We start from the raw sequence: 115,343 nt of genomic DNA on the forward strand, positions 1-115,343 counted from the left end.
GTATTTAGCCTTGCGAGATGGTCCTCGCTGCTTCAATCGGGATTCCTCGTGTCCCGACCTACTCAGGATCCTGCTCAGCGCGCTCCGGATTTCGCTTACGGGGCTCTCACCCTCTCTGGCTTACCTTCCCAGATAATTCTGCTATCCTTTGCGCTGCCTTGTCGCAGTCCTACAACCCCAGATGATAAATCATCTGGTTTGGGCTCTTTCCGCTTCGCTCGCCGCTACTAAGGAAATCGATCTTTCTTTCTCTTCCTGCAGCTACTTAGATGTTTCAGTTCACTGCGTCTTGCCCCAACCGGCTATCTATTCACCGCTTGGTAATGCATCTGCATGCATTGGGTTCCCCCATTCGGATATCTCCGGATCACTGCGTACTTACCGCTCCCCGAAGCCTTTCGTGGTTCGTCACGTCCTTCTTCGCCTCATTGTGCCCAGGCATTCACCGTGCGCCCTTCTTTACTTGACCTTACTCAAGATACTCTCTCGGTCGCTCTTTAGCAATCTGTTCTCTTTTGATTGTTTCTCGGTTTTTCTTGGATTATATTCAGTTTTCAATGTACTAACTCGTTTGAGGTATTACCCTCAAAACTAAACAATGTCTTCGCTACTCATGTGCTTTCCTTGCTCTTGCCTTGGCTTCTCTTAGTATTCCTACTCTCCGCCTCGGCCTTTGCTTTTCCTTAGAAAGGAGGTGATCCAGCCGCAGGTTCTCCTACGGCTACCTTGTTACGACTTCACCCTAATCATCTGTCCTGCCTTAGACGGCTGACTCCTTTGCAGGTTATCCTACCGGCTTTGGGCATTACAGACTCTCATGGTGTGACGGGCGGTGTGTACAAGGCCCGGGAACGTATTCACCGCGGCGTGCTGATCCGCGATTACTAGCGATTCCAGCTTCATGCACTCGAGTTGCAGAGTGCAATCCGAACTGAGATTAGCTTTCAGAGATTCGCTTGCCTTTGCAGGTTCGCTGCTCGTTGTACTAACCATTGTAGCACGTGTGTAGCCCAGGTCATAAGGGGCATGATGACTTGACGTCGTCCCCACCTTCCTCCGGTTTGTCACCGGCAGTCTCATTAGAGTGCCCAACTTAATGCTGGCAACTAATAATAAGGGTTGCGCTCGTTGCGGGACTTAACCCAACATCTCACGACACGAGCTGACGACAGCCATGCACCACCTGTCTTAGTGTTCCCGAAGGAAACATCCTATCTCTAGGACTGGCACTAGATGTCAAGACCTGGTAAGGTTCTTCGCGTTGCTTCGAATTAAACCACATGCTCCACCGCTTGTGCGGGCCCCCGTCAATTCCTTTGAGTTTTAACCTTGCGGTCGTACTCCCCAGGCGGAGTGCTTAATGCGTTAGCTGCAGCACTGAGAGGCGGAAACCTCCCAACACTTAGCACTCATCGTTTACGGCATGGACTACCAGGGTATCTAATCCTGTTCGCTACCCATGCTTTCGAACCTCAGCGTCAGTTACAGACCAGAGAGCCGCCTTCGCCACTGGTGTTCTTCCATATATCTACGCATTCCACCGCTACACATGGAGTTCCACTCTCCTCTTCTGCACTCAAGAAAAATAGTTTCAGTTGCACTTCCCCAGTTAAGCTGGGGGCTTTCACAGCTGACTTATTCTCCCGCCTGCGTTCGCTTTACGCCCAATAAATCCGGACAACGCTTGCCACCTACGTATTACCGCGGCTGCTGGCACGTAGTTAGCCGTGACTTTCTGGTTGATTACCGTCAAACAAGAATCAGTTACTACCCTTGTCCTTCTTCACCAACAACAGAGCTTTACGATCCGAAAACCTTCTTCACTCACGCGGCGTTGCTCCATCAGACTTGCGTCCATTGTGGAAGATTCCCTACTGCTGCCTCCCGTAGGAGTTTGGGCCGTGTCTCAGTCCCAATGTGGCCGGTCAGTCTCTCAACTCGGCTATGCATCATCGCCTTGGTAAGCCGTTACCTTACCAACTAGCTAATGCACCGCGGGCCCATCCTTTAGTGACAGCTCGAAAGCCGCCTTTCTCAGCTCGAGCATGCGCTCGTGCTGCTTATTTGGTATTAGCACCTGTTTCCAAGTGGTATCCCAAGCTAAAGGGCAGGTTGCCCACGTGTTACTCACCCATCCGCCGCTCGCGCTTCTGACTTCCTACCGAAGTATTCCGTCAAAATTGCTCGCTCGACTTGCATGTATTAGGCACGCCGCCAGCGTTCGTCCTGAGCCAGGATCAAACTCTCATTTTTTAAATGTTTGTTTGAATGTTTGCTCATTCGTTCCAAGATTCGCATCTCGGATTTATTTGCTTGCGAAATTGACTTCGCTCTTTTGTTTTGGGTTCTTTAAACCCGCACATTTTTGCGAAAACATTGTTCAGTTTTCAAGGTACTACCTGCTGTCTTCTTTAAAACAGCTTTTTCATTTTGCCAGATTCATTTGCTTTTGTCAAGCACTTTTTTCTGACTTGTTTTTGCCGTCTTACCTGACAGCGTTTATTATCTTACTAAACCTGCCGCTTTTTGTCAACTGGTTTTGCTCGATTTATGTTGAACTTGTTATTTGTTGTAACTCGCTCAAGCACAAGTAATACCTTACTCTCTTTGTGTTAGTTCGTCAAATTAAAATTTTTGTTCGTTATTTAAGTTATTTTGCTCTCAAATTAGTTTTTACTAATACCTGATACACGCTATTTTTACTTTTTCTGACTAGACCAATTTGTTAAATATTCGTAATTTAGGCTCTTTGGAGCTAAATTCAGATTGATTTTTTATCAAAAAAATTTCGTAAGCTGATCAGCTTACGAAATTAACAAGTCTATTAACTAGATTAAACTTTCTTCTTTAGTAATCTTTTTCATTCCATTCATATAAGGAACTAAAACTTCGGGTACTGTTACAGTGCCATCTTCATTTTGGTAATTTTCTAAAATTGCAGCAACTGTTCTGCCGACAGCTAAGCCCGAGCCATTAAGCGTATGTGCCAAATGGAGTTTACCATCTTCATCGCGGTAACGAATTTGCGCACGCCGAGCTTGAAAGTCAGTACAGTTAGAACAGCTGGAGATTTCACGATACTTATCTTGTGCCGGCATCCACACTTCCAAATCATAGGTTTTGGCACTAGTAAAACTAGCATCCCCAGTTGATAATGCTACAACATGATATGGTAAATCTAGTTTTTGTAACAAGTGTTCAGCATTGTTTGTGAGTTTGTCCAATTCATTCCAAGACTCTTCCGGCTTACAAATCTTAACCATTTCCACTTTTCTAAACTCGTGCATTCTAATTAAGCCCCGGGTATCACGTCCAGCAGAACCAGCTTCACTTCTGAAGGCTGGAGAAAGCGCAGTAACGTTAATTGGTAATTTGTCTGCGTGAATAATTTCATCACGGAAATAGTTAACCAGCGGCACTTCAGCAGTTGGTATCAAAGTCAGATCGAGTGGCTTATCAGGATCATCATTATCCACAATTGTATAAACATCTTCGCGGAATTTAGGAAATTGACCTGTACCCTGCATTGACTCGTCGTTGACTAAATATGGTGGAATAACTTCGGTATAACCTTCCTTGGTATTTTCATCTAAGAAAAAGTTAAACACTGCCCGTTCAAGCAAGGCACCAGCACCTTTATAATAGACAAAACGCGCACCTGAAACCTTAGCGCCTCTGTCCCAGTCTAAAATATCTAAATCAGTACCAAGTTCCCAGTGAGCTTTGGGCTTAAAGTCGAGTTTTGTTGGTTCGTGCCACTTACGAACTTCTTCATTATAACTTTCATCAGGTCCGATTGGATCAGAATCATCAGGGAAATTAGGCAGTCTTAATAAGATATAGTTTTGCTTTTCAGTTAATTCAGCAACCTTTTCATCTAGTTCCTTAATTTCCTGTCCAACTTCACGCATTTTTTGTACAGCGGTGGAAGCATCTTGCTTATTTCTCTTAATTTCAGCAATTTCTTTAGAAACTTTGTTTCTCTCAGCCTTCAGTTGCTCACTGCGATTTAATTCTTCACGTCTATCAGCGTCAATTTTGACTAATTCATCCAGTTCTTCTGGCTTAACGCCGCGTCTACCCAGCTTATCTTTAGCCCAATCAAGATTCTCACGAATCAATTTAATATCCAGCATTTTTAACCTCCACACAAAAAAGCCAATTCATCCTTAAAATTGGGACGAATTGGCTTTCACATGGCTTCGCGGTACCACCCATTTTCAGCTAATAAGTTAGCTGCGCTTCATTAAGTCGGCGATAACGATGCCGCTTGCCGTGTAACTATTAATTACCCACATTAATGGAATCTGGAAACGACTTCTATTCGCTTGCACCAGAGCGCGAACTCTCTAAAACAGTCTTAGGATTCCGTGTTTGGATATTATTTTAAGCTATTAAGCTTTTTTTGGCAAATAGTATTTATTAGTATTTGCAATTATTTATGCGCAAATTAAGTATTTAAAAAAATACGGACATACTTTAAATGATGAGATAAAGATTTCGGTATTTCCTAATTACTTTTTCCCTTCTAACCACTGTGCCTTTTGCAGTAAGAAATAGTCTTCTTGATACTGAGAAAATTCACTGACTTTACTCATATCAACAGCATAGATAAATTTAAAACCCAGGCGTATTAGTAATTTTTTTGAGCGTAGATTATTTTCAAAAACCCCAGCCCAAATTTCAGTTTGATTGAGTTTTTGGAATGCATAATCCAGCACTATTTTTAGTGCTTCAGTCATATAACCGTGTCCCGAGAAGTCCTTGTCTAACAAAAAGCCAATTTCTTTAGTTGCCTGCAATTCTTTGGTACTGACGCCGCGCTCATATAGCTCAACTAAACCAATCATTTTTTGAGATTGGCACAAGCAGAGAGCATAGCTATATTTTCTTGCCACATATTGCCCAGCCGCTTTTTCGGCATCACCTAGATTTTGATAATGACCAAAGCCTGCTAAGCGCTGATAATATTCATCCTGCCCCCATTTAAGTAAAGTTGATGCATCCGACAAGTTAAAAGGGCGCAAATAAATGCGATTAGCCATTAATGGCCCACCAATTTGAGCAACCAATCCATGCCAAACTGGAGTGCAAAACTATAGGCTGCAATAGTCCAAGGCTTACCTAAGATGATAATCCAAAAATAAGTCCAGAACTTCATATCTGTTAAGCCTGCTAGTAGACACAAAACGTCATCTGGTGCCATTGGCGCTACAATACAGATCGCAAAAAACCAGTTAAATTTGCTTTGATTTTTGGTCCACTTCATATATTTATCAAGCGTTTTTTCGGAAACAATATGAAGGATAAAGGGTCTGCCATAAAAGCGTGCCAAAAAAAAGTTGATGATTGAGCCAACACAGATTCCAACATAGTTATAAATAAAACCAGCTACTGGTCCAAAGAAGATCACTCCGCCTAAAAGTGAGACTCCACCTGGAATAATAGGGATAACCACCTGTATAATCTGAATCACAACAAAAATTATTGGCCCAATTATTCTCTTATCAGCCAAATATGCTTTCATTTTAGCTTGACTAGTAAATATTCCTAATTTGTACCAATAAATACACAATAGAATAATGATAATCCCGCTGACAACGGTCAAGATGTTAATTAATCTTCGACTAGCTTTAGCAGACAGATGCATAACTTACCTCCAATGTTAAGCCTCATTTTACCAAAAAATAAGCAAAGTGATTACTTTTTAATTCATTAAATACTAATAATTAAAATAACTTAAATATTTACATTTATGAAATAAAAGGAAGCTTGTTTTAAAACGGTCAGCTGTCCTAATTACAGTATAATAGTTAATAATACTTAATTAATTTTTGGAGGAAATTCGGATGACCAAATTTATTACTGACGTCACTTATGATAAACAAAAAGATTTACAAGTAGATATTTATGAGCCAGATAATGATAGTTCCAATAATAAAATACTATTATTTTGGCATGGCGGTGGTTGGTTTCGCGGTGACAAAAGCAGCTTTAAAGAACTATGTAGTAAAATAGCCGCTCATGGTTTTACCGTCTTTGCTCCCAACTACTCCCTTGCACCGCAACACCCGTTTCCAGCCGCACACGAAGACAGCATTAATTTTGTAAAGTGGTTGCTAAAAAGTAAATACGTTGCTAATAAAAAGGTAGACATCACTCAAATAGGAGCTAGCAGTGGTGGAACAATGGCTCTTAATATTGCTGGCAAATATGGTTTCCCCACTGTTACTTGGTCAGCACCAGTTAACTACTCAAAGTGGATGAAAGACCACCAGAAAGTGACAGCTTCAGTTGATGGTCGCAAGGAACTGGGCTTAACTAATTTACATGATATTAATGATGCCTTTTATAAATATTTTACTTTAGCATATGCCAGTTCAGAAGACGCACTAGTCTTAAAGAAAATAGATGCTACTTCTTATGACTATAGTAATTTACAGCAGCTATTGATGATTAATTCTGCAGATGAATTATCGCCTATTAAGTATTTGCTTGACTTTATTGCTGTTCTAGCTCAACAAAATCATGCGGTTGACTTGAAAATAATAGCTGGTAATAAGCACGCAATGTCTTATTCCACTCAATATCTGGAGCAATCACTAAACTATCTTTTAAATGCAATAAAATAATTTTTATTTTTACTTACTATTGATTAGTAAAATATTCTGTATGTGCTATAATAATTAATGAAAACGTTTTATATTCTTGATAAGCTTATCCTACAAATTTTTAAGGAGATAATATTATGGCTAAATATCAATCAATTAATCCATATACTAACGAAAACTTTGCCAATTATGACAATCCTACTTCTGATCAAATAGAGGATGCTCTTAATTTAACCGATGCATTGTATCACAAGTGGCGTCATGAAAAGCCTGAAACACGGTCTAAGACCCTGCATCAAGTAGCAGATGGTTTGCGCGAGCATAAAAAAGAAATGGCTGAAATCATGACCCGTGAAATGGGTAAAATGATTGGTGAAGCAGAAGGTGAAGTTGATCTTTGCGCTTCTATTTGTGACTATTTTGCCGATAAAGGTCCTGAATTGTTAAAACCAGAGCCAATTGACTCCAAACTGGGCGATGCATATTACCTAAAGCAAGCAACTGGTGTAGTAATGGCTTGTGAACCATGGAATTTCCCACTTTATCAAGTAATCAGAGTATTTGCACCAAACTTTATTGTGGGTAATCCTATTATTCTCAAACATGCGCATAATGTTCCTGGTTCAGCAGCATTAATTGCTAAAATTATTAAACAAGCAGGAGCTCCGGAAGGAAGTTTAATCAACCTTTACCCAAGTTATGACCAACTTGATCAAATTATTGCTGATCCTAGAATTCAAGGAGTAGCTTTAACTGGTTCAGAGCGTGGTGGTTCTTCTGTTGCTGAAAATGCCGGTAAAAACCTGAAAAAGTCGACAATGGAACTTGGCGGCAATGATGCTTTCATTATTCTTGATGATGCTGATCCGCAAGTCTTAAAACAAGCACTTAGTTCTGCTAGAACCTATAATGACGGACAAGTATGTACATCTTCTAAGCGTATTATTGTTGTTAAATCACGTTATGAAGAAACTCTCCAAGAATTAAAGAGCGTCTTTTCTAGCTTAAAAGCTGGCGATCCGCTTGATCCAAACACAACTTTGCCACCAATGAATTCACAAGGTGCCAAGGATAAATTAACCAAGCAAGTTGACCAAGCTATTGGTGCCGGCGCCAAAGTATTCTATCAATATCCTGAAATTGATTCTGATGGTGCCTTCTTCCGTCCAACTATCCTGACTGATATTGATCGTGATAATCCTGCATTTGACCAAGAATTCTTCGGCCCAGTAGCTATTGTCTACGAAGTAGAAGATGAAGATGCTGCTATTGCTTTAGCTAATGATTCCAGCTACGGCTTAGGTTCTTCAGTTATCAGCTCCAATCTTGAACGTGCACAAAACGTTGCCGCTCAAATTGAAACTGGTATGACAGTAATTAACGGTACTTGGATTAGTTCAGGTGAATTACCATTCGGTGGCATTAAGAAATCCGGCTATGGTCGTGAACTCAGCGATCTTGGCTTGATGGCTTTTGTTAACGAGCACTTAGTAATTTCTATGCCGACCAAGTAATATTTATAAGAAGACAAATTAAAAAGGCTGATAGACGCTAGTTTATCAGCTTTTTATTTGATTAAATTTATTTTAACGGTGGCGCATGAGGTTATAACCGGTTAGTCCAGTCGTCATCACGCTGGCTAAAATCAAGAAATACGTTGAAGCTCCTATTGAAACAGCATACAAAAGCAATTGGCTAGTAATGCTATGCAAAATGCCCCGATTAGACAATGAACTGTTTGACATTCTAAAAATAAGGTAAATTAGGAAAATACTTTCAATTAAAGACAGTGAAAAAGCAATTATCCTGCTCTTTTTAGTATCTTTCATTGTATGGTAAATAATAAACAGCGGAATCAAAACGATGACTAGCCAGATTACACAAAGCACTACTCCAGACAGTAAAGTGGCATTTGAAGAAAAGAGTCTGCCGGCTAATCTGAAAGTTACCCGCGTAATTGACATTTTTTGACTGTAAGTCACGTCTAAAACAGACGCACCTGATCCAGTAAATAAAACAATTAAGTTTATTATTGCCAGCAAAACTACTAACAGCTGTACATAAGAAAAGTGCTTTTTCATCGGGGCATTTTCCTTATTTTTAATACTTTTCTGGGCTAGCCTGCTCTTTGATCTCACCTTTTCCTTCGATTCAGCTACGTCATTAAACATATTGGATCCGAGCTGATTTATTTTTTGTGTTAAGCGTTCATCTACGGTGTAGCGATCAATCTTTTCTTGCCGGCTGCACACAAAATAGAGCCAAACTAATAAAGCAAAAAAGCAAATCCAACCAAAACTGCGAGAAAAACTCATCAGGATTAACAATGCAATTCCCAGCAGAAATACGATCATACTGTTCACATGAATCCACTTTAGCATTCGTGCAATAACAGAGTTTTGCTTTGCTGGATAAAATTCTTGCCGGTATAATTTGCGACTAGCAATTTTTTTGCCGGTCGTTTCATCTTCAAAAACAGCCTTTTGGTGTTGATCTGTGAAAAAAGTCTCACGATATTTTTGTAAGTCAAAATGACAATTTGGACATTTAACATCCTCATCAGTGATGGGACGACCACAGTTTGGACAAGTAGTCATAAGAAGCTTCCTTTAATCAATAATTGTTAATAGGTTAATCATAAAACAAAAATAGCGATAAGGAAAATTCTTTATCACTATTTTAATACAGTCTTTTACTGTAATTCTTGAATTTTTGCTTTAACTTGCTTTATTTCAGAAATTGAAGCTTTCGAATCAAGCATTAATTGATCGAGCTTAAACTTGAGTAGTTCTAACTCATTATTATTCCTTTTCTGCTGCTTCACTTTTTGCGCCTGCGAAGTGAGCAGCAGACCATTCTTAATTTGCCATCTTTCAACTTTAAGCTGTTTGATAAATGCTTGATCGTGTGACACAAGTATCATAGCAAACGGATAAACTTTCACAAATTCCGCCAGTGCATTAATAGAGGCAATATCTAAAAAGTTTGTGGGTTCATCAAGCAGCAATAGATTATATTGGCCGGTAATTATTTTTGCTAAATTGAAACACACAAGCTGGCCACCACTAAGATCACTTATTTTATGGTCTCCATATTGGCGCAAATGCAAATCGCCCAAGACCTGCATAGTCGAACTATTATCGAATATGCTGGTGGCAAAAAGAGAATCAAATAACGTTTTATCCGTTTGGCTTGTAACTATGTTTTGGTTAAAATAACCTATTTTTAATTGCGGATTATAAAAACCATGCAGTTTCCTATCCTTAACTTGTTCCAGAAAAACAGTTTTGCCAACACCGTTTTGCCCAGTTAAAACTATTTTTGAGCCATAAGCAAGATTTACTTCTTGCGTAATGTTAAACAACTTCTGCCCATAAGCATTAAGCGGTTGCTTCTCCAGCCGTAATGCCTTGCTTTTCGAAGAAATAGACAGGTCAGTTATCCCATTGTTGCCATTTTTCAAGGTAATCGCATGATGAACTGGCGGCTTTTCTAGCTCTCCTTTTTCCTTATTGATGCGGTTAGCAAGACTTTTACTGGCTCTGATGACATTATTGGCTGTTTTTTGTTTTCCTAGCGACTTTGACCGCCAGTCAGATGAAGAAAGTCCCTTTTTGTTACGAGAAAAAGTTCTGGCCTTATTAAAATGCTGATTATAACTTCTCTTTAACTGCTCAAGGTGCTTTTCCTTTTGCTCATAAATCGTTTCTGCTCGTTTTTGTTCATCTTGTCTAAAGCTGCGAAATTCTTCATAAGTCCCAGAGAAATTGTGCACTTCTTGATCTTGAATATACCAGATTGAATTACAGACGTTATCCAAAAAGTTCTGGTCATGACTGACAATTAAACAGGCAATTTTGCTTTTATTTATTAACTTTATTAACCATTGTTGCTGCGTAATATCCAAATTAGATGTGGGTTCGTCTAAAAGCAGCAAGCCGTTAGGCATATTTTTTAATTTGGCAATGGCCCTATTGAGAGCTAATTTCTCTCTTTGCCCGCCACTCTTATCACCAGCATCAAGCAATTGCGGAACATAAGCAAAATTACAATTGTTAATAACTGCACCTTTAATGGTAAACAAATCCGTAAATTTTTCTTGAGCAAGAATCTTCATTAAAGTGGTTTTACCGGCACCATTATTACCAATCAAACCAATTTTTTGTCTAGAATTGATGCTCAAATTTGAGACAGTCAGCAGTTTAGAAGCTGCCACGTCAACTTGTAAATAATCTATTTTAATTAATTCCACTATAATACCTCAATGTATATGCGTAATTAGTAAAGTAAGCCGCAATTATAAGCTGCTAAAATTACTCTACTTGATAAATAAGATCGCTCTACGTTGAGTTAAAAATTAAAAAGTGGTGATTGATTTAAAACTACAACTAGAGCTTATTGATTATTTACTTGTCTTGACATGCCAGTATTCCTTACCTTCTACTTAAAATTTAATTAAAAACAGTATACTATAACTAATTAACATTTGTAAATGGATTAAAAAATTGTTTTGAATAAAAAAGGCTGAAATCCTCTAACTGAGAATTTCAACCTTTTAATTAATTTCGCTTAATTTTTAACACGTTTATTCTTGCGCCAATGAACACCTTCATAAGTTAACTTGACTGCAGCTGACAAGGTAATCGGCATAATAAATACTAATATTATCAAACCAATAATCACTGCCAAAGCAACTTCAATCAAAGTCGGAATTCCTGATGGAATTAATGCGGCAAATGTACCACCTAAGATAATGGCTGCTGAAACCACCACAGTTCCAATAATACCGCATGCTTTAAGCATTCTTTGACTTGGCTTGCCGTTTTCAAGTTCACGGTAGCGTGTCATCAAGAAGATACTGTAATCAACACCTAAAGCAATTAACATGATAAAGCCAAAGAACGGCGTGTTCCAAGTTAGCATGCTTTTACCTAAGGTAGCCTTAACTACCCACTCTGTAATTGATAATGAGCAGAAGTAGGCAATCAGGAGTGTACCTAAAATGTAGACAGGTTGTAAAAGTGAACGAGTTACAAAAATTAAGGCAATGCCAATTCCAATTAGCATTATGGCTGCAGTTCTAATAAAGTCCCTGTTGGCAATATCCTTAATGTCAGCAATGTTAGAACTTTCGCCGCCCATTGCTACTGTCGCATTCTTAAGACGAGTGCCTGCAAAAGATTTTTTAGCTATTAAGCTCATGTCCTGCGCCTTTTTGGTTGCTTTAAGACTACTTGGATTTGACTTAAAGACAATCATGAGCATGGCTGACTTTTTGTCAGGGCTCAAATAGTTCTTAATCGAAGTTTGGAAAGTATCGTTTTTGATAAATTCTTGTGGAATATAGAAAGTATCTGCGGCAGAAGAACCTGCTAAGCCATTAAGGTAAGCAGCACCTTGTCCTAAGCCACTATTAACTTCATCCACACCATTAGTCAGTTTTGGCGTATTAGCTGCTAATTGACCAGCACCTGTATTAAGTTGACCAACACTGGAATTTAATTGACCGATACCTGAACTTAATTGACCAGTGCTGGAGTTAACTTGACCAATACCCGAGCTTAATTGACCAGCACTAGAATTAAGTTGACCAATGCCACTGTTCAGAGTCGAGGCGCCATTATTCAATTGGCCCGAAGCAGTGGCTAATCTGCCGACACCAGATTGAAGCTGACCCATTTGTCCAGATACGTTAGGCATTGATGCGGAAGCTTCTGCCCAGGATTTTTCTAAAGCGGCACCTGCAGCTTGCATTGCAGCCATCTTTTGCTGCTGAGTTAAGCCCGGAATACTATTAATGCTCTTAGATAAGTTAGCTTTATAGCTCTTTTCTAAAGCAGCTTTGGTATTCTTCTGCGCATTTGCGATACCAGCACTACCACTTGCAAGTTGAGAATTTAATTGATTTAAGCCACTAGTCATTTGCTCAGTTCCACTTTGCAGACGACTGGCGCCGCCTTGCAGTTGACCTGTGCCGTTTTGCAAACGGCCTGCACCATTTTGCAATTTGCTCGTGCCGCTTTGCAACTTACTTGCGCCATCTTGGAGTTGGCTTGTACCATTTTGCAGTTGGCTTGTACCATCTGCCAACTTATTTGCGCCAGCAGATAATTGTTTACTTGCTTTGCTTAATTTACCTAAACCGGCACGTGCTTGATCAACACCTTGGTTAACCGTATTAAGCTGGTTCTTAACGTAAAGCTGATCAATGCTCTCACCATAAGGTTGAGTAACAGAAGTGACGAAAGCCACATCTTTAGAAGCTTGCAATTGTCTAGTCAATTGATCAATAAGACGTAAATCTGCTTCATTATCAAGTTTATGATTACTCTTAATGTAGAGTGTTGACGGTTCGGCCATTCCCTTTGAAAAATGGTCTTCAACAATCAGCATCCCAGCCTTAGCAGTTTCATTATTATCTATTTCGTCAGTATCATCATAGTTCAAGTGACCAGTGTACATTAGGCCAAAAGGAATAACGACCACAGCCAGTACAATTAAATAGATAATTGGGTGAGCAAGAGTACCTTTTGAAATACCATGCCACAATTTATCTTCGTGTTCACCAGTAAATTTCTTTACCGGCCAGAACATTTTTTCACCTAAAACAGCCATGAAGAATGGGTTAAGCGTCAGTAATACAATTAGTAAAACAGCGACACCAACTGCAACACCAACGGCTGATTGGTAAATAGAGAAGTTGGCTAAACTGAGAGCTGAAAAACCAATTAAGATGGAGGAACCAGAATAAAGGATAGTTTTTCCAGCAACCTTTAAGGCACTGTTCATCGCTTCGTAGCGATTCATCCCTTTACCCAGATCCTCTTTAAATTTGTCATATAACAGGATGTTATAGTCTGTACCAATTCCGAACAACACAATAATCATAAAGACTTGTGTAAAGTTGGAAAACGGGAAGTTCTGGTATTTAACTAAGTTAGTAACAATCGCAAATGATGTAATAAAGGAAACACCAACAGTTAGTAATGAAATTAACGGCACGATCGGCGACTTGAAGACGATTACTAACACAATGAAAATAAAGACTACTGTAATTACTTCAGTTTTCTTAATTCCTTCTTGAATTGCATTTGAAAAGGCATTTTGCAAAACATCCGCACCAGTAACATACGTTCTGATACCAGCTGTTTTAACTGCTTTAGTTAGCTGCGCTTCAACATCATTAATAGGTCCGTGCTTTTTAGCAACATTTAACTGCATTATCCATGTGGTATTATCCTTTGATTGCAGTTTTTTCTTAGTCGCAATATTATCATCAGGACCTAAGACCATTTTAATACCGTAATGATCTTGATTATCTTTCAGCTTAGCAATAGTTTCATTAATGGCATCCTTATCATCAGATGTCAGCTTGCCTTTTTCTTTATTAAAAACTACCGCAACCTGATAAGTATTTTTTTGTTTGGGACCCCAATCATTTTGAATTGACTTTGCAACTTCACTTTGAACGTCAGACGGTAAGGAAATATTTGAGTGCTCACGGGTTAACCCTGTAACGTCTGGCAAAGCCACAACAGAAATGATTAAAATTAAAATCCATGCAATTAACGAGAAAATATGATTTTTTACTAGTTTATGCACTCCGATTTTCCTTTCTATTTTTTTGCAATAATTTATTAGGCTGAACTAGTTGAATAATTAATTCATGATAACCCTGATCAGCCTCATCACTAGTTTCTTCTGTAAAAGATTCAGATACATCTAAAAAAACGTATCCCAATACTGCCCCAATTAAGGAATGGAGCGAAACCGTGCTGTCACTTCTTAAATTTAGTTTGTCAGCCAAAGCTATTATCTTTAAAATTTCTTGAGTAATAGCATCGTCTTTCTTGTATTCGTTCAAATGATAAAGAATACTAATTAATGCGGGATCATCCAGAATAAAGTCACGGACAATATCTGCAAACTTGAGTAAAGCTTCCTCACCTGAAATTCCGATCAGATTATCAACTAATTTTTTACCTAAAATTTTAATTCTGCTTGCACCTACAAGCGACAACAGTTGCTTTCGGCCTGAAACATAATGATAAAGCGACTGTGAACGAACGCCTAACTCTTTAGCTAGGTTCGGCAGAGTGGTCGCGGAAAGTCCCTTTCGTCCAATCAGCTCCGTCGCCTTCGCAATCACCTTATCCAAATCAAGGTTTCTTTTTCTAACCAATTTCACCCCTCCTTTTGACAGCATACTGAATAATATAGCACTACAGTTTGAAGAATACAATCTACAAGCTGTAAATTATTTTATATTATCAAAAAAGCCCTAAAACTCAATTCTGATTAGGGCCAATTTTTTAAGATTTGGTAAAGCACTATTTAAAAACGTTATTTAAAGAAGCTGTTAACTGCTTTTCCCAGTTTAACAAAGTCTTGGTCATTATTACTCCAAACGCTGACACAGTAGGCATTACCATTAGATTGTACCAGAGCTACATTGGCCTTACTATCGCCAATAGCATAGATTAAGCCTTTAGTATTACGAATAATCTTAGGCTTGGTTCTGCTGGAATTCAGAGTGCCCAATACCTGATTAGAATACTGTCTGCTTAAAATCTGATCATGATAAAGACTGACCATAATCTTGTTTAAATCGTTAGCAGTAGTCAAAGCTGCTGCTTTAGCGGCAAACTTATTTTTAATGACAGTATCTTTAACACCGATTTTCTTAATAATAGCATTAACTTTAGCTGGTTTAAGCGTCCGCAAGAGTGCATTAGCAGCTGTTTGATTGCCTTGCAGCATTAGTTGCTTTAGGTAGGACGCATTGTATGCTATCCCCTTTTGCAGCAATTTTTCCTTTTTAGCGCGATCACTCTTTTTAATTTTTATCGTCTTGTTGTTAATTGATTTGCCATGCTGCTCTTGGTATGTGAGTGCAATCAATAAAAATAAACGACTGATAGAATTTACACTATGACGTTGACTGGTATTAGCAACGCGGGCAAATTTATTATTATTCAGATCCTGAACACATACCTGATAGCTATGATCTTTTCCCATCACCTGCTCAATTTTCTGTGCCCATTTTTTCTCACTGCCTGCTGCTACTTTAATGTGATTAGGGTATTCAACAGTGGCAACTTTTGGCTCACTGGGACCTTTTTTACCTTTTTTATTCTTTACTACTTGTTCCTGCTTTGGTCCTGCAATCTTTAATTTGGTATTTTTAACCCGCTTAAGATTAACGGAATAGAGCATAAAAGCAAGAAGCGCTGTAATTAATGAACCTAGCAAAACTTTATTTTTCATGTATTCGCCTCAGCTTAAAAGAAATGATGTCGTTTCATTAAAACAATCAACCAACCCATTAGAAAGACTGTCACCACTATGATCGCAATCCAGTCAGAAGAACTATGACCAACCGGCAAGCTCACATTCATACCATAAAAGCCGGTTAAGATCGTTGGTATTGTTAAAACCAAAGACCAAACGGTTAGGAACTTCATAGTATCATTCAAATTATTGTTCATCATGTTGTTAGAAGTTGCAGACAAGGTTTGCGTAACCTGTTGCGAAATTTTCACCATTTCTGCCGCCTGATTTGATTCAATCAATACATCATCTAGTCGTTCACGCCCAGGCTTAGTAAAATCCAATTCAGACATTTTTAAGCTGTGCAGCATCATTAAATTAGTTTGAATTGAGCTGGAAAGATACACCAAGCTTTTTTCAATATTTGACAATTCAACCAAATCTTTATTATTAATATCGCCAGATAATTTTTGATCTAAACTGTTGCGCTCAGCGTCAAGTTGCGTAACCGCACGTTGAAAATACTGTGATAAGTACAACAAAAATTTCATTAGCAATTCAGTCACGTCCTGAGCCAAGGATAAATCCCGTCTTGAAGTATTATCATTGAACTCATCAAATACATAACTGGTTGATTCTGTGTGAAACGTAAAAATATTTTGACCAGATACTAAAAAAGTAACTGGATGTGCCGTAAAGTGCTTAATTGTCTTAGTGGGCCAAATCGGCACGTCATAAACTAGTAAGTGAATATGAGTATGCGTATCGTAATCATAGTGCGGCCTTTCATGTCTATCAGAAATATAAGAAATCATATCTGGAGTGAAATGGAAATCTATTTGCAGTCGGTTGCTGTCTTCTTCACTCAAATTACTGATGTCATACCATTTATAATTGGTTTCCACCGGAAACTTTTGCTCTCTAATCACTTTTTCACCCCTGGCCGTTATATTTAGCCGGTTTTGTACCAGCTTTTTTATGCCAATATTATCTTACCATTCAAGTGAAAAACGACAAATAAAAAAAACAGGCATCAACCTGTTTTTTTAATCTTATAGCGCTTTGTTATTGTTGCCATGCCGCATTAAATTTATTTTTACCAGTTGTGATTGCTTTTTCAACATTCCGGTTCTTTTGTGCAGCCGATAAAATAGATTGCATTATCGGTGTCAATTGACTAAATGTAGCACTAGAATCCTTAATCACAGGAACACTGTAAAGTGAATTGGCATTAAGAATATCTTCCAACTTAGCAGGCAGCTTAAAGTCTTTGTTTGACTTATAAGTATCTGACTTAGTTGCTTCTTCATTAACTGGAATATATCCCGTTTCTTTAGCCCACTTAATTTGGCTTTCTTTACTAGAAAGGTATTTCATAAATTTGAAGGCAGCTGCCTTTTGCATCGCACTCGCATGACTAAACATGTAAATATCGGTACCTTGTGACATAGTGTATTTACTTGGGCGGGCAGCAACTTCATAATTGAAACCCTTTTTAGCTGCTTGCTTAATCCATGTTTCTGTTGATGAAGAAGTCACAAACATAGCCAGCTTCTCATTTGTAAATGGAATATACAAGTATTTATCAGAGCCTGGCATTCTAAAGTAGCCCGCTTTTTCGCCAGCTATAAAGTAATTGAGTAACTTTCTTGACTTGGTTCCCGTAAAATTGATTTTGCTGGAGAAGTCTTCACCTTGGTTCTTCATACCCAAAACATAGTAGTTGTCCAAGTCATCGAAGCCGGCACCGACTACCTTGTGATTACTCTTTTCGTAAATAGTTTGAGCTGCAGCCTTGACCCCACTCATAGTTGTAGGTACTTTTGTAACGCCATAGCGCTTAAGCATCTTCGGGTTATAAATCAAAACCTCAATTGACTTATTGAAAGGAATACCGTATTGCGTGCCTTTAATTTGGGCTCCGTTCAACATATCAGTTTTAATGCCTGATGCTTCTACACTGCCCCAACCAACATCTTTGTTATTGATGTATGGCTTAAGGTCGACCAGCATCTTATTTTTAGCTGCACTTTCAAGCCAGCCAGGATATGCTTGGGTGATTGTCGGTAAATTTTTAGGTGATTGCAAAGTTGATGTAATTTTAGATTGCAGGTTATCATAATCACCTTGTTGCTCAAGTTTAATCTTAATCTTAGGATTTTTATTTTCAAAATCTTGAGCCAAACTTTTTAGCGTTTTTTCCTGAGAGCCCTGCATTCCATGCCAAAAGACAACAGTGGTTTTTTGAGTAACTTTTGGTATTTTAGAGCTTGAGGATGATGAACTATTGTTATTGTTAGAACAAGCAGCAGTTCCAATTAACGCCAAGCTCGCGACTGCAAATGCCGCCAGCTTTTTACTAAAATTCATGATATATTTTTCCTCCAGAATATTTTCAATTGCCCAGTAGTGATTACTTGAGCATTTAACTCTCACTTATTGTATAGCAAACAATACCAGAATACAATAAATCCAATTGAAAAAATTCGCTTTTTTTTGGCTATTTAAACTTATTTTGATTTAAAGTTCGATACGTTGCGAACAATTAATCGCTCGCCGCTATTTTGTTCTTTTTTAACCAATAAGCCAAAAAAAGAACCTGTCATTTAATGACAGGTTCGGTAATAAAAATTGCTATTTAGTTTTTATTGTTTCCAAGCGGCATCGAATTTTGCTTTACCACTTTTAATAGCGTTATCAACATTTTGCCCTTTTTGTGCTGCAGCAAAAATATTTTGCATAACTGGGTTTAAGTTACCATAAGCAGCACCAGCATTTTTAATAATTGGTACGCTATAAAGATTTGCCATTGCGTCTTCAAGTTTAGCTGGCAATTTCAGCTTCTTGCTGTCCTTGTATTCAGCTGAATCAGCAGCAGCTTGACTAACTGGAATATAACCAGTAGCATTAGCCCATTCAAGTTGACTCGCCTTTGAAGTTAGGAACTTGATGTAAGTAAATGCAGCTGACTTTTGATCTGCTGAGGCATGTTTAAACATATAAATGTCTGTACCTTGAGACATAGTGTATTTGCCCGGGCGAGGTGCAACATCATAAGTAAACTTGTTGCCGACACCTTGCTTAACAAAGCCTTCACCGGCAGAAGTACCGATATACATTGCAACCTTTTGGTTAGCAAATGGACCAGAGAGGTAATGCTCTGAACCAGCTACTCTGAAGTAACCAGCCTTGATACCATCTGCGTAGAAATTAATAACTTTCTTAGAAGTGTCGCCAGTAAAATCAATTTTACTTGAGAAGTCGACGCCTTCATTCTTCATACCTAAAGTATAGTAATTTGACAAAGAGTCAAAACCGGCACCGACTACCTTATGGTTACTCTTTTTATAGATGATTTGTGAATCTTTTTTCAGCTCATCCATAGTTGCCGGAGCCTTCTTAATGCCGTATTTCTTAAGCAAATCTGCATTGTAAGTCAAAACTTCAATTGATTTATTAAAAGGAATACCGTATTGTTTGCCCTCAATCTTCGCACCATCCAGAAGGGCAGACTTGATATCAGACGCCTTGCTGCTGCCCCAACCAACTTCTTTATTATTAATATAAGGTGTTAGGTCAACGAGCATATTTTTCTTAGCTGCATTAAAGAGCCAGTCAGGATATGCTTGGGTAATAGTAGGCAGGTTATTAGGTGACTGCAGGGTCGAATTAATTTTGGCTTGCAAGTCATTATATGCACCCTGATTTTCCAACTTAACTTTAATTTTAGGATTTTTACTTTCAAATTCCTGTGTCAATTTCTTTAAAGTTGATTGTTGAACACCAGTCATACCATGCCAAAAGACAATATTAGTTGTCTTTTTAACTTTAGCAATCTTATCTGAACTTGAAGATGATGAAGAATTGTTTCCACCATTAGAACAAGCTGCAGTACCAACCAGAGCTAAGCCAATTGCAAACGCAGCGGCTAACTTTTTACGAAACTTCATTTGGTTAAACCTCCCAAATATAAACTAAACAACATTTTTTTGATTAATCAAAGCGTAATTGTTTGGTTGCGCTTTGGTAAAATCCTTTTACCATAAGGGTTCTCCACCAACTCCGGATGCAATGTGTGCACTGGAATTAGTGTTGGTGGTTGAACCATATCAATAATTTGTGCCAGTTCCTTTTCGTCGGCGTGACCAGAACAACGCAACGTCTGAACCTCAATCTCCTGATCAGCCAATTTTTGCATAAAAGGTTGATAGGCTGGATCAAAATCACCTAAGGGCTCCGCATTAGAATGAATATAAAGCCCTCCTTTTTGCAACTGATCAAAATCTGCAACTGCTTGCCAGAGGAATTCGTGATCATCATTTAGCAGTTTTTCATAATGAACGGCTAATTCTGGTTTCAGATCAGCGAATTTTTGCTCCCCTGGCAAGTAATAATACGAAAAGTCCTTATTTAAACTCTCCTTGAGCAAATGGGCCCTGGCAGCATGTAAAACAACGCGGCGTGGCGAGTCAGAAATGATGCGCAGCAACCGTTCAACATTGGTAGGGTATGTATTGAAGGTGATTTGCCGCTTGGGATTGTCATTTTGCAATTGGATAAATTGAGCAGTCAGCTCGGCCTCATTTTTAGGACCGGTAAATTCTTCGCTGCTTTCTTCATGCTTTTCTTCGGGCCAAGAAAACCCAGTTGCCTCAGTAATCAAAACATCACATTCTTTTGCAACTGTTAAAAATTTTTTGACCCAATCAGGGTGATAACCATGCAAGCGAATGTCACCAGTATATGCAATTGCTAAATCAGGTGTCTTGACAATAAGTCCAGTCGCACCATAGGCATCGTGGTCACTAGGCCAAACCGTCATTGTAATATCGCCCACTTCAATCGGCTTTTGGTACTGCGCTGCAATAATGGGACGGGTATAGTCAAGCCCATGATTAGCTGCCGGTAACAGAAAATCTCCCTTTTCATTTAAAGCCGGCAGCATCTTAGCGGTAAGCGGCCCAGCATACAAAGGTATTTCAGGTGCCAAAAAATTCATAGCCTTACTGTGATCAAGGTGAAGATGCGACATGTAAGCTGCCGCATGTGTCCACCGCTCGTGATCAAGTGTTTGCCCAGTTAATTCGGGATCATAAAAGTTGGGCACATCTCCAATCAACTGGTTATTAATTAAAGTCTGGTACTTTTCATCAGGCAGATTTAATTCCGGTCTGTAGACCTCACCCAAATCAAATAAAATATGCGATTTACGGTAAGCGACTTCGATCATCGGTCCACCAATGGTATTCAAGCCGTTATAAAAGGTAATGGTGGTCTTAGCCTTTGAGGTCATTACGCACTACCCCCTTAATAATCTGTTTTCTAAAGATTAAGTACAAGACCAAAATAGGCAAAACCGTAAGGGTTGCAGCGGCTAATTGCAGCTGCGTTTCACTACCGGCATCAGATGCAAAGGCTGACAAGCCGTTATTAAGCAGCCTCATAGTATCTTCATTCGTTACAAGCAAAGGCCAAAGGAAAGAATTCCATCCAGAGATGAAACTTAAAAGACCGACAGTAAATAAACCACCTTTTGACATCGGGACTAAAATTTTCCAGATATAATCCCAATCGCTTGCTCCATCAATCATAGCGGCTTTATAAATCGTATCTGAGATTGAACCAAAGTAACTTTGCAAGTAATACATGTAGAAAATAGAAGTCAAGAACGGTAAGACCAAACCCACATAAGTGTTCAATAAACCCATGTGCGCGATCGTATTATAGTTAGTAAAGATGATTGCTTCTCCTGGAACCATCAATAGTGACAAAAGCACCAATTGAATTAAGCCTTTGCCCTTAAAGCGCAGGTTAACCATCGCAAACGCACCTAATAAAGAATTAAACAAACTAACAATCGTAGTGACGCTAGCAGTTAAGACCGTATTGAAGAAGTAACGACCAAATGGTGCCCGCGCAAAAACTGTAGCGTAGTTGGACCACTCAAAGTGATGTGGAATTAATGTAGGAGGAATTGAAGTAGTTTCCTGAAAACTCATCAAACCGCCCAAAATCATATAAATAAAGGGAAAAACGGTAATGATGGCAAAGATAAATAAAATAATGTAACTGAATAAAACTCCTAAGCGAATTCGTTTCATTTAATTTTCTCCTACCTTCTTCATCATTTTTCGCTGCAAAAATGTAGCAAACAGAATTATCAGGAACAAGATCACTGTCGCCGCCATCGCAACTCCAGGAGTGCCAACTATTTGGAACTTATTGTAAATATAGAAGACGGCGGTTGTCCCTGAATTTCCGACTCCGGCTTGCCCGTTAAAGAGTGCATAAACAGATGTATAAATTTTAAATGCCCCTATCACATTCATGGTAAGTAGAAATGCAATGGTAGGAACTAGTTCGGGCATGGTAATGCGCCAAAACTTATCGCGGCCGCTTGCACCATACATATCGGCAATAGTGTAAAAGTTGGGATCAATATTACGTAGTGCCCCCATCAAAATAACTATGTTGAAAGCCAGTGACGACCAAATACCAAAGATAATAATAGTCGTCAAAGACATTGCCGGATCATCAATCCAATCAGGAGCTGGCAGGTGCAGTGACCTGAGCAAAAAGTTCAGCATCCCGTAATCACCATTGAAGATATAACGAAAAACAATACCAATCGCAATCGTCGAAGTAACATAAGGCATGAAGAATGTGGTTTCAAAAAATGACTTGTGTTTTACCTTATCAAAAATAATCCACGCCAGCATAATTGAAATTGCCAGTCCAACCGGCACAGAAATAACGGCATAAAGAACGGTATTCTTGATAGCCAGCCAAAACTCGGGATCGTTAAAAATATACTGGTAGTTGCTAAAACCATTCCAATGTAAGTCAATTAAGGAACCACCCTGAAAGCTCATGCCAAATGCACGTAAAATAGGGTAAATACTAAACAGAGTGACGAAAATAATTGTTGGTGCTAAAAAAAGCCAAGCCTTTTTCTGATTTGTCTTCATTAGTAAACTCGCTCTCCTTCAGGTGTAAACAGGAATACCCTATTTAGCCGCATTTTCAGTTTTACTACATCACCATGTTTAATTGGAGCTTCTAAGTTGATTAGTGAACGCACTTGTTGATTATCAAATGTAAATTTTAAAATTCGTTCACGTCCAATTAATTCAATATCGTCCACTTTTGTTTCAAAAAGACCATCAGGGTCGGGAACGATATTTTCTGGGCGCACAGATAAGACATACTCACCGTCGGGGAGTTCACGCTTAAAACGTGACTGCTCCATATCGGCAAGATTTATCGTAAATTGGCTTGACTTTATTTCATTTGCTGTTTTAGTTACTTTAAAATTATCAATTACCGGATTGCCTACAAAATTGGCTACAAAATAATTATTAGGCTCCAAATAGAAATTTTGACCCAAATCATCTTGTTGAATAATGCCATCATTAAACAAAATAATCTTATCACCAATAGACAACGCTTCTTCTTGGTCATGGGTGACAAAAAGGGTCGTGATCCCTACGGTTTTTACCAGTGATCGTATTTCTTCACGAATTTTCAGACGCAATCTGGCATCCAAATTGCTTAATGGCTCATCCATCAGCAGAATTTGGGGTTCTTGTACTAAGGCGCGGGCAATTGCCACTCTTTGCTGCTGACCGCCGGATAAATTACCCGGCTTTTGGTCAGCCAGTTCAGTAATTTGAGTTAACTCCATATATTTGGTAGCAATTTCTTTAGCTTCAGCTTTAGACTTTTTATTAGCTCCCACAATTAACGGAAACATTACGTTTTGCAAAACGGTCATATGAGGATACAATGCGTAATTTTGAAAAACGTAGCCAATATGGCGATCTTTAGGCGCAACTTTTATAACTGACTTACCGTTAAATAAAATATCTCCCTCTGTAGGGTTCAAAAGGCCTGCCAGCATATTTAAAATGGTTGTTTTACCGCACCCAGACGGTCCCAGCAAACAGACCAGATCTCCTTTTTTAACGGAAAAGCTGACATTTTTGATCGCCTCATGCCCATTGTCATAAACTTTCCGCAAATTTTTTACTTCAACAAACTTATTGTTATCCATTTAACTCGCACCACTATAATTTGTATTTTACTTTTTACTTCTTTAATTTTATGATAAAAGTTCTTAGAACACAACCTTATTTGCTCAATGAAAATTCGGGGTTCAGTTGTGATAAGCACCTTTTTGACCTAAATATTCGTATTACTCGTGCTAATTGCTAATTATTTTACAAAAATAGTATTTAATGTTCTCTTTTTCTCATATTACCATTAACAAAAAGGGCAGCTGTAAATCTTACCGTTGCCCCTTTTAATTCCTGTATATATTAATTACTATTTTATCCGAACATTTGCCTATTCATTTACATTTTCTAGAACACATCAATTATAATTTTCTTCAACCAGCATCTCATGATCAATCCTAGCCCGCCCATTATTATAGTTAAAAGAGTAGCCCGGCTGAATGTTAAATAAGTAAACGTTAAAATCAAGTTCTCCGTCAGTTGAAACTGCCTGCAAGTTAATTCCCCGTGCCATTAGTTCTTCACCGCGAAAAATAGGGGTGGCTTGATAAATCACTTTTTTATTCTGTCTCAAGGCTACACGAATACGACTCTCAAACATGGTCTGTATTCGCTGGTTCGAAAAAGCAGACTGGGTGAATAAATTTTTAGGATTATTTTGATCACCGGAAAGATTGTCTGGATTAAAATTACCCTCTTGATCAATACCGGCAGAAACCGAATAGGCTATCAAATGCCCGCGATTATAAATTTGGGTTCCATTACGCCGATTGTAGTGCCAACCGGTAGGCTCAACGAATTGCCGCACTCTAAGGCTATCATTTGCCACATTCCTTTTTTGTAAAAAAGCCGTGTTGGAATGTGAAGTGCGGTTTAGGCTGTCTAAATTCGCATAAATGACTCGGTTAACCCGCCAAGCATTTTTAATCAAAGTTGAGTGATCATTATTAACTGTAATATATGCAGAACTGCCACTTTTAAAATCTAAATTAGCCAATTTTTGATAATCTTGACTTGATAAACCACCATAAACCTTAGCTGCCGGCCTTGCCTGCGTAATCTTATTATTTTTCTGATGGTCACTGCGGGTAATTCTGTCAATTGTTTGGTGCCCATTCGGATCAGAGCCGCCTTTAGTTGAAATAAACCAGATTAAAAATAAAACCAGAATAACTATTGCCCAGAAGTCGCTGATATTGGCTTTATTGCTCCGTCTGCCTCGCCTGCGTGCCATTCAAATTGCTCCTTATTTAATAATAATTAAGTATAGCTAAACGAACTACTGTTTGCAACCGGAACAATAAAAAGGCAAATCTATTAACAAAATAAGTCCTAAAAGTAGGCAAACTTTCAGGACTCTTAACTTAGCACTTTTTAACTCCTAGCCCATTCATCAAGCATATTTAAGAAATAGCTTTCAGACAGACGCTTAATCTTACTCCCAGCGCGATTAAATTCTTTCGCTTTGAGAGCTTCCGCATTGCTTTTACTAAAAAAGCCATCATCACTCATAATTAAATAATCAGTATCCGCTTTAACCCCAGTTTGCGCAATCCCGTTCATATTATTAACCATTTGTGCAGCTTCAGCAGCATCTATTTCTACTTCGGGAGCAAAAGCAATCTTCTTATTGTTAACCGGGTTACGAAAGCCCAATTCCCAAGTTTCAAGTTCATCTTGTAATAAATCAAAGTTTTTTAGTTTGCCTTGTGCTTTTTCTAAAAGTTCGGGTGTAAAATGTTGGCGAAAATCATCATAAACTTTTTTAGTATCAAGAGAATCATCCAGACCATGATGCTGCTCTACTTGGGCAATACCCGCGCGTTGAATACAGTCAAGCAAGCGGTTATGCTGCTTGGGATAATAAACGCGAGCTAGACGCAAAACATCAACATAGTCATTATTTAGTTCGGGCAAATGAAACTTTTGCGTTAAATCATACAGGAAATTTAAGTCAAAATTGACATTATAACCAATGATAATATCATCACCAATAAAACTGCGAAAAGCAGTCATTACTTCTTTTACAGGCTTTCCTTCTTTAAGCAGCAGTTCTTCAGTAATACCGTTTAACTTAGTGATAAAACTGGGAACACGGTTTGAACGCGGATAAACTACCAACTGGCTAAATTCATCCACAATCTTATTATTACGTACTTTAACTGCGCCCATTTCAGTCACATGATCGCGATATGGGTTTAAGCCCGTGGTTTCAATATCAAGCATGGTATAATCTGCAATAAAATCAGGCCATTCCTGCCCTTTGCCCCTTATTTTATCTTGAACGCCAGAAACATGCAGCACGCCATTTTTTACGTAAATACTCATTGAAAATCAGTTACTCCGTCACTAAATAATTAATTAAACTCGCTGTATTTCCATTCACGCCGGCACTACGCTCCTGAATTTCGGGCAGTAACGTTTCTTGCGGGAAATCTGCGGCAACGTACGACCACTGCGGGTATTCGGCAACCAAATGCTCAATTGGCTCACGCAATTGCGGACTGGTTTCATCAACACCCAGTTCTAAAAAGACCGTATTTTTGTCCTCATTGCCAGTCAAAAACCAACGGAAGCGGCTATTGGCATCGGTATCTGGGTAAAAATGATCGTTTAAAGGCATGTGAATTTCTAGTGGCTGTCCGCAAACTTCACACTTGGGAACCAGATGTTCTAAAGCTGCTCTTGACTCAGCTGCAACAAATTTTTGCATCACGTTGTAAGAGTCTTGCAGACCATGATTGACACCACTGGAACACTGCATCTTGGTCCAATCCCCGAAAGCGTTAAAGATACGATTTTCGTTAAAACCTGCAGTTTCGAAAAAATGACCAAAAGTTGAGGTAGCAATAAAATATTGCCGCTTACCAATTAGCTGCTTTAATTGTTTTAATGTTTCACTGGGACGATACGCCAGAGAATATTTTTGAATAAGGCGCGACCATAACTGCCACTTTTCAGACCAGGAAGAAAGGTGCTGGTCAAGTGCATAGCCTACAGAGTGGACATCATATTTTTGCACAATATCTGGAAAAGCCCGCTCAAAATTTTCTTCACCTAAAAGGTCAAGACCTTCCGCTTTAGCTAAACCATTACCAGCAACTACCACCACAACTTCCGCGTTTTGCACTAAGTCTTGCGCCTTATCCAAATTTTCCATTTATTTCCCTTTTCTATTTTTGCTTATAACCCGTGAAAGAAACTTGACCATTTTCAAATTCACCCAAAAAGATATCACTGGGATCATCATAACCAGCTTTTTTGAGCTGTTTATTCAGCCAATCTTCATCCTTATTAATAGATTCAAGCACATCTTGGTTGATTTGACCATCATTAATTAAAGGAAAACGGACATTATTTTCATCTTTTTTGATTACGGTTAGTTGACCATTCTTTTCAAAGATACAATTTTTCACTTGATCAACAGAATAGATGCCCTGACTGCGTAATTTGAACATTAGTTCATTGGCCGAAAGTCCAGCAGATAAGCAATTACGTGGTAAAACCTGACCGTTTTTAACTATTTGAATTGGCTTACCATCAATCAAACTGCGAATAAAGTTACTGTGTTCCCGGGCAAACTTCAAAATAAAGACCACTAATGTCCAAACAATCAAAACCAGCAGAAACTGTAAAACGGAAATATTGGCATTATAAATAACACCACCAATGATGCCACCAAGAACATAGTTCTGCAGTTGGTCCAAAGCGGTTGTAGGAGCAATGTTACTTTTGCCAAAAACATTGATTTGAAAAATTAAAGTTAACACACCTAAAACAAATTTAATAAAAAGCTGCGTATAGTTCATTATTGCTTCCTCCTAATTCTTGACATCGACTTTGTGATTGATCACGTGTGCCTGCTTTAATGTATATGAATTATTGTCATCATTTAATTCCAACTGGTAATCAATGTCTTTTGAATCTACTCTGACAATTAAGCCATCTTGCAACGTGGTAGAATTGACCATCACATCAGAGACCGGGACCCTATTATCTTTAGCCACTGATTTGATAAAGGGGCCAATTTGTTCAGACTGCGATTTTACTACATTCGTTTGTACGTATTTTTCATATTGCGTTCCCATAAATAATAATAAAAATAACAGCGCAATAATCCCTAAATCACGATAACGTGTATCAAATCTGTGTCTGAGATAAAGTACGGTGAAAGCAATCATGGTCAAAGCCGCGAAAGCAATCAAAACATATAGAATGGTTTTACTGGTATTTTGATTTTGCTCAATATATTTAAGTGTGTAAAAAGTCATAACATAATTACCTCTATGAAAATAATTCAACCTATTTTTTATAATTAATCCGCTTATAAAAGCTGCTATTAATCGTTTTATATCTACCAAATATAGTTAAGAATAGCTATTTTCCTCCTTCTAAGCTCTAACTGTGTTTATAAGCCTACCTATTATCAGTATAACAAAAAAGTAGTTAGAACCAGTCTAACTACCACTTGCAAATATTTAATTTATTTTTAGTTATGGGAAGCTCCTGTTGCAGTGTCCGGCTCAACTACCTTGGCTTCTTCTGCAGCTGCTGCAGCCTTAGTTGAAGCTCCCGTCTGAGCATCAGGAGCGGAATTTCTCCTATATGTAGCTCCTGTTGTAGCGTCTGGATCAACTACCAGCTTTTGTCCCGTTGTTTCACAGAAGTATTTTACTAACGGATAAAGGTCCTGCACCCATTCATAAATACCGGCATAATTGCCTTCATCATCTTCAACACGCTTATAATAATGCAAAACCAATTGCTTAAGGTTGCCAGTTGGTACTGGCATGTAAACCGTGTCGTGTCCGCCTTCTTTGGTCCGCAAAGCATGGACAACTTTTTTAGCTTCCGGAATGACATCACGCACATCGGGATGAACCTCACCCATCGTATTTCCTACTTGTGCCGGTACCCTTTTAGCTTTCATTTTAGCATTAGGATCAACCGGACGGTTGTACCACAAGAATTGGTTATTATCGTCAACAAAAGTTAGTTCACCGATGGTATTGCGCAGCATCCAGTTGATTTGATTAACTGTTAGCAGTCCACTATCAAGCTTGACATAATCGTCGCCCGTAGCAGCATGTGTTTTTTCTGCCGCCTTATCAAGCCAATCTGGATCGTTCTTAATCAGGTCCGCCACAGTATAACGGCTTTTGCCTTGAGCATCAAAGTCTTCCTTTAAATATTGATCTTTGTCCATATCTTTTAACCATTTGGGTTCAGCCATTTTCATTCTCCTTAATTTTTAGCTAAAGTAATAATTTCATTGTAACACGTAAGCGCTTAGCAAAATTTGCTTTTTTAAAACATTTTTCATTTTTGATTTGTTTTTCTTTCCATTATAATGAGCTAAAATAGAGTCTAACTGATAATAAAAAGGAGAAAAATATGAAAACAGGTACAAAAATTATTACGCTTGATAACGGCTATCATTTATGGACAAATACCCAAGGTAAAGGAGATATTCATTTACTAGCTCTGCACGGTGGACCTGGAGGCAACCATGAATACTGGGAGGACACCGCGGCACAACTGCAAAAGCAAGGCTTGAACGTTCAAGTAACAATGTATGATCAACTGGGTTCTCTTTATTCCGACCAGCCAGATTACTCAGATCCAGCCATTGCCAGCAAATATTTGACCTACGACTATTTCTTAGATGAAGTTGATGAAGTCAGAGAGAAATTGGGGTTAGATAATTTTTACCTGATTGGACAAAGTTGGGGCGGACTTTTGGTACAAGAATATGCCGTTAAATATGGGCAACACTTAAAAGGTGCAATTATTTCTTCAATGGTCGATGATATTGACGACTATGTCAAGGCCGTTAATCGCAGGCGCCAAGAGGTTTTACCCCAAACCGAAATTGATTTTATGCATGAATGTGAACAAAATAATGATTATGGCAATGCCCGTTACCAGGAAGACGTTAACATTCTAAACATTAACTTTGTTGATCGGAAACAACCGTCTAAGTTGTATCACCTAAAAGATATTGGTGGTTCGGCTGTTTACCAAGCCTTTCAAGGTGACAACGAATTTGTTATCACCGGTAAATTAAAAGACTGGCATTTTAGGGATCAGCTCAAAAATATTAAAGTGCCTACACTATTAACCTTTGGTGAAAACGAAACAATGCCAATCGCTACGGCACAGATTATGCAAAAGGAAATTCCTAATTCCCGTTTAGTTACGACGCCTAATGGTGGTCACCACCACATGGTTGATAATCCGGACGTTTATTACAAACATTTAGCTGATTTCATTAGTCAAGTAGAAAACGGCACTTTTAAAGGCGAATAATAATATTTTTCAGGCAAAAAAATTTCAGACAAGCAGATAACTGCTTGTCTTTTTATTTGTTGTTTTACTCGTTAAAATTACAACAAGGGCAAAAATTATAGTTTGAACAGACAACCCGAATCCTAACTACTTATGAATTGTGGATATAAAAATAACATTCACCCTAAAATATTCAATTTACTAAATTAATAATAAAATAATTTTACATCTTATACTATTAATATTAATAAATAAATAAAAATAATTTAATTAATTATTATTTTTATCTTTTAAATTCTTAAATTTAATGCTATTAAAGCAGTATTTATAGGTGTATGCGTATTTAAATATAAATATTTAACTAATAATTAAGCGCTTATATATTTTATATATATATCTATTAATGTTATTATAAATATGAAATATATTTAGAATTATGGAAAAATAATCGGAGACCCTTAAATTGAAATTATTTATAGACATCGTATTAATTTTGGGTGGCTGTTCATTCGTTTTTGACTTGTTCTGGATGCTCTATTTGACATTTAGTCGTAATGTCAAGCAGGATCCATACGGCAAACGCTGTCACAATTTTAAAACCCTGTTCTTATTGATACCGGCAATGAATGAATATCAAGCTTTACGCAAAAATATCCCCAAATTAATTGATTTACAAAAGCAGTGCGAGGATTTTATCAAACTTAAACTCGTCTTTATTGACGATGATTCAAGTGACGGCACATCTTCCTTATTACAAAAATATGCTTATCATCCTGATATCATAGTCATTCATCGCATCAAACCTAACGCACAACTGGGAAAAGGTCCGGCGCTACAGGACGCTGCTAATCACATTTTTAAAATGAATTATTCAATAGACGAGACAATTATCGGGGTAGTAGACGCCGATAGTCATCCTAGTAAAAAATACTTGCAACAGGTAGTACATGCTTTTGATCATTCAAATTATGATTTAGTGCAAACAAGAGTGAACATATACAATCTCAACCATAATATTGCAGTAATGCAGAATTTTGAATTTTCCATTTATAATTCCCTTTTACAAATGGCTAGGACAAACTGGGGCTCATCCTTAGCTTCTGGGAACGGACAGTTTATGACCTTAAAAATGGCTAAAGACGTGGGTTGGTCATCTTCCTTGCTAGAAGATTGTGAATTTTCCTTAAAGGGATTACTAAAAGGCTATCACGGCACCTTTCTCAACACTGTCAGCATCGCGCAACAAGGTGTTATTGATTATAAAAAATTAATACGCCAAAGAACACGTTGGTGCCAAGGTGGCTTTCAATGTCTCAATAATTATGGTATTCGCATCGTACGTTCAAATTCTGTTCCGACTATGGTCAAGACTTTCGTAATGTTTTTCCTATTAATCCCTGTATTTTCAATCATTATCACACCAGCAGCAGCGATTTCTTTAATAGCATTGTTAATCTACGCCAGAACTAATCCGTGGCTTAGTATATCAATTATTGTGGGTTTGCTGTTAGTACAGTATTTGTCAAACAGTCTATTAATCATCAAGCAATGGCGCGAAGCCCAATTTGATGCACCAATATCATTTTCTATCTTAATAAAAATAATTTTTCTGCTTGATATATACAGATGGTCTCTAGCTATCGTGCCCTACAAGGCATTGGGACGATTAATAGTTGGCAATAACTCTTGGTCAAAAACTTCTCATAACTAAAATCACAGAAATTGTAATTAATTACTATTTTTAAAAATTTTCACATTCAAAAAGACTAATAAATTTGTGCAGTAATAAGCAATTTATTAGTCTTTTATTTTCTGCTAGATATGAAATTATCGCATTAATCCAAATTGAGTGTGCTACTGTTTTCTTCTGACTTGTAGCCAGCCGTCTTACTGAAGTGGCAATTAGGCTTAACTTCACAGCTATTATTATGAATCATAGTCTTTTATACATCTGTCATCTTAAACAAATCACCTGCATATATAAAAATTTCACAGTTTATCACTTACCTCTAAATTCTTTTTTGCCCAAGTTTTTGCTACTAAGGCTTGTTATCACGCTTTATTTTAGGTGCCAGCAAATAAATACTAATTATGGTAACTAGCAAAAGTGCAATTGCTGATACTCCAATGCCTGATCTTGAACCTATTTTTTTGGCAACAAGACCACCTAAAAGAAAGCCAAAAGAGTTTACCCCAATTAACACTGTTTTATAAATACTCGTTACTCGTCCAAGATATCTTTGCTCAACTTGCTGTTGCCTATTCGTGATGATACTAATATTAATAATTGATCTAACAACCATCTAAAACATAACAAGCTATCCAAAAATCTGTTAATTTGTTCTAATTATCATTTATCTAACAACCATCTAAAACGACAAAATGGACGTCCGAACATCAAGGTCCGTTCTAATCATCATTGATCTAACAACCATCTAAAACACTTGATTGTTGGTCTCCTTGGCCGTTTAAGTTCTAATCATCATTGATCTAACAACCATCTAAAACAAGAATCCCTTTTTTCTTCAGGAATTTTATGTTCTAATCATCATTGATCTAACAACCATCTAAAACACAACACACAATGACGGTAAATACGAAACCGTTCTAATCATCATTGATCTAACAACCATCTAAAACACAATGGTGGTCATGGAGCAATATATCAATGTTCTAATCATCATTGATCTAACAACCATCTAAAACAACAATTCCATAATATTCGTTGACGTCTTCGTTCTAATCATCATTGATCTAACAACCATCTAAAACGGGTTGCAAACCTGAAACCAATTACAAAAAGTTCTAATCATCATTGATCTAACAACCATCTAAAACTTAAATCTTGCTTAACCTTGGCAGGATAGGGTTCTAATCATCATTGATCTAACAACCATCTAAAACACATAGTATACTCTTTGGGAGAAATAACCAGTTCTAATCATCATTGATCTAACAACCATCTAAAACCGCTTTGGCCACTGAATCTGTTAGACCATAGTTCTAATCATCATTGATCTAACAACCATCTAAAACCATCATTAGAATTATTTGAGCGTTTTCCTAGTTCTAATCATCATTGATCTAACAACCATCTAAAACATAGTATTAGGCTAGATGGTGATGTGCTTAGTTCTAATCATCATTGATCTAACAACCATCTAAAACGTGATTTACAAAGGCAAGACAGTCCTGACTGTTCTAATCATCATTGATCTAACAACCATCTAAAACCCGAAGACATGATTTTTCATTGCATTAAAGGTTCTAATCATCATTGATCTAACAACCATCTAAAACTGATTTTATGGATGTGATAGAAAATTATCCGTTCTAATCATCATTGATCTAACAACCATCTAAAACGACGCTCTATCGTATTAATTTTTTGCTTTTGTTCTAATCATCATTGATCTAACAACCATCTAAAACATAGATGAACAAATATTCACCTATCAATAAGTTCTAATCATCATTGATCTAACAACCATCTAAAACTAAGGAACATGCTTTTGATTTACTTGCTTAGTTCTAATCATCATTGATCTAACAACCATCTAAAACATGATACTAATTCAATGAAGTATTTAAATTGTTCTAATCATCATTGATCTAACAACCATCTAAAACTTTATCTAGAAAGCAATAAATACTATGCTAGTTCTAATCATCATTGATCTAACAACCATCTAAAACATGCACCTAAATTGTAATCATCAATAAAATGTTCTAATCATCATTGATCTAACAACCATCTAAAACCAATCTGTTCGCCATATTTGCCAAACTCTAGTTCTAATCATCATTGATCTAACAACCATCTAAAACCAATGGTCAAATCAAACTTTCTATTGTCAGGTTCTAATCATCATTGATCTAACAACCATCTAAAACCCTGTTCTAGCTATAACTACATTCGATTGAGTTCTAATCATCATTGATCTAACAACCATCTAAAACCCCACGCTTGCGAACCGCCTAATCCTATATGTTCTAATCATCATTGATCTAACAACCATCTAAAACACCGCACAACTGCGTAAATGTCAAATAGTGGTTCTAATCATCATTGATCTAACAACCATCTAAAACTTAAGCACTACGAGTACCTTAAGGAACACGGTTCTAATCATCATTGATCTAACAACCATCTAAAACGATTTTTAGCATCCCACTCGTATTTAGTCGGTTCTAATCATCATTGATCTAACAACCATCTAAAACTTGAAACTTTATTCAAATTAATTTGGAAAGGTTCTAATCATCATTGATCTAACAACCATCTAAAACGGGCAATGTTGAAGAAATTAAACCGAAAGGGTTCTAATCATCATTGATCTAACAACCATCTAAAACTGTCAGCGAGCCGATATGCCTTGACCTTCTGTTCTAATCATCATTGATCTAACAACCATCTAAAACTAATTGGAAGGAAAATGGAGGAATTAAATGGTTCTAATCATCATTGATCTAACAACCATCTAAAACTTGTGTATAACATTTTTAATTCACACTTTCGTTCTAATCATCATTGATCTAACAACCATCTAAAACAACTATTTACCAGTTCGTCATTCTCATTATGTTCTAATCATCATTGATCTAACAACCATCTAAAACTAATAAAGCTAATGAATTATTAGAGGCATAGTTCTAATCATCATTGATCTAACAACCATCTAAAACGTTGGTCAATGCAAAAATTGACTAACTAATGTTCTAATCATCATTGATCTAACAACCATCTAAAACTTCAATAATTGATGGTAATCTTTCTGAGCTGTTCTAATCATCATTGATCTAACAACCATCTAAAACTACATTTTCAACTATCAGTTTCTCGTTTTTGTTCTAATCATCATTGATCTAACAACCATCTAAAACCCGATATTTTATAATCTAATTTTAATAATGCTGCTAATACCAATCGATTAGATCCTTATCAATATAATAAAAAGGTATGTCTTTAGATATTGTCAAACTTTCTTTTGTGGTGAATTCAATTACAACCAAAATTAAATTCATTTCCGTGACAAGACTAGCTAACTCCTGCCACTCCTGTTCTTCTAAGTAATGAGCTACATTACAAATAACAGGAACTAGTTTTAAATTACAAGTTTGGTAAATTTTTAAAACCGTTTCTATTATACCATAAGGATTTACTAGCATGTTATTATCTATATGAATTTCTGCGAATTTAAGAAGCTTTTTTAAGTCTTCGTCGAAATCGATTGCTAGAGGTAAATCTTCAAGTAAAAGTGAATCCTGCAAGGTTGACTCTAAATTATAAAAAGACTTAATCACTTTATTGCGATTTTCTTCGTCTAAATTTTTCAGATAACTACTTACAATATGGGGCATATACTTTTTAGTAATATCCCCACTAAGCATTGGATCACCAATAAAATCAAAAGTTTTACTTACATCAAGGGGACTATAATCATCCTCTGAACAAATTAACAGCTTATTTTTTCCTTGAAAGCCTTGAACTATATCACGGTACGCAATTGGGCTTTGTAATCCAATAACTTTTATTCCTGCATCTTTAAATACCCATTTTTTATGAGTTGCATAAGTTAAAATCATAAAATTATCGTCCTATCTGAAGTATTACGCACATCATCAATTGGCTTTCCAACTAAAAAATGCATGTCATTATATTGCTTTTCTGTTACCATAAGCGATTGCACTAGTCCTCCGCGAGGCAAAAATTTTCTAATACGATTTTCCAAAAACTTAGCCGTTTGTCTAGTAACACAGACTCTCACATATACTGAAAATTGAACCATCAGAAAACCTTCATTAATCAACTTTTTATGAAATTGGCGATATTCTTTTCGTTCTTCAGCTGTTTCTGTTGGTAAATCAAACATTATCATTAAGCGCATTATTCGGTACCTCATTAGTTAAACTCATCTCCATTTCTGGCAATTCTTTCCTATCCCCACTCAGAAACTTTAAACATTCCCTCGTATAAACCGTAATGGCATTTGTTAAAAGAGTACTTTTTCCATTAAACTTTATTTCTAAACTTAAAAGTTCAACTAAGCCATACTTAATATCTGGAGTTAGTTCTTTAATTCTTTCATGAGCCTTAACCCAATAATCAACAAATGGTCTAAATGGTTCCATTAGATCCGAAGCTAAATTAAACTGGTTTTCTTGCGAACAGTGGTGAATACCAAAATATGTCAGATAGCCATTCATTACAATTTCACGGTTAAAACTAGAAAGCAAAATAGCATAACCATAATCTAATGCTGCATTGACTGCACTGGTATCACGTCTAACAAAGTTTTTATCAAATAAAAGCATAAAGTATTTACGCGCTGCAATTGCCTCGCGATTAGTTTCATCATTAATTTCCAACTGATCCAGTTCATTTTGAACATCATCTTTAGCCAAATGATAATTTTCTAAAACTGCAATCTGATTTTTGATCTTTTGACTAACAATCTTTGTCCACAATAATTCTTTTAAATGCTCATCCCAATTAAACTGCTCCTTTAACTTAGCTATATTTCTTGTTCCCGGATAATAAACAGCTGTTTCAACAACTGGATTGTCTTTTTCATCAACAAATATAATTTTGGTTTGATTCTGCGCCAACTTACTAATAAGTGCACTAGTTATCACTGCCTGTGTAGTTGAAACAAGCAATAAATTAATATCCTCAATTGGAATTTGATTTATCCCATCACGAGTTTGAACAATCATCATTTGCATTGAATATGTTAATTTTGCATGCTGCGTGATGATTACTGATCTCCATCCCATATTTCCTCCTTGTATTTCTGAAAATAAATGTTATACTTGTATTGTTGGTTAGCTACCAACGATCTAATCATTATTGATCTAACAACCAGATTTAAAATCAAACGATGTACTTTTGTACAAGTTTCAACGCGGTATTATTACCGTCCTGCCTCAGCTCTATAGCGGAGGTTTTTTTATACATAAAAATAGGGAACCGGATTTTTCGTTTCCCTATTTTGTTTTATAAATCAGCTATCTTAACCCGTTTTTCAAAAAGACCGGTTGGAGATTGAAAAATTAGTATTGCATTTGGAGACAATGTGATACCGGAAGGCGATTGCATTAACCCAAACGGAGTCTTAATTCCTAAATTTTTCAAACTGGGAACAACTAGATTATCATGTAATCCGTTTAATATATTACTCAAAGTAATTTTTTTATCATTGACGGTTAAATCAAGAAACTTTTCTCTTCCTAGATGCAAACTATTTCTGAACTTATTAACATCAAACAATGGTAGATACTGATCAACCTTCTGCAAAATCTCGTCATATGCTTTTACCAATAATTGATCTTGATCTTCACTCTTTTTCAAGTTATCTGTCACTATTCTCATCGTTTCTTGAGAAAGTGTCAGTTGCTTAGCATTCGTTTCATATTTTGCAGAATAAAGCATAAACTTTTTATTGCCGTCTAAGACAACTTGCTTAAATGGCACGTGATCTTTTATTACTCTAAAACTTTTAACGTCACGCTTAGACTTGCCTTTATTATCAAACATAATCTGGGGCTCAAGTACTTGGTGGAGTTCCTCCTTATAATTTCCTTGTTTTTTAGCCTGTTTTAAGCTTGTAAGAGCGCGCATCGGAACACCAATAACTTTATAGATAGATTCTTTTGTTTTCTCAATCTTCACAATTACCATATATGCATCAGTGTTACCGCTATAACCACCATAAATTTTCGGGTCGAGTCCATTACCTTTAGGAATCAACTTTCTAGTCTTTTTGCGATCACGTTCTCCTCGAGGATAAACAGTCATGTTGAACATACTGCTATTTTCAGTGTTGGTTTCTCTTGAAACCAGCATGTATTTGTAATTATATGCTTTTCTTAATTTATCAAAAATATCAGGATGCTTATAAAAGACTATCCGATCACTATTATTTTCTTTAATTTCTTCTGGAGCTTTACGCTCAGAATTATCTTTTTGCAGTAATGGCCACATAAAAGTAAAGCCCTTGAAGTACTTGATAACTTCTTTTTGCAAGTCTGGATTTTGACTAAACTTTTTATACTTACCATAAACAAAGTAGGGACGATACTTAGGATAAACTTGGTACAAAAAATTACCACAAATAATTGAAAGGTAAGCATCGATTGCATGATGATAGTCGTTTACTTCACGACTCTTGTACAAGTTTAGACGCTGACGCAGAGCCGAGTTGTCTCCGGCTTTAACCGTAATAATTTCAGCATCAGGATATTTATTCTGCAAAATAACTGACACTAGTTTAATAATTTGACTTGTTTCTACAAGTTGTCTATTAATAAAACCAGACTTTTGAAATTTATTTAGCCTATCTGGATCAAGTAATAGGTTACCTAGCTTATGTTTATTTATGATGCCAGCTTTTTGCCAGTGTTTCCACATTTCACCTACCGTCATCTTCAAGTCTGAAACGTAATTATTGGCAAAGCGCTTATATGGCACATCATCTGATTTTTCTGCATTTAGCGGCGTAGCAGTTAATACTCTGTTATCAAAGGAATCATCTTTAATAAATGACTGTGGCAAAATATGATCGATCTGATAATTTGTCGATACTTCATCGATATTGATTTTTTTACCGGTATAAGCATCGCGTCCAGCTTGCATAAAATATAAGAAGTACTTATCTTTAAGCAATTTACGGCTAGTCATCGCTTCCTTTAAGCTATCAGTCAACTTTTGATCTACCAGTTCACCAGCGGTTTCTTGATATGCCTTGAGTAATTTAGTACCACGAATATGTGATAATTGGGGATTTTTATCCGGATCACGTGTAAATTCAATCGCAAATTGTGCAGGTTTCTTACCACCAGCTGCTTTTACAACATCAGCTGCTACTTTAACAACCTGCCTAATAGCTTTTTTGTTAGCAGGAGAGGTATAAGCATCAGCCAGAATTTCTTCAACACCATTTACTTGAGTAACATTTTGATTTTCCTTAGCAATTGCTTCTTTAAACTCTGGTTCATTCACAATCTGCATAAAGTTCTTTTGGCTATCCCACAGTTGCTCCATAATGTTCTGACCATTTGTATCATGTAATTCAACTAGGAGTTTACGCGATAATCTGCCCCAACCTTGCAGGCGCCAGTTCGCAATTGCTTTAAATTGTTCACGTGTTAGCCATTTAAATTCTGCATGCAACTTATCTTGAAAAATCTTTTTATCCTCAAAAATAGATGAATACTCAATTATTTTTTCAAAGTCTTTTTGATATTGTGGGTCTGCTAATTCCTTATCAAACACGTGTAAGTTTTTGAGATGGCAATAACTCGCAAGACTGGAATTAAATTTAGTTGGATCCGCCAGTCCCTTAATTTCTACAGACGGTAAATGGAGATTTTGCTTTAAATAACTTGTCAAAGATTTTTCTGTGACAGTTTTCTTTTCTTCAAAAAGGTCATTGAAAATCTGTTGCTTGAGGTCAACACCAATTCTGCTGCCATTAATTCTAATATTATTAAGCTCATTTAAAACTTCAAATCTTTGATAAAGCAAACTATTAGCAGGCAAAACATCTTCACCTAAAAGATAAGTATCCTTAATAATCATGCGTTTAATAAACTTGTTGGCGGATTCTTGCCGGTCTACTTTTTGTTCAAAATTCCACGGAGTGATTTGACCATCTTCTTTTCTGACCATCCAGGCAAAGTTCTTACCAGAAGTTTTTTCCTGTTCATCAGCTGTAATCATCGGTCCCACATAATAAGGCACTCTGAATCTGACCAGTTCATCTAATTTGTACGGTGCTTGTTTACGGTGATCTTCTACCGGGTTTTCTGCAGCTAAGAAGGGGTAATACTTACTTTGATTAGCTATAATCTTATCCAGTTCAATTTGATGCAGCTGAAACGGAATTACACCATTACTATTCGTCCGCTGTTTAGGCATAAAGTTATCTGCAGCTATTTCTTGCGCAATCTTGCGAGCCGGCTCAGAATCATCAAGGTTATCCTTAACTGTTTTATAAAAATCTTCTTTAGTTAAAGCGCCATCCTGCTTAAATTCTGTTTTGGCTTCTAGCAAGCGGCCATGACGATTATTAACGTATAAATCATAGGCTAAAAGCAACTTTTTAGCTATACTGCGATCCTGCAAAGTGTCGATATAAGCTTTTAACAACTTATAATCTTGATGATGCTTATTATATTTTTCTACCATAGATTGTGATAAACTCTTATTTTCATCAACAATAGTACTTAAGGTAATCGCGCTAAACAATTTTTCGATTTCAGCGACAACAGTCTGATCACTTTCATCAAGATCCGGTAATAAGGCATCCAGCTTATCATCTGCATCTGCATCCGAAAGTTTGAATTCCCATTGTGCCTTGTCGCTTTTGTCTATCTCTTTACCTAAGATAGTTTCAAATTGAGTTTTGTAACCCATGATAGCGTTGGCAATCTGCTTAGCCACATTTTTTTCTTCCTTAGCAGTTGAATCAGTTAATAACTTGGCAATTTTCTTGACCTTATCCATCTTATAAACGGTTTTTTCAGCATCCTTGCCACGAATAACAGCCTCAATATCGGCAGCGTTTGCGACATTTAATTCAATAGGACTTTGATCTTCAACTATTTTTTCCGCAAAAGCATTGTTGATTTTCGATAAAATAGGACCTACTTCAATTTTAGAAGCTTCAAAGTCTTTAACAGGAGTGTCTTGCAAAAAATTACCGCGATACTTAACAATGTGGTGGATGGCTAAAAATATTTCACGCAAATCAAATTGACGATCTTCCCTCATTAGTGCGTCGCGCAAATGATAAATAGTTGGATAATCGTGATAAAATTCATGATCTTCCTTAGCTGTCGGAAAGACAATAGCGTGGTATTTTTTCCTGTCCTTATCTAGTGGCGATATCCAAGATTGATGTAAACGCACAAAAAAGGCTGGATCTACTTCGGCCATTGGTTCCGCAAAAAATTCCTCTAATAACCGTAAACGCCACTTTCTGCGCTTAAGGCGCCTTCTAGTAGTCCTAAAACCACGGCGATCTGCAGCAGTAAGCCCTTCATCAAACAAATGAGATCCTATTGCTGTTTTTCCCCTTAACTTCAATAAGTTATTTTTCTTATCAGTTACAGCCCAACCGCAGGAATTGGTCCCGATATCGAGACCTAGAATATAATCTTCTTTAATTTTTCCCATTTTCACTTCTCCTTTTAAAATTTATTTCATTACTATAAGAATATCTCAAACAAAAGTTTAATTCACTAAAATTTTCAAATACTATAATTAATATTTTTATATTTTTCAGCAAAATTATTTTTTTAGTTTTATTTTAAACAAATTTTTGGCGTAAATCGCAAATAAGATATAAGCAGAAGAAAAGTCCAGTTGCCAACTTAAATATGAATTAAAACTCAGTTATTTTAATTTTTTTACGCTAAGAAAGCGTATACTAAGAAAAGGAGGTACATTATGAGACAAATTAAAATTGGTAATACTAACTTCACCGGTTCGGCCATTGCACTGGGAATTATGCGCATGAACAAACTGAGTGTTGACGAAGCTGTTAAAACTTTGGAAACTGCCCATCAAGCAGGAATTAACTATATTGATTCGGCAGACATTTATGGTCATGGCAAATCTGAAGAAGTTTTTGGTGCAGCATTCCAAAAGTCATCGTTAACTCGAGACGATTTTTATATTCAATCTAAGACCGGTATTTATGAAAATCCTAAATTAGATTACAAGACGACAAGATACGATTTTTCTAAAAAGTACTTGATTAAAGCAGTCGACGGCATTCTTTCCCGTATGAAAATTGATTATTTGGACAGTCTGCTACTCCACAGACCTGATGCCTTAATGGACCCTGCAGAAATCGCTGCTGCTTTTGATGAATTGCAAAGAGACGGCAAAGTAAGACACTTTGGTGTATCAAACTTTAACCCGATGCAAGTAGACTTATTGCAAAGTGGAGTCAGTCAAAGACTGTTAATTAACCAATTGCAACTTAGCGTCATGCACACCGGTCCAATCGATTTCAACATTCACACCAATATGACAGATGAGCGCAGTATTGATCATGACCGCGGCGTTTTAGATTATTCACGCTTACACAACATGACTGTCCAAGCATGGTCACCTTTCCAATATGGTCAAATCGAAGGCAACTTTATTGGCAACCCGAAGTTTCCGGAAGTTAACGAAGCCTTGCAAAAAGTAGCTGATCAAAAAGGTGTTTCGAAAAATGCGGTAGCCGCTGCTTGGATCTTACGCCACCCTGCAAATACCCAAGTTATTATCGGAACAATGACGCCAGCCCATATTATTGACAGCGCCAAGGGGGCGGATATTTCCCTTACAGCTCAAGAATGGTATGACATTTATTTAGCTGCCGGTAATGATTTACCATAAACACTTTTAGCTAAAACAAAGAGTCTGGGAAAAAGTGCTCTTTGAAGTTAAATTAAAAAAATTTCACAATTTAAAAAGACCGACAAATCAACGTTTTATTGACGTTACTTGTCAGCCTTTTTGTTAGGTTAGAGTTTTTTCCCAGACCCTTTTATTTATTTTGCTCTTCTGGCATAACTGTTGGGTATCTTGAGCTTGTTACGGTACTTCGCTATGACGCGCCTACTTAAAAAGACATCATGTTTAGCAAAAATTTCCACTAACTGCTGGTCACTAAGTGGCGCACGGGTATTCTCTTTTCTAATAATTTTGCACAAGTCATATTCTACGCGGGCTTGTGATAAATCGGTAGTGACTTCCCGCGGAAATAGCATTTTAAAACTAAAAATTTTATTTTGACACTGGATGTATTTATCCTTGATAGCCCTGCTAATCGTACTTGGTGCCAGGTTCAACGCCTGTGCGGTTTCTTTTAAGCCCAGCGGTTTTAATTCTTTTTTGTGCATTGTTGTCAAAAATTCATACTGAAACTGACCAACAAATTCACCCAGCCGCATAATAGTCTTCTGCCGTTCCGCAATTGCATTCTTCATTTCCTCATAACGCTGTTTTTGCTGGGAAAAATATTTATTTTCATCTGCCTGCTCTTTTAATTCATTAAAGGCTTGCTCATCAAAAACCATTTCCGGTATCTGACTTTGTAAATTCTCAATCATTAAGTGCCTGTCATTTACTTTATAAATAAGGTCAGGAAGTAAATATTGCGTGTTTTTTCCAGTCACATAATCACTTGCCGGTGTAGGATCTAAAGTCTGAATACTGGCTAATGCTGCAGTTAGTTCCGTCTCCGAAAACACAGAATCATGCCATTGATTTGGATCAGCTAATATTTCTAACTGTTTATTGAGCAAAATTTCAAGGGCAACAGAATTAAAGTGAGGTTTGTGTCGCGCTTGAAGCAAGAGACATTCATTTAGGTCGACAGCGCCAATGCCGCATGGGTCAAGACTTTGAAGCAATTTCTTCGCTCTAGTTAAGTTTTCAAGCGAAAACTCACTATGCTCAATAATTTTAGTCAAGCTCACTCTTAAATAGCCATCTTCATCCAGATGATAGATCAACATTTTGACCGCACGTTTTTCCCAATCATGCCAATCACTCAAATCAACCTGCATCAGCAAATGGTCCACTAGATTTTCTCCCTCAGGTGCACGTAACCATTCCAGATTTTGCATCGCGTCACCTTGCGGTTCACGTAAAAAAACAAAGGGATCGCTGGCACTTAATTCTTTCATTGCCTTAATTAAATCATGGGTACTATATGAAAGAACCGTCAGATTCTGCCTTAACTTGGGCGACAAAAAAAGCCGTGACACTAACTGCTCTTTTGGTTTCAATACCATTTTTTGCAATCGTGTCATCGGCTTTTCTCCTTAATGAACCTAAATACTTACTAATTGAATTTCCATGACATTCTTATTCATAGACAGATCTTCAATTATATTTGCATAATCAATAGAACGTGGGGTTTCTATATCATATATATTAACATAGGTTATATCATTTAAGTTTTGCGTGACTTTAAAATTTACGTTGACAACAGTAATATTATGTTTCTTAAAATAATCGTTGATAAATTCTTTTGTTTCTACTTTGTGCTTATATTTTATCTCCAGCTTTTTCATTGGATGAATGTGGATCAATCTTTTTGAAAAAACCAAAACTATAATTACTGCTATTGCTCCTACTACTCCAATTGCATAATCACCCATACCTAAAGCCAATCCTATTCCAGCAACTGCCCATAAACTGGCAGCGGTAGTCAGTCCTAAGATAGTCCGGTGCTGAACCAAAATAGTTCCTGCTCCCAAAAATCCTATTCCCGAAACAACCTGTGCAATTAAACGAGCTTCATCTGCCCTGACAACACCCGCCATTTTGGGCTGTGCGTTTGCTATCTGTAGAGCATCAAAACCAATCTTTTTTTGAATTAAAGCGATTATACAAGCACCAACACAAACTAAAACATGGGTTTTTATTCCTGCTGGTCTATTTTTATGTTCTCGATCAAAACCAATAACACTTGCAATTACGATAGATAAAGCTAATCTAGCAATAATTTCCGGCAGTGTCACGGCTATATCCAATTAAACCACTCCAATTAATCCTAAAATAATTGCTAAAACAAGTACTCCTAATAAAATCCAGTTAACATTAACCTTTTTAGACAAAAGCCAGTAGCAGCCAAGAGTAACCAGTAAAGGTACTAATCCTTTCCACAATTGGTCAAGGTATGTCTGAATTAAAATTGGCTTGCCGCCAGTAATCGGAATATTTAACTTAGACTTAAATTGCACCATTGTCGCCGTCATACAGCCGATCATCATTAATCCTAAAGTTGAAGCAGCCTTATTCAGTAACTTCATACTGCCACTTTCATACATATTTTGAATAAAAGTGTCACCCAAAGTGAAGCCCATGTATGTTAAGTAATACCTCGTTAAAATTGACGGTACATTATAAATTATTAAGAAAAGAAGTGGTCCCAAGATAGAGCCCTGACTGGCCAGACTAATACCAACACCGGCAGCGATAACTCTCAATACTCCCCAGAAAATTGAATCGCCGATACCAGATAATGGCCCCATTAAGGAAGTTTTGATCGCAACCGTGGTTTCAGGGTCAAAATTAGGATCTTGGGCAGTCTTTTTTTCCATTGAAGCAACTAGTCCCATTACAAAAGTACCCACATTTTGCGTAATATTGTACCAAGTTGTATGGCGCATCATTGCTTTACGGTGACCATCTTTGTCATTTTTATAGTATTCATCAAGAGCGGGCATAATTGAATACATGAAACCAGGGGCGTGGGCTTTAGTTGCTCCTACCCGGCTGGCAAAAACTGTGAATGAACGCCAAAAAATTCGATTAATTATTTTCTTGTCTGTCGGTGATACATCTTTAGTTAATTTCATGAGAAAAAGTCCTCCTCTTCTTGTTCAGCAGCTGTTTCAGTATTCTTGGTCTGATTTTCATTATGTGGCATAGCCACCATTTCTTTTTGCTTATTTTCAATGTCCATGATTTGCTTATCACGGATCCATTGAATAACAACAATAATGATGCCGACCGCAGCCACAGCGACTGATGGCAAATTCATATATGCAGCTAAGATAAAACCTAAAAAGTAGTATGGTGAAAGTTGCTTACTCCATAACATTCTCATCAAGATAGCAAAACCAACGGCAGGGAGCAATCCACCGGTTGCTGCCAAACCAGCCATTAGGTTGGCAGGAATTTTCGCAACTAATTGTTGCACTGGACGAGCACCGGCTAAAACTGCGAAGAATGTAACTAATGAAAAGATAAAATAATTCAAAAACCACATCCCAAAATGAAGTCTGGTTAAGCCCTTAGAATTATCATCACTAGCTACTTTATCAACCAGCGGCGCAAAAATATTCATCACTACGTTCTTCATAAACATTAAGATAAATGCCGCAAAAACTCCGATGGGCACAGCTAAAGCCAAGGCTGCTTTCGTGTTAACCCCTAAAGTAATTGCAAAAGTAGTTGCCAATACTGTAGCAGTAACAGGCTCAGCCGAGAGCGCACCACCAATATCAACGGCGCCCATGAAAATAGCTTCAAGAGATGCTCCGATTAAGATACCGGTTCTCATATCTCCCATAATTAAGCCCATAATTGTACCAACCACTAATGGTCGCTCAATCATTGTTTGACCCCAGAGCCAGTTTCCGCCTAAGCAGATAAAAACACAGAGGGCTGCCAGAAAGGCTGTTTGTAACATAATTTACCTCCTTCAAAGTTAAGTCATTATTTGTTTTTCAATAAGGTTTTAATTGGTGTCTTAGCGTTACTTGGCACCACTTGGTTAAAGACAGGAATATCTAAACTAGCCAGTTCTTTTAAAGACTCTAATTCATCTTGCGACAGCATTAAGGTTGAAGAAAGCTGAACCGCATCATTGGCGTCTTTGGCAAAGCGGCCAACGTTAGCAACGTTTATTCCTTCAATATCCTTAACGTTTTGGGCAATTTTCAGTGCATCTTTAACGCTATTGGTCAGAGCAAAAATTCTCATATTGGCGCCCTTAGGATTGTTAAAAACTTTAATAGCATCATCAACTGTTCTAATTAGCAGTTTTTTACCCGTTGGCGTTGCCATTTTTAGCGTCATCTGGACCATTTGATTATTAGCTGCATTATCGTTAGCTACAATAATTCCTGGTGTATTCAGTTCTTTGGTCCAAACTAATGCAACTTGACCGTGAATTAAACGGTCATCTACTCTAAGTTGTGCAATCATTTTATTTCTCCTTATCCAAAAAATTCATCTTCTTGAGTGCTCGACTCATCACCATCATTAAGTTGAAACAGTTCAACTTGACTTTGATTAATTAAATCTTGCAAATGTTCTTTCGTAAGCTTTTCATTGTCTAAAAAGACTGCCAATACAACTGCAAGGTTGGTTTGAGTAACAATAAAAATGTCTTTTTCTTGGGCCGCCTTTAAAACAACTTTCTGATTTACACTACCTCCCTTTAAATCAGTAAAAATGACGGCTGGACGTTTAGCGTTTTGAATAAAATCCGTAATTTGCTTCGTATAATCAGATTTATCAACATACGCATCAATCACCTGAATCTTTTTTGCCATTCCCGTTAAAATATCAATGGAACTTTTTAAGCCGCTGGCAAAATGTCCGTGACTGGCAATTAATATGTCTGTCATCTTGTCACTCCTTTTCCTAAATCAATCATCACTAGCTCTTTAGCAAAAGACGTGCCAAGTAATGTAAAGCCCGAAATTAAGGCAATAAAAAAGAAGTGTTTAAAATCTAAATACTTCTTTTTGCAGTATTAAACACTTTTAAATGAACTGTTTAAACAACTCGTACAACAATGACATTTCATAACTAGAAACCTTAATGTTATATTTGATTTCAATAGGCTGAAAAATACTCTTGGTAATTTTAAAAAAGCCTTTTTCTTTGTCTGACTTGGGTTCAACTTCGACTTCAGTCGTGTTGTGCATCATTGAACGTTCAATCATCAGGGCAATGTGCATGTATAAGTTTAATTTAACCTTGCCATCTAACCTTAAATTATAAAAGTCCTCGTATTTTTTATTAATGGTTTCCACTTCACTTAAAACTACATCGGGATTTAAAAAACTTAAACGTTCAGAGATACCCTCTTTAGAAAAGAACCGCAGTAATTGGTTGTTGAAGTTCTCCATCTGCTTTGAGGTCAGATAAGGAGAAAGCCATTTTTTCAACTTGTTTTCACCACTGGAATCCAGTATGTCATATAGATTCATGTGGTTAAATTTAACTTTTTCCGTTAAATCAATAGTAGTCAACACAAATAAAGTTCGGTCAAAGTAGGACCATTTTTTGCCGGCAATTTTTTCTTTTAGTGAATTATAGCCTAAGGGGATCACCTTTATGCTGGCGGGTAAATAGTCCCGAATGATATCACTAATTTTCTCAGCTATACCAAAACCGGAAATACACGAGACTAAGATGTTCATTGACTGAGAAAAGCCTTCGTAATATTTGACCCCAATGTCATAGTCTTTATCGGCCTTTTCTGCAATTTGTTTAAAAGGTAAATTCTGCTTCATTTTGAGTGCTAAATCTAAAGCAGTTAAAGTCGTCAAATTATTGACGACTAATAAATCACCATCTAATTGTGCACTGATTTGACTATAGAGTTGGCTCAGCGATCCCATATCAACCATTAATATGAAACCATTAGTGGTATTAAAACTGCTGATCAACTTATTAGCTTCATTAATAATTGTCGCAATGTCGGCATCAATAGGCATATCAATCGCATCAAAAACATAATTGCCGCATAGGGAATTTACCACAGCCTGAATGCTGGTTGCCGTGCTTTCTCCATGTGCCACCATTAATCCGCGCAGCTGAATATTTTCATCCACGTGATCACTTAAAAGTAATGCTAAAATTAATGCTAAACTGGTTTGACTTTCCTCATCAAGAACGGATAATTTTTCATAAAATTTACTGGCAACATGCAGCGATCTTGGTAAATGAGTAGTTATAACTTCTGTGAGTTTTTCTTTGTCGCAGTTGGGTTTAAAATGGCGCTCATACAGAACATACATGACCGGTTCCAAATAGTCCGTTTTATTCAAGCCGTACTGGTTGGTGATGATTTTTTTAAAAAGATAGTTGTGTTGCACATGCAATCCTGATGCCAGCATCCCTTGCGTAATAAATTTATTAAGCGCCTGAATCTGTAAACGACAGGCATTTAAATTGGCATTGGTAAAATCCGTGCTAAGTTTTTGTAAAGAAGAAGTTATTTCTAATAGTTTCGCGGTCAAACTAATACGTGGTACATACTGGGCTTTTTCATTAGGATCAACTGTCAAGGCACCATAATCTTTAAAATGCGGCAAAGAAGCCAAATCCAAGTCTTTTAGTTTTAAGGTGATTGTTTCCGAACTACTACTGTCATGATAGGCTGTGGCACAAGAAACTTTCACAATATTTTTCAAATAGCCGATATTACCAGTATGCTTTAGCTGTAAAAGTGCTGAAACTACCTTTTGGTCAATTACAATTTTTTTATTTATCTTATGAGCTTCATGCAAAAATAGCGAATTAATTAGTTGCAGCCGTTCATCAATTGGACGCTCAATATAATCCGGTAATTTTATGCGGACAGGAATGCGTCTCAAAAATGTGGGCAACAAAACAGCTTCCGGCTTTTCGGTTGTTGCCATAATCAACCTGACATTTGCTTTACAAGCGTGAGCATTATCGCCCATTTTGTAAAATTCGCCAGAATCAATAAAGCTAAAGAGTTTTTCTTGATTTTCACTACTGAGCCTGTGTACTTCATCTAAAAACAAATAGCCGCCATCGGCTTCTTTTAATAATCCCTCTTTATCCGTGTCTGCACCGGTAAAAGCTCCTTGAACATAGCCAAAGAGCATACTGGACACAAGTTCAGGGTTATTGGCATAATTGGCACAGTTTAAAACGATGTACGGAGCCTTTTCGCCAATCACGCCTATTTCCTTAGAATATGTGTATAATTTACTGGCTAAAAAGCTTTTTCCTACGCCTGACTTACCGGTAATCAAGACGTTTAACCCAGCAGGTGGATAAGCAGCCGCCGCACTAATTTGTGCGATTGCCTTTTTAAGCGAGCCACTATTTCCTATCACGTTCTTAAAAGCTGCTTGATCAGAAAAATTGGCAGCAGAAATTTTAGCCCACCTAACTGGTCTTTGAGTAATTTTTTGTACTTTCTTGTCTTTAAGCAATTGATTTAAATAGTGACTAACTACTGATCTGGATAAATTTAGTTTCTCAGCTAGTTCGCTGGTCGCAATTGTCACGTTATCCGGTAATTCATCTAATTGCTTTAGTACTCTTTCTTTAGCTGCCTTCATGTTTATCTCCCCCATGTTTTTATTATCTGTATTATAACGATTAAAAAGAGCGCTTACTAATCAATTTTGGCAGAAGTTCATAAAGTAGAATTGTTTTGGCTATTGCTGAACCTGCTACTTGAGAAATGCTAAAAGATGCTTCTATAGCGGGTTTCGTAAATCGGCGGCAAAATTTTACTACTTATATCACTAGAACTTTTTTGCTCCAATATCTAGCAAGATTTTATTTTTAAACTAAATAAAAGTAAAATTAATACTTGACTTTAATTTTTTATTTTTTTATAATGCGATTATCGAAGTTGGAGGTAAGTTTTAATGATTACTTTTAGTAAACAGCTAAATAATCGTTATTACCTTAGCTACTATAGATAAGTGTTTGGGTTCATCTAGATGAATTCAAACGAAACTCAAGTTTGAATTTATCTATGATGGCTAGGCTCTTTTAGTATGGTTAGCCACATAGCTTTCTAAGTGGCTAACCACACCCAATCATTTTGGCAATTTAATTCCTGTGTACCCGCTTAGAAGTAAGTGGGTATTTTTTATGGAGGCACAAGATGCATTTGAGAAAATTAGTTGCAGGAATTACAATTATAGGATTGATGACGTTAGGCGGTTGCAGCAGTAAAAAAGCAGACAAATCCGCCACTGAAGTTAAACATGTCGGTGTGTTGCAAGTAGTGCAACACCCTTCTTTAGACAAGGCATACAAAGGTTTCAAAAAAGGACTAAAAGAAGAAGGCTTCGTTGAAGGCAAAAATCTCAAGATTGATTATCAGAATGCGCAAAATAATCAAGATAATTTAAAGAGTATGAGTGAAAAACTAGTCAACGAAAAGTCCGATTTGATTTTAGGTATTGCAACACCAGCTGCTCAGAGTGTGGCTAATGCTACGCAAAAAATTCCTACTGTTGTTACCGCAGTTACTGATTTAAAAGCAGCCAAACTCGTTAATTCAGATGAAAAACCGGGCAGGAATATTACGGGAACAACAGATATGGTATCAATTAAACGCCAGATTAAGTTGCTGCTGTCAATTGTGCCGAAAGCTAAAACTATCGGTATCATGTACAACGCAGGTGAATCAAACTCCAAAATTCAGGCTGACTTAGCAACAGCTGCACTGAAAAAGGCAGGAGTGAAAGTTTTAATTAAAACAGCAAATACGACTAACGATGTCCAACAAGTAACAGAAACTCTGGCTTCAAAAGTTGACGGTATTTTCGTTCCTACTGATAATACCTTTGATTCAGCAGCTTCAGTAGTTGGCAAAGTAGTTAAAGAAAAGAAAGTTCCTTTAGTAGCAAGTTCAGTTGATCAAGTTAGAACTGGTGGTTTGGCCTCAATCGGAATTGATTACGAACTACTAGGCGAACAAACTGGCAAAATGGCTGCCAAAATTTTATCTGGTAAGGCTAAACCAGCGAACATGCCGGTCGAAAAAGCACATGATATGAAATTAGTGGTAAACAAGAGCATGGCCAAGGCACTGGGAATTGATCCCAAGTCAATTAAAGCTCCTAAATAATTTTTTGTAAGACGTTTAAAAGACCGCACAGAAGCGGTCTTTTAATTTAAGGAAAAATATAATTAAACACAATTTTTAAAATAATACTTTATTATTTCTTGACATTTTCTTCTTTATTTTTTATAATCTTCTCATTAAGGTTGGAGGTTGATCTTAATGAAATATTATATTAAACACGTCTCACAACTGAATAATCGTTATTACTTTAGCTATTTTAGATAGGGTTTGGGTTCATCAAGATGAATTCAAACCAGATTCAAGTTTTGAATTTATCTATGATGGCTAGAGTCCTTTAGTTGCGGTTAGCCACATAGCTTTCTAAGTGGTTAATCACAATTGATTATTAATCAAAATAATAACTTGTACACCCACTTAGGAATAAGCGGGTGTTTTTATGTTACTGATAGTTAGATGGAGGAAAAGAAAATGCGGATCAAAAAAATAGTCATGGGAATAACTTTAGCGGGATTATTACTGCTAGGAGGCTGCAGCAGCAAAAAAACCGGCAGCACTTCAACTGTTAAACATGTGGGAATTTTGCAAGTAGTGCAGCACCCGTCTTTAGATGAAGCCAACAAAGGTTTTAAGGAAGGCTTAAAAGAAGAAGGTTACGTTGAAGGTAAAAATCTCAAGATTGATTACCAAAATGCCCAAAACAGTCAAGACAATTTAAAGAGTATGAGTGAAAAACTGGTTAATGAAAAATCAGATTTAATATTGGGTATTGCGACACCAGCAGCACAAAGTGTAGCTAACGCTACGCAGGATATCCCAATCGTGGTTACTGCTGTAACCGACCTAAAGGCGGCTAAACTGGTTAATTCAGATGCTAAGCCGGGGCGTAATGTTACGGGTACAACCGACATGGTTTCAATTGATAAACAAATCAGACTGCTTTTATCAATTGTGCCTAAAGCTAAAACAATCGGGATTATGTACAATGCTGGTGAAGCCAATTCCAAAATTCAGGCAGACTTAGCTATTAAGTCACTTAAAAAAGCTGGCGTTAAGGTCGTAGTTAAGACGGCTAATACCACTAATGATGTTCAACAAGTAACAGAAACATTAGCTGGTAAAGTCCAAGGCATTTATGTTCCTACAGATAATACCTTTGCCTCAGCTTCTTCAATTATTGGTAAAGTAGTCAAAGAAAAGAAAATTCCTTTAGTTGCCGGTTCAACTGATCAAGTAAAAACTGGTGGTTTGGCTTCTATCGGAATTGATTATGAAGCTCTTGGTAAACAAACTGGCAAAATGGCTGCCAAAATTTTATCTGGTAAGGCAAAACCTAAAGATATGCCAGTTGAAAAAGCTACAGATCTAAAATTAGTTGTTAATAAAAAGATGGCTAAAGCCCTTGGAATTGACCCTGCTTCAATTAAAGCACCTAAGTAAATTAAAGAAAGGCAGCGTGAATCAATAGTTATGTTAAATACATTTTGGGAGTTATTACTTTCGTCTACTTCGCAGGGACTACTCTGGTCGTTGATGGCTATCGGGGTCTACTTAACTTTCCGTATTTTAGACTTAGCCGATATGACAGCAGAAGGCAGCTTTCCCTTAGGAGGAGCCATTGCCACCATGTGCATAATTAAGGGAGTTAATCCTATCTTAGCAACTGGCGCTGCATTTATTGGCGGCTTAATTGCCGGTTTGGTTACAGGCATTTTGAACACAAAATTGCGTATACCTTCTTTGTTAGCAGGAATTATCACTATGACTGGACTATATTCAATTACTTCCAGAGTAATGCAGAATGCTGCTAATGTTTCACTACTTGGCAAAGACACGGTTTTTACCATAGCTCAAAACTGGGGGTTAAGTCGTAATAATGCTGTGATTGCAATGGGACTGATAATAGCACTTTTAGTGATCTTCTTATTAGTCGTTTTCTTCAAAACAGAAATAGGCTTGGCTATGAGAGCCACTGGTGATAACCCTCAAATGAGTGCTGCCAACGGCATCAAAACTCAGGGAATGAAAATTTTAGGTTACATGATTTCTAACGGCTGCATTGCCCTATCCGGCGGACTGTTATCACAGAATAACGGCTTTGCGGATTTAAACTCTGGTGTAGGTACTCTGGTTATTGGACTGGCTTCAATTATTATTGCAGAAGTACTTATTAGGAATCTGCCAATTGGCGGTCGTTTACTTACATTAGTTGTAGGCGCGATCATTTACCGCTTAATTTTAGCTCTGGTATTCCAAATGAACGTTGAACCGTCTGATGCCAAATTAGCTTCAGCCTTAGTTCTAGTGGTCTGTTTAACGTTACCTAATTTCCATTTACCACACAATCTAAAAGGAGGAAAAAAAGATGCCGGAAGTACTAAAAATTAAAAACTTACATCAAACATTCGAGCGCGGAACTGTAAACGAAAATCGGGTACTGCGCGGAATTGACCTTAATTTAGAAGCAGGCGATTTTGTAACTATTATTGGTAGTAACGGTGCTGGAAAATCTACGCTGCTTAACAGCATTGCCGGAACGCTGCCCATTCAGGAAGGACAAATAGTTTTAAATGGTAACGACATTACCAAATTGCCTGTAACTAAACGTGCCCAAAATATCAGTCGCGTCTTTCAAGATCCCAAAATGGGGACTGCAGTGAGACTGACCGTCGAAGAAAACTTGGCTTTGGCAATGAAAAGAGGTCAACGACGCGGTTTTCGTCCCGGAGTAAAAAAACAGGATAGAAAATTTTTCAAAAAACAGCTTGCCCAACTTAACTTAAATTTGGAAAACCGTTTGGAAACTGAAATCGGACTTCTTTCTGGCGGTCAAAGACAAGCAATTACACTCCTAATGGCTACTTTGCAAAGACCAGATTTGATTTTACTGGATGAGCATACTGCGGCTCTTGATCCACAAACTTCAATAACGGTCATGCAGCTAACAGAGAAATTAATATCAGAACAACACCTAACTGCTTTTATGGTTACCCATAACATGGAAGATGCAATCCGCTATGGCAATCGTTTGATTATGTTGCATCAAGGTCGTGTTGCAATTGACTTAGCCGGGGAAGATAAGCAAAACTTGACTGTGCCTAAGTTAATGGAATTGTTCCAAAAGCACGTTGGTTCTGAACTTGAAGACGATGCGATATTGTTGGCATAAAAACAACTAGATTTAATTAATAAAAAGCTCTGCCTTTTGAATTTGGTATTCAAGACGCAGAGCTTTTTTGATACAAGCATAGCGGCTAACTCATAGTCCATACCACCAATAGCACAGTATAAAACAAGACAATTGTGCCAATAGGCATTAGAAATGCAAACTTGCAGATATCTTTAATTTTATGGGCAAATAATTTACAAAGCAAAAATCAGACAACAAAAAAGCCCAGGAATTTTATTTCCTGAGCATTAAGACAATTGTCGATAATCTAAACTTTATAAAAAATATGACTAAAATTCTAATTAAGTTTTATTAACCCAAAAGCTCTTAGAATGCCTATACAAATGATCACAAAGCCCAAAATTATGTACAGCCAATCATAAACGCCCGTTCTTTTTTTAGTAATAAAACCTGTAATAAAAAGCAGAAAGCCGACTGCAAGAGTAATATAATTGTCTATACCCATTTTGGTCACCATTTTCTATTTTAAAACACCAATTCCGTATCCAAGTATTCCTACTCCAAACAGAATAAAGATTAGTATAATTGGACTCACTCTCTTTTTCAGTAAATACATCATCAACAGAGTTAATCCTAAAGAAAGTAAACCCGGACATAATTGATCGAGAATATTCTGCACGGTGGTAATGGTGGTTTTGCCATTAAGGGTAGTTTTTGAAACTACGAGTGGGACATTAATTGTCGTCCATTTGTTGACTAGCACTCCCATGATAAACAATCCCAGAACAGTTGCACCTTCAGTCAATTTCTTTAAAAAGTTTCCCGAAAGTTCTTGAACTAACGACATACCTTCATTCAAGCCAAGTTTTAAGCCGTACCATTTAATTCCTAAACGAACGATGTTAAAGACAACAAAAAATAGAACAGGTCCCAGCCAAGAGCCTTGTAACGCCAAAGTAGCGCCCAAAGCAGCTAATATAGGTCTTAATGTTCCCCACATCACCGGGTCGCCGACCCCACAAAGTGGACCCATTAAACCAACTTTCAAACTGTTAATAGTTCCAACGTCAATATCTTCTCCTTGGGCCTTAGCTTGTTCCAAAGCACTGGTCAAGCCTATAACAGGACCAGAAAATGCGGGCGTAACATTAAAGAATGTGTTGTGCCTTTTCAAAGCGGCAACTTGTTCTTCTTTTTTCTTATATACCCTTCTAATTGTGGGAATCATGTCAACACAAAACGCTAAAGCATGAATTCTTTCGTAGTTATATGATGCTTGTTGAAAATTTTCAAAGACAAAAGTTTGAAAAATATCTTTCTTAGTTAATTGATTTTTGATTTTCTTCTCTACCATAATAAATCTCCAAATTTAGTCTTCCAATTCATCTTCGGCTAATTCAGTATCAGGATCTGCGGCTGCAGAATTCGCTGGAACTGTCTTTTGTGAAAATTGCGGGTCTAATTGAACGTAGATTAGTGCTAATATCAAACCCACTGCACCAAAGGCAAGTAAACTAAGCTTTAAATAACCGCTTAAAACAAAGCCCAAGTAAAAGAATGGCATTAAATACTTCACATACATCATGTTTAAAATCATCGCATAACCAACAGTTACGATAAAGCCGCCTGCGACAGCCAAACCACCGGTAACGACATCTGGTAAAGAATTCAAAGCATTTTGAACCATTGTCGGATTTACAAAGGCTGCAACTAGTGTAGTCGGAATTGACACTCTCAATGCTTGGAAGATCAAAGCAGAAAAGTGGAGCCATTCAATAGCTCTAAAGTTGGCCTTTTCAACTTCTCTGTCCGAAGCATGTTGAAAGAAGACAGTACACGTACGAACGATAACTGTTAATACTTGTCCAGCAGCAGCTACAGGAAGGGCTATAGCAATCCCTTTAGTAATGCTTTGATGACCAATAATTACTAAAATGGTGGAAACAGTGCTGGCCAAGGCGGAATCGGGTGATTGAGCTGCACCGACGTTCATCCAACCTAAAGCAATGAGTTCCAGTGTCCCACCTAAAATAATGCCTTTAACAGGATCGCCTAAAATAAGACCCATCACGGAACATGCAATTAAAGGACGATGAGTTTGGAATTCGTCCAAAACACTTCCACAGCCTACAATAGATGACCACAAGAAAACTAAAATAATTTGAAATGTTGTCATGTTTATTCTCCTATTTAATTAGACCACAGACTTTTAACTAATTAGTTTAAGAATATCCTTTTTAGGATCATCAGCTAAAACTCGTAAATCTAAATTTACACCTAATTTATCCAGCTCTTTAAAAGCCTGTACATCTTCTGGGGTCACAGATACTGCTTTTGTTATTTGCTTTTTACCTTCGGCGTAACTTAAACCACCAATATTGATTGACTTCAACGGAATTCCGCCCTTTACCAACTCCAATACTTCTGAAGGATTGGTAAACAAATAGAAAACTGTATCATTTTGATATTTGGGGTTGTTATAAACGGCTATTGCTTTGGGCACATCAACTACATTAACTTTCATCCCCGCCGGAGCAGCCTGTTTGACTAAAACCTTACGGATTTTATCGTTAAATACTTCTTTACTAACCACAATTATTCTTTGTGCATTAGCTAACTTAGCCCATACAGTAGCAACTTGACCATGTATTAACCGGTCATCAATTCTAGCAAATTTGATAATCATTAAAAATCATCCTCCTCTTCTTGTTTTTGCATTTCTGCACTTAAAGCTGTGGTAAAGGTGCCAGAATCCTGCAAAATTCCTTTAACAATATCTGTAATTGAGGTGCTATTCATCTTAGTTACAATTTCTAATAAAATTGGCAGCGACATTCCCGCTATTACATCTTTTGCTTTTCCCTTTAAAACCAAACTGGCCGCAGCATTATATGGTGTGCCAGAATATAGATCTGTCACGATTAAGATTTGATCACTGGTAATGCCAGAGCTGGCAGTGATAATTTTGTTACAAACATCTTCAAGACCGTCTCCGGGAGCAAATGTTAAAGCTATCAAATCCTCGGCTTTGCCAAAGATCATTTCCACAGCTTCTTTAAAAGCAACACCTGTTTTACCATGACCAATTAAAATAACTTTCATCTTTAACCCCTTGATTTTCCACCTGCAACATTAATTGTGACCCCAGTAATATAACTGGCTCTGTCAGACAAAAGGTAGCTCACTAAATCTGCTACTTCTGACAATTTGCCACTTCTGCCAAGGGGAGTGGTTGAAGTACTTGAATAACCTTTTCTTAACTGTTCAACAGTGATATTTCTGGTATATGCTAGGGCTTCTTCATAAGAAGGTGTCCGCAAACCAGTTGCCTCTAAAATGCCCGGTGCAACACCAACGACACGCACATTAAATCTGCCTAATTCCTTTGCCCATGATCTGGTAAAACCATTAATTGCGCCCTTGGTTGCAGAATAAATGCTTTGTCCTTGGGAACCTTCAAGTCCAGCTTCTGATGACATGTTCACAATTACGCCCTTTTGCTTTTGCACCAATTCACGGGCAACGGCTTGGGATAACAAGTAAACGCTTTGTACATTTACAGCAAACATCTTTTTAAAGTCATTTAAGTGCATCTCATATTTACTTTCTGGTTCTTTTTCGTCAACCAGTAATCTTGGTAAATTGATGCCGGCATTATTTACTAAGCCATCAATCTGACCAAATTTAGTTTTAGTTTGATTAATAACATTAGTAACATCTTCAGGTGAAGTGACGTCACATTTTACGTAAAGCAAATGATTATCATTGATTTGGGATGGATTTAAATCTGCATCAACAACATTGGCACCGTTTGCTAGTAATTCTTTCACAATTGCATCGCCAATTCCCGAAGAACCACCAGTTACAATGTATGTTTTCTTAGCCAAATCAATCCAATTTTCCATATTATTATCTCCTTTTAACAAATGTGAATAATAAATTTAGTATTTTTGTTAGCGCTATCTTAACTAAAAATATAGCAACTAATGGGGTAACATTCAATAATATTGTGGTAATTTTCACAAATGTGATTTATAATAAAAGCGTATTTAAAATTTTATTGTTAAATTAAAAAGGTCAATATACTATGGAAGAAAATTTAATAAACCAACTCATTTCAGTTTCAAAGCTTTATTATATAAATGGTCTTACACAAGAAGAAATTGCAAAAAAAGTCCATATTCATAGAAGCCAAATCAGCAGAATGTTAAAAGAAGCTAGAAAGCTCGGGCTGGTAAAAATAACAGTTACTTCAGGTTCGCAAGATTTTACCGACCTGCAAGACTTCCTTGTGAAAAAATTCAATTTAAAAGAGGCTCTAATTGTGCCTGAAAATATTAATGATTTAAATTTAAAAACTCTGGGCAATTTTGCGGCCAATTATCTCGCAAGCACAATTAGCAGCAATTCAATTGTGGGTATTTCTTGGGGCAGGACATTAGCGCATGCCTTTCAGGCCATGCCAGCTAAAAGCGAAAAGCACGGTATCGTGGTTGTCCCTTTAGTTGGTGGACCAGCAGGGAGACTCAAGAATGATTATCAGTCGAATCGTTTGGCTTACCTTTTGAGTGAAAAACTAAACGCAAAAAGCGAAACACTCAATTGTCCTGCGATAGTCAGTTCTCAGAGTTTACAAGATGAATTAATGTCTAACCCTAATAATCAGCTTATTTTTAACCTCTGGCAAAATCTTGACTATGCCATTGTCGGTATTGGTAGTAATTTAATAATTGATATGGAACAGTGGCAGGAATTTTATAAAAATTCTAGTTTCGCCACCATTTTCAGTGAAACTAATGCCGTAGGCGATATTCTTTCCCGCCCCTTTTCTGAGAATGGTAAAATTATCAGTTCATCCAAATATCATATTATTAGCATGAACCTGGACGAGCTGAAAAAAGTCCCAACCGTTATAGGAATCGCATGTGGCAAAAATAAAATAAAATCAATTTTAGGTGCTCTCAACGCCCATATTTTAGATGTTCTAATTACTACGGATATTACCGCGTTGGGTATTCGTGATTTATGTAGTTAAATCACATTTGTGCAATAAAGCTAAATCATATTGCAATTGCAGTAAATATTTATTAGTATCATTTGTGAAGTTAGCGCTTTCTGTTTTTTAGCATTAAGGAGATTAAAAATGGTTTTAAGCAAAGCTTTACGATTATACGGCAAAGACAATATGAAAATTGATGAGGTCTCATTACCTGAAATAAAAGACAATGAGATCCTGGCTGAAGTTATGTCCGATTCAATGTGCATGTCTTCTTGGAAATTAGCCAAAGAGGGTGAGGATCACAAAAAGACGCCTAATAATTTAAAAGATCATCCCATTATGGTGGGACACGAATTTTCAGGCAAAATTTTAAAAGTTGGTTCTAAGTGGCAAGATCAGTTTCACGAAAATGAAGACTTCGTTGTGCAACCAAATTTAGCTAGAGACGACACACCATTTGTCCCGGGCTATTCATATCCTTATATTGGCGGTGATGCGACTTACATCATTATTCCGAATGAAGTGATGGAATTAGGCTGCCTCATTCCATTTAAGGGCGATTCTTATTATGAAGGTTCTTTATGTGAGCCGGTCAGCTGCGTCATTGCTGCGTTTGACGCCCAATACCACCTCATTCCCCATACTTACAACCACAAAATGGGAATTAAAGCAGGCGGCAACATGTTAATTGTGGGCGGAACCGGACCTATGGGGCTGCTGGCTATTGATTATGCACTTCACGCTGATACCAAACCTAAACGACTAGTTGTAACCGATATTGATCAGGCAAAATTAGATAGGGCTAAGGAACTCTACCCGTCAGACGAAGTCGAAGTTCATTTCGTCAATACTAAGGGCTTGTCAATTGACGAACAAGAGAAATTATTGAATGCCAAAGTAAATAACGAAAAATACGATGACTTGTTCTTAATGATTAGTGTCAAGCCACTGGCTGAAATGGCTGGGCGTTTAATGAATACCGATGCCTGCCTTAACCAGTTCGCTGGACCAGTCGATAAATCATTTTCTGCTGACCTCAACTTCTATGATATCCACTACAACTTTACCCACGTTGTTGGTACTTCGGGTGGTAATGCAGAAAACGAAGCTAAAGCAGCTAAATTAATTGCCGAGCACAAATTGGACGTGGCCAAAGTCATTACTCATGTCTTAGGTCTAAACGCTGCTGCTGAAACCACCTTGTCACAACCTGAAATTGGTGGTGGCAAAAAGCTGATTTATACCCACAAGAAATTTGATCGGATAGAGTTAGCTAAAGTAGACCCTGATTCAGAGTTAGGTAAGATTCTCAAAAAGCACAACGGCATCTGGTCCCACGAAGCAGAACAGTGGATTTTAAATAATATGCCGGACATCTAAATTCCCTTCTAAAATAAAATTTTCAAAAATCAAGCACAGAGGAAACTACTTGCAAGTTAGCAATACTTTCTTAAAGCTTGATTTTTTTAATATAAAAAGCACCCTGGAAAAAGGGTGTTTGAAATTTTCTTTAATCTTTTTGCTCTAATAAAGTCCAAAAATTTTCTGCTAAAAACTCTTTTAAGTCACTGGTATCACCTTTTTCAAATAAACTGACACTATCATTATTCATTACCAGCGTACTGCTGACCGTGCCCAATGCTTTAGTTTCAACCTTATTGCTTTTGCTTGGTGCTAAAAGTAGCAGAAATCTTTTTACTCTGACCTCGTCATAATCCATTGCCTTCATTTTCACCACTGTCTGCAGCTGGCACACAGCAACGTAAGCCTTTCTGACAGCCGAACTACTGGCGTGAACAAGAGCTAAACTGCTATGGGGAATACCCACGGGAGACTGGTTAATACGTTTAAATAATTTTTGCGCCACCTGCTGCGAATCAATAATTATAGCTGAAGGCAGTAAATCTATAACGCCTTTAATGACCTCTTTAAGAGTTTGTTCTTCATTATTTTGATACGTAAAAAGTTGCACATTATCAACTAAATCAAGATAAAGGTCAAGTTCCTTTTTTCTTTCTTGCAGCTGTTTCAAAGCCTGCTGACTATTATCCTGCTTAAAATTAGCATTCTGATATTGATAAGTCCGCAAGTAATTTCTTATTTTTTGCGCTTCATCATTTAGGAGCAAGGGACTGACAAGTAGATAATCCCTAGCAAACCCGGGTAAATCAACCGTAGTCAAAATAATGTCGTAATTTGCCAGTTCAATTTGATTTAACTTAGTTATTTTAGTCGTATCAATTTGAGTGAGTTCTGGAATTTCTTGTTGCAGTCGGCTCTTTAAGATTTGTGATGTTGAAAAACCATTTTCGCAAATTACCAGGGCACTTAGGCCTTGACGATATTTATGGTTTTCAATTTCATTGGCAAAATACAAAAGCAATAGTTGTTTTTCGTACTGATGAAGCTTTTTATTTGTAAATACTTCAGCCCATTTTTCACTAATAACAGTGATTAGCTTTTGGTACTTTTCGGTTAAATAGGTAATTGACTCTAAACTATTCTCAGGCAACACAGGCTGTGATTTCTGCAACAGGCTTTTTATATGAAGGGTAATTTTTTCAGAAAAATCTGGATTACGTGTAAAATCCCAACCATAGGCAGTAGATACCAACGATACGAACTCCTTAACTTGAAGTGAAAGTGATAAATCCATGTCATCAATATTACTAGGAGCTTTTATCCGATCACTATTTTGCAATTGCAGTGCCAGAAAGTTGATTTCATTCTCGGTTAACTTGTGGCCAAGATCATGATATTTTAGTCTTGTTAAAAAATCATTTACCAGTTTGACATATTTAGGCTTTATATTATTGTCTACTGTATTAGTTAAAACGCAACCATTCTTAAAACGGTATAACGATAAAGAAAACATTAAAACTAAAGAGATGGTCTGTCTGTCATAAATTCCTGTAAGTTGAGGCAAAACACAATCTGCTAGAGTTTGATAACATTCTAATAAGAGATCAGTAGGAATAAGAACGGCAAACAAATTACCCGATATTTCCTTATTTGCTAATCCTTGTAAAAATTGATATTCATTTATTTCTTGCAAAACTATTCTGCAAAAAAGATATCTGCGGATTTCTTCGGAACCACTAATTACAATTCCCACGCCTTTTTTTCGTATTAGTGATAAGCCATAGTCTTTCAATGATTTAGCGACCACATCCAGATCCCTTTGAATTGTGCCCTGGCTCACTTCCAGAGTTAAAGCCAAATTATTAATCTTCATTTCGGCAGTGCTTAATAGTAAGATGCAAATTACTGCATTCTGTCTTGAAGAAGTGGATAAATATAGTGTATTTTTCTGCCCCGCCAAGCTTATTTCTATATTATTTAATGTTGCAGCACTACCCTCAACTTGATAAATACTATTTTTGCTGGTCAGTACTGCTCCTTCTTGCCGTAAACTTGGTCTTAAATCAGCAAATTCTCTGTATAACGTTCTCTGGCTAATACCAAGTTGTTGTTCCAATTCAGCTAAAGACAGGCCATTTTTATTATTAATTAACTTTAACAAAATTTTCTGTTGTCGCTCTGTAAATACAACCATTTTTCTACTCTTGCTAAATATGCGATAATACATTTAATTAAGAAAACAGCCATTAATATGATTAAACTATATAATGGCTGTTTTTAATACATTAAATTAATTTATTTTTTAAATTCTGCTGATATTTGAGTAGCAATTTCACCAATCAAATCTTGATCTTGCAAGCTGGTTGTTTCCTTAACTACTTCAGCAAATTTATTCTGGATTAACTGTTGTAGTTTGACACTTTCATCATCACTTGGAACATCAAACTGGTATATTTTAGCTACGGTTTCAAGCAACTTGTCATACTTTAATCCCCGTTTCTTAGCTTCACGAATTGGTCTGATAAATCTTTCATCATAACCTAACTTGCGAATTGGGGTGCGTCCGACACGCGCTATAGTATCGGAAATGTATGGATTTTCAAAACGCTGAATGATTTTCTTTTGGTACTGTGCATGTTGAGCAGGGTCAAAATGCCATTTAGCAATTAGCAGAATGCCAGTTTCTTGTAAAACACCTTTTAGCTGGTTTAATACTCGTTCATCCTTAATTGCTTCGCCAATATTGGTGTAGCCTAAAGTTTTTCCAGTGTAGGCAACCGTAGCATGCCCAGTATTAACCGAAAATAATTTGCGCTCAATATATGGTTCCAAATCAGGTGCATAATCAACTCCAGTTAATTTTAAAGATGGATTAGCCATCTGAGATTCATCAACTATCCATTCTTTAAACGGCTCCACTGAGACAAGCAGCGGATCATCATGCTTTTGTAAAGGAACAATACGGTCTACAGCTGCATTGGGAAAGCCAATATAGTGCTCGCAGTATTCTTTATCATCTTCGTTTAAATGCTGATAGACTTCCTTTTTTAATAATTGTGAACCGCCAATCATATTCTCACAAGCTATGCAATCAAGTTTTTCTTCATTGCCACTATTCTTACGGGCACTGATCCCTTGTGCAATCAGTGGAGCAATAAACTGCAAAATCTTGGGTCCAATAGCAGTCGTCACTAAATCTGTGTGAGCAATGGCAGTGACCACTTCTTCTGGATTTTGACCATTATTTATGCCACAAACATTTTTGACAGTAATTCTCTGTTGCCCTTCTGCAGCCAGTTCAATGGTGTATTCTTTACGTTTATTAAGTTCGTTAATGATGGTGTCGTTAACGTCAACAAATGTAATTGCAAAATCATTAGCGGCCAGAGTCTCTCCAATAAAGCCTCTACCAATATTACCTGCTCCAAAATGAACTGCTTTCATCAATCTTTTGCTCCTTCCAATAAATCAATCACTTCTTGCTTTGATTGAGCGTTTGCTAAGTGAGCCACATTGTCAATCTGTCCACAAAATGATGCAATTTGTGATAAAACTTGTAAATGCTCATTATTAATACCCGCAATTCCAAAAATGGCAGTCACAATTTGCTTTTTTGCTGGATCATCTGAGAAGTCGATCCCTTCCGGAACTTGAATAAAAGCAATACCAGTTTTTTTGATGTACTTTTTCCCTTCTTCTGTACCATGGGGAATAGCAATGAAGTTGCCAACGTATGTGGAAAGCTCCTTATTACGAGCAATCATTGAGTCAATATAATCAGTGCTTACACAACCACCATCAACTAACAACTGTCCAGCTGCGCGAATTGCATCTTCTTTTGTGTCATATTTTTGGTTAAGTACTATCATATTTTGATCAAGGTTCATCATCTTACACATCCTCACCGTTTAAATAAAGAACTAGTTGTTTTAATTCTTTACTTTTTAGCAAATCATCAACCACAATCACTTGTGCTTTACTTATTTGACTACCTAACTGCTCTGCTACAGGTTTGGTTGTGATGAGCAGCTCATCTGCACTATCAACAACTTCGTCAAGTGCTTTTCTGGCAGCAACAAATTTCTGGTGAGTTTTGGCAAGTTCATCATTGAATAAGCTTACAGCCATGGTAGTTGAACCTATATTATTTTTCCCGCTGACGAAATATATTTTTTGGACTCTGTCAAAATCGATCTCGTCAAGAAGACTAGTAGTTCCAGCTGTATTCTTATCTGCGCCACTAGGTTTATTTTCTTTAGTTTCCTGCTTGAGCATTGCAGCAATTTCATCATAGCGACTGCTGCTCATAAAATTACCTACAGAAATGTGCATTGCATCTGGAGTTTGGGCAATAGCCCGATCTGCTAATTCTTTCTGTGTTACAACTAATAAATTAGGTTCAGGTTTAAGATCACGAATAGCAGTATTGGTAACTGAAATATCAGTAATTCCTTCTTTTTTTAATTTGTCACAAAGTAAAGATGCGCCCATTGCAGATGAACCCATTCCGGCATCACAAGCAAAAATAATCTTGTTAATCTTTCCAGATTTGCTGAAGTCCGCATTATTATTGGTAATTCCCTTGGACTCAGCTTTCATTTGCTCTACTTGTGCCTGCTTTTCTTCCAGGTCACCACCTAAAGATTTATCCCGCTTTAAAATGATTGCAGATAAAACAAACGAGACAACAGTTGCTACCAAAACTCCGGCTAGATTTGCTATATAGCTGCCTTTTGGCGTCATCAGCAAAATTGCAATAATCGAACCCGGTGAAGCAGCAGCTTTTAAACCAGCACCCAATAATTGGAACGTAAATGTACCTGAAACACCTGCTAAAATTGCCGGAATAATTAAAATAGGTTTCATTAAAATGTAGGGGAAGTATATTTCATGAACACCACCCAAAAAGTGAATGATGACTGCACCAGGAGCAGAAGACTTAGAACTTCCTTTGCCGTTAAGACAAAAAGCTAATAAAATTCCTAAACCGGGTCCAGGATTAGATTCCAGTAAAAATAGCATTGACTTACCCAGCTGTCCTGCTTGCTGGATACCCAAGGGAACCAAGATACCGTTACCGACAGCATTGTTTAAGAATAGAACCTTTGCTGGTTCAATAAAAATGTTGGCTAATGGCAATAAGTGAACGGAAATAATCCAAGAAACACCTTTAGCAGCTAAGTTACTCCCACTGACAACTAAAGGATTAATGATGGATTGGCCAATAATGGCTAAAATAATACCAATGATACCGGCAGAGAAATTTTTATAAATCATTTCAAAACCGGCTCTTATTTTATCTAAAAATAATTGATCAAATTTCTTAATGCACCAACCGCCTAAAGGACCCATAATCATCGCACCAAGAAACATTGGCACTTTGGCTCCGACGATAACACCGGTGGTAGCGATAGCGCCAAGAACTGCTCCGCGCTCATCATAGACCATTCGACCACCTACATAGCCAATCAGCAATGGTAATAAGTAATGCAGCATTGGATTAATCAACTCTGCAATATGTGCATTAGGGAACCAGCCGCCTGGAACCATGAATAAAGCAGTAATTAGGCCCCAAGCTATAATCGCTGAGATATTAGGCATAATCATACCCGAAAGCGCTGTGCCGAATTGCTGCACTCTAGTTTTGACTGATTTTTTACTTTTTACTGTATTTTGACCAGTAGCTAAACTTTCTTGTGACATCATTTTCCTCCTCTTTAAATCTATCTATCTTAATTCTATGGGAGCCTGTATACGCTTACAAGGAAATCTAGTGGCACTTTTGGCAGTAGTAAATTGTCAAAACGAATTAAGTAAGTTTTATTTAGTGAAAAAACAAATTTTTGATTTACGAATTTGTATATTAAAAAAGACTGTTTTACGCAAACAAAACGGTCTTTTGTGTTACTTTTGGTGCCAGCAAAATTGCTACATGTTACGCTTCTCATTATACAAAACGAAAGCGTGGCAAAATTGAATAATAATAACTTTCTTAGCCGTAATCAAATATTGTTACCTTTAATCAATTTTTTGACGAATTTTAGCAGCATCTTGGTTGGAATTGGCGGTTCACTAATTATCCGTGAATATTCAGATAATATCGTTATTAACGGCTTGATCTCAAGCATCAGTTCATTAGCACTTATTGTGAGTGTTTTATTTATCGGTTCCAAGCTTGATAACACTGACAAAAGGCGCATGCTTATCTGGATGTATATTTTACTGAGTTTATTTTTATTACTCCCTTTTACTTTCCCGCAAAAATACTTTGTACCTTTATACATTATGGTTGACCTTTGTATAACAATGTTTAGCTTAGTAGAAGGGTTATCTTTCACTGGGAATTTAAAGTCACTTTTGACTGATAATGCACTGGAGCGAACTATTAACCATAACTCTGTTGCTGGTCTACTCGGTAATATTGCCAGTGTGGCAGCGATGGCAGTTTTAATTTTTACTACCCGCAACTATTTGTCTTTTCTCTTGGTAGCAAGCGGCGGCTTTTTTATAAATATCTTTCTCTCTAATGCTTTACACCAGAACCACTTTACTAAAAACCAAAATAGTTTTAAAACCTTAACTCATCTCGTGACAGTTTGGCACAAAATAACTGCTAGCAAAGGCTTACGCGCCTCAGTTATTATTGCCATTTTTACCAGTGCTCTCCAAGCAGTATTTAACGGGCTGCTGATCTATTTCTGGAAAGCGATTGATCCTAACTACAGTCACGTCTACTGGTTACTAGTTGCCGTAGTCAGTGGTCTTTTCTTAGGTGCTATTCTTATTCGCTTTGATAATAGATTTTGGCTACTTAGTGCTTTAGTATTTATTACCACGCTGGCTTTAGGAATTTTCTTTTTAAACCAAACAATCGTTACTATGACTGTTATTACTGTACTGATATATGGCGAAACTTTACCAATCGCTAATTGGTGCAATAAAACTAGAATTAAAAGAACCGGTAAAGAGGTGCAGTCTTCCCAGTCAAGTTTCTTGCAGCTGGGGAGTGCTCTCTTGAATATCTTTTTTACTGTCGGAGTATCTGCAATTGCCAATGCTTGCCACCAACCAGCTCTTACTTTACTTGCTGCAGGAATTGCTCTTTTACTTGTTTTTAGCCTTCTTGGCAATAATGTGCAGAGGTATCGCCAAGAAATGATCAATTAAAAATTGGACAAAAAAATCAACCATTTCTCGTAATAGAAATGATTGATTTAAGTTAACTTTTTAAATTAATATGCTTCAAATAGTTATTATTCTTTTCTTCTGCGTTCAATCTCCGCACCTAAAAGACTCAAAATTAGTGCTGAAGCGCCTAAGAGAAGCATACCTACTTGAGATTTTCTATCTGAACCTGTCTGAGCCAAAGTTCTGGTCTTTTTACTTACACCAGTAGACTTATCTAGTTGTTCACGACCGTTATTTGGCTTACCAGTAGATTTCTTTTCTTTAGTTGCCTTTTTATTAGTCTTATGTGGTCCCTTCTTATTCTTATTCAGCTTTGAATTACCGCTAGAATTATGACTATTGTCATTGTCGCTTGGTTCCTGTCCTGGTTCTTTTCCCGGTTCCTTAGCACTTTGATCATTCTTCGTGTAAACGTAAACCACGTCCTGAGGTTGGCTGGTAAAGAATCCTGTGGCGTTATTAGGTCTAGTCTTTAACGTATAACCGGAAATAGCTTTTGTTTCAGTTTGATAGCCGTCACCAACATTACCGCTTAAAATAACATTAGGAGCGATTTGATTACCGTTTTCATCTTCATAATGAACCGTTACATCAGCGGCCTTAACAGGCGTTTTACCATTATTTGTTGGTTTTTGATAAATAAACATAATATCATCTACGTTTTCGCCTATCAGTCCTTTAGCATTTTTCGGCATAGCCGTTAAAACATAACCAGGAATTTCTTTGACTTTAGCTTCATAAGGAGTGCCGTATGTGCCAGTGTAGGTCTCATCAGGCGCAAGCGTCTTGCCCTTTTCATCTTGATAATGAGCTGTTATTGTAGTTTCACGCACGTACGTTTCATCTTTTGCACCAACTTGCCAATTTTTCATCAGTTCATCTGATGACCATTTTTCTGAGCCTTCAGGATCCTGCATTGTTTTCTTTCCAACATTTAACCAAGTTCCTGGTGTATCAAGACCCATAATTGAAACGAGTTTGTTTCCTTTTCCCAGTTTCAAAACTAGCAGGTTCTGGTGCCCTTTCAGCATATCATAGGTGTTACCATTATTACTCATATCAAAATTGCTGATATCTAGAGTCCTTAAGTTCGAAAGTTTAGGATATTTACCATCTACTTTAGGATTAGAGTAGAGATAGAACATTTGACTCATGCTTGTTACTTTAGAAGTATTGAAACTTGACAAATTCAAACCAACTAAACTATTCGTATCACGAAACATGTATGACATATCTGTAACATTTGCAGTATCAAAGTTGCGCAGGTCTAAGTATGTTAACTTATTACATCCTTGAAACATACTATTCATAGTTGTAACTTGAGAGGTATTAAATTTAGAGATGTTTAGGTCTTTTAGCTTTGTACATTTCATGAACATAAATGACATATCCGTAACTTTACTAGTATTAAAGTTAGAAAGATCAAGTGAGACAAGGCTGGAATCCCAACCGAATACTGAACTCGTATCGCTCTTATAAGAATAATACATACTAAACATTGCTTTCATATTTTCAACATTTTTAGTATCAAAACTGTGTACATCAATGTTAGTCAAACTTGCACAGTGATTAAACATATATGACATATCTTTGACATTAGAGGTGTCAAACTTGGTAACATTTAATTTTTCAAGACTCTCACACCCTGCAAACATCCATGACATATTTGTGACTTGGGAAGTATTAAAATTCTGCAAATCTAATTCTTTGAGACTTTTGCAACCAACAAACATATATGACATATCTTTGACTTGGGAAGTATCAAATTTACTTAGGTCAAGATCTTCGAGATTGGTACAGCGGTCAAACATACAATACATATTTTTAACATTTGAGGTATTAAAATGAGAAAGATCTACATGTTTAAGACTACTGCATTGACTAAACCAGGCATACATGGTGGTTGCTTCCGAAGTATCAACGTTTTCTAAACCTTCAATATCAGTTAGGCCTCTAAGACGAATAAAAACTGACTTAACATCGCCGACAACTTTAAAGTAGCCGTCAAAGGTTACCTTTTTTACATGCGTACACTCAGGGTCTGGTCCATCTTGACCTAGAAATCCAGCTACGAGACCAGCATTACTTACAATAGTCGGATTATCCTTATCATGACTCCCACTCACAGTTAATACGTTAGTATCACTATCGTACCTTACGTCAGCATTACCCCACTTACCTGTTTTAATAGTTTTTGTACTAATGTTGTTTTCATTCTTAGTGATGTCTGTTTCTGGTTGATCATTACCAGCAGAAGTCTGAGAGTCTGACTCTGCATTTGTGCCCTGCGGTGAGTCCACAGTTCCATTTTGAGTTTCATCTGCATTATCTGTAGCACCACTGGCATTTCCTTCTGATGCAGTGGTATTCGCATTATCAGCAGTAGCGCCCTGATTATTTGCCTGAGATATAGTATTATTTGCTACTCGAGTTTCAACACGACTATCATTATCATTCTTATTAAAGCTTTGTGCAGTGTCTTGTGTTCCTGAATTGCTATCAGCCTTTACGACATTAGTATTCAAACTCATCAAACCAAGCGCAGCTGCCGTTAAACTGCTAAAAAGCAGTGCTCCAGTCCGCTTATTGTGATCTAATCCTTTATTCATTTCTTACCTCTATCATAAATCGAACTATTTTGTCTAAAAAAGTATGTATACTATCACATCTTCAGTATATATATTAAACAATAACAAAGCAAGCTTATTATAAATTATTTTTACTAAAATAATGATAAATAAATTAAAATACTACAGTAAAATTCAAGATATAAAATAACATTAATAGATTTTATATAATATATAATTGATAATCACATATTTATTAATTAAAAAATAAAACAAGTCGTTTCTGAGAATAGAAACGACTTGTTTTCTAGTCATTATTAACAGTGATTAAATGTAGTAATTATAATTGTTTAATTTGTTCTTCTATATTTAAAACCTCTAACACATCCGTCGCACATTCTGCACCTTTATTGCCTGACTTACCACCGGCACGATCAGTTGCTTGTGCCACTGTATCAGTCATTAACACGCCAAACATCACTGGTACTTTTCCGTTAGCTGATGCTGCTGCTAACTGCGACGTAGTGCCTTCACAAACATAGGTAAAGTGAGCAGTTTCGCCCCGAATTACTGCGCCTAGAGCAATAATGCCATCGACTTTACCACTCTTTGCCAAGCAGTTGACTGTGCGGGCAATTTCAAAGGCACCGGGTACTCTCACAATCACAATATTTTCATCTTTCACGCCCGATTTTTTTAATTGTGACACTGCTCCAGAAAGCAAACGATCTGTGACCACACCATTAAACTGAGCAACAACAATCCCAATCTTTTTATCTTGTCCTTGAGCAATGTTTCCGTTAATTTCTTTCATATTAATCCACCTCATTTAAAATATGATTCATTTCATGTTTTTTAGTTGCCAAATATTTTTTATTTTCTGCAGTCATGCCCACTTCAACTGGAATGCGTTCAGTAACTTTAATGCCATAGTTTTCTAATTGTGCTACTTTATCCGGGTTATTAGTCATTAATTTAACTTCGCTAACGCCTTTTTGTCTTAAAATTTCAGCAGCGACATTGTAGCGGCGAGCATCAACTGGCAGACCAAGATGTTGATTAGCTTCTACTGTATTCATACCCTCATCTTGCAGCTTATAAGCACGTAATTTATTCTCAAGACCAATTCCCCGACCTTCTTGACGCAAGTATAAAACCGCTCCTGAACCATTTTCTTCAATTTTAGTTAATGCTGCGGCAAGTTGAGCGCCACAATCACAACGCTTAGAACCAAACACATCTCCCGTTAAGCATTCACTATGAAGCCGCAATAAAAGCGGCTCACCTTTTTTAACTTCACCCTTGCCAATTAATAAAGTAGGCTGCTTTTCAGGGTGCTTGGTATCTCTGAAACCTTCAAGCTGGAAATGACCATATTTTGTGGGAAAGTCAACCTTGGTAAAAGACTCAATTCCCAAATCTTTGTTTTCCTGATTTTTACGGTACTCAATTAACTCCTCAATGGTCAAATAAGGTATGCCAAGTCCTTCTGCTAAAGCTTTTAGATCTTTGCGTCTGGCCATTGTTCCGTCTTTTTTAATACATTCACAGATAAAGCCAACAGGAGCAACGCCAGCTAGTCTTGCCAAATCTAAGGCTGCTTCTGTATGACCGGTCCGTTCTAGCACGCCACCTTCTTTAGCTACTAACGGGAAAACATGTCCAGGATGATAAAAATCAGCCCATTGACTATTAGGATCAGCTAACTTTTTAATTGTTTTCGCACGATCAAAAGCTGAAATTCCCGTAGTAGTTTCAGTGGAGTCAACACTAAGAGTAAAAGCCGTGCCAAAAGTATCGTTCGAGCCAGTTTCAATTGGTTTCAATTGCAGACGGTCGGCATACGCTTTGCTCATTGGTACGCATAATAATCCACGAGCCTTAGTGATCATCATATTAACTGCTTGTGGTGTAACCTTTTCTGCTAAACCAATCATGTCCCCTTCAGACTCACGCTGCGGTGAATCAGCGACAATAACTAATCCACCTTTTAACATATGCTGTAATACTTTTTGCATTTTTTCATTCAATTGTTCTGTCATTTTTTTCTCCATCATAATTCTTTTTTCCAAGCCTGAATCTGCTTAACTGCGTAGCGACCAATCATATCCACTTCAATATTTGCTTTATCGCCCACTTGATAATGAGCAAGCGTAGTATTTTGGATGGTATAAGGAATTAAACTTACGCCAAAATGATCATTCTCTGCCATCGTGACGGTTAAACTGATGCCGTCAATAGCGATCGACCCTTTTTCAACAATAAAGGGAGCATACTTATGTGGTACTGCGAATTCTAATTCTATGGAATTCTCATTTTCGTTTCTTATTACCAGTTCAGCTATGGTATCAACATGACCCGCAACAATATGACCATCTAGTTTGCCGTTCAGTGCTAGTGCGGGCTCTAAATTTACCAAACTACCTTTTTGTAAATGGCCTAAATTAGTCCTTTTCATCGTTTCCGGCATTACGTCTACCGCAAAGTCATTATCGCTCCAATCGGTAACAGTCAAACAAATACCATTAACGGCAATACTTGCTCCTAAAGGCAAATCTTTTTGAACTAATTTTGGAGCGCAAATACCCAGTCTTGCATGTTGCTCACTAATTTCCAAGCGGGTAATCGTACCCGTTGTTTGAATTATTCCTGTAAACATTCTTTTCTCCTCACGCGAATTCTGATATCTTGATTGAATCTCTTAACATCCAAAAGTTGATAGTCACTTTTTTTCGCTAAAGCCTGTCCGAACACGGCTGGTAAACCAGTGCCGCCTAAAACTAAAGGAGCTACGTATGTTACTATCTCGTCCGCCAAACCGGCTGCTACAAATTGAGCCTGTACGTTGCTGCCGCCTTCAACTAATAATGAATGAATTTCATGTTCAGCTAAAAATTGCACTATTTTTGTTGGTGTCCAATTAGCTGCAGTATAGCAATGGACGTTTTCAGCTACTTTTTGCGACAAATTGGTTGTACTTAACAGCCAAATTTCACCACTGGTCTTAAATATCTGACTGGAAAAATCAAGCTGATTAGCATCCCTAGTTAACACAATCTTAATTGGTGGCTGTGGTAAGTTCTTAATTCTAACTGTTAACAGCGGATTATCAATTCGTAAGGTATTGGCCCCGATTAAAATTGCTTGGTTTTGCAGGCGCAACTTTTGCACATCTATTTGAGCTGCATCCCCAGTCAAAAGCGTTCTCGTTTTACCTGCAGCATTAATTTTGCCGTCAATAGACATTGCATATTTAAGTGTTACAAACGGTCTTTTTTGCCGATAAAAAAAGTTATACGCAACATTTAAATTTTCAGTGCCACCAATGACCTCAGTCTGAACACCATGACTTTCTAAATATTTAATGCCCTTACCTGCTACAATTTGATGAGGATCAACCTGACCGATAACTACTCTTTTGATTCCAGCTACGGCTACTTTTTTGCAACAAGGAGGCTGTTTGCCATAATGACTGCAAGGCTCCAAAGTGACATACAAGGTTGCTCCCTGAGCCTCTTTAGGGTCAGATAAATGCGCTAACGTATTCACTTCAGCATGTTCTCTGCCATATTGATGGTGATAGCCCGTTGCTAAAACTTGCTCGTTTTTAACTAAAACCGCACCAACTAATGGATTAGTCCAAGTCATCCCTTCTGCTTTCACAGCTTCTTGGGCTGCCATTTGCATATAATCCTTGTCTTGCACTATCTCACTTCCTAAGCATTAAAAAGCCTCGTTGATTTTATCAACGAGGCTTATTTTTTTATTCATCAAATAAGATTTCAGCGAAGTTTAATAACGACGCGAGTTTTCTGTCTAATCTTGTTTGTTCTTCTCCCATCCAGACTATAACTGTCGGTACTAGACTCTCACTAGTTCCACCGCAAAACGCGGGTCACGGACTTCAATTATTAATTGTCACCGTCGGTAAGGAATTGCACCCTGCCCCGAAGAAACCGTATTCAACTATTTCAAGTATAGTATAGTTATACGATATGAGCAATAGCATTTGCTTTGAAAAATTATTACTAAAACAATTTGCCAAATTTCATTGACAGCGTTTTCAAATACTGCTATGCTTACATCGTAACAAAATATAAAACTGAACGAGAAAATTAGAAGGTTCAATTAAACCTGTGCAGAACTCTGCACTTGGGTTTATTTGGACCTTCTTTTTTTGACTTCAATTAGAAAAGGAGATTACAAATGGATAAAGCAAAACGTTTAAATAATATTTTTGGTAAAGATGGCAAAACGATTATTGTCGCTTTAGACGGATTCGGTTTTTCCGCTAATACAGACGGGGTAGATTTTTCAGTCAAAAGCGTTCATCAGTTATTAAAGTATGGACTTAACTGCGCCTTAGTTACATACGGACAAGCTCAATTATTTGCGCAAGATTTAATTGATGTGCCGACGATTTTAAGAGTAGACGGTTCGGTTAATGTTTTTGACAGCAGCGTTCCCGAAACAGCACAATTCTTCGATGTCACTGATGCATTAAAACTAGGAGCAAGCGGCGTTGTCTGCATGACTTTCCCTGGTAGTCAAGGTGGTAGAGAAGAATTTTCTCATAAAATGTTAGCGCGGCTCGCAAAACAAGGCGAGGAATGGAACGTGCCAGTGATTGCTGAGACCCTTCCTTGTTCTTACGCCGTTTCTGACCAAGAACCTAACTCAGATAATCCAGACTATATTAAAACGGCAGCAAGATTAGGCGTTGAATACGGTGCCGATGTCATTAAAACGAGATTTACTGGTGATATTGAGACTGACAGAAAAATTGTAGAAAATACCAGACGTCCTGCAGTTGCTTTGGGAGGACCAAAAACTGACAACAAGACCTACTTCGAATATGTCCACAACTTAATGACAGCTGGAGTTTGCGGAATTGCAACCGGAAGAAATATTACCCAAGACCCTAACCCAGTTGGTAAGGTAGCAGCTCTATCTGCAATTGTCCATGATGGCAAAACAGTTGAGGAGGCTCTTCAAATATATTCAACTACCAAATCCTAATTACCACTTAATAATTTTCTTTAATAAAGCCTAGTAATAATTTAATTGGAGGAAATTGAATGCAGAACCAGAAAACAATCATACCCTCAGTTAGAGAGCTAAAACTATTGCAACTTGCTTGTAAGTCTAAGGCATCAATTATTCTATTGAGTAACACAGATATAGGAAACTTAATTAAACAAACTTCGTACGTTCATAAATTCAGAAAAAAAGCTTTTGTACATTTGGAATTAATTGCAGGTTTTGCACCAGATGCAAAAGGCTTGCGGTTACTTAAAAACATGTACCAAGTGGATGGTGTTTTTACTACTAATATTCAAGCAGGCAATATTGCAAAGAGTATTGGCCTCAACGTGATCTATCGTTTTTTCTTAATTGACAGCCGTTCTCTTAAAAGAACCGGCGCAATACTTGAAAATAATAAGTTTGATGCTATTGAAGTTTTGCCAGCATGTTCAGCAATAGCTGAATCAGCTGATCTAGCTAAATTAAACATAAGTTCTAAATTATTTGCCGGAGGTTTTATTAAAACTTTAAATATGGTCGATCAGATTTTTAGATTAGGATTTTCTGGCATTACTACTAGTAATAGCAAATTATGGCAATGAAAGAGGTATAAAATGACCAAATATTTAATGGGAATAGATAATGGTGGTACTTCAACTAAGGCAGCTATTTATGATGCTGCCGGCAACGAAATTGCAAAGTCCACAATATATACGGAAATGATAACACCTCATGAATACTGGACTGAAAGGGATATGTCTGAATTAAGAGCAGTAAACTTTCAGGTCATTCATGATGTTTTGCAAAAATCAAAAATTAACCCGAAAGAAATTGCCGGGGTCGGTATGACTGGTCATGGTAATGGCCTTTACTTAATCGGTAAGAATGGTCAGTTTGTGCGCAACGGCATTATTTCTACAGATAATAGGGCCAGTGCTATTGTCGAAAAATGGCTTGCTGATAAAAATTATGAAACAGCTGTCAGACCTAGAACCTACGCCACTATTTGGAGTTCACAACCAGCCGCCCTTTTAAAGTGGCTTGATGAAAATGAACCTGAAGTCTATGACAAAACAGAATATGTCTTCATGATTACCGACTTAGTCAGATATTGGCTAACCGGCAAGGCAGGTTTTGAAATTTCAAACGCAAGTGGCACCTCGCTTTTTAACCAAGACACAGAAAAATTAGATGAAAAGGTATTCGAATTTTTCGGTATCAAAAAGTGGCTAAAAAAGATTCCACCATTAGTTGATTCTACTGCTGAATGCGGGAAAATCACCGCAACTGTCAGCAAGAAAACCGGACTGTGTGAAGGAACTCCAGTAGCTGGTGGGCTATTTGACATCACCGCAAGCGCACTTTCAACAGGATTGGTTAAACACAATCAGTTATCAATTGTAACTGGAACTTGGAGCATTAACCAGTATATTGATAACAAAATCTCAGTTGTTAAAGACTTATTTATGACTTCTGATTATCCGATTAAGGGCGAATATCTCTTAACTGAGGCGTCACCTACAAGCGGCTCTAACTTAACTTGGTTCACAGAAACATTTATGAAGGATCATACCCAACTGTTAAAGATCGTTAATGATGAACATAGTATCTATGATTACTGCTCAAAATTGGTGGCAGCAGTTAAACCTTGGGAAAGCAAACTGATTTTTTATCCATTCATTTTTGGCTCTAACGCTGGTATTGCGAACTCATCTGCCGGCTTCATTGGGGCTTCAAAAGATACCTCATTAGCCCAATTTGTAAATGCAGTTTATGAAGGTGTTTGTTTCGCCCATAAAGCTCACGTTGAAAAATTGCTCAAAATAAATGCCAATGTTTTGTCTTCTCCAATTCGCATAGCCGGCGGAATCACTAATTCACAAGTATGGTTACAAATGTTTGCGGATATTTTTCAAAAGCCATTAGAACTAGTTAACGTTAAGGAAAACGGCGCAATGGGAGCAGCTATGGCAGCTGGCGTAATGTCCGGCTTATTTACCGACTTTAAAGCGGCAGCAAAAAGTATGGTTCATATTTCAAGAACAATTACTCCTAATCCTGAACTAGCAGAAGTTTATCAGGAAAAATATGACCTATATCAAAAAGTAGTTAAAGACCAATCTTTTGTTTGGAATGATATCGGCAATACCCAGTTAGAAACAACTAACTAACAACAAAATTTAATTTTAAGGAGGATTAATAATGAAACTAGGACTACAAGGTAAAAACGCATTAGTAACCGGTGGTGCTACAGGTTTAGGACAGCAATTTGTTTTAGCTTTAGCAAAAGAAGGCGTCACAGTTGCTTTCAGTTATTTAAATGAAAAAGAACACCCGGAAGTAACACTGGACAAAGTAGAAAAAGAGACTCATCAAAAAGCTTACGGATTTAAAACAGACTTGTCCCAAGTTGATCAAGCCAGAAAACTGTTTGATGAAGCCCACGAGCAGTTGGGACAAATAGATATTTTAATTAATAACGCTGGTATCTGGCTAAGTGGCAAAGTAACGGAAATTAAAGAGCAAGATTGGGATTTGGAAATGAAAACCAATCTTAGGGCACCATTTCTACTTGCCCAAAAATTCGCACTTGCCGCCAATAAGGAAAAACATGGCGGCCACGTTTTAAATGTAACTAGTCAGGCCGCTTACTATGGTTCAACAACCGGACACTCTCATTATGCTGCATCAAAAGCAGGCTTAATAGCTTTTAATGCCTCTTTTGCCAGAGAACAGGCTCAAAACGGTATCAATAGCAACAATATTGCTATCGGTATCATGCATACCAGAATGATTCAGGCCAATCTTGACAAAGATCCTAATTATTATGTCAGCAGAATCCCAATGGGCAGAGTGGTTGAACCAGAAGAAATTGCCAAAATGGGTACGCTGTTAGTTTCCGACGTCTATAGCTATATGACTGGAGCAACAGTAGATTTAACCGGTGGAATGCTGATGCATTAATCAGAAAGTTAAGAGGAGAATAATTATGAAAATAATAGCATTTGGAGATAACTTGATTACTCCCGAAATGTTAAAAGCAGGTTTAACACAATTTCAGGAAAATGGCGACATTGTGGAAATTCGTGATTGGAGCCATGAAACTGTAGAAAGTTTACAAAACGACAATATCAAAATTGAACAAGAAGGAGCAAATGCAATCGAAATTACTGATCAAAATTTGTTAGCTGAAATAGCAGATTATGACATGATCATCACGCAGTTTATGCCAATCGGAAAACAGGTCATTGATCTGGCTCAAAACCTTAAATATATAGGTGTTTTAAGAGGTGGCATGGAAAATGTAGATGTGGATTATGCCCAAAGTAAAGGGATTAAAGTGATTAACACTGCCGGACGCAATGCACGAGCAGTTGCGGAATTCACCGTTGGTATGATTTTAGCCGAAACCAGAAATATTGCCCGTACTAATGCCAAAATGCACGAAGACATTTGGTACAAGGATTTTCCTAACAAAGATAATATTCCCGAAATTGGTGGTAAAACCATTGGAATCATTGGTTTTGGGCACATCGGCCAATTAGTAGCTCAATTTTTAAAGGGCTTTGGTGCCAAAATTATTTTTTACGATCCTTATGTTAAGGGTAACAGTCTTTATGCCGAAAAAATCGACAGCATTTCAGCTCTAATTAGACAATCCGATATCATTACAATTCACATGCGGGCTACGGAAGAAACCCACCACATTATTGACCAGGATATGTTCGATTTAATGAAACCCACCGCCTACTTTATTAATACGGCGCGTTCAGCTCTGGTCGATGAAAAAGCTCTGATTGCTGTACTCAAGCAGGGCAAAATTGCGGGTGCAGCTATTGATACTTTTGACGATGAACCATTACCCGCAAACTCTGCATTTTTAAGTTTGGAAAACGTTACTTTAACCTCGCACTTAGCTGGTTCTACCGCCGATGCTTTCAAGAATACTCCAAAACTATTTGCTGAAAGATTTTTAAGTGCACAAAAATAACCATGAATAAATAAATTGGAGGTTATTAAATGGCTTTTATTAATTCTATTATCGGTTTGGGCTCCGCCGTCATGATGCCTATCATCTTTTTTATCGTTGGTCTAATCTTCAGAATGCACCCTGCAAAAGCTTTTAAAGCAGGTATGCTGGTTGGAGTCGGCTTTACCGGAGTATCAATGGTAATTAACTTGATGCTTGGCGCTTTGGGTCCAGCATCTAAAGCAATGGTTGAACGACTAGGCTTAAAGCTCACTGTCACAGATGTTGGCTGGGGAACGGCGTCTACTATCGGCTGGGGCTCGCCAATTATGTTAGTTGCAGTAGTAGGCTTTTTAGTCATAAATGCAATCTTATTGTTTTTAAATTTAACTAAAACGGTTGATCTTGATATCTTTAATTTTTGGATCTTTCTCTTAGTTGGCGCCGTTATCTACGCCGGGACCAATAATTACTGGATCGCTATTATTGCTGATTGGATTATTTACACTTTGACTTTAATCATCGCTGATATTACACAACCTATCATTCAAAAGAAATTTCCTAATAAAGACTTAAATGGTATTTCTTTTCCCCACTTAACATGTTTGGCCTGGGTGCCTTTCGGTATCATTGGTAATTGGATCTGTGAACATATCCCTGGTTTGAATAAAATCCAGTTAGATCCTGAAACTATCAACAAAAAACTGGGCATACTTGGCGAACCAATCAGCTTTGGGGCAATTATTGGTGTATTAATGGGCATCTTGGCAAATTATAGTTTTTCTAAGATTTTAACATTAGGCGTTAATATCGCTGCCTCAATGTACTTATTGCCCATAGTTGTTAACGTATTAGTATCTGGACTCGTGATGGTTAAAGATCACGTTAATGCCAAATTGAAGGATTGGTTTCCTAAAAGAAAATTCTACATTGGCATGGATACCGCTTTACTAATTGATGATCCATCAGTGCTTTCAACAGGACTGTTACTCTTGCCACTGGCAATAATTTTAGCCTTTCTTTTGCCTGGTAATAAGGTGCTGCCTTTTGCTGATTTAGCCTCACTAATGTTTCTCTTTGCTTTGGTTGCACCATTTTGCAATCGTAACATTTTCAGAATGCTTATCTCGGGTTTATTAATTATCATCACCATCTTTTATATTGGCACTTCTATTGCACCCGAATTTACTAAAGCGGCTTTACAAGCAAATGTTACTTCGATTAAATCATTTAGTTCAATAACCAACATTGTCGGCTCAGCTACAACTTGGATTGGTTGGATATTTATTAAAGTTAGCGAATGGATCGCTGCCATTATTTAAGCAAATTCAATCAAAAATAAACCCTCAGACTTTGAAGTGCAACTAAAAAGTTAGACATTTTATTATTAAGCAAGACCTAACGCACGATTCCGATATTTAATCGGAGTCGTGTATTTTAGTTTAATCTTGATTCTTTTCTGATTGTAATACTCAATGTAGTCTCTAATCGCATCTTCCAATTCAGTGAGATTCTTAAACTGCTTTTCAAAGCCATAAAACATTTCTCGTTTGAGTATCCCGAAGAAGCCTTCTATTAATCCATCATCAAGCGAATTGCCCTTGCGCGACATTGATTGACTAATAAACTGCGACGCCTAAGCTCTGCAGTAATGCGGCGATAGCCATAGCGGTGCTTGTGTTCTTCATAAATAGCTTTGATTTCAGCCATTATTTCTCGATTATCCCGCTCTTTATCCTTCTTCTTTAAAGTGTAGTAGTAATTACTACGGTATAGATGGGGCAGATTGGGATTGGCATTAATGGTATCAAGAATAAAAGTTACGCTGACTTTAAGCTCACGTCTTAGTTAGGTAACTGCCAGGGCTCTTTAGAACGTAAAGAAAAAATATTGCTAATGGCCTAAAAGAGCCAGTTCGAAAAAATGAACACTGGCGGCAAAAAATTTTTAAGTAATTGGGCATAAGACCTTGAGACATATTAAGATCACTTCTAACTGGCTTATAATTATTCACTAACAATAGGGAACTTAACGTTTAAAAGTAACGTATTTAAAGTTATTTTGGCAATATTTGCACCCACTATAATATTAATTTCTACTGTGTTTTTTAAATAAGTAATCAATATTTCAAATGACTCGTAAGAGTCATTTTTTATTTTATCTTCTAGTTATTAATCTTTGAAAAATTTGATAAGTTCATATTATCAAGCACAAATTAACTGGATATTTAATGAACTATATATTTATATATACATAAATATTTTTTAATATTATTTGTTGACAAATTTTTATACTGAATTATAGTTTTAATATCAATGTCGACATTGACGAAAAATATTATGAAAGGTGTACTATTATGAAAAGTACCATTAAAAAATTGGGAATTTCTCTTGCAGCAGCAAGTTTTATAGGAACGACTATGGCAACAACTGTAGTAAATACATTTGCTGCTACGGATAACTCCGTAAGTAATTCCAATGAAAATCAAAACGACAGTTCATATGAGGCATTGTACGGTTCATTAACTAAAGATCAACAAGATGAGTTTGATCAAATTGTTAATGGTGCTGGACTTAGTGAGGAGCAACAGAATACTCTCTTACAAGATAAAATTACTGAACAAAACAATAACCTGACGCGTAGTTTAAAGTTAGAAACAATTAAGAAAATTGCCAAATACGTTGCTAAAATTACTGGTAACAGTTTAAAAGCTAAGCCACTAAAAGCTTTTGTAAACTTTCTAACTGATTATGAAGGTAAAGCTGAAGATGGTATACGATATGCACTAATTCATTATCTTCACTTTAACAGCACAGTCGCTTACTGGACCACACGAACAATCGTATTTATTTATCTATAAATAATCTAAAGGTGTGACTACAACATGAATACTACTTTAATAATAATCATTATCTTGGCTCTAGAGCTTTTGCCAATCGATACTTGGCTTGCCAGATATAATATGACGCTTGCTATACCTATCTTTTTTACTTTAGCGTTGATTGCCGTGTTTCTCCTCTCTCTGGTGGGCTTTGCAAAAGCTTTTCATTGGTATGATTATCTAATAACAGTTATTACATGTGTTTATGAGTGGATGATATTCTTCAGAAATAACAAAAAATAAGCAACCCAAATACGCAAATTAATTACAAATTAAGCAAATTAAATACCTAATCAAAAAATAATTCCATATATACCAAAGCAACTTCGCTTAACATAGTGTACATTAAGCAAAGTTGTTACGAAACTTAGAGCTGTACGGCTTAAAACTGCAGCAAATAAATGTTTGTGAATTTGAAGCCGTATAGCAAAAGGGAAGACTGATTTAACAGCCTTCTCTTTTTTCGTTACCTGATAATTTAACAATTAGACCAATTGCTTCATTTCAGCTTATTTACTACCTTTCATTAAAAAATACCGATCAATCATTTTGCATAATACGTGCGCAATTACTGGTAAAAATAATATAGTGACTGCCAAACTAGCATTTGTTGCTAGCATAGCTCTCGCCACCTTCCAAGATTTACCCCAGAGTAGCTAATCCTTATTGGCTTTGCTGCAAACTTTTTACTTAAACCCAAAATCGGTTATAACGTGAGTAGATGTTAGTAAAGCTCTCGCGCTAAGAGCATGGGACTAGCTATCTCATATGTATTATTAGATGTTAAACCCGATTTGTTTAGCACCTTTTTCAACGCCAAGTGAAAATTACCCCTGTATATATTAATATAGCATGACCGATTAAAATACGACCAAACAAAAAAAGCATGAACCTTTGATGTGTACTGAAGTGACCCCCAAATTTGTCCTAAATTTGGGGGTCACTTCAGATTATTAATCTTTTTAAACTTCTTTAAGCAGCTTATTTACCTTAATACAAATACTTCTTAACCACTGTTTGTGGATCCATCCCTGAGCGTATTTGCAACTCCAGTTCAATTGCAACATCGGCAATAGTAACTTGCGGGTCAATTACATTATAAGGGTGATCTGGCGCTTTTTCCTGAGCCAGTGATAATTCCGTACAACCAAGCAAAATCACATTGCAACCGTATTGATCGTGCATTGTACGCAATATCCGGTGATAGAGTTCTTTGTCAACTACACCCTTCTCTTTGATATTCGAGTAGATCAATTCGGTAACCATTGGTTGAATTTCTGGACCGCCAAGTTCAGCTTCGCGACCTACTTGCTTAATTTCATCTTCATATAAATGATCATAAATAGACCCTTCTGTAGCAATTAACCCGATCTTTTTTTCATTGGGATAATCGACTAAGAACTTATGCACGGCAATACGCATCATATTTAAGAAGGGAACATCAGTTAAGTTTGCCAGATCATCATAAAAATAATGAGCAGTATTACATGGCATGATAAAAAAGTCAGGCTTTAGCGGCGCTTGCTGCAAAACATCATCACGTAAGGCATTAAAAAAATTAGGCTTATTGTGATCTTTAATATAAGTGGTGCGATCGGGAACTTGTGCATCATTCACTAAAATATAATTTAAATAATCCTGATCCTTAGTAATTTTAATGCGATGATTAATCATACGCACAAAACTTTCAGTGGCAATAGTGCCCATTCCGCCAATAATAGTAAAAAAATTTTTCATTATATCAACTTTTCTAATCGTTAAAGTTTTTTAGCCTTCTAATTTAGCAATTACTTGTTGCGCAACCGTAATATCGGAAGGATATGGCGTATCTACACCACGCACTTTTTGATAGCCATCTGCTCCTTTACCACAGATAAGAACAATATCGCCCTTTTTAGACATACTGATAGCATCTGTGATTGCCTTTTCTCGATCTAATTCAATTGTGACGTCAACCTTAGAATGATCAATTCCAGCATCAATTTCCTGGGCGATTTCCTGTGGGTCTTCAAACCCTGGGTCATCAGTGGTTAAAAAGGCCTTATCAGCAAACGCATTTAAGCTATGACTAAATCCTGGACGCCGCGAAACGCCCTTATCACCGGGTGCGCCCACAACCACAATAATCCTAGGATTATCAAATTCACGTTGCATAAAGCCCATTAGTGCCATCATTGACGCTTCATTATGAGCATAATCTACAACTACCACACCGTGGTCCTTGGTAACTTGGGTTTGCATCCGTCCAGGTACTGTAACCTGACTAATGCCTTTAGCAGCGGAATCATGATCCATACCCGCTAGTCCTGCTCCAATTACAGCAGCTGTGCCGTTAGATTCGTTAAAGTCACCTAACATTTTCAACTGGTAGTTACCACTGATATTCAGCTTCTTTGCTTTAGGAGTTACGCACAGCACTTGGAATTTTGTCCGCACCATGTCCAGCTCCTCAGTTGCAAAGCGAAAATCAATCGTCTGTTTTAAATCTGGATTAGTAAATTTCTCATCAGCAAATAAGTAAATACTGTCTGGATCAGTAGTTGTTGTGGCCGCAGCATAAACTTCAGCAAAACGATCAGTTTGAGCATTAATAATACACTTGCGTGCATTAACCAATAGCTGCAATTTGCAATGCAGATAGTCTTCAAAGTTAGGATGCTCATTTGGTCCAATATGATCTGGAGAAATATTTAAAAAGAAACCTAAATCATAGGTCAAACCAAATACTCTGTTTTTCTTATATGCTTGGCTCGATACTTCCATAACCATGTGGGTCATGCCATTATCAACAGCTGTTCTCATATCACGGAACAAGTCTAATGATTCGGGCGTAGTCAAACTTGATTTAAAAGTATCTTCTTTTTCTGGCCCTACTACTGTATTAACAGATGAAATTAAGGCGGTTTTGCCACCATTCATTTGATCCAGCATCCCTTTTAAAAAGTACGCCGTGGTCGTCTTACCTTTTGTACCCGTGATCGCTACTACAAACAGATCATCTTGCGGGAAGCGGAAAAAGGCAGCAGATAACAAAGCCATTGCCTTTGAAACATTGCGCACAATTAGCGCATGCATTCCTTTACCTTCTGGGTAAGGCTGTTCAGCTACATAGCAGTTAGCACCATTAGCTTTTGCCATTGATAAGTATGTGGGGCGAAAGCCGGCTCCCTTACAAAAGAACAGTGTGTTCGTTTGAACATCGCGTGAGTCATAAGACACATATTCCATTTTAGATGAAACAGTATCTTGAACTGCGCTGGACTTAAGCAGATGGTGTTCTTTTAAAATTAAAATACAGGTATTTAAAGAAATACTCATGCTATACTCCTCTATTTATTATCTCAGTCAAAATTATACCACAGCTGCGCCGGGGTTTTGCTCACTCTTTAAGTTTAATGGCAGGCAAATAATGAAACGGGTCCAATCCTGATCAGATTCACAGCGAATTTTACCATGATGTAAATCAACAATGCTTTTGGTAATTGATAATCCCAGTCCTGTACCACCGGTTTGAGTATTTCGTGAACCTTCCACCCGGTAAAAACGTTCAAAGATTTTTTTAAGCGAATCAGCCGGAATTTGGGCACCATTATTCTCTACGCGTAACTCTACCTCATTGTTGTTAACTAAATTGGCAATCAGGTTGATCTGCGTGGCACCGGTGCCGTACTTTAAAGCATTGGTAATCAGGTTGTTATAAACGCGAACCAACTTTTCCGCATCAGCTTCAATGGTTAAATTCTTCGGTCTGGCTTCAATATTAAACACTATCCCTTTTTCCTGACCTTCGAATTCAAAACCAGCTGCTACTTGTTCTAACATAGAAAAAATATGCAAAGAAGACAAGTTTAGTTTGGTACTAGTTGATTTTAACGTGGTATATTCAAGCAGATCGTGAGCCAGCGACTTCATTTGTTCTGCTTTCATATACGCAATATTAAGATATTTTTGTTGATCTGCTGGATCCGACACCCCCGATTTAAGTAGTCCTAAGTAACCGATGATAGAAGTCAAAGGTGTCCTGATATCATGAGAAACATTGCTAATCAGTTCGTCTTTAGACTTTTCAATTGCTTTTTCTTCATTAATTGCATTCACGGTACTGTCAACCAGTGAATTGATTGAATCAATAACCTTTTGCAAATCGGTTTTAACCTTAAAAGATATGGTATGGTCAAAATGTCCTTTAGCAATATAATGCAATTCGGAAATAACGTGCCTTAATTGCATTTGGTGATAGCGCCGAATTAACCGCCAATAAAGAACGATTAAGTCACCAACGCCCATAAAAATGATAAAGGTATTCTGCCATGACCATAAGTGGCGTCCACCAGCAAAAGTAATAGTCCTTTTTAAAAAATAAATGCCATTAACCAGGTTTTTATTTTGTAAAATTGTCAAGTTGATTAAAATAACTACTGACAGGTTTAATAGCAGGAGCAGAATAACAGTTATCACACCTTCAGCAAACAACTCACTCTTTTCAGCAGCTGTCAGCTTGACCCGTTCTTTTTTCATTTAGCTAAGCCTCAACTTTATAGCCTACACCCCAAACAGTCTGAATGACATCCTCGCCGCCAGTCGCTTTTTGAATCTTATCGCGCAAGTGCGAAACATGTACCATGACAGTCTTAGCGGAAACAATTGACTCTTGTTGCCAAACTCGTTCAAAGATCTCATCAGCAGAAAATACGCGGTTAGGGTGACTGGCTAATAAGTACAGAATGCCAAATTCTAAAGCTGTTAATTGAATATCCTGACCATCAATCGTTTTAACTTCATGAGAATCACGGTTAATAATTAGCGGCCCTACCTCTAAAATATCAGGTTCATCGTCTTTAACCTGCTTTTGACTACGACGTAACAGTGAACGAACACGCGCCATTACCTCTAACGGATTAAATGGTTTAGACACATAGTCATCGGCTCCAGTAATTAATCCCTGAATTTTATCCATATCGCCGGTTTTGGCTGATACAATAATAATAGGAATATCTGAATCCTTGCGTACTTCTTTAATAACATCAATACCGCTCATATTAGGCATCATGACATCTAAAATCATCAATGCAATATCTGGAGTAGTCGTCAGCTTGGTAATTGCTTCCTTGCCGCTATAGGCGACAACGGGAGTGTATCCTTCGTTTTTAAGGTAAATACTTAACAATTCGACGATTTCTTTATCATCATCGACAACTAAAATTTTCATAGGGCTTATTTCCCTTCTTTTTATTTATTAATTATATTTGTTTTATTTTTGTAGTCTACTAAATATAGTGTAGCAGAACTTATGTCTAATATTTTAGACAATTTTGTAACAAACTACTAATATTCAGGCACAACTTTATCGTTTTATTAAAAAAGCTGGAAAAACTCCAGCTCATTTTTAGTTTAATTTATTAATACCATTTAAGTATGCCACAAGCCATTGTCGGTCAACGAAACCTAAAAATGCGCCATTTTCATTTTGCACGGCAACTTCTTCCTGCTCACTTAAGATTGCTAAGACCTTGGCAAGTTTCTCATCAGCTCTAACCTTAGTCATAGATGCTAGTGTTGCTGTTTTTTTCTGCTTAAATTCATTAAACAAAGCGGCTTGCCTTAAAGGTGTTTCATACAAGTCATTACCAAGACTGCCCTTGAAAAAGTCCTTGACATACTTATTTGCCGGATGCCGCAATATTTCCTGAGGCTGATCAACCTGCAATAATTGCCCATCTTTCATAATGGCGATCCTATCAGCTAAACGTAAAGCCTCATTCATGTCATGGGTAACAAAGATAATGGTATTGTGCAGTTGCTTATGCAGATCAACTACCAAGCTTTGTAAATTGGCACGAGAAAGAGGATCAAGGGCGCTAAAGGGCTCATCCATTAAAACAATCGGCGGCTTAGAGGCGATTGCCCGTAAAATACCAATTCGCTGCTGCTCACCACCAGATAATTCATGAGGGTATCTCTTAGCATATTCCTCTGGATTCAGCCCCACTTCTTGTAGTAACTTGGCGGCAGTTTCTGCTAAATTGCCTTTATTTCCCTGTATTTCAGGAATTAGGGTGATATTTTTAGCAACCGTCATATTAGGAAAAAGAGCAATTTGTTGCAACACATAACCAATTTGCCAGCGCAATTTCTGCACGTTATATTCAGTAGTAGGACGCTGATTGACTAAAACGCGGCCGCCATTAGGGTCTTCTAAACGGTTAATCATCTTAATAGAAGTAGTTTTCCCACTGCCAGAATTGCCCACAAGAACAAAAAGCTCACCCTGCTGAATATCAAGATTAAGATCATTTACCACTACTTTATCAGCAAAAGATTTTTTTACATGTTCAAATTTAATCGCTGAAGTCATTTTAATTCTCCTTAAGCAAATGCTGTTTCACTAAAAAGTCATGCGCTACCTGTCCTGGATCCATGTTTTTAACATTTACTTTGTAGTTCATCTCCTGCATTTGTTTTTCAGTTATTTTACCAGCCAGCTTATTCAAACTACGGACAATTTGGGGGTGCTTGTGGGCAAAATCATTGCTCATTAAAGGTGCGCCTTGATAAATCGGGAAATTATGCCTGTCATCCTTTAAGATACTTAAATGATATTGCCTTAATTCACTGTCTGTTGAGTAGGCATCAACAATATTAACTTTATTTTGGTCAATTGCCTGATAACGCAATGCCGGTTCCATTGATTTAACAGGGAAATCAATTTGATATAATTTTTTAATTCCTTTAAAGCCATCATCACGATCAATAAATTCTAGCGTCATGCCACCCTTTAACTGATTGGTAATGTTTGCTAAATCACTTATTTTGGCCAAATGATTTTTCTTTTTAAATGATGTTTTAACGGCTAAAGCATAGGTATTATCATAGGCCATAGGTTTAAGCAGTGTGAGCTTATCCTGTTTATTCATTAAATTTCTGGCCTTTTCATAAGTTTCTTTTTCGGTTAAACCCGCTGTTTTGAATGAAGTTTTAGCAAAAGTTTCCAAAACAGTTCCCGTAAACTCCGGATAGATATCTATCTTACCGTTTTTCAAAGCACTGAATAAAAAAGTGGTCTTACCAAAATTAGGTTTTAAAGTAACTTGAACGTGAGGGTCCCCTTGTTCAATTAATTCCTTATACATATTAATTAAAATATCAGGTTCAGATCCCAGTTTACCGGCAATAGTAATAGTTTCTTTTTGATTTGCGGCAGCTTCATAAATACCGCTGCCTGCTAAAAACAAGACACTGACCAGCAAAATACCCAAAGCTGCTTTGACAGAGGCGTGTTCTAACCACTTAATTAAAGCACTTAGGGTAATAGCCAAAACGCCAGAGCAAACTGCACCAATTACTATTAACCCAGTATTATTGCGGTCTATTCCCAGCAAGATAAAGCTACCAAGACCGCCGGCGCCAATTAAAGCAGCCATAGTGGCGGTGCCAATAATTAAAACCAAAGCAGTTCTGATACCCGAAATAATAGTAGGCATTGCTAACGGCAATTCCACTTTGAGCAATTTTTGCATGCGAGACATCCCGAATGCGTCCGCGGCTTCTTCCAGTGCCGGATCAATCTCAGTTAAGCCTAAATAGGTATTTTGAAAAATTGGCAATAAAGCATAGACTACAAGCGCAATTACTGCTGGGACTGTGCCAATGCCGACTAGGGGAATTAATAAACCCAGCAATGCTAAAGAAGGAATTGTTTGCAGAATACTGGCAACTTGCAGTAAAAATTCTGCTGCCTTGCTATGCTTTACAGCCCAAAAAGCTAACGGCATTGCAATTACCATTGCAATCAGCAATGAAAGAAGTGATATTTGTAAATGCTGCAATAAGGCAATCCCCAAATCACCCTTGCGTTCACTTAAGATTTGTATAATTTGATTCATTGCTTAATTCCTTCGCTTTACGTCAATTTTTAGGTTAATAACTAAAATAATAATAGCTCTAGTCTGTTAAATTCTTTTGCTTTACCATAACACAAACTCATATTTTAAAAGTAATAATTGCTTATAGTCTTGATTGACACAAAAAAATATTCCCAGTCATTTAAAAACTAGGAATATTTTTACTTATTCTATTTCTTTTTTACCCGTATACAGCTCGTAATAGTAGCCCTTTTTCTTTAAGAGCTGATCATGATTACCAGCTTCAATAATATGACCATGATCCAAGACCAAAATCAAATCTGAGTTAATTATTGTTGATAAACGGTGCGCAATAACGAAACTGGTTCTGCCGGCAAGCAAATTATCCATACCCGCCTGGACCAATTTTTCAGTTTGCGTGTCAATACTTGAAGTTGCTTCATCCAGAATCATCACTGATTCATCGGCAATCATTGCCCGCGCTATACTGAGTAGTTGCATTTGACCTTGAGATAAATCGCCGCCGTTACCATCAATAATAGTCTTATAGCCTTCATCTAAATGATGGATAAATTCATCAGCATGAGATAAGTGGGCTGCTTGATAAACATCATCGTCACTAGCTTCAGCATTACCAAAGCGGATATTGTCCATCACCGTTCCGGTAAACATATGAGTGTCTTGCAAAACTATTGATAATGACCTTCTCAGATCATCCTTTTTAATCCTGCTAATTGGAATACCATCATAAGTGATCGTTCCTGAATTAATTTCATAAAAACGATTGATCATGTTTGAAATAGTGGTTTTACCAGCACCGGTTTCACCAACTAATGCTACTTTCATACCTGGTTTAGCATCAATGGAAATATTATACAGAATTTGTTTATTCGGTGAATAACCAAAGTTAACGTGGTCAAACACAATATGACCTTTAACCGTAATTTTCTTGATAGAACCGTCTTTTTGCGGCACATTCCAGTGCCATGCACCCTTGACGTTTTCATCTTTGGTAATAGTTACGTCACCGTCATCAACTTCAACTGGTTGATCTTCTAGATTGAAAATTCTTTCAGCACCAGCTAAGGCCATCACAATAGAATTCAACTGCTGTGAAATCTGAGCAATTGGCATAGCAAACTGTTTAGATAACTGTAAAAAGGCACCAATTACACCCAGAGAAAGCGGGGCAATACGATTGATAGCAACCGCTCCACCTAAGACTGCAATTAAAACATACAGCAAATTGCCCATGTTGCCCATAATTGGGAATAAAACTGTAGCGTAGGTGTTAGCCTTGCCAGCAGCTTCCTTTAAGGATTCGTTGTAAGCATTAAAGTCTTCTTCGACTTCTGGTTCATGACTAAAGACCTTGATAACCTTAAGACCATTAAGCATTTCCTCATTATAACCGTTAACTTGTCCCAATTCCTTTTGTTGCAATTTAAAGAAATGTGAAGAACGGACAGTCAAGAAGCGAACAATAATGATTGAGAGTGCAAAAACAAATAATGTAAAAATAGTTAATTGCCAGCTTAATGTCAGCATTGCTCCTAACACAAAAATTAAGTTTAATGCTGAATTCATAAATTGCGGAATTGACTGTGAAATCATCTGCATTAACGTATCAATATCGTTAGTGTAGCGACTCATAATATCGCCGTAGTCATTTTCGTCAAAATATGAAATAGGCAATTTTTCCATGTGTTCGAACATTTCGTTACGAACCCTGAACTGCACTTTTTGCGCTAAAACCGCCATTAATACGGCAAAAAGATAGTTGGAAATAAAACCAATGGCATAGCAACCAAACATCACGGCAATTGCATGTAAAAGCGGACCAAAGTTAGGTTGAGCCTCTTTAGTAAGCGGAATGATATAGTCATTGATTAAACGCTCAATAAATAATGACCCTAAAACATTTGCTGCGGCGGTTAAAATAATCGCAACGCTTGAAGTAATGAGCATCCAGGGACTGGTACTGGCAACTAATTTGAGCAGACGTCCCAGAGTTTTCGTACGCTTTGCCGTACTCTTAGTTTTATTATTTTCTACTGCTTTATCCAAATTAATCACCTACTTCTTTTGTTCTTCTTGGAACTTAGCGATTGAACTGTATAAATCGTTACGTTTCATCAATTCATCATGTGTACCGATGTCCTGGATTTTTCCTTCATCCATTACTATGATGCGATCTGCATCCTTAATAGATACAATTCTCTGAGAAATGATAATCTTGGTTGTGTCTGGCATATTCTGACCTAAAGCCTCACGAATCTGCCGTTCAGTCTGTGTATCCACTGCAGAAGTAGAATCATCCAGTATTAAGATTTTAGGCTTTTTCAATAATGCCCGCGCAATAGTAATTCTTTGTTTTTGTCCCCCAGAAACATTATTACCACCTTGCTCAACCATTGTATCGTATTGATCCGGCATTTCGCGGATAAAGTCGTCAGCATGAGCAACTTTGGCTGCAGCAATAATCTCCTCATCAGTGGCGTTTTCATTACCCCACTTCAAATTTTCCTTGATAGTACCGGAAAAGAGAACGTTATTCTGCAAAACCATAGCAACGTTATCACGCAGGGTCTTCAGGTCATAAGACTTCACGTTATGTCCCGCTACCCGCACGGCTCCTGAATCTGTGTCGTAAAGACGCGGAATCATTGACACTAGCGTTGACTTAGAAGAACCTGTCCGACCAATAATACCAATCGTTTCACCAGTTTTAATATTGAGGTTGATATTATTCAAGGCCAGGTTTTTATCATCTGGATCATACTTAAAGTTTACATGATCAAAAATCACTTCGCCGTTGTTCATGTGTTTTAATGGCTTGCGTGGATTTTCAATTGAAGGTTTCTCATTGACGACTGCTGCAACCCTATGACCACTAGCACCTGAAACAACTAACTGGGTAATAATCATAGCCAGCATATTCAAACTGCCCAAAACAGAGTTAGAATATGAAAACATTGAAATCAGTTGACCGGTTTGCAAACTACCGCCAACTATTTCTTTTGCACCAAACCAGCAGATAGCCAAGTTGGAAATGTTTAACACCGCCATAACGATCATTGAGTTAAGCGACATAATTTTCTGTGCTGTAGCAAATAACTTATAAATAAAGCCGGCTGACTTTTTAAATTTAACAGTCTGCGCTTCTTCTTGCACATAAGTCTTAACTTCACGGATACCGCGGATATTTTCCCTAACTACCTGGTTCATGCGGTCGTAACCGCGGAAGATTTTAGGGAAATACTTGCTGGCACTCTTGATAACCAAGCCCAAAAGAATTACAAAAATGGGCGCAACCACAACAAAAACCAGTGACAACCGCGGGCTGACAATAACAGACATGATGATTGAAACCAGCAACATCATTGGCGCTCTGACTGCAATTCTTATTAGCATTTGGTAAGACATCTGAATGTTGTTAACATCAGTCGTCATTCTCGTTACCAAACTGGCACTTGAAAATTTATCAATATTTTCAAAAGAATAATCCTGCACATGATAGAACATGTCTTTACGTAAATTAGCGGCAAATCCAGCTGCGGCATGTGCGGAAGCGTAACTGGCACCTGAACCTAAAATAAGTGAAACCAGGGTTAACACCAGCAAAACTATACCACTCTTAGTAATATAGTCCATGTTCCCTTTCATTATTCCATTATCAATCAAAATACCAACTAAATACGGTATTAACATTTCAATGATAACTTCACCAGTAACAAATAAAGGCGACAGTAAAGATAGTTTTTTATACTGCCTAATTGATTTACGCAGCGTATTAATCATTGAATACCCCTTTCTGATTTTTACTGCATTTGCTTAATTTCGTAAGTGAATTCAGTTTAAAAAGGATAAATAGACCTATGATAAATCTATTTATCCTTTAAAATATATAGTTATCTAAGTATAGCTCTTTTCTTGACAAAAAACACTTTATTTGCTCCTATCAGCTGGAGCAAAGGCGGAACCAATAATTTGGTAGTGCTTCCTAAAGAGCCACCGAATACCATAAACTGCAGCTGCAATAATGAGATTATATATAGCAGGCAAAGCAGGATTAATAATGCGAAACGCTGGTATTGAGACGATGTAGAGGAATAAAAAGAGAACTACCATTAACAAAATAGAACTCCAAATAAACTTGGACCACGGTATCTTCTTAGTCTTACCGGTACTGGGAACAACCCAATCGTTGTATTTAGTCATGAAGACTCCTAAAGTTACGCCAATAACCAGCAAAGTCAAAACACCAGTCTGTGGATTATACTTTTCATTTTTTTGGAACAAACCTACTAAACCAAAAAGTCCAAAGAATAAGGCGGTGTAAAACATTGCATTATCCGTAGCATATTGCCAAAATGGTATATCTGACGCTTTTCTTTTCTTAGGCTTCAACATGTCTGCTGCTTTTAACTTAGGAGACATATTATAGTAAGTGCTAGCAGGTTGTCCGTGACGCTGGGCAACTACTAAATCACTTAAAAGGGCATCAATACGCTTTTGTGCATCTTCACTGCTCATTTTTCCCTGAGCTTCGAGTTCTTTTTGCAAACGAAAAACGTAATCGGAGTTCTTATTACTGAGTTGCTTACGTAATTCAGTGGGTGTCATCTGCTTAACTTCATCGTCCCTGTTTTGGTTGATTACTTTCTCTTTAAGCTTTTGTTGCTTATTTACATCTATGTTAGCTTGATTAGCCTGTTCTTCAGTTTTCTTTTCTGCCATTATTTTTTTCCTAAACGTTAAATCTAAATTCAATAATGTCACCATCTTGAACTTCATAGTCTTTACCTTCAAGACGTAATTTACCTGCTTCTTTAACTTTTTGCATAGTTTCATATTGATCAAGATCAGTAAATGAAACTACCTCTGCGCGGATAAAGCCCCGCTCAAAGTCAGAGTGAATAACTCCCGCAACTTGTGGAGCTTTCATTCCTTCATGGAAAGTCCAAGCTCGCGTTTCCGGTCCACCAGCTGTAAAGAATGTTCTGAGTCCTAAAATGTGGTAAGCTGCACGAATTAAACGGTCAAGTCCAGATTCAGTTACGCCTTCTGCCTCTAAAAATTCAGCTTTTTCATCATCTTCTAAACCAGCAATTTCTTCCTCAGTAGCAGCAGAAATACCTAAGCATTCAGCATTCTCACTTTCAGCGTGCTTTTTAACAATTTGGTAATACTGATCTTTTTCAGGTTCAGCCATTGAGCTTTCTGCAATATTAGCTACGTAAATCACAGGTTTATCAGTTAACAAGAACAAGCCTTTGACGATCTTTTGCTCGTCCTCATTAAAACTGATGGAGCGTACTGCCTTGCCTTCTTCTAAAACCGGCTTGATTTTTTGTAAAACATTAAATTCAGCTTTAGCTTCTTTATCATTTTGCTGGGCAATCTTTTTAACCTTATTAATCCGGCGGTTAACAGCATCTAAATCGGCAATTGCGAGTTCTAAATTAATAGTATTAATGTCTTCTTCCGGATCAACTTTGCCGGTAACAGAAGTAATATTATCATCTTCAAAAGCCCGCACAACATGAATTATTGCGTCAGTTTGACGAATATTTTCCAAAAACTTGTTGCCTAGGCCTTCTCCTTTGGAAGCACCTTTAACTAAACCAGCAATATCGGTGAATTCAAAAGTAGTGTGAACAATCTTTTTAGCAGGAATTAATTCCTGAATCCTTGCCAGTCTTTTATCTGGAACTTCAACCATGCCCACATTAGGTTCGATTGTAGCAAATGGGTAATTGGCCATTTCCGCACCAGCTTTGGTAATAGCATTAAACAATGTTGATTTGCCGACATTTGGTAGTCCAACAATCCCAGCAGTTAATGACATTTTTATCCTCTTTCTTTAACAAAAACTAGTTATTATCTTGATTAAAATTTGGTCGCGCTATGTCACTTTTAGGTACATAAAGCTCATTTTTAACATTAACGGGATCATTTGCTTTAGTTAAGACTTTTTTCAGATTATGTGTGAATTTAGATCTGGGCATCATTACAATGTGACCACATCCCATACATTTTAATCTGATATCTGCTCCTAAACGCAAAACTTCCCAATCATTAGTCTTACAAGCGTGAGGCTTCTTCATGAGTACAGTATCAGCTAAATTATAGGAGATTTCTTTATTCATCAAGATCTACTCCCAAAACATCAAGTATTCTGTTCAATTCGTCAACTGATGAAAATCCTATTGACAAATGACCGCTGCCCTTTTTATTTTCAGAAATATTGACACTAGATCCTAGTTTATCCGCTAATTGATGCTCTGTGGCCCGAATAAAAGCAGACTTTTTAACAGTCTTCTTGCGGGGCTTTTTGGAATTAAGGTTAGCAACCAAAGCTTCCACTTTTCTGACCGGCATTCCTTCTTTAACCACTTGTTTAGCCACTTCATCAATTTTATCTTTGTTTTTCAAACCTAAAAGAGTCCGCGCTTGACCCATTGAAAGATCACCATGTTGCAGCAAATGCTTAGTTTTGCTAGGTAAAGTCAATAAACGCAGGTAGTTGGCTATATACGGACGAGATTTACCCATTCTCTTAGAAACTTCTTCTTGGGTAAGGCCCAAGTTTTTTTGCAACATTTCGTAAGCTTGAGCTTCTTCAAGCGGTGTTAAATCTTCACGTTGCAAGTTTTCTAACACTGCCACTTCCATCATTTGACTTTCACTAAAATCACGGACTATAGCAGGTATTGTGCCTTTCTTGGCCATCTTCGAAGCCCTAAACCGTCTTTCACCGGCAATAATTTCATAGCCGTTAATAGACTTACGCACAATTATAGGCTGAAAGACACCATTTTCTTTAATAGAATCAGCCAGTTCCTTCAGTGACTTGTCATCAAAATTTTTACGTGGTTGATATGGATTGGGTCTAATATCGCTTAAATTAAGATCTTGGATTTCTTCTTCGTTGTCTTCGATCTGAGGTTCGTCTTCAAACAGCGCTTCGATGCCGCGACCGAGACCACCATGCTTTTTGGTATCCTTATTTCTTGAGTTTCTTGCCATGATTCTTTAACACCTCCTTGGCTAAATCGTCGTAAACTTCAGCTCCGCGGGAATTAGGAGCATATTCTGTAATTGCTTCACCATAACTTGGCGCTTCAGCCAATTTGGTAATCCGCGGAATAATAGTTTTATATACTTTATTAGAAAAATAGGAGCGTACTTCTTTGACTACTTCAGCGCCTAAATTAGTCCGTGCATCCAGCATTGTGAGCAAAACACCTTCAACACCCAAGTCTTTATTGAAGTGTTTTTGGACTAACCTAATGGTGTTGAGTAGCTGACTTAGACCTTCCATAGCATAATATTCACTTTGAACAGGAATTAAAATTGAGTCTGATGCTGTAAAAGCGTTGATCGACAGCTGCCCTAAAGACGGTGGACAATCAATAAAAATAAAATCATAATTTTCACTAATTGTGTCTAAAGCAGATTTTAAGCGGGTTTCCCGTGCCATCATGCTAATTAATTCTGTTTCAGCTCCTGACAAATTAATAGTTGCTGGAACTAAGTCGAGGCGGTTAGTAGAAGTATGGAAAATCGTATCTTTAAGAGGAACATCGTCAATCAACACACTATAAATATCTTGATCAATCTCGGATTTTTCTATTCCCAATCCAGAAGTTGCATTACCTTGTGGATCAATATCTACAATTAAAACTTGGTACCCACGTTCCGCAATTGAAGCTGCTAAATTGATTGTAGTTGTCGTTTTACCGACACCACCTTTTTGGTTAGCAACCGAAATTACACTCACCATATTTTCCATGCCTTCCTACTTTCTTTTCAATTCAATTGTAATCATATAATCATCAGGATCGTTGTTTTCCTTAAATTTGACCTTGATGCCTGATTGTTGGGCAAGCTTAATTGCCTTCTTAATCGTATTTATTTGTACTTTTAAGTCCTTAGGGATACGATTAACCGACCTGTTCGTTTGCTCAGACTGCTCTTTTTCTTTCGCCTGATTTTTTTTACCGGCAAAATATTGGTCAACGTTTTTGACAATTTTTTCAGTGTCATTAACATTCAGGTTTTTTGCCAAGATTTCATCCAGAACGCGGCTCTGATCTTTTTCACTTAGTCCAACTAAACAGCGTCCATGACGCGGTGAAATTTCACCACTAGCTAAATAGCTTTGCACCTTGGGAGTTAACTTGAGTAAACGCAACTTGTTAGCGACATAAGATTGGGACTTGCCAATATTTTGCGCCAATGTGGTTTGCGTAAGCTTATTTAACTTCATCAAATTATTGTAGGCCTGAGCTTCATCAATTGGATTTAAATCTTCTCTTTGCAAGTTTTCAATTAAAGCTAATGACGCTGCTTGACTGTCATCCATGTTCTTGACTATTGCTGGAATTTTTTCCCATGCCAGATGTTGAGCTGCCTTTAGTCTGCGTTCACCAGCGATAATTTCGTAATTGTCATCTTTTTCACGTACAATAATCGGTTGCAGTAAGCCTTCTTTATCAAGAGTCGATGCTAATTCACGAATTGATTCCTCAGAAAACTCATGTCGTGGCTGATAAGAATTAGGTTTAATTTTACTTAACTCAATATCCTGAATTTGTTTACTTTTAGGAATTTCTTCATGATGACGCAAAGAAGAAAATAATGACATTTCGAGTCCCCCTGTTTAATGTATTGGTTTACGGTGAGGCGTTCCCGCCTGCCGCGGATATTTTTTAGGCGTTGCCTTTACTTTTTCTATTAGGATAAGCGTGCGTTCCTCTGCACTTTGGGGTAGTTGCAATTGTTTAACAGCTACTGTTTTACCACCTAAAATGCTTAACGCTTTTTTACTAGTTCCTAATTCATCTTCTGCCTTTGGACCTTTGAGGGCGATAAAATTGCCGCCTTTTTTGACAAGTGGCAAGCAGTATTCACTTAAAACTGCCATGTTGGCTACAGCACGAGCAGTAACAATATCAAATTGTTCACGGTAGCGGCTATTTTGACCAACATCTTCTGCTCTGCCATGCACTAAAGCAACATCTTTTAAGCCCAATTGTGCAATTAAATCCTGCAAAAAATTCAGTCTTTTACCAAGAGAATCAACTATTGTTACTTGCAGGTCCGGTTGCATAATTTTTAATGGTATAGAAGGAAAACCGGCACCTGCACCAACATCGCATAAAGAGTTGCTTGACTTAAAAACCGTACTAAAGGTCAAAAGCGGTGTGATGCTATCATAAAAATGTTTGAGGTAAACATCATCTTCTGCAGTTATTCGCGTGAGGTTAACGTGCTTGTTGGCCTCAATTAGACTGTTAAAGTATTGGTTAAATTGGTTGATTTGATTTTCATTTAATTTAAAATTACGTTTTGATAATTCTTGGACAAACTGTTCAGGATTCATTTTTCACCCGTGAAACCTTGTTTCACACCCTTTAAATTTAACGCTAAAATTGGCTTAATGTAAAGTCAATGCATCCCTTTAATTATGAAATATTTTTCGACTGTCGTCAAAGTCTAAACGAATAAAATAAGCTATAATATCCTCAAAGGAGATAAATATGATAGTTACTTTAATTGTTCTGGCCTACTTGGCACTAAAAACCTACAAAGGTTTTCAAACCGGCTTCACCAGATTAATTATTAATTTGATTTTTGCTGCTATTGTTTTTATTGCCGCAATTCTTTTTCAAAATCCAGTCGGCAATTGGCTATACAGTCAGATAACAGGGCAAAATATTCAGACCACTTTAACTCCCGGAACCAACCTGATGTTGTTTCGCTTTTTAGCGTTTTTCGTGATTGTTTTTGTAGGCAAAATGATTGTTAAAGTTTTTAAAGGCTGGGTGCCAAATAAAAACCCCCATGCTACCAATTTTGGTAATCTGCTGGACAGCGTTTTAGGCGCGATAGTGTCTTTTTTCGCCAGTTACTTCTTTGTCTACATCATATTATCAATGCTTAACGCCTTACAGAATCCATGGTTTATTCAGCAAACTCTTGATTCTTCCTTCATTAGATTTATTATCTACAACACCCCTGGTTTATCCAACGGCCTATTTAACAGTATTTTTAGTATTAGTCGTACCGCTGCTTAAATTGCAGGAAATAACGGCAAAATAAAAGTGCCTTTGAGGCACTTTTTTATTTATCAATTTTGAAAATTGTCATACTCAATGTGTTCATCATTATACACAAAGATGGCACCAATGCGGTCGGGATCGTCATGCCAACCCGCAAGAGGTTTTCCCGCAAAAAACAGCCGTTTACATTCAATTTCAGCTTCAACAGAATCTTTTGTAAATGTAGTGACTCCTGCTAAATTTGTTTCAACTGGATAGCCTGTACGGGGATCAATTAAATGATGATACTTATGACCAGCAACTTCTAAGTAGCGTTCATAGGTGCCACTAGTAACAGCTGAACATTGCGGTACCATGACAGAGGTAATGTTTTTGCCCCGAGGCTCTTTTGGATCCTGCACCCCGACTGACCACTGACCATTGGCTCTTTTAGGAGAATCACCAACTAGCAAGATATTGCCGCCAAGGTTAATAATTCCCGCGTGCACACCATAAGCACGCCACAAGTCTCTAATTCGATCAGCAATCCAGCCTTTAGCTATACCACCAAGGTCTAATTCCATCCCAGCCTTTTTCAGGTAAACTGTCTGGTCAAGATCATTTAAGTCAACGCTATAAGGGTCAATCAGTTTCATTCTTTCTTTAATTTGCTCAGGCTCTGGTACATGAGCATTTTTAAAGCCTATTGACCACAATTTAACTATCGGACCAATAAGAGCATTAAAGCCAAAGTTTTCCCGGCTTTCCTCTACGGCAAGCTTAATCAAATCATAAGTGCCGCTGGAAACTTGCACAGCTTTCTTTCCAGCAGCATGATTAACATCCATTACTTCTGATTCATCACGGTTAACCGTCAATATGTCTTCGTAATGGTCAATTAAAGCAAAAGAATCGTTAATTACTTTCTTATCTCTGGCGCCAAAAACTTGTAAAGTAATTGACGTCCCTAAAGCATGATGTTGTCCTACCTGTTGTTCTAAAGCTAAAGTTTTAATCATTATCTTATCCCTAGTCCTCTAAATATTTCTCTCTCATCATTTCTTGCATTTCTGCGTTTATGTCCAGCTGATTAGATATGTATGAATCAATACCACCAAAATTATCATTAATTGTAATCAAGCTGGTATCAAAGAAAGCATTAGCTACTGAACCAAGAATGCGCATATTGGCACGAAACTTATCATTCTCTCCCGCTGCTTTAAATTTCTCATCCCGAACGTGACGATAGTTATTCAGCAGATAGTTTGAATAAAGGTAGTCCTGTCTAATTACTTCTAGATCAACACCCAAAATATACAAAAGCACCACCGTTACCAAACCTGTTCTGTCTTTGCCTTCTGAGCAATGATACAAAACTGCACCATCAGCAGTTTCAGCTACGACACTTACAATTTGATGGATACTGCGCTGAGCTTGCTTATTGCTGATATGTTCACGGTATCGCCTGCACATCATATCAAACCCGGCATATTGATCACGACGGTATTTGGCAAATTCTTTACTCATATCCAAGCCATGACCACCAGTATTATCTTCAACAGATAGCGGAAACTCATAATGCGTAACGCCTGGTAGATCGCGATCCTGGTTTGCCTTGCACTCAGCAGGAGAACGCAAATCAATAATTTTAGTTAAACCGTAATCAAGCAAAAATTGCTGGTCGGCAGCAGTTATCTGACTAATATTACCAGACCGTAATAAACGGTGGGCTTTAATTTTGCGCCCATTAAAGCCAGTATATCCCCCTAAATCTCGGGGATTACGCACAGACTTAAGAGGCAAAACAACGGGTTGAGACATGCCAACTTCCTTTCAAATAAAAATAACCGGATAGGACACTCCTATCCGGTTATTTTACTCTCTGCTAATCAATCTAGCAAAAGTTTATTTATGTGCTTGTTCAACAAACTTGAAGAAGTTGTCCATCATACCATCAATTTGCTTAATGGTTGCTTCATCAGTCAATTCACCAGTTTCTTTATTGAACTTATCTGGAGCTTGACCAATTAAAACTTCGTTACCAGGTAAAACATTTGCGCTCATATCAGGTGAAAGCAGAATTTCACGCATATCTTCTTGAGCACGAGCAGTACCTTGTGAACCGTATGATACACCAGCAACAGCTACTGGCTTCATCTTCATAACATTAGGACCAGCATGTGAACCCAACCATTCAAGACTACTCTTTAAAGGAGCAGGAATAGTGTGATCATATTCAGGTGTAGTAATTACTATACCATCAGCGCTCTTAATTTCTTCAATCCAAGCCTTAATAGTATCATCAGCCATATCTGTTCTGCAGAATGGTGTCAACTTATCTATTTCTTTTACTTCAATGTCTGCTTTATCAGCATAACGCTTAGCAATAAATTGTGCTAAAAAACGGTTATATGAAAAAGATGCATTTGTACCAACAATTGCTAATATTTTCATTCTCGACCCTCCTACTTAGTAACTTGTGCGTACCAACTATCAACTTCGTCGAAGAAATGACCCAAGAATTCAACAGATTCCTTGTTAGTCAAATTACCGTTTTCGTCAAATTGCTTTGGTGCGACTCCCAACATAAATTCGTCATCATTAAAGACTTGGGCATCAAAACCAGGTGCTGTCAACACGCTCTTTAAACGACCTTGTGAACGAGAACCACCTTGTGGCATTGGTGAAGTAGAAACAATCACAACTGGCTTATTCTTAAACGGATGAGTCACGCAAGAAAGCCATTCTAAAGCACTACTTAACGCACTAGTAACAGAGTGTTGCTGCTCAGGAGAACCAATTAATACTAAATCGGCATCTTCAATTTCTTTTGTCAAAGCTTGAACAGATTCTGGAGCATCTTCGCCCTCTTTAAACATTGGCAACCCTTTTACTGTTGCCAGTTTAAAATCATACTTGTCGGCAAATTGCTTAGATATAAATTTAAGCAATGCCTCATTAAATGAATTATTGGCATTTGAGCCAGATAATGCAAGAATTTTCATAAAAACCACCTTTCAGAAACTAATTTCAAGATTAATTATAGCATATCCGTATGCTTTTAACATTTTCCTGCTCTTAAAAAGATTTATATAGATAATTTCTGTAAAATGGTTGATTTAGTACATTATAAGCACTCTGCAAACACTAAGAATTACTTCTTGCTTTTACTTTTGCTTTCCGCTTCGCCAGTTTTAAATAATGAAACTTTATTAGTCTTACTGAGCCAATCATTTAAAATGGCATCATTAATTTGAGCTGCTAAAACATTGATGATCTGCGTTTGGGTAAAAGTTGCTATTTTATTAACGAGTAGTGAAGCGATACCGCTAGTAGTAATCCAATTGGCAATGATAATGCTTCTTATCTTGTCTTCTGGGTATTTAGTCTTAGGATATTGTTCCCTGAACTTTTCCACACCAAAGTCAATTAAAGTATCAGCAATTATCTTACTGCCGAACTTACCATCAACAAACATTGCTCTGAACAAGTTTTCCTGTTCCTTGGCAAAATCAATATAAGATAAATCCATATCAATTAAAGGCTTATCCGTATACCTTTTCTGCAAAATATTATTCTTTAAATTGTCCGCAATTTTACGCAATACTTCTTTGCGCAAGTCTTCCATACTGTTAAATTCAAGATATAAAGGCTGCGTTGAAAAATGCCCTGCCTTGGCAATATTGCGGGCAGTCAAACTCTCAATACCATCTTTAACAACCATCTTATAGGCAATGCTTAAAATTTTATTTCTTCCTATTTCTTTTTTTCTAGCCATTTTGGTATTCCTTGATTAACTTTAAAACGTACTGTTATTCCTAACAAAAACCAGCTATTTCCCGACAATCAAATTATTGCCGAATGATACATATTTTAAATGAAGAAAATTATTCTCCATTATTTTCTATAAACTCATCGTAATACTGTGAAACCATGTCGCTTACTTCATCTTTGCTCAAACCTTGAGCAGCGCAAAAAGAAAAGAAAGCAGCAGAAAGAATATAGCCTACTTCAGAATCTTCTGTCAGATTATCTGAAAAGTTCATATTAATACTGTGATTTTGATAGTCGGTCGATAATTCAATCGACTTATCTTCAGGGACATCATTCATATTTGTACCTCTACATAAATTGATCTATTTATAGTAGCTTTTCTGATTGCCACTAATAAAATAAAATAAAAATTATACCAAATAAAAACATATACAAAAAAATAACTTTTTGTTATTTTAGCAAAGAAACTATTATTTCCTAGTAATTTACTCAAATAGTTAAAAAACAAATTAATAATTTTATTTTTAATTTTTCCAGTTATCTTATCTCAAAAAATAACATTTTCTTTTCACATATAAGAATAGTAAATTTAAAAGTACTTTGTCAAGAGCAAAGTACTTTTTATAATATAAAAGAAATGTGTGATTTTCTATAAAATTTCGGTTTTAAATAGTTAATTCTAATTAATAACAAAAATCCGGATAAAATAGTTTTATTATAAATAATAAAATTACTACTGAGAAAAAAAGTTTAGCTAATTTTTTGCTTTTAATTAAATTCTATTCTATGGTTATTTTTTATAGTGTTATTTTTATAGTGTTATTTTTATAGCTATAATTTAATAACTAAACTTTTTGCTTAATCTCACCATCCATCATTTCATAAATATGATCTGCGTATTGCTTGAGTCTAGGATCATGAGTTACCAGTAGAATAGCCTTGTGATAGTCTTTAGCCAAGTTTTGAAAAAGTTGCCCCACTTCACTGACATTTTTACTGTCTAGAGAAGCTGTAGGTTCATCGGCCAATAAAATTTGAGGATTAGCATAGAGTGCACGGGCAATAGCAGCACGCTGCTGCTGTCCACCAGATAATTCAGCGGGATACTTATCAAGCAATGAACTGATACCTAATTGTTTGAGCAATTTTTGTAACGTTTCTTCATTGATATTGCCTGTTTTTTTCACCTTATTAACTAATTCAAACTGTTCTTTGACCTTTAAAAATGGTACTAAATTATACGCCTGCAATACAAAGCCAAGTTGAGTCAGACGTAAACGGTCGCTGTCTTTAGCAGAAATATCTGCAATATTTTGGCCGTTAACTATCACTTCTCCAGCAGTTGGCTTTTGTAAAGAGCCTGCAATGGTTAAAAAGGTGCTTTTACCAGCGCCTGAAGGCCCCATGATTAATACCACTTCACCTAAATTTGCCTTAAAATTTACGTTATTGATTGCTGTTACTTCTGCGGCACCTTTACCATATACTTTTTGAACATTTTTTAATTCAATAATTGCCATATTACTCACCTATTGCTTGTGCTGGATCTACTTTGAGAATTGATCTGATTGGAATTAAGCTGCCAATAATTGCAGTTAGCAGTAATCCCAATGTGCCCGACAAAATGATGTCCGGGGTAAAACTGATAGGTACTGCAGCTGGTAAAACTTTGACAGTTATTGCCATAGCCACTAATCCGATAACTAATCCAACTAAAACTAAAATTAACGCTTGACTGATTGTTGCCTTAACTAACGTGCTGCTCGGAATCCCCTGTGCCCGCATCACTGCATAATTGTGCATTTTTTGCATCGTTAGAATATAAAGAAAGACGGCAATTATGATCAGTGAAATAACGTATAAGAAACCTATCATTAACTCGAATGTCATATTTTGTGCGGTATAGCCCGGAAGCTTTTTAATAAATTGCGCAATGGGATATGTCTTACTGTCCTTGTGATTGTATTTATAATTATGATCACGTGAAATAATAGCCGAGGCCCTTAAGGTCGGCAGTCCTTGCCGCAGCTTCTTCCACGACTGCAATGTACCATAAACAATTGGGGCAATATTGATTTTAGCATTTTGGACAAAACCAACGATGCGATATTTCTTGCTTGAACCATTTAACTCTAAACGATCGCCTAATCGATAGCCCTTAGTTTTAAAAGCTTGATCCACAGTAACTTCATAGTTCTTTTTGGCTTTTCTGCCTGCAATTAATTCTTGATCATCATAAATGAACTGGTTTTTCTTGACACCAATAAATTGCGCTGAGATTTGCGGCCTTCCCGATTTTTTAACTACAACTGGTATTTGTCCCACCAGCGCCTCATTTTTAGTTAAAGTAGTTTTTGCTAAATCACTTTTAGTTAAAACCGACTGGCTCATACTAACGTTCGCATTTTTATTTAAAACGACTTTTTGAGCATCCCAAGACTTTAATGCCTGCGTATTTTCACTGGCTAAACCAACTGCCAGAGACGAAAGGACAAATATCAGGTAACTAATTAAAAAAATCATCAAAATGATTAGTCCGTAACGCAGCTTTTCTCTTTTTATTTCTTTAATTGCTAAAAACATTAATTTGTTCCCCTTTTTAATAGTTCTAAACTGGCCTTAAAGCGAGCCATAACCTCTTTTTCTTGTTCTGGATTTTCCATCACCAAGCGGATTGTCGCATGACTAAGAACCATTGCACTCCAATTTTGCGGATCTAATTTAGTGATTAATTCTCGCGGAAAAGGTTGACCCACTGAATTCTCGTTGTACAAAATGTGCATTTTAATCAGACCTGCATAAGAACTTTGTTGCGCCTTTTCAATAAAATCGGCTACATTCTGGTAATATTGCTGCGGCTCAAAAGCTGAAGTTAGTTCAACCGGTGAATGGACCGCCTTTAAGGCAATCTTATACATATACTGGTAGGCATCATTTAAATCGGTAAAATATTTATAAAATGCGCCGCGCGCAATACCTGCCTGAGCAACAATCCGTGCCACCTGCGCCTTTGCTAGTGGATAGGTACTAAACTCATTTACCAAAGACTGTCTGATTATCTTTTTCTTGCTTGCCGGCAAGTTAATAAAAGTAGCTTTAACCATCTCGTCATTTACCTTCTAATTTTAATAAGTGACACTGTGTCACTTATTACAGAATAATTTTTTTATTAGCTCTAGTCAATTAAAATGCACCAACAAAAAAGGCCTTACTTCAAGGCCTATTATTTTTATTCAAATGTCAATATCCGGTTATAGTAATTCAACCTGTAAATGCCGTCACGATAGGACATTTTAGCTAATGCGCAATTAGCCATAGTTTCAAAGCAATTCATGTCGCCATTAGTTAAGCAGTGGGCAAACATCATCCTAATTAAGGTGCCATGGCAAAATACCAAAACTTTTTTATCCAGATAATTCTTTTCCATGTCAGTCATAAAACTGCCACACCTGCGGTTAAGCGCCGTAAATGACTCGCCACTGGGTGCATATTTAATGTAGTCAGCAGCCGCTTTACCCCAAGGATCAATTGCATCGGGATATTTTTGCCCCAGCGCGGTTAAAAATTGTCCGTCCCATTCGCCGAAATTAATTTCCGTCAGGCGTTGATCAATTTTAATTTCCTTTTGACCCTTGGTAAAAATTTTAGCGGTTGTTAACGACCTTTTTAATGGGCTTGAAAAAACGACGTCAAAAGGTGCAGGATCAAAATTCGCTGCGGCTGTCTTAGCCTGTTTTTGACCAATTTCATCTAAATCGTGATCAAATGATGACCCTTGCATGCGGCCAATCTTATTCAAATCAGTTAAGCCGTGTCGTACAAAAACTATTTCCATATTATCCCCTCATTCATAATCTTACTTAGTGTGCTTTGTCCCAAATATCTTTTTGTTCTACCGCCGCTTAAAATCATATTCCGTCCTAAAAACATAAGAAGCAGCAGTACTCAAATCGGGCATAAAAACAAAACCAAAATCAGTAAATTCACGTAGCTGCTCTGGAGTTGTCAATTGCTTTTCCGCAATATACCGGACCATTTCTCCACGAGCCATTTTAGCGTGAACACCAACCGTCTTCCACTGACCATTTTTCTTTTCCTGAAAATTAATGGTGATCATCTGCCTGCCTGCTGTCACATAAGGGCTGATATTACGAGAATATTCTTTTGAAGCCAAATTAATGAGTATCTGATCTTCATCAAAAAGATTGTCAGCAATTTTTGTCCCCCAAAATTGATATAAGTCAGGTTGTTTAAAACCCGTAACTTTATTTTTCATTTCCAAACGGTAGGGCCAAACTCCGTCAAAAGGACGCAGTACACCGTATAATCCGGATAAGATGCGGACATTTTCTTGTAAATAAGATATCGCAGGTGCTGTGAACAGATCAGGCGCCATATATTGATACTGAATGCCAGAATATGAGATGATTGCTGGAGTCAGACCATCTTTTTGGCTTAAATTAAGCTCATTTATTTGTCTCTGGCCTTCCTTAGTCATACGTTCACTTGACTGCCAGATTTTTTGTAATTCATTAAAACTGCACTTTTTTAAAAAAGCAGCTAATTCTTGTGCTTGGGCTAAAAATTGCGGCTGCGATTTGGCTGGAAAAGATTCGCGGTCGACTGTCATTTTCATTGCTGGTGAAATAATAATTTTCATCTTTACCACCTTTTGGGTTAAACTTATTAATAATATTTACTAAAGGAGAGAAATTAATGAATCCCGATTTTGCCATCGTATTAAATTTTAAACTAAAAAATGCAAAAGATGTAGATGCTGATTTTTTAGTAAAAACTGCCCGCAATATTGGCGCCCGCGTTATTGCTGCTGATGCAAATATTCCTGATTTTAAGAAAGCATGTGCAAAATACACTATTTCTTTAATAGAAAAGCCTACACAAGGTACTGACTTGACTGCAACAGACGCAATAGACAGACTGATTTCAAACCGCAAAGCAGGAGCAAAAACGATCATTAATGTTCCAGTCATTGAAGATGGCAAGCTAGCACCTGAAACAGAATTAATGCTGAAACAAATCAACAATTGGATGCACATTTTTGGTCATGCTTTTAATGAAAGCGAGCCTTGTACCCTTAAAGTTGGCAATGTAGCAGAAGACAGCTGCTTTATCTTGCAAAACAGACATGCAAAATATCAAAAATATATTTTTGCTAAGGCTCCCTTACCCGAAACTATCAAAATTATCGGTCTAACTGCTAAGCCTAACCGCATCGAACTGATTGATCAAAGAACAGAGTTAGAGTTTGGGTTTAGCAATAATGAACTGACTATTGATCTAACTAATAGCAACAAAAACGATTATGACTGGCAAATAATACGAATCCAAGAACACCGCCCAGAAGACGACATTAAAGAAACCAAGTTTTAAAATATTATTTTTAAATACAAAAATAGGGCTGAAGAATTATTTCTTCAGCCCTATTTGATTTACTCTTTATTTATTTTTTAAATAGTTAACTTTCTTTTCGTAATCAGAAATTATCAGTTTGACATTCTGCTTACCACGGTGCCTGCCATAAGCAACAATAGCCCCGCCAAGAACACCAAATACCAGTAAAATCACGCCCACAATAAAGAGCCAAGTGGTTTTGCCATAGAAATAATAGCATAAGACCAAGCCGATTGCGGCAATTGCCAATAAAGTCTGCAGCCAATACTGTAAATTTTGCAGCATCTTTTTTTGATAATTAACTTCGTTTTGATAACCGGCAGTTATTTTCTTAAGGTCCATTATTACACCGTTTTTACTTCTAGTATTTGAGTCCTGGATTGAATACGCCAAGGACAACACCGACAAAAGCTACACCAATCAAAATGATCATTGTCCAGATAGCAGAAACATGCTTTTTGGACATTAACCACCAGCAGAAAAGAGTAACGATTACTGTTAAGATGCCAGGGAAGATACCATCTAACTGCTTTTGCAAATCAAGGAAAACGTGTCCGGTATTATCTCTCAGTTGTAAAGAAGTAGTGACGTTAACCCAGGTAGCCAGAACACCACCAACAACCATACCACCGACAATGGAAATCGCACGTCTAACAGCTTTACCTTGCTTACCTACTAAAAAGCCGACAGCTTTATCCCCCAGCTTGTAACCACGGAAGTATAGGAAGCGTTGACCAAAGTATGCAATGAGATCCCAAACAATGATGTAAAAAATAGCACCAACTGGTGAACCGTTTCTTGACATACCCAAAGCGATACCAAGTAAAATCGGAATCAAAGTACCGTCAATTAAAGAGTCACCAATACCAGCTATTGGTCCCATCAAACCGGCACGCATGTCATTAATAGTTTGACCATCAATATTTTCACCGTTTGCACGTGCTTCTTCAAGACTGGCAGTAGCACCGATGATAACCGAACCTAACATTGGGTTGGTGTTGAAGAACGCTGTATATGCCTTAATGTTATTAGTCTGTGTCTCATTATCATTAGGATATAATTCCTTGATAATTGGCAACATCGAACATAAATAGCCAAACGTCTGCATGTGCTCTTGAGAAAAGCAGGTTAATGCACCCCAAAACCAGATATTAAAAGACTTACTCAGGGTCTTACGACTAATTCTCTTTTTTTCTGCATCCATTTTTAGATGTCCTCCTCTTCTTCATCGTCACCAACGGCATTTTCATTTGATGAGGCGTAACTAGTACTTGAATTTCCTGAGCCCTTAGCCATTTCAATTTCATACATAATTACAGCAAACAATAATGAAATAACTGTTACAGCAACAAGGTTTAAGTGTAATGAAGCTGCTAAAGTGAAACCAACTAAAAATGGAATGAAATCAGTCGCTTTATTAATAATTTGACGAAGCAAGATAGCAATACCAACACATGGCAGCATCGCACCAACAGTAAACAGGGTCTTCATTGGGATGCCGTTCATTGGTAAGGCTGTTCTCAAAGCAGTTACGGCTTCTGCACCGTAGTGAGTCATCAAAAGTGTCGGCAGGAATGAAAATACTAAGTGAGATAACCAAGGCCAGCCAAAATCAACTCCGTAGAGGCGATTTAACTTACCATTTTGAATATCTTTCCAGCCAAATGCTTGCCAAATCAGGTTCATGAATGCCACTGCGTAAAATAGTACCGAGCCAACTGTACCTACCAAAGTGGCAAGAGATTTCGCCATGTTTGCAGCTGCTGAACCCATTGGGTTAAGTCCACGTGATGAAATAGCAACCATAGCTAGAGGAATACCAATATATGAAATTGCCCGCACATCAGCAGCAACCGTACCACCGGGTGTAACTAACGCAATGTAAACCAACTGGGTAGCAACTCCACAGGCAATTCCTAGCGGCAAGTTGCCTAAAACGATACCACAGACCAATCCACCAACTAGTGGCCGTCCAATAGTATAATTACCGACTGCTTGACCAGCCATACAGGAGTTTGAACATAAACACGCAAATACTCCCAAAATGGCGGCTTGTAACCAACTTATAGTCATTTTTTCTCCTTCTTCTTATTAAAATTATTAAGGCTAGATACTCGTTTGAGTAAATATATCTCAATAACCGAATTTCCCTTTGAATTTATCCCAGTAGCCTAATTGTTTATCTGGTAATAAAGCAAAGTGAACCTTATATCCTTTTTGGCTAATTGCCTCAAAAGCATCACCTTCTTCTTGTGTAAAAGATTGATTACTGCCTAATTTGATTGCTCCCGGACGGTCATTACCTGGACCCACAATCAACTCTTTTTGGTCACTTGGGACAAAATCAAGATCGACCAAAATGTGCTTCATATCTTGTGGATTCTTGGTAATCAAAAAGTACCGCGTCTTAGAATTCAATACTTTATCCTTAACATCATTAAAATGAGCCATTGTCCATATAAAAGTTTTCTTACCCTGATCCTCACCCGCAGATTTATAGGCGGATTTTAAGATAGGATTGGTAGCTGCCTTGTCATTTACAGCTATAATCCCATCACAAGGACGTTCTTTTGCCCAACGGGTTGTAATTAAACCATGAATTATCCGGTCATCAACTCTAATCAATGAAACAGTCATTGTTTTTCCTCCTAGATTTAAATGTCATCTTCGTTATCAACTGAATTTTGTGGAATTTCATATTGCTTTATTGCTTTTTCACCTTCACTTAAAGCTGACTTAACCAATTCTTCTTTAGGCATAGTGTCTAAGGAGATTAGCGCGGTAAGTGCCATTGAAAAGTTCATTCCGCCGATTACTACAGAATTTGCTAGATAGCCCTTTTCAGAAAAGACATTTAAAAAAGTAGTTAGCGGACTGCCGCCAATGATATCAGCAATGACAACAAATTCATCTTCTTTTTTAAATTCTTCTTTTTGTAAAAAGGCGGTAACTTTCTTAGTAAAGTCTTCTGCAGAATCACCATTATGAAGACATAATGCAAAACAACGCTTAATAGCATCCCCAGCAAACATTTCCAATGAAGTTTTTACCCCTTCAGCAAACTGTCCGTGAGAAACCAAAATTAAATATTTCAATACTTCATTCCTCTCTTCGTTAGTATAAGTTAAAATTAGCACAATCTTTGTCTGTGCTAATAGTGCTAAATGTCATAAAATCGGATATGACAATTGTCACATTTTAAAAGCGCTTTCCTAAAATATGGTTGAAGGAAATTATTTTTTCGGCAATAATTACTATATAAGTAATATTCTGAATAGTGAATGAGATGATGGCATGAATTTAACTAAACTAAAAAAGCAGCACAACCCACATTCCCACCGCAAAACAAGTATCCTGCTTGCAAGCGAGTTGGTTCTTGCTGCTTTTTTTATTTTACTAGTGTATGTAACGTTTATCGTATATCCCAGTCAGGACGAGCAGGTCAAAATCGGTTCAACTTATATGACAATGAATAATAGTTTTTACCCCGTCTTAAACGAGCAAATTGCTAATTATGTCGAAGACCATCACGACCGCTTATATAATAGGGATCCAGCACTAATTGTGAATAAACAAGTTGAAGAACTGCATACTTTTATCCGGCAAAGAATGAATGCCATCATTATTAATCCGGTTGACGGCAACAGTAGAAAAATTCAAAATGCGCTGCGTTTAGCTAAGAAAAAAGGAATTAAAATTATTGTTGTTGACTCACAGATGAAATCGGATAAGTATGCTGATTGTACGATTCTATCCGACAATTATCATGCGGGACAATTGTGCGCACAGCATTTGCTGAAACGTAAAACTGCTGCTCGTATTTTGCTTTTGGAACATTATTCTGCTTATTCCGCCAATAATCGGATACAGGGCTTTACTGATACTATCAGAAAATCACCGAGAGCCGATCGTTTTCACATCGTGGGCAAAATTAATACCTACGGGCAGTCTGAAATAACTTTGCCACTAGTAGAAAAAGCACTCAAAAAAGGCCCCAAATTTGATACCATCATGGCATTGAATGACCAAGCAGCTGTTGGTGCCCTAGCTGCAATTGATGAGGTTAAGTTAAAACGACAAATAGATGTCTATAGCGTGGATGGTTCTGAAAACATGAAAAAACTTTTAGGCGTTAACCAAAATGCCATTGCCACAGCAGCTCAAACTCCTTTAAATATGGGTAAGACGGCTGTCAAAATAGCTTACAAGCTGATTGCGGGTAAAAAAGTGCCACGAACAATTATCTTACCGGTTTATTTAATTACAGATAAAAATATCAATCGTTATAACGTCTTAGGGTGGCAATAATGCCTAAATTCAAAGTTTTAATTTCTTTACGCAGAACAATGTTATGGCTCAATTTTTTTGCCATCTTATTTAACGCCACATTATTTATTTATGCCACGGATTATGTCATTAAAACATCGCAATCCTACCAATTTTTGGAATCATTACACCATATTCCTGATTCGCCCCGAGCAATTTTTGGAGAAAGCATCATCAGTTTCTTCGTTTTGGCAGTTGTAATGTCTTTTCACCACCACTATTCAGCTTTTAAACAGGACACAGAGTTAAACAACACCATAATCTTCGTAGAATTCATTTTAGCCATTTTTGTTTTTCTATCTCTACGACTGACATACAATGGTATTTTTTTGCTGATTTTTGTTGATTTTATTATTAGTAATCGCAACCAATATGATTTTCGCGACTATCTTGTATGGATGATGGTAGTAGTCTTTTTGCTATTTTTATTAGTGATTACAGATTATTCAATTCTGAGCCACTTCATGACTCTACCCGATTTGACCATTTACTTAAACTTCTTACCCTCTAACATTGGGCCCAAATTGTTAGTCTGGAAAAATTTTATTACCATCTTGAACTTGACGCTCTTTATCTTAATTTTAATTTATTTTGCTATTTACCAGTTAAACCAAGAAAATGACATCCAAAACAAGTTAGCTTTAGCTTCTAAAGCTAACTACGAGTTAAAAAACTATGCTGCTTTATCAGAATATATTGCTAAAGACCGTGAAAGAAAACGCATTGCTCGAGATATTCACGATTCAGTAGGTCACGCACTAACTGGGATCGCAGCAGGTATTGACGCTACCTTAGTATTAATTGATGTTGATAAGGATGCCACTAAAAAACAGTTGGTAAAAATTCAAACAGCAGTCAAAGAGGGAATTAAGGATGTCCGCAAAGCTCTTAACCGTATTCGTCCTGGAGCATTAAATAATTATACTTTACAAGAATCTCTGAAAAAGATGCTAAAGGAATATGCTGATATTTCCCGCATTAAAATTGATTTTTCTTACCATTGGGGCTCGGCAGATTTTGAAAAAACAACCGAAGACGTGGTTTTTCGAATAATTGAAGAATCAATTACTAATTCGCTCAGACATGGTCATGCAAGCCAGGTTTCTATTGCCTGCACTAAACCGGATCAAAAGACATACCAAATGGTAATTAAGGACAACGGCACGGGAGCCCAAAAAATTGTCCCCGGCTATGGGATTACGCAAATGAAAGAACGGGTAGCTATAATAAATGGAAAAATTAGTTTTGACGGCCAAAACGGTTTTACAATAGTAGTTGATAT

General features: G+C 37.2%; 104 protein-coding genes, 2 rRNA genes, 1 pseudogene, 1 CRISPR repeat array and 1 riboswitch (1 of these 109 running past the window's edge). Of the genes and pseudogenes, 25 read left to right on the top strand and 82 right to left on the bottom strand.

Annotation, left to right across the window (positions count from 1 at the left end; genetic code table 11):
- From H3T47_RS00005 to H3T47_RS00025, 5 genes are all read right to left on the bottom strand, one after another.
- Window positions 1-469 (bottom strand): 23S ribosomal RNA (locus tag H3T47_RS00005); the annotation flags it as partial.
- Between the two features lie 218 nt (window positions 470-687).
- Window positions 688-2,253, bottom strand: a 16S ribosomal RNA gene (locus tag H3T47_RS00010).
- A gap of 575 nt (window positions 2,254-2,828) precedes the next feature.
- Entirely contained in the window at window positions 2,829-4,136 is a 1,308-nt protein-coding gene (serS, locus tag H3T47_RS00015) for a serine--tRNA ligase (RefSeq protein WP_199282138.1), read from the bottom strand.
- 378 nt (window positions 4,137-4,514) lie between these two features.
- Window positions 4,515-5,045 (bottom strand): GNAT family N-acetyltransferase, encoded by a 531-nt coding sequence (locus H3T47_RS00020; protein ID WP_199282139.1) that lies wholly within the window; start codon window positions 5,043-5,045, stop codon window positions 4,515-4,517.
- The gene (locus H3T47_RS00025) at window positions 5,045-5,650 is read right to left on the bottom strand and encodes a TVP38/TMEM64 family protein (RefSeq protein ID WP_046326749.1); all 606 of its coding nucleotides are present in this window, start codon (window positions 5,648-5,650) and stop codon (window positions 5,045-5,047) included. Before H3T47_RS00025 ends, H3T47_RS00020 begins: the two co-directional genes overlap by 1 nt.
- A gap of 199 nt (window positions 5,651-5,849) precedes the next feature.
- Here H3T47_RS00025 and H3T47_RS00030 point away from each other — a divergent pair, with 199 nt between their 5' ends.
- Together H3T47_RS00030 and H3T47_RS00035 are read left to right on the top strand one after the other, a co-directional pair.
- The gene (locus H3T47_RS00030; RefSeq protein WP_046326748.1) at window positions 5,850-6,632 is read left to right on the top strand and encodes an alpha/beta hydrolase; all 783 of its coding nucleotides are present in this window, start codon (window positions 5,850-5,852) and stop codon (window positions 6,630-6,632) included.
- A gap of 116 nt (window positions 6,633-6,748) precedes the next feature.
- A complete protein-coding gene (locus H3T47_RS00035; protein WP_046326747.1) occupies window positions 6,749-8,125 on the top strand; it encodes an NAD-dependent succinate-semialdehyde dehydrogenase in 1,377 nt (458 codons plus the stop codon).
- Window positions 8,126-8,197: 72 nt separating this feature from the next.
- On the opposite strand, the gene H3T47_RS00040 is transcribed toward H3T47_RS00035, so the two are convergent.
- The 18 genes from H3T47_RS00040 to H3T47_RS00125 form a co-directional block, all read right to left on the bottom strand.
- Window positions 8,198-9,208 (bottom strand): zinc ribbon domain-containing protein, encoded by a 1,011-nt coding sequence (locus H3T47_RS00040; protein WP_199282140.1) that lies wholly within the window; start codon window positions 9,206-9,208, stop codon window positions 8,198-8,200.
- Between the two features lie 95 nt (window positions 9,209-9,303).
- Window positions 9,304-10,863, bottom strand: coding sequence for an ATP-binding cassette domain-containing protein (locus tag H3T47_RS00045; protein ID WP_199282141.1), 1,560 nt, complete (start codon window positions 10,861-10,863; stop codon window positions 9,304-9,306).
- Between the two features lie 317 nt (window positions 10,864-11,180).
- Entirely contained in the window at window positions 11,181-14,213 is a 3,033-nt protein-coding gene (locus H3T47_RS00050) for an MMPL family transporter (protein ID WP_199282142.1), read from the bottom strand.
- A complete protein-coding gene (locus H3T47_RS00055) occupies window positions 14,206-14,793 on the bottom strand; it encodes a TetR/AcrR family transcriptional regulator (RefSeq protein ID WP_046326743.1) in 588 nt (195 codons plus the stop codon). The genes H3T47_RS00050 and H3T47_RS00055 overlap by 8 nt, the downstream gene beginning before the upstream one ends.
- Before the next feature lie 161 nt (window positions 14,794-14,954).
- Window positions 14,955-15,878, bottom strand: coding sequence for a serine hydrolase (locus tag H3T47_RS00060; RefSeq protein WP_199282143.1), 924 nt, complete (start codon window positions 15,876-15,878; stop codon window positions 14,955-14,957).
- Window positions 15,879-15,892: 14 nt separating this feature from the next.
- On the bottom strand, window positions 15,893-16,810 hold the full coding sequence (locus tag H3T47_RS00065) for a magnesium transporter CorA family protein (RefSeq protein WP_046326741.1): 918 nt from the start codon (window positions 16,808-16,810) through the stop codon (window positions 15,893-15,895).
- A 136-nt stretch (window positions 16,811-16,946) separates the two neighbouring features.
- Entirely contained in the window at window positions 16,947-18,251 is a 1,305-nt protein-coding gene (locus H3T47_RS00070; protein ID WP_199282144.1) for an extracellular solute-binding protein, read from the bottom strand.
- A 275-nt stretch (window positions 18,252-18,526) separates the two neighbouring features.
- Window positions 18,527-19,831, bottom strand: coding sequence for an extracellular solute-binding protein (locus H3T47_RS00075; protein WP_199282145.1), 1,305 nt, complete (start codon window positions 19,829-19,831; stop codon window positions 18,527-18,529).
- A gap of 47 nt (window positions 19,832-19,878) precedes the next feature.
- Window positions 19,879-21,174, bottom strand: a complete 1,296-nt coding sequence (locus tag H3T47_RS00080; protein ID WP_199282146.1) for an MBL fold metallo-hydrolase — start codon at window positions 21,172-21,174, stop codon at window positions 19,879-19,881.
- Complete coding sequence (locus tag H3T47_RS00085) at window positions 21,158-21,982, bottom strand: carbohydrate ABC transporter permease (RefSeq protein WP_046326738.1); 825 nt, start codon at window positions 21,980-21,982, stop codon at window positions 21,158-21,160. Before H3T47_RS00085 ends, H3T47_RS00080 begins: the two co-directional genes overlap by 17 nt.
- Window positions 21,983-22,849, bottom strand: coding sequence for a carbohydrate ABC transporter permease (locus H3T47_RS00090; RefSeq protein WP_038521305.1), 867 nt, complete (start codon window positions 22,847-22,849; stop codon window positions 21,983-21,985).
- Window positions 22,849-23,934 (bottom strand): ABC transporter ATP-binding protein, encoded by a 1,086-nt coding sequence (locus tag H3T47_RS00095; RefSeq protein WP_038521302.1) that lies wholly within the window; start codon window positions 23,932-23,934, stop codon window positions 22,849-22,851. Before H3T47_RS00095 ends, H3T47_RS00090 begins: the two co-directional genes overlap by 1 nt.
- Before the next feature lie 320 nt (window positions 23,935-24,254).
- The gene (locus H3T47_RS00100) at window positions 24,255-25,130 is read right to left on the bottom strand and encodes a DNA/RNA non-specific endonuclease (RefSeq protein WP_199282147.1); all 876 of its coding nucleotides are present in this window, start codon (window positions 25,128-25,130) and stop codon (window positions 24,255-24,257) included.
- 140 nt (window positions 25,131-25,270) lie between these two features.
- On the bottom strand, window positions 25,271-26,224 hold the full coding sequence (locus H3T47_RS00105) for an exonuclease domain-containing protein (RefSeq protein WP_199282148.1): 954 nt from the start codon (window positions 26,222-26,224) through the stop codon (window positions 25,271-25,273).
- 10 nt (window positions 26,225-26,234) lie between these two features.
- Window positions 26,235-27,056, bottom strand: coding sequence for a Sir2 family NAD-dependent protein deacetylase (locus H3T47_RS00110; protein WP_199282149.1), 822 nt, complete (start codon window positions 27,054-27,056; stop codon window positions 26,235-26,237).
- 13 nt (window positions 27,057-27,069) lie between these two features.
- Entirely contained in the window at window positions 27,070-27,705 is a 636-nt protein-coding gene (locus H3T47_RS00115; RefSeq protein WP_109918032.1) for a DUF421 domain-containing protein, read from the bottom strand.
- A gap of 12 nt (window positions 27,706-27,717) precedes the next feature.
- Entirely contained in the window at window positions 27,718-28,167 is a 450-nt protein-coding gene (locus tag H3T47_RS00120; RefSeq protein ID WP_199282150.1) for a DUF3290 domain-containing protein, read from the bottom strand.
- 218 nt (window positions 28,168-28,385) lie between these two features.
- Entirely contained in the window at window positions 28,386-29,129 is a 744-nt protein-coding gene (locus H3T47_RS00125) for a PAS domain-containing protein (protein WP_199282151.1), read from the bottom strand.
- 161 nt (window positions 29,130-29,290) lie between these two features.
- On the opposite strand from H3T47_RS00125, the gene H3T47_RS00130 reads away from it, so the two are divergent.
- The 3 genes from H3T47_RS00130 (at window position 29,291) to H3T47_RS09320 (ending at window position 32,398) form a co-directional block, all read left to right on the top strand.
- Entirely contained in the window at window positions 29,291-30,205 is a 915-nt protein-coding gene (locus tag H3T47_RS00130; RefSeq protein ID WP_199282152.1) for a proline-specific peptidase family protein, read from the top strand.
- 442 nt (window positions 30,206-30,647) lie between these two features.
- Complete coding sequence (locus tag H3T47_RS00135; RefSeq protein WP_187159464.1) at window positions 30,648-31,895, top strand: glycosyltransferase family 2 protein; 1,248 nt, start codon at window positions 30,648-30,650, stop codon at window positions 31,893-31,895.
- A gap of 380 nt (window positions 31,896-32,275) precedes the next feature.
- Entirely contained in the window at window positions 32,276-32,398 is a 123-nt protein-coding gene (locus tag H3T47_RS09320; protein ID WP_255528533.1) for a hypothetical protein, read from the top strand.
- Window positions 32,399-32,458: 60 nt separating this feature from the next.
- A CRISPR array of direct repeats spans window positions 32,459-35,068; the repeat unit is 36 nt; unit sequence GTTCTAATCATCATTGATCTAACAACCATCTAAAAC.
- A 33-nt stretch (window positions 35,069-35,101) separates the two neighbouring features.
- Here the strand turns inward: H3T47_RS09320 and csn2 are convergent.
- From csn2 to cas9, 4 genes are all read right to left on the bottom strand, one after another.
- A complete protein-coding gene (gene csn2, locus H3T47_RS00145) occupies window positions 35,102-35,770 on the bottom strand; it encodes a type II-A CRISPR-associated protein Csn2 (protein WP_199282153.1) in 669 nt (222 codons plus the stop codon).
- The gene (gene cas2 / locus H3T47_RS00150; protein WP_109918025.1) at window positions 35,767-36,072 is read right to left on the bottom strand and encodes a CRISPR-associated endonuclease Cas2; all 306 of its coding nucleotides are present in this window, start codon (window positions 36,070-36,072) and stop codon (window positions 35,767-35,769) included. Before cas2 ends, csn2 begins: the two co-directional genes overlap by 4 nt.
- Window positions 36,050-36,961, bottom strand: coding sequence for a type II CRISPR-associated endonuclease Cas1 (gene cas1, locus H3T47_RS00155; protein WP_199282154.1), 912 nt, complete (start codon window positions 36,959-36,961; stop codon window positions 36,050-36,052). The genes cas2 and cas1 overlap by 23 nt, the downstream gene beginning before the upstream one ends.
- 220 nt (window positions 36,962-37,181) lie before the next feature.
- A complete protein-coding gene (gene cas9 / locus H3T47_RS00160; RefSeq protein WP_199282155.1) occupies window positions 37,182-41,363 on the bottom strand; it encodes a type II CRISPR RNA-guided endonuclease Cas9 in 4,182 nt (1,393 codons plus the stop codon).
- Between the two features lie 273 nt (window positions 41,364-41,636).
- On the opposite strand from cas9, the gene H3T47_RS00165 reads away from it, so the two are divergent.
- Window positions 41,637-42,578: an aldo/keto reductase family oxidoreductase gene (locus H3T47_RS00165; protein ID WP_109918021.1), complete on the top strand. Its 942-nt coding sequence runs from the start codon at window positions 41,637-41,639 to the stop codon at window positions 42,576-42,578.
- A gap of 155 nt (window positions 42,579-42,733) precedes the next feature.
- On the opposite strand, the gene rpoN is transcribed toward H3T47_RS00165, so the two are convergent.
- The 7 genes from rpoN to H3T47_RS00200 all read right to left on the bottom strand — a co-directional run bounded on the left by rpoN (window position 42,734) and on the right by H3T47_RS00200 (window position 50,032).
- Window positions 42,734-43,999 (bottom strand): RNA polymerase factor sigma-54, encoded by a 1,266-nt coding sequence (gene rpoN, locus H3T47_RS00170; protein ID WP_199282156.1) that lies wholly within the window; start codon window positions 43,997-43,999, stop codon window positions 42,734-42,736.
- A 21-nt stretch (window positions 44,000-44,020) separates the two neighbouring features.
- Complete coding sequence (locus H3T47_RS00175) at window positions 44,021-44,725, bottom strand: MgtC/SapB family protein (protein WP_046326724.1); 705 nt, start codon at window positions 44,723-44,725, stop codon at window positions 44,021-44,023.
- Window positions 44,726-45,553, bottom strand: a complete 828-nt coding sequence (locus tag H3T47_RS00180; RefSeq protein WP_199282157.1) for a PTS system mannose/fructose/sorbose family transporter subunit IID — start codon at window positions 45,551-45,553, stop codon at window positions 44,726-44,728. It abuts the gene before it with no gap.
- Window positions 45,550-46,389, bottom strand: a complete 840-nt coding sequence (locus H3T47_RS00185) for a PTS sugar transporter subunit IIC (protein ID WP_199282158.1) — start codon at window positions 46,387-46,389, stop codon at window positions 45,550-45,552. The genes H3T47_RS00180 and H3T47_RS00185 overlap by 4 nt, the downstream gene beginning before the upstream one ends.
- A 26-nt stretch (window positions 46,390-46,415) precedes the next feature.
- Window positions 46,416-46,907, bottom strand: coding sequence for a PTS sugar transporter subunit IIB (locus H3T47_RS00190; protein WP_038521252.1), 492 nt, complete (start codon window positions 46,905-46,907; stop codon window positions 46,416-46,418).
- A gap of 11 nt (window positions 46,908-46,918) precedes the next feature.
- A complete protein-coding gene (locus H3T47_RS00195; RefSeq protein ID WP_038521250.1) occupies window positions 46,919-47,332 on the bottom strand; it encodes a PTS sugar transporter subunit IIA in 414 nt (137 codons plus the stop codon).
- A 138-nt stretch (window positions 47,333-47,470) separates the two neighbouring features.
- On the bottom strand, window positions 47,471-50,032 hold the full coding sequence (locus H3T47_RS00200) for a sigma 54-interacting transcriptional regulator (RefSeq protein WP_199282159.1): 2,562 nt from the start codon (window positions 50,030-50,032) through the stop codon (window positions 47,471-47,473).
- A gap of 602 nt (window positions 50,033-50,634) precedes the next feature.
- On the opposite strand from H3T47_RS00200, the gene H3T47_RS00205 reads away from it, so the two are divergent.
- The 4 genes from H3T47_RS00205 (at window position 50,635) to H3T47_RS00220 (ending at window position 54,685) form a co-directional block, all read left to right on the top strand.
- Entirely contained in the window at window positions 50,635-51,561 is a 927-nt protein-coding gene (locus H3T47_RS00205) for an ABC transporter substrate binding protein (protein ID WP_370567552.1), read from the top strand.
- A gap of 426 nt (window positions 51,562-51,987) precedes the next feature.
- Window positions 51,988-52,956: an ABC transporter substrate-binding protein gene (locus H3T47_RS00210; protein ID WP_305067073.1), complete on the top strand. Its 969-nt coding sequence runs from the start codon at window positions 51,988-51,990 to the stop codon at window positions 52,954-52,956.
- A 30-nt stretch (window positions 52,957-52,986) separates the two neighbouring features.
- Window positions 52,987-53,904 (top strand): ABC transporter permease, encoded by a 918-nt coding sequence (locus tag H3T47_RS00215; protein WP_199282162.1) that lies wholly within the window; start codon window positions 52,987-52,989, stop codon window positions 53,902-53,904.
- Window positions 53,882-54,685: an ABC transporter ATP-binding protein gene (locus tag H3T47_RS00220; RefSeq protein WP_199282163.1), complete on the top strand. Its 804-nt coding sequence runs from the start codon at window positions 53,882-53,884 to the stop codon at window positions 54,683-54,685. Before H3T47_RS00215 ends, H3T47_RS00220 begins: the two co-directional genes overlap by 23 nt.
- A gap of 298 nt (window positions 54,686-54,983) precedes the next feature.
- On the opposite strand, the gene H3T47_RS00225 is transcribed toward H3T47_RS00220, so the two are convergent.
- Genes H3T47_RS00225 through H3T47_RS00250 form a run of 6 tightly spaced genes read right to left on the bottom strand, consistent with a single transcriptional unit; the run spans window position 54,984 to window position 58,551 of the window.
- Entirely contained in the window at window positions 54,984-55,151 is a 168-nt protein-coding gene (locus tag H3T47_RS00225; protein ID WP_199282164.1) for a hypothetical protein, read from the bottom strand.
- 15 nt (window positions 55,152-55,166) lie between these two features.
- Entirely contained in the window at window positions 55,167-56,000 is an 834-nt protein-coding gene (locus H3T47_RS00230; RefSeq protein ID WP_199282165.1) for a PTS system mannose/fructose/sorbose family transporter subunit IID, read from the bottom strand.
- Window positions 56,001-56,015: 15 nt separating this feature from the next.
- Window positions 56,016-56,822 carry a PTS mannose/fructose/sorbose transporter subunit IIC gene (locus tag H3T47_RS00235; RefSeq protein WP_071196424.1) on the bottom strand — a complete coding sequence of 269 codons (807 nt, stop codon included), beginning with the start codon at window positions 56,820-56,822 and terminating at the stop codon, window positions 56,016-56,018.
- A 33-nt stretch (window positions 56,823-56,855) separates the two neighbouring features.
- Window positions 56,856-57,332 carry a mannose/fructose/sorbose PTS transporter subunit IIB gene (locus H3T47_RS00240; RefSeq protein WP_109918010.1) on the bottom strand — a complete coding sequence of 159 codons (477 nt, stop codon included), beginning with the start codon at window positions 57,330-57,332 and terminating at the stop codon, window positions 56,856-56,858.
- The gene (locus tag H3T47_RS00245) at window positions 57,332-57,748 is read right to left on the bottom strand and encodes a PTS sugar transporter subunit IIA (protein WP_199282166.1); all 417 of its coding nucleotides are present in this window, start codon (window positions 57,746-57,748) and stop codon (window positions 57,332-57,334) included. Before H3T47_RS00245 ends, H3T47_RS00240 begins: the two co-directional genes overlap by 1 nt.
- 2 nt (window positions 57,749-57,750) lie before the next feature.
- Window positions 57,751-58,551: an SDR family oxidoreductase gene (locus H3T47_RS00250; protein ID WP_109918008.1), complete on the bottom strand. Its 801-nt coding sequence runs from the start codon at window positions 58,549-58,551 to the stop codon at window positions 57,751-57,753.
- 182 nt (window positions 58,552-58,733) lie between these two features.
- On the opposite strand from H3T47_RS00250, the gene H3T47_RS00255 reads away from it, so the two are divergent.
- Together H3T47_RS00255 and H3T47_RS00260 are read left to right on the top strand one after the other, a co-directional pair.
- Entirely contained in the window at window positions 58,734-59,681 is a 948-nt protein-coding gene (locus H3T47_RS00255; RefSeq protein ID WP_046326710.1) for a sugar-binding transcriptional regulator, read from the top strand.
- 108 nt (window positions 59,682-59,789) lie between these two features.
- The gene (locus H3T47_RS00260; protein WP_046326709.1) at window positions 59,790-61,025 is read left to right on the top strand and encodes a zinc-binding dehydrogenase; all 1,236 of its coding nucleotides are present in this window, start codon (window positions 59,790-59,792) and stop codon (window positions 61,023-61,025) included.
- Between the two features lie 130 nt (window positions 61,026-61,155).
- On the opposite strand, the gene H3T47_RS00265 is transcribed toward H3T47_RS00260, so the two are convergent.
- The 4 genes from H3T47_RS00265 to H3T47_RS00280 all read right to left on the bottom strand — a co-directional run bounded on the left by H3T47_RS00265 (window position 61,156) and on the right by H3T47_RS00280 (window position 66,710).
- Entirely contained in the window at window positions 61,156-63,201 is a 2,046-nt protein-coding gene (locus H3T47_RS00265) for a BglG family transcription antiterminator (RefSeq protein WP_199282167.1), read from the bottom strand.
- Window positions 63,202-63,302: 101 nt separating this feature from the next.
- The gene (locus H3T47_RS00270) at window positions 63,303-64,451 is read right to left on the bottom strand and encodes a mannitol-1-phosphate 5-dehydrogenase (RefSeq protein ID WP_199282280.1); all 1,149 of its coding nucleotides are present in this window, start codon (window positions 64,449-64,451) and stop codon (window positions 63,303-63,305) included.
- The gene (locus H3T47_RS00275; RefSeq protein ID WP_199282281.1) at window positions 64,451-64,894 is read right to left on the bottom strand and encodes a PTS sugar transporter subunit IIA; all 444 of its coding nucleotides are present in this window, start codon (window positions 64,892-64,894) and stop codon (window positions 64,451-64,453) included. Before H3T47_RS00275 ends, H3T47_RS00270 begins: the two co-directional genes overlap by 1 nt.
- 4 nt (window positions 64,895-64,898) lie before the next feature.
- On the bottom strand, window positions 64,899-66,710 hold the full coding sequence (locus tag H3T47_RS00280; RefSeq protein ID WP_199282168.1) for a PTS mannitol transporter subunit IICB: 1,812 nt from the start codon (window positions 66,708-66,710) through the stop codon (window positions 64,899-64,901).
- Window positions 66,711-66,980: 270 nt separating this feature from the next.
- On the opposite strand from H3T47_RS00280, the gene H3T47_RS00285 reads away from it, so the two are divergent.
- Entirely contained in the window at window positions 66,981-68,174 is a 1,194-nt protein-coding gene (locus H3T47_RS00285) for a hypothetical protein (RefSeq protein ID WP_199282169.1), read from the top strand.
- A gap of 86 nt (window positions 68,175-68,260) precedes the next feature.
- Here the strand turns inward: H3T47_RS00285 and H3T47_RS00290 are convergent, their stop codons facing one another.
- From H3T47_RS00290 to ribD, 5 genes are all read right to left on the bottom strand, one after another.
- On the bottom strand, window positions 68,261-70,804 hold the full coding sequence (locus tag H3T47_RS00290) for a BspA family leucine-rich repeat surface protein (RefSeq protein WP_199282170.1): 2,544 nt from the start codon (window positions 70,802-70,804) through the stop codon (window positions 68,261-68,263).
- A 298-nt stretch (window positions 70,805-71,102) separates the two neighbouring features.
- Window positions 71,103-71,576 carry a 6,7-dimethyl-8-ribityllumazine synthase gene (gene ribH, locus H3T47_RS00295; RefSeq protein ID WP_038521200.1) on the bottom strand — a complete coding sequence of 158 codons (474 nt, stop codon included), beginning with the start codon at window positions 71,574-71,576 and terminating at the stop codon, window positions 71,103-71,105.
- Between the two features lies 1 nt (window position 71,577).
- Window positions 71,578-72,804: a GTP cyclohydrolase II gene (ribA, locus tag H3T47_RS00300; RefSeq protein WP_305067074.1), complete on the bottom strand. Its 1,227-nt coding sequence runs from the start codon at window positions 72,802-72,804 to the stop codon at window positions 71,578-71,580.
- An 11-nt stretch (window positions 72,805-72,815) separates the two neighbouring features.
- Window positions 72,816-73,421 (bottom strand): riboflavin synthase, encoded by a 606-nt coding sequence (gene ribE, locus H3T47_RS00305; RefSeq protein ID WP_199282171.1) that lies wholly within the window; start codon window positions 73,419-73,421, stop codon window positions 72,816-72,818.
- The gene (gene ribD / locus H3T47_RS00310; RefSeq protein ID WP_199282172.1) at window positions 73,406-74,467 is read right to left on the bottom strand and encodes a bifunctional diaminohydroxyphosphoribosylaminopyrimidine deaminase/5-amino-6-(5-phosphoribosylamino)uracil reductase RibD; all 1,062 of its coding nucleotides are present in this window, start codon (window positions 74,465-74,467) and stop codon (window positions 73,406-73,408) included. Before ribD ends, ribE begins: the two co-directional genes overlap by 16 nt.
- A gap of 120 nt (window positions 74,468-74,587) precedes the next feature.
- Window positions 74,588-74,721, bottom strand: a riboswitch (FMN riboswitch).
- A gap of 247 nt (window positions 74,722-74,968) precedes the next feature.
- On the opposite strand from ribD, the gene H3T47_RS00315 reads away from it, so the two are divergent.
- The 6 genes from H3T47_RS00315 to H3T47_RS00340 are packed head-to-tail and all read left to right on the top strand — an operon-like array spanning window position 74,969 to window position 81,079.
- Entirely contained in the window at window positions 74,969-75,781 is an 813-nt protein-coding gene (locus tag H3T47_RS00315) for a class I fructose-bisphosphate aldolase (RefSeq protein ID WP_038521191.1), read from the top strand.
- A gap of 59 nt (window positions 75,782-75,840) precedes the next feature.
- Window positions 75,841-76,389 (top strand): glycerol-3-phosphate responsive antiterminator, encoded by a 549-nt coding sequence (locus tag H3T47_RS00320; RefSeq protein ID WP_046326702.1) that lies wholly within the window; start codon window positions 75,841-75,843, stop codon window positions 76,387-76,389.
- Window positions 76,390-76,401: 12 nt separating this feature from the next.
- Complete coding sequence (locus H3T47_RS00325; RefSeq protein ID WP_199282173.1) at window positions 76,402-77,958, top strand: FGGY-family carbohydrate kinase; 1,557 nt, start codon at window positions 76,402-76,404, stop codon at window positions 77,956-77,958.
- Window positions 77,959-77,989: 31 nt separating this feature from the next.
- Window positions 77,990-78,751, top strand: a complete 762-nt coding sequence (locus H3T47_RS00330) for an SDR family NAD(P)-dependent oxidoreductase (RefSeq protein WP_038521180.1) — start codon at window positions 77,990-77,992, stop codon at window positions 78,749-78,751.
- A gap of 25 nt (window positions 78,752-78,776) precedes the next feature.
- Complete coding sequence (locus H3T47_RS00335; RefSeq protein ID WP_046326699.1) at window positions 78,777-79,778, top strand: 2-hydroxyacid dehydrogenase; 1,002 nt, start codon at window positions 78,777-78,779, stop codon at window positions 79,776-79,778.
- Between the two features lie 29 nt (window positions 79,779-79,807).
- Window positions 79,808-81,079, top strand: a complete 1,272-nt coding sequence (locus H3T47_RS00340) for a PTS galactitol transporter subunit IIC (protein ID WP_187159439.1) — start codon at window positions 79,808-79,810, stop codon at window positions 81,077-81,079.
- A 65-nt stretch (window positions 81,080-81,144) separates the two neighbouring features.
- Here H3T47_RS00340 and H3T47_RS09220 read toward each other — a convergent pair.
- Both H3T47_RS09220 and H3T47_RS09225 read right to left on the bottom strand, forming a co-directional pair.
- Window positions 81,145-81,381 (bottom strand): annotated as a pseudogene (locus tag H3T47_RS09220) (IS3 family transposase); the annotation flags it as partial.
- The gene (locus H3T47_RS09225; RefSeq protein ID WP_233335794.1) at window positions 81,333-81,467 is read right to left on the bottom strand and encodes an IS3 family transposase; all 135 of its coding nucleotides are present in this window, start codon (window positions 81,465-81,467) and stop codon (window positions 81,333-81,335) included. The pseudogene H3T47_RS09220 and the gene H3T47_RS09225, both read right to left, overlap by 49 nt.
- Before the next feature lie 646 nt (window positions 81,468-82,113).
- Here H3T47_RS09225 and H3T47_RS00350 point away from each other — a divergent pair.
- Window positions 82,114-82,617, top strand: coding sequence for a hypothetical protein (locus H3T47_RS00350; protein WP_199282174.1), 504 nt, complete (start codon window positions 82,114-82,116; stop codon window positions 82,615-82,617).
- 24 nt (window positions 82,618-82,641) lie between these two features.
- Window positions 82,642-82,881, top strand: coding sequence for a hypothetical protein (locus tag H3T47_RS00355; protein WP_046325869.1), 240 nt, complete (start codon window positions 82,642-82,644; stop codon window positions 82,879-82,881).
- Window positions 82,882-83,628: 747 nt separating this feature from the next.
- On the opposite strand, the gene H3T47_RS00360 is transcribed toward H3T47_RS00355, so the two are convergent.
- The 15 genes from H3T47_RS00360 to rsmG form a co-directional block, all read right to left on the bottom strand.
- The gene (locus tag H3T47_RS00360) at window positions 83,629-84,375 is read right to left on the bottom strand and encodes an aspartate/glutamate racemase family protein (protein ID WP_199282175.1); all 747 of its coding nucleotides are present in this window, start codon (window positions 84,373-84,375) and stop codon (window positions 83,629-83,631) included.
- Window positions 84,376-84,405: 30 nt separating this feature from the next.
- Window positions 84,406-85,956, bottom strand: coding sequence for a UDP-N-acetylmuramoyl-L-alanyl-D-glutamate--2,6-diaminopimelate ligase (locus tag H3T47_RS00365; protein ID WP_038521137.1), 1,551 nt, complete (start codon window positions 85,954-85,956; stop codon window positions 84,406-84,408).
- Between the two features lie 33 nt (window positions 85,957-85,989).
- Window positions 85,990-87,156, bottom strand: a complete 1,167-nt coding sequence (locus H3T47_RS00370; protein ID WP_046326693.1) for a cell wall metabolism sensor histidine kinase WalK — start codon at window positions 87,154-87,156, stop codon at window positions 85,990-85,992.
- A gap of 4 nt (window positions 87,157-87,160) precedes the next feature.
- Window positions 87,161-87,847, bottom strand: coding sequence for a response regulator transcription factor (locus H3T47_RS00375; RefSeq protein ID WP_038521131.1), 687 nt, complete (start codon window positions 87,845-87,847; stop codon window positions 87,161-87,163).
- A 177-nt stretch (window positions 87,848-88,024) separates the two neighbouring features.
- A complete protein-coding gene (locus H3T47_RS00380) occupies window positions 88,025-88,993 on the bottom strand; it encodes an ABC transporter ATP-binding protein (protein ID WP_199282176.1) in 969 nt (322 codons plus the stop codon).
- Between the two features lies 1 nt (window position 88,994).
- Window positions 88,995-90,521, bottom strand: a complete 1,527-nt coding sequence (locus H3T47_RS00385) for an ABC transporter permease/substrate-binding protein (RefSeq protein ID WP_199282177.1) — start codon at window positions 90,519-90,521, stop codon at window positions 88,995-88,997.
- 183 nt (window positions 90,522-90,704) lie between these two features.
- A complete protein-coding gene (locus H3T47_RS00390) occupies window positions 90,705-92,567 on the bottom strand; it encodes an ABC transporter ATP-binding protein (RefSeq protein WP_199282178.1) in 1,863 nt (620 codons plus the stop codon).
- Between the two features lie 9 nt (window positions 92,568-92,576).
- On the bottom strand, window positions 92,577-94,301 hold the full coding sequence (locus H3T47_RS00395) for an ABC transporter ATP-binding protein (protein WP_046326689.1): 1,725 nt from the start codon (window positions 94,299-94,301) through the stop codon (window positions 92,577-92,579).
- A gap of 147 nt (window positions 94,302-94,448) precedes the next feature.
- A complete protein-coding gene (locus H3T47_RS00400; protein WP_109917989.1) occupies window positions 94,449-95,240 on the bottom strand; it encodes a DUF1129 family protein in 792 nt (263 codons plus the stop codon).
- Window positions 95,241-95,250: 10 nt separating this feature from the next.
- The gene (gene ychF, locus H3T47_RS00405; RefSeq protein ID WP_046326687.1) at window positions 95,251-96,351 is read right to left on the bottom strand and encodes a redox-regulated ATPase YchF; all 1,101 of its coding nucleotides are present in this window, start codon (window positions 96,349-96,351) and stop codon (window positions 95,251-95,253) included.
- A gap of 25 nt (window positions 96,352-96,376) precedes the next feature.
- Entirely contained in the window at window positions 96,377-96,652 is a 276-nt protein-coding gene (locus tag H3T47_RS00410) for a DUF951 domain-containing protein (protein ID WP_199282179.1), read from the bottom strand.
- Window positions 96,645-97,532 (bottom strand): ParB/RepB/Spo0J family partition protein, encoded by an 888-nt coding sequence (locus H3T47_RS00415; RefSeq protein WP_038521108.1) that lies wholly within the window; start codon window positions 97,530-97,532, stop codon window positions 96,645-96,647. Before H3T47_RS00415 ends, H3T47_RS00410 begins: the two co-directional genes overlap by 8 nt.
- A complete protein-coding gene (locus H3T47_RS00420) occupies window positions 97,510-98,289 on the bottom strand; it encodes a ParA family protein (protein WP_038521105.1) in 780 nt (259 codons plus the stop codon). The genes H3T47_RS00415 and H3T47_RS00420 overlap by 23 nt, the downstream gene beginning before the upstream one ends.
- A gap of 15 nt (window positions 98,290-98,304) precedes the next feature.
- On the bottom strand, window positions 98,305-99,153 hold the full coding sequence (gene noc / locus H3T47_RS00425; RefSeq protein ID WP_199282180.1) for a nucleoid occlusion protein: 849 nt from the start codon (window positions 99,151-99,153) through the stop codon (window positions 98,305-98,307).
- A gap of 15 nt (window positions 99,154-99,168) precedes the next feature.
- A complete protein-coding gene (gene rsmG, locus H3T47_RS00430; protein WP_199282181.1) occupies window positions 99,169-99,891 on the bottom strand; it encodes a 16S rRNA (guanine(527)-N(7))-methyltransferase RsmG in 723 nt (240 codons plus the stop codon).
- 157 nt (window positions 99,892-100,048) lie between these two features.
- On the opposite strand from rsmG, the gene H3T47_RS00435 reads away from it, so the two are divergent.
- Window positions 100,049-100,585: a CvpA family protein gene (locus H3T47_RS00435; RefSeq protein ID WP_109917985.1), complete on the top strand. Its 537-nt coding sequence runs from the start codon at window positions 100,049-100,051 to the stop codon at window positions 100,583-100,585.
- A 53-nt stretch (window positions 100,586-100,638) separates the two neighbouring features.
- Here the strand turns inward: H3T47_RS00435 and H3T47_RS00440 are convergent, their stop codons facing one another.
- From H3T47_RS00440 to yaaA, 11 genes are all read right to left on the bottom strand, one after another.
- Window positions 100,639-101,568 (bottom strand): FAD:protein FMN transferase, encoded by a 930-nt coding sequence (locus H3T47_RS00440; RefSeq protein ID WP_038521094.1) that lies wholly within the window; start codon window positions 101,566-101,568, stop codon window positions 100,639-100,641.
- 10 nt (window positions 101,569-101,578) lie between these two features.
- Entirely contained in the window at window positions 101,579-102,370 is a 792-nt protein-coding gene (locus H3T47_RS00445) for a tyrosine-protein phosphatase (RefSeq protein ID WP_199282182.1), read from the bottom strand.
- Between the two features lie 84 nt (window positions 102,371-102,454).
- Window positions 102,455-103,003: an NADPH-dependent FMN reductase gene (locus H3T47_RS00450; protein ID WP_199282183.1), complete on the bottom strand. Its 549-nt coding sequence runs from the start codon at window positions 103,001-103,003 to the stop codon at window positions 102,455-102,457.
- An 11-nt stretch (window positions 103,004-103,014) separates the two neighbouring features.
- Window positions 103,015-103,554 carry an NADPH-dependent FMN reductase gene (locus H3T47_RS00455; RefSeq protein ID WP_038521084.1) on the bottom strand — a complete coding sequence of 180 codons (540 nt, stop codon included), beginning with the start codon at window positions 103,552-103,554 and terminating at the stop codon, window positions 103,015-103,017.
- 149 nt (window positions 103,555-103,703) lie between these two features.
- Window positions 103,704-104,327 carry a TetR/AcrR family transcriptional regulator gene (locus H3T47_RS00460; RefSeq protein ID WP_199282184.1) on the bottom strand — a complete coding sequence of 208 codons (624 nt, stop codon included), beginning with the start codon at window positions 104,325-104,327 and terminating at the stop codon, window positions 103,704-103,706.
- 109 nt (window positions 104,328-104,436) lie between these two features.
- Window positions 104,437-104,661 (bottom strand): hypothetical protein, encoded by a 225-nt coding sequence (locus H3T47_RS00465; RefSeq protein ID WP_038521078.1) that lies wholly within the window; start codon window positions 104,659-104,661, stop codon window positions 104,437-104,439.
- Window positions 104,662-105,168: 507 nt separating this feature from the next.
- Window positions 105,169-105,843, bottom strand: coding sequence for an ABC transporter ATP-binding protein (locus tag H3T47_RS00470; RefSeq protein ID WP_199282185.1), 675 nt, complete (start codon window positions 105,841-105,843; stop codon window positions 105,169-105,171).
- Between the two features lies 1 nt (window position 105,844).
- Window positions 105,845-106,906, bottom strand: coding sequence for an ABC transporter permease (locus H3T47_RS00475; RefSeq protein WP_199282186.1), 1,062 nt, complete (start codon window positions 106,904-106,906; stop codon window positions 105,845-105,847).
- Window positions 106,906-107,427, bottom strand: coding sequence for a TetR/AcrR family transcriptional regulator (locus H3T47_RS00480; protein ID WP_199282187.1), 522 nt, complete (start codon window positions 107,425-107,427; stop codon window positions 106,906-106,908). Before H3T47_RS00480 ends, H3T47_RS00475 begins: the two co-directional genes overlap by 1 nt.
- A gap of 125 nt (window positions 107,428-107,552) precedes the next feature.
- A complete protein-coding gene (locus H3T47_RS00485) occupies window positions 107,553-108,158 on the bottom strand; it encodes a histidine phosphatase family protein (RefSeq protein ID WP_199282188.1) in 606 nt (201 codons plus the stop codon).
- A gap of 57 nt (window positions 108,159-108,215) precedes the next feature.
- The gene (gene yaaA, locus H3T47_RS00490; protein WP_199282189.1) at window positions 108,216-108,983 is read right to left on the bottom strand and encodes a peroxide stress protein YaaA; all 768 of its coding nucleotides are present in this window, start codon (window positions 108,981-108,983) and stop codon (window positions 108,216-108,218) included.
- 56 nt (window positions 108,984-109,039) lie between these two features.
- Between yaaA and H3T47_RS00495 the strand changes: the two genes are divergently transcribed.
- Window positions 109,040-109,714: a hypothetical protein gene (locus tag H3T47_RS00495; RefSeq protein ID WP_199282190.1), complete on the top strand. Its 675-nt coding sequence runs from the start codon at window positions 109,040-109,042 to the stop codon at window positions 109,712-109,714.
- A 66-nt stretch (window positions 109,715-109,780) separates the two neighbouring features.
- Here H3T47_RS00495 and H3T47_RS00500 read toward each other — a convergent pair whose 3' ends face one another.
- Genes H3T47_RS00500 through H3T47_RS00520 form a run of 5 tightly spaced genes read right to left on the bottom strand, consistent with a single transcriptional unit; the run spans window position 109,781 to window position 112,830 of the window.
- Window positions 109,781-110,128: a DUF202 domain-containing protein gene (locus H3T47_RS00500; RefSeq protein WP_233335795.1), complete on the bottom strand. Its 348-nt coding sequence runs from the start codon at window positions 110,126-110,128 to the stop codon at window positions 109,781-109,783.
- The gene (locus H3T47_RS00505; protein WP_038521058.1) at window positions 110,097-110,939 is read right to left on the bottom strand and encodes a PTS system mannose/fructose/sorbose family transporter subunit IID; all 843 of its coding nucleotides are present in this window, start codon (window positions 110,937-110,939) and stop codon (window positions 110,097-110,099) included. The genes H3T47_RS00500 and H3T47_RS00505 overlap by 32 nt, the downstream gene beginning before the upstream one ends.
- A 2-nt stretch (window positions 110,940-110,941) precedes the next feature.
- Window positions 110,942-111,808 carry a PTS sugar transporter subunit IIC gene (locus H3T47_RS00510; protein WP_109917976.1) on the bottom strand — a complete coding sequence of 289 codons (867 nt, stop codon included), beginning with the start codon at window positions 111,806-111,808 and terminating at the stop codon, window positions 110,942-110,944.
- A gap of 60 nt (window positions 111,809-111,868) precedes the next feature.
- Window positions 111,869-112,372, bottom strand: a complete 504-nt coding sequence (locus tag H3T47_RS00515; protein WP_038521053.1) for a PTS sugar transporter subunit IIB — start codon at window positions 112,370-112,372, stop codon at window positions 111,869-111,871.
- Between the two features lie 17 nt (window positions 112,373-112,389).
- On the bottom strand, window positions 112,390-112,830 hold the full coding sequence (locus tag H3T47_RS00520; protein WP_038521050.1) for a PTS sugar transporter subunit IIA: 441 nt from the start codon (window positions 112,828-112,830) through the stop codon (window positions 112,390-112,392).
- Window positions 112,831-113,029: 199 nt separating this feature from the next.
- Here H3T47_RS00520 and H3T47_RS00525 point away from each other — a divergent pair, with 199 nt between their 5' ends.
- Window positions 113,030-114,043 (top strand): sugar ABC transporter substrate-binding protein, encoded by a 1,014-nt coding sequence (locus H3T47_RS00525; RefSeq protein ID WP_199282191.1) that lies wholly within the window; start codon window positions 113,030-113,032, stop codon window positions 114,041-114,043.
- Window positions 114,043-115,343 carry the 5' portion of a sensor histidine kinase gene (locus H3T47_RS00530; protein WP_199282192.1) on the top strand. The gene runs 28 nt beyond the window's last position, so 1,301 of the gene's 1,329 nt are visible here — the first part of the coding sequence; the start codon lies at window positions 114,043-114,045; its stop codon lies beyond the right edge, outside the window. Before H3T47_RS00525 ends, H3T47_RS00530 begins: the two co-directional genes overlap by 1 nt.

It is taken from the genome of Lactobacillus sp. W8093 (genome assembly GCF_016100925.1).
In the GTDB taxonomy this organism is placed as follows: Bacteria; Bacillota; Bacilli; order Lactobacillales; family Lactobacillaceae; genus Lactobacillus; species Lactobacillus helsingborgensis.

Excerpts from the sequence above, each read along its gene's own strand:
- serS (WP_199282138.1), bottom strand. The coding sequence starts at position 4,136 with ATGCTGGATATTAAATTGATTCGTGAGAATCTTGATTGGGCTAAAGAT.
- H3T47_RS00020 (WP_199282139.1), bottom strand. The coding sequence starts at position 5,045 with ATGGCTAATCGCATTTATTTGCGCCCTTTTAACTTGTCGGATGCATCA.
- H3T47_RS00025 (WP_046326749.1), bottom strand. The coding sequence starts at position 5,650 with ATGCATCTGTCTGCTAAAGCTAGTCGAAGATTAATTAACATCTTGACC.
- H3T47_RS00030 (WP_046326748.1), top strand. The coding sequence starts at position 5,850 with ATGACCAAATTTATTACTGACGTCACTTATGATAAACAAAAAGATTTA.
- H3T47_RS00035 (WP_046326747.1), top strand. The coding sequence starts at position 6,749 with ATGGCTAAATATCAATCAATTAATCCATATACTAACGAAAACTTTGCC.
- H3T47_RS00040 (WP_199282140.1), bottom strand. The coding sequence starts at position 9,208 with ATGACTACTTGTCCAAACTGTGGTCGTCCCATCACTGATGAGGATGTT.
- H3T47_RS00060 (WP_199282143.1), bottom strand. The coding sequence starts at position 15,878 with ATGAAAAATAAAGTTTTGCTAGGTTCATTAATTACAGCGCTTCTTGCT.
- H3T47_RS00070 (WP_199282144.1), bottom strand. The coding sequence starts at position 18,251 with ATGAATTTTAGTAAAAAGCTGGCGGCATTTGCAGTCGCGAGCTTGGCG.
- H3T47_RS00075 (WP_199282145.1), bottom strand. The coding sequence starts at position 19,831 with ATGAAGTTTCGTAAAAAGTTAGCCGCTGCGTTTGCAATTGGCTTAGCT.
- H3T47_RS00080 (WP_199282146.1), bottom strand. The coding sequence starts at position 21,174 with ATGACCTCAAAGGCTAAGACCACCATTACCTTTTATAACGGCTTGAAT.
- H3T47_RS00085 (WP_046326738.1), bottom strand. The coding sequence starts at position 21,982 with ATGAAACGAATTCGCTTAGGAGTTTTATTCAGTTACATTATTTTATTT.
- H3T47_RS00090 (WP_038521305.1), bottom strand. The coding sequence starts at position 22,849 with ATGAAGACAAATCAGAAAAAGGCTTGGCTTTTTTTAGCACCAACAATT.
- H3T47_RS00095 (WP_038521302.1), bottom strand. The coding sequence starts at position 23,934 with ATGGATAACAATAAGTTTGTTGAAGTAAAAAATTTGCGGAAAGTTTAT.
- H3T47_RS00100 (WP_199282147.1), bottom strand. The coding sequence starts at position 25,130 with ATGGCACGCAGGCGAGGCAGACGGAGCAATAAAGCCAATATCAGCGAC.
- H3T47_RS00105 (WP_199282148.1), bottom strand. The coding sequence starts at position 26,224 with ATGAGTATTTACGTAAAAAATGGCGTGCTGCATGTTTCTGGCGTTCAA.
- H3T47_RS00110 (WP_199282149.1), bottom strand. The coding sequence starts at position 27,056 with ATGGAAAATTTGGATAAGGCGCAAGACTTAGTGCAAAACGCGGAAGTT.
- H3T47_RS00115 (WP_109918032.1), bottom strand. The coding sequence starts at position 27,705 with ATGAACTATACGCAGCTTTTTATTAAATTTGTTTTAGGTGTGTTAACT.
- H3T47_RS00120 (WP_199282150.1), bottom strand. The coding sequence starts at position 28,167 with ATGACTTTTTACACACTTAAATATATTGAGCAAAATCAAAATACCAGT.
- H3T47_RS00125 (WP_199282151.1), bottom strand. The coding sequence starts at position 29,129 with ATGGCTGAACCCAAATGGTTAAAAGATATGGACAAAGATCAATATTTA.
- H3T47_RS00130 (WP_199282152.1), top strand. The coding sequence starts at position 29,291 with ATGAAAACAGGTACAAAAATTATTACGCTTGATAACGGCTATCATTTA.
- H3T47_RS09320 (WP_255528533.1), top strand. The coding sequence starts at position 32,276 with ATGGTAACTAGCAAAAGTGCAATTGCTGATACTCCAATGCCTGATCTT.
- csn2 (WP_199282153.1), bottom strand. The coding sequence starts at position 35,770 with ATGATTTTAACTTATGCAACTCATAAAAAATGGGTATTTAAAGATGCA.
- cas2 (WP_109918025.1), bottom strand. The coding sequence starts at position 36,072 with ATGCGCTTAATGATAATGTTTGATTTACCAACAGAAACAGCTGAAGAA.
- cas1 (WP_199282154.1), bottom strand. The coding sequence starts at position 36,961 with ATGGGATGGAGATCAGTAATCATCACGCAGCATGCAAAATTAACATAT.
- cas9 (WP_199282155.1), bottom strand. The coding sequence starts at position 41,363 with ATGGGAAAAATTAAAGAAGATTATATTCTAGGTCTCGATATCGGGACC.
- H3T47_RS00165 (WP_109918021.1), top strand. The coding sequence starts at position 41,637 with ATGAGACAAATTAAAATTGGTAATACTAACTTCACCGGTTCGGCCATT.
- rpoN (WP_199282156.1), bottom strand. The coding sequence starts at position 43,999 with ATGACACGATTGCAAAAAATGGTATTGAAACCAAAAGAGCAGTTAGTG.
- H3T47_RS00180 (WP_199282157.1), bottom strand. The coding sequence starts at position 45,553 with ATGAAATTAACTAAAGATGTATCACCGACAGACAAGAAAATAATTAAT.
- H3T47_RS00185 (WP_199282158.1), bottom strand. The coding sequence starts at position 46,389 with ATGTTACAAACAGCCTTTCTGGCAGCCCTCTGTGTTTTTATCTGCTTA.
- H3T47_RS00190 (WP_038521252.1), bottom strand. The coding sequence starts at position 46,907 with ATGATTGCACAACTTAGAGTAGATGACCGTTTAATTCACGGTCAAGTT.
- H3T47_RS00195 (WP_038521250.1), bottom strand. The coding sequence starts at position 47,332 with ATGACAGACATATTAATTGCCAGTCACGGACATTTTGCCAGCGGCTTA.
- H3T47_RS00200 (WP_199282159.1), bottom strand. The coding sequence starts at position 50,032 with ATGAAGGCAGCTAAAGAAAGAGTACTAAAGCAATTAGATGAATTACCG.
- H3T47_RS00205 (WP_370567552.1), top strand. The coding sequence starts at position 50,635 with ATGACGTTAGGCGGTTGCAGCAGTAAAAAAGCAGACAAATCCGCCACT.
- H3T47_RS00210 (WP_305067073.1), top strand. The coding sequence starts at position 51,988 with ATGCGGATCAAAAAAATAGTCATGGGAATAACTTTAGCGGGATTATTA.
- H3T47_RS00215 (WP_199282162.1), top strand. The coding sequence starts at position 52,987 with ATGTTAAATACATTTTGGGAGTTATTACTTTCGTCTACTTCGCAGGGA.
- H3T47_RS00220 (WP_199282163.1), top strand. The coding sequence starts at position 53,882 with ATGCCGGAAGTACTAAAAATTAAAAACTTACATCAAACATTCGAGCGC.
- H3T47_RS00225 (WP_199282164.1), bottom strand. The coding sequence starts at position 55,151 with ATGGGTATAGACAATTATATTACTCTTGCAGTCGGCTTTCTGCTTTTT.
- H3T47_RS00230 (WP_199282165.1), bottom strand. The coding sequence starts at position 56,000 with ATGGTAGAGAAGAAAATCAAAAATCAATTAACTAAGAAAGATATTTTT.
- H3T47_RS00235 (WP_071196424.1), bottom strand. The coding sequence starts at position 56,822 with ATGACAACATTTCAAATTATTTTAGTTTTCTTGTGGTCATCTATTGTA.
- H3T47_RS00240 (WP_109918010.1), bottom strand. The coding sequence starts at position 57,332 with ATGATTATCAAATTTGCTAGAATTGATGACCGGTTAATACATGGTCAA.
- H3T47_RS00245 (WP_199282166.1), bottom strand. The coding sequence starts at position 57,748 with ATGAAAGTTATTTTAATTGGTCATGGTAAAACAGGTGTTGCTTTTAAA.
- H3T47_RS00250 (WP_109918008.1), bottom strand. The coding sequence starts at position 58,551 with ATGGAAAATTGGATTGATTTGGCTAAGAAAACATACATTGTAACTGGT.
- H3T47_RS00255 (WP_046326710.1), top strand. The coding sequence starts at position 58,734 with ATGGAAGAAAATTTAATAAACCAACTCATTTCAGTTTCAAAGCTTTAT.
- H3T47_RS00260 (WP_046326709.1), top strand. The coding sequence starts at position 59,790 with ATGGTTTTAAGCAAAGCTTTACGATTATACGGCAAAGACAATATGAAA.
- H3T47_RS00265 (WP_199282167.1), bottom strand. The coding sequence starts at position 63,201 with ATGGTTGTATTTACAGAGCGACAACAGAAAATTTTGTTAAAGTTAATT.
- H3T47_RS00270 (WP_199282280.1), bottom strand. The coding sequence starts at position 64,451 with ATGAAAGCAGTTCATTTTGGAGCAGGTAATATTGGTAGAGGCTTTATT.
- H3T47_RS00275 (WP_199282281.1), bottom strand. The coding sequence starts at position 64,894 with ATGAACCTTGATCAAAATATGATAGTACTTAACCAAAAATATGACACA.
- H3T47_RS00280 (WP_199282168.1), bottom strand. The coding sequence starts at position 66,710 with ATGTCACAAGAAAGTTTAGCTACTGGTCAAAATACAGTAAAAAGTAAA.
- H3T47_RS00290 (WP_199282170.1), bottom strand. The coding sequence starts at position 70,804 with ATGAATAAAGGATTAGATCACAATAAGCGGACTGGAGCACTGCTTTTT.
- ribH (WP_038521200.1), bottom strand. The coding sequence starts at position 71,576 with ATGAAAGAAATTAACGGAAACATTGCTCAAGGACAAGATAAAAAGATT.
- ribA (WP_305067074.1), bottom strand. The coding sequence starts at position 72,804 with ATGACAGAACAATTGAATGAAAAAATGCAAAAAGTATTACAGCATATG.
- ribE (WP_199282171.1), bottom strand. The coding sequence starts at position 73,421 with ATGTTTACAGGAATAATTCAAACAACGGGTACGATTACCCGCTTGGAA.
- H3T47_RS00315 (WP_038521191.1), top strand. The coding sequence starts at position 74,969 with ATGGATAAAGCAAAACGTTTAAATAATATTTTTGGTAAAGATGGCAAA.
- H3T47_RS00320 (WP_046326702.1), top strand. The coding sequence starts at position 75,841 with ATGCAGAACCAGAAAACAATCATACCCTCAGTTAGAGAGCTAAAACTA.
- H3T47_RS00325 (WP_199282173.1), top strand. The coding sequence starts at position 76,402 with ATGACCAAATATTTAATGGGAATAGATAATGGTGGTACTTCAACTAAG.
- H3T47_RS00330 (WP_038521180.1), top strand. The coding sequence starts at position 77,990 with ATGAAACTAGGACTACAAGGTAAAAACGCATTAGTAACCGGTGGTGCT.
- H3T47_RS00335 (WP_046326699.1), top strand. The coding sequence starts at position 78,777 with ATGAAAATAATAGCATTTGGAGATAACTTGATTACTCCCGAAATGTTA.
- H3T47_RS00340 (WP_187159439.1), top strand. The coding sequence starts at position 79,808 with ATGGCTTTTATTAATTCTATTATCGGTTTGGGCTCCGCCGTCATGATG.
- H3T47_RS09225 (WP_233335794.1), bottom strand. The coding sequence starts at position 81,467 with ATGGCTGAAATCAAAGCTATTTATGAAGAACACAAGCACCGCTATGGC.
- H3T47_RS00350 (WP_199282174.1), top strand. The coding sequence starts at position 82,114 with ATGAAAAGTACCATTAAAAAATTGGGAATTTCTCTTGCAGCAGCAAGT.
- H3T47_RS00355 (WP_046325869.1), top strand. The coding sequence starts at position 82,642 with ATGAATACTACTTTAATAATAATCATTATCTTGGCTCTAGAGCTTTTG.
- H3T47_RS00360 (WP_199282175.1), bottom strand. The coding sequence starts at position 84,375 with ATGAAAAATTTTTTTACTATTATTGGCGGAATGGGCACTATTGCCACT.
- H3T47_RS00365 (WP_038521137.1), bottom strand. The coding sequence starts at position 85,956 with ATGAGTATTTCTTTAAATACCTGTATTTTAATTTTAAAAGAACACCAT.
- H3T47_RS00370 (WP_046326693.1), bottom strand. The coding sequence starts at position 87,156 with ATGAAAAAAGAACGGGTCAAGCTGACAGCTGCTGAAAAGAGTGAGTTG.
- H3T47_RS00375 (WP_038521131.1), bottom strand. The coding sequence starts at position 87,847 with ATGAAAATTTTAGTTGTCGATGATGATAAAGAAATCGTCGAATTGTTA.
- H3T47_RS00380 (WP_199282176.1), bottom strand. The coding sequence starts at position 88,993 with ATGACTTCAGCGATTAAATTTGAACATGTAAAAAAATCTTTTGCTGAT.
- H3T47_RS00385 (WP_199282177.1), bottom strand. The coding sequence starts at position 90,521 with ATGAATCAAATTATACAAATCTTAAGTGAACGCAAGGGTGATTTGGGG.
- H3T47_RS00395 (WP_046326689.1), bottom strand. The coding sequence starts at position 94,301 with ATGATTAATACGCTGCGTAAATCAATTAGGCAGTATAAAAAACTATCT.
- H3T47_RS00400 (WP_109917989.1), bottom strand. The coding sequence starts at position 95,240 with ATGGCAGAAAAGAAAACTGAAGAACAGGCTAATCAAGCTAACATAGAT.
- ychF (WP_046326687.1), bottom strand. The coding sequence starts at position 96,351 with ATGTCATTAACTGCTGGGATTGTTGGACTACCAAATGTCGGCAAATCA.
- H3T47_RS00410 (WP_199282179.1), bottom strand. The coding sequence starts at position 96,652 with ATGAATAAAGAAATCTCCTATAATTTAGCTGATACTGTACTCATGAAG.
- H3T47_RS00415 (WP_038521108.1), bottom strand. The coding sequence starts at position 97,532 with ATGGCAAGAAACTCAAGAAATAAGGATACCAAAAAGCATGGTGGTCTC.
- H3T47_RS00420 (WP_038521105.1), bottom strand. The coding sequence starts at position 98,289 with ATGGTGAGTGTAATTTCGGTTGCTAACCAAAAAGGTGGTGTCGGTAAA.
- noc (WP_199282180.1), bottom strand. The coding sequence starts at position 99,153 with ATGTCATTATTTTCTTCTTTGCGTCATCATGAAGAAATTCCTAAAAGT.
- rsmG (WP_199282181.1), bottom strand. The coding sequence starts at position 99,891 with ATGAATCCTGAACAGTTTGTCCAAGAATTATCAAAACGTAATTTTAAA.
- H3T47_RS00435 (WP_109917985.1), top strand. The coding sequence starts at position 100,049 with ATGATAGTTACTTTAATTGTTCTGGCCTACTTGGCACTAAAAACCTAC.
- H3T47_RS00440 (WP_038521094.1), bottom strand. The coding sequence starts at position 101,568 with ATGATTAAAACTTTAGCTTTAGAACAACAGGTAGGACAACATCATGCT.
- H3T47_RS00445 (WP_199282182.1), bottom strand. The coding sequence starts at position 102,370 with ATGTCTCAACCCGTTGTTTTGCCTCTTAAGTCTGTGCGTAATCCCCGA.
- H3T47_RS00450 (WP_199282183.1), bottom strand. The coding sequence starts at position 103,003 with ATGAAAATATTAGCAATTGTTGGTACAAATGCATCTTTTTCATATAAC.
- H3T47_RS00455 (WP_038521084.1), bottom strand. The coding sequence starts at position 103,554 with ATGAAAATTCTTGCATTATCTGGCTCAAATGCCAATAATTCATTTAAT.
- H3T47_RS00460 (WP_199282184.1), bottom strand. The coding sequence starts at position 104,327 with ATGGCTAGAAAAAAAGAAATAGGAAGAAATAAAATTTTAAGCATTGCC.
- H3T47_RS00465 (WP_038521078.1), bottom strand. The coding sequence starts at position 104,661 with ATGAATGATGTCCCTGAAGATAAGTCGATTGAATTATCGACCGACTAT.
- H3T47_RS00470 (WP_199282185.1), bottom strand. The coding sequence starts at position 105,843 with ATGGCAATTATTGAATTAAAAAATGTTCAAAAAGTATATGGTAAAGGT.
- H3T47_RS00475 (WP_199282186.1), bottom strand. The coding sequence starts at position 106,906 with ATGTTTTTAGCAATTAAAGAAATAAAAAGAGAAAAGCTGCGTTACGGA.
- H3T47_RS00480 (WP_199282187.1), bottom strand. The coding sequence starts at position 107,427 with ATGGTTAAAGCTACTTTTATTAACTTGCCGGCAAGCAAGAAAAAGATA.
- H3T47_RS00485 (WP_199282188.1), bottom strand. The coding sequence starts at position 108,158 with ATGGAAATAGTTTTTGTACGACACGGCTTAACTGATTTGAATAAGATT.
- yaaA (WP_199282189.1), bottom strand. The coding sequence starts at position 108,983 with ATGAAAATTATTATTTCACCAGCAATGAAAATGACAGTCGACCGCGAA.
- H3T47_RS00495 (WP_199282190.1), top strand. The coding sequence starts at position 109,040 with ATGAATCCCGATTTTGCCATCGTATTAAATTTTAAACTAAAAAATGCA.
- H3T47_RS00505 (WP_038521058.1), bottom strand. The coding sequence starts at position 110,939 with ATGGATGCAGAAAAAAAGAGAATTAGTCGTAAGACCCTGAGTAAGTCT.
- H3T47_RS00510 (WP_109917976.1), bottom strand. The coding sequence starts at position 111,808 with ATGACTATAAGTTGGTTACAAGCCGCCATTTTGGGAGTATTTGCGTGT.
- H3T47_RS00515 (WP_038521053.1), bottom strand. The coding sequence starts at position 112,372 with ATGACTGTTTCATTGATTAGAGTTGATGACCGGATAATTCATGGTTTA.
- H3T47_RS00525 (WP_199282191.1), top strand. The coding sequence starts at position 113,030 with ATGAATTTAACTAAACTAAAAAAGCAGCACAACCCACATTCCCACCGC.